This window comes from Streptomyces sp. NPDC048623, assembly GCF_040650755.1.
Classification (GTDB): domain Bacteria; phylum Actinomycetota; class Actinomycetes; order Streptomycetales; family Streptomycetaceae; genus Streptomyces.
Window position 1 is genome coordinate 1 of record NZ_JBEZHV010000018.1, and the last position, 112,795, is coordinate 112,795.

The 112,795-nt window shown below is 71.8% G+C and carries 108 protein-coding genes, 5 tRNA genes and 1 pseudogene (1 of these 114 cut by a window edge); 37 read left to right on the forward strand and 77 right to left on the reverse strand.

What is annotated here, in order from left to right; all coding sequences use genetic code 11:
* Positions 1-93: 93 nt before the first annotated feature.
* From AB0C73_RS24195 to AB0C73_RS24275, 17 genes and pseudogenes are all read right to left on the reverse strand, one after another.
* Entirely contained in the window at positions 94-2,376 is a 2,283-nt protein-coding gene (locus tag AB0C73_RS24195; RefSeq protein WP_362533704.1) for a site-specific integrase, read from the reverse strand.
* Positions 2,377-2,569: 193 nt separating this feature from the next.
* Entirely contained in the window at positions 2,570-3,766 is a 1,197-nt protein-coding gene (locus AB0C73_RS24200) for a site-specific integrase (protein WP_362533707.1), read from the reverse strand.
* A 60-nt stretch (positions 3,767-3,826) separates the two neighbouring features.
* Positions 3,827-4,588 (reverse strand): annotated as a pseudogene (locus AB0C73_RS24205) (DNA-processing protein DprA); the annotation flags it as partial.
* Between the two features lie 62 nt (positions 4,589-4,650).
* Positions 4,651-6,270: a YifB family Mg chelatase-like AAA ATPase gene (locus AB0C73_RS24210; RefSeq protein ID WP_362533709.1), complete on the reverse strand. Its 1,620-nt coding sequence runs from the start codon at positions 6,268-6,270 to the stop codon at positions 4,651-4,653.
* On the reverse strand, positions 6,270-6,644 hold the full coding sequence (locus tag AB0C73_RS24215; RefSeq protein WP_362533712.1) for a YraN family protein: 375 nt from the start codon (positions 6,642-6,644) through the stop codon (positions 6,270-6,272). Before AB0C73_RS24215 ends, AB0C73_RS24210 begins: the two co-directional genes overlap by 1 nt.
* Positions 6,645-6,779: 135 nt before the next feature.
* Complete coding sequence (locus AB0C73_RS24220; RefSeq protein WP_362533715.1) at positions 6,780-7,088, reverse strand: DUF2469 domain-containing protein; 309 nt, start codon at positions 7,086-7,088, stop codon at positions 6,780-6,782.
* A 55-nt stretch (positions 7,089-7,143) separates the two neighbouring features.
* On the reverse strand, positions 7,144-7,683 hold the full coding sequence (locus AB0C73_RS24225; protein ID WP_362533718.1) for an NUDIX hydrolase: 540 nt from the start codon (positions 7,681-7,683) through the stop codon (positions 7,144-7,146).
* Positions 7,680-8,483 carry a signal peptidase I gene (lepB, locus tag AB0C73_RS24230; protein ID WP_362533721.1) on the reverse strand — a complete coding sequence of 268 codons (804 nt, stop codon included), beginning with the start codon at positions 8,481-8,483 and terminating at the stop codon, positions 7,680-7,682. The genes AB0C73_RS24225 and lepB (AB0C73_RS24230) overlap by 4 nt, the downstream gene beginning before the upstream one ends.
* Positions 8,484-8,546: 63 nt before the next feature.
* Positions 8,547-9,518: a signal peptidase I gene (gene lepB, locus AB0C73_RS24235; RefSeq protein ID WP_362534012.1), complete on the reverse strand. Its 972-nt coding sequence runs from the start codon at positions 9,516-9,518 to the stop codon at positions 8,547-8,549.
* The gene (lepB, locus tag AB0C73_RS24240; protein ID WP_362533724.1) at positions 9,448-10,578 is read right to left on the reverse strand and encodes a signal peptidase I; all 1,131 of its coding nucleotides are present in this window, start codon (positions 10,576-10,578) and stop codon (positions 9,448-9,450) included. The genes lepB (AB0C73_RS24235) and lepB (AB0C73_RS24240) overlap by 71 nt, the downstream gene beginning before the upstream one ends.
* Entirely contained in the window at positions 10,571-11,401 is an 831-nt protein-coding gene (gene lepB / locus AB0C73_RS24245) for a signal peptidase I (RefSeq protein ID WP_362533726.1), read from the reverse strand. The genes lepB (AB0C73_RS24240) and lepB (AB0C73_RS24245) overlap by 8 nt, the downstream gene beginning before the upstream one ends.
* A 38-nt stretch (positions 11,402-11,439) precedes the next feature.
* Positions 11,440-11,790 carry a 50S ribosomal protein L19 gene (gene rplS / locus AB0C73_RS24250; protein ID WP_362533729.1) on the reverse strand — a complete coding sequence of 117 codons (351 nt, stop codon included), beginning with the start codon at positions 11,788-11,790 and terminating at the stop codon, positions 11,440-11,442.
* A gap of 128 nt (positions 11,791-11,918) precedes the next feature.
* Positions 11,919-12,740, reverse strand: coding sequence for a tRNA (guanosine(37)-N1)-methyltransferase TrmD (gene trmD, locus AB0C73_RS24255; protein WP_362533732.1), 822 nt, complete (start codon positions 12,738-12,740; stop codon positions 11,919-11,921).
* A complete protein-coding gene (gene rimM / locus AB0C73_RS24260; RefSeq protein ID WP_362533735.1) occupies positions 12,740-13,348 on the reverse strand; it encodes a ribosome maturation factor RimM in 609 nt (202 codons plus the stop codon). Before rimM ends, trmD begins: the two co-directional genes overlap by 1 nt.
* A gap of 162 nt (positions 13,349-13,510) precedes the next feature.
* On the reverse strand, positions 13,511-13,750 hold the full coding sequence (locus AB0C73_RS24265) for an RNA-binding protein (protein WP_056566048.1): 240 nt from the start codon (positions 13,748-13,750) through the stop codon (positions 13,511-13,513).
* A 2-nt stretch (positions 13,751-13,752) separates the two neighbouring features.
* The gene (rpsP, locus tag AB0C73_RS24270) at positions 13,753-14,196 is read right to left on the reverse strand and encodes a 30S ribosomal protein S16 (protein ID WP_362533737.1); all 444 of its coding nucleotides are present in this window, start codon (positions 14,194-14,196) and stop codon (positions 13,753-13,755) included.
* A 154-nt stretch (positions 14,197-14,350) separates the two neighbouring features.
* The gene (locus AB0C73_RS24275; RefSeq protein ID WP_362533740.1) at positions 14,351-14,956 is read right to left on the reverse strand and encodes a hypothetical protein; all 606 of its coding nucleotides are present in this window, start codon (positions 14,954-14,956) and stop codon (positions 14,351-14,353) included.
* 286 nt (positions 14,957-15,242) lie between these two features.
* Between AB0C73_RS24275 and AB0C73_RS24280 the strand changes: the two genes are divergently transcribed.
* Entirely contained in the window at positions 15,243-15,983 is a 741-nt protein-coding gene (locus AB0C73_RS24280; protein WP_362533743.1) for a methyltransferase type 11, read from the forward strand.
* A 60-nt stretch (positions 15,984-16,043) separates the two neighbouring features.
* On the opposite strand, the gene ftsH is transcribed toward AB0C73_RS24280, so the two are convergent.
* The 6 genes from ftsH to AB0C73_RS24310 form a co-directional block, all read right to left on the reverse strand.
* On the reverse strand, positions 16,044-17,996 hold the full coding sequence (gene ftsH / locus AB0C73_RS24285) for an ATP-dependent zinc metalloprotease FtsH (RefSeq protein ID WP_362533746.1): 1,953 nt from the start codon (positions 17,994-17,996) through the stop codon (positions 16,044-16,046).
* Between the two features lie 146 nt (positions 17,997-18,142).
* Positions 18,143-19,696, reverse strand: a complete 1,554-nt coding sequence (ffh, locus tag AB0C73_RS24290) for a signal recognition particle protein (protein ID WP_362533748.1) — start codon at positions 19,694-19,696, stop codon at positions 18,143-18,145.
* Positions 19,697-19,774: 78 nt separating this feature from the next.
* Positions 19,775-22,324: a [protein-PII] uridylyltransferase gene (locus AB0C73_RS24295; protein ID WP_362533750.1), complete on the reverse strand. Its 2,550-nt coding sequence runs from the start codon at positions 22,322-22,324 to the stop codon at positions 19,775-19,777.
* Positions 22,325-22,349: 25 nt separating this feature from the next.
* Positions 22,350-22,688 (reverse strand): P-II family nitrogen regulator, encoded by a 339-nt coding sequence (locus AB0C73_RS24300; protein ID WP_362533751.1) that lies wholly within the window; start codon positions 22,686-22,688, stop codon positions 22,350-22,352.
* On the reverse strand, positions 22,685-24,031 hold the full coding sequence (locus AB0C73_RS24305) for an ammonium transporter (RefSeq protein ID WP_362533753.1): 1,347 nt from the start codon (positions 24,029-24,031) through the stop codon (positions 22,685-22,687). The genes AB0C73_RS24300 and AB0C73_RS24305 overlap by 4 nt, the downstream gene beginning before the upstream one ends.
* Before the next feature lie 344 nt (positions 24,032-24,375).
* Entirely contained in the window at positions 24,376-25,848 is a 1,473-nt protein-coding gene (locus AB0C73_RS24310; protein ID WP_362533756.1) for a hypothetical protein, read from the reverse strand.
* A 423-nt stretch (positions 25,849-26,271) separates the two neighbouring features.
* Between AB0C73_RS24310 and AB0C73_RS24315 the strand changes: the two genes are divergently transcribed.
* Positions 26,272-26,925 (forward strand): bifunctional DNA primase/polymerase, encoded by a 654-nt coding sequence (locus tag AB0C73_RS24315; protein WP_362533758.1) that lies wholly within the window; start codon positions 26,272-26,274, stop codon positions 26,923-26,925.
* 160 nt (positions 26,926-27,085) lie between these two features.
* On the opposite strand, the gene ftsY is transcribed toward AB0C73_RS24315, so the two are convergent.
* Positions 27,086-28,309: a signal recognition particle-docking protein FtsY gene (ftsY, locus tag AB0C73_RS24320; RefSeq protein WP_362533761.1), complete on the reverse strand. Its 1,224-nt coding sequence runs from the start codon at positions 28,307-28,309 to the stop codon at positions 27,086-27,088.
* Between the two features lie 168 nt (positions 28,310-28,477).
* Here ftsY and AB0C73_RS24325 point away from each other — a divergent pair, with 168 nt between their 5' ends.
* Positions 28,478-29,506 (forward strand): LLM class flavin-dependent oxidoreductase, encoded by a 1,029-nt coding sequence (locus tag AB0C73_RS24325; protein WP_362533763.1) that lies wholly within the window; start codon positions 28,478-28,480, stop codon positions 29,504-29,506.
* Here AB0C73_RS24325 and AB0C73_RS24330 read toward each other — a convergent pair.
* The 4 genes from AB0C73_RS24330 to AB0C73_RS24345 form a co-directional block, all read right to left on the reverse strand.
* Entirely contained in the window at positions 29,503-30,936 is a 1,434-nt protein-coding gene (locus AB0C73_RS24330; protein ID WP_362533765.1) for a sugar porter family MFS transporter, read from the reverse strand. The genes AB0C73_RS24325 and AB0C73_RS24330 overlap by 4 nt on opposite strands.
* A 239-nt stretch (positions 30,937-31,175) precedes the next feature.
* Positions 31,176-34,853 (reverse strand): AAA family ATPase, encoded by a 3,678-nt coding sequence (locus tag AB0C73_RS24335; protein ID WP_362533768.1) that lies wholly within the window; start codon positions 34,851-34,853, stop codon positions 31,176-31,178.
* A 219-nt stretch (positions 34,854-35,072) separates the two neighbouring features.
* A complete protein-coding gene (locus AB0C73_RS24340; protein ID WP_356061887.1) occupies positions 35,073-35,291 on the reverse strand; it encodes a hypothetical protein in 219 nt (72 codons plus the stop codon).
* Positions 35,292-35,719: 428 nt separating this feature from the next.
* Positions 35,720-36,001 (reverse strand): acylphosphatase, encoded by a 282-nt coding sequence (locus tag AB0C73_RS24345; protein ID WP_362533771.1) that lies wholly within the window; start codon positions 35,999-36,001, stop codon positions 35,720-35,722.
* A gap of 212 nt (positions 36,002-36,213) precedes the next feature.
* Between AB0C73_RS24345 and AB0C73_RS24350 the strand changes: the two genes are divergently transcribed.
* Positions 36,214-37,041 carry a CAP domain-containing protein gene (locus AB0C73_RS24350; RefSeq protein ID WP_362533774.1) on the forward strand — a complete coding sequence of 276 codons (828 nt, stop codon included), beginning with the start codon at positions 36,214-36,216 and terminating at the stop codon, positions 37,039-37,041.
* A gap of 87 nt (positions 37,042-37,128) precedes the next feature.
* Here AB0C73_RS24350 and AB0C73_RS24355 read toward each other — a convergent pair whose 3' ends face one another.
* A complete protein-coding gene (locus AB0C73_RS24355; protein WP_362533777.1) occupies positions 37,129-37,713 on the reverse strand; it encodes a flavodoxin family protein in 585 nt (194 codons plus the stop codon).
* Between the two features lie 133 nt (positions 37,714-37,846).
* Here AB0C73_RS24355 and AB0C73_RS24360 point away from each other — a divergent pair, with 133 nt between their 5' ends.
* Complete coding sequence (locus AB0C73_RS24360) at positions 37,847-38,245, forward strand: helix-turn-helix domain-containing protein (protein WP_362533780.1); 399 nt, start codon at positions 37,847-37,849, stop codon at positions 38,243-38,245.
* Between the two features lie 57 nt (positions 38,246-38,302).
* Here the strand turns inward: AB0C73_RS24360 and mutM are convergent, their stop codons facing one another.
* The 9 genes from mutM to AB0C73_RS24405 all read right to left on the reverse strand — a co-directional run bounded on the left by mutM (position 38,303) and on the right by AB0C73_RS24405 (position 47,416).
* A complete protein-coding gene (gene mutM / locus AB0C73_RS24365) occupies positions 38,303-39,172 on the reverse strand; it encodes a bifunctional DNA-formamidopyrimidine glycosylase/DNA-(apurinic or apyrimidinic site) lyase (protein WP_362533783.1) in 870 nt (289 codons plus the stop codon).
* A gap of 169 nt (positions 39,173-39,341) precedes the next feature.
* Positions 39,342-40,136, reverse strand: a complete 795-nt coding sequence (rnc, locus tag AB0C73_RS24370; RefSeq protein ID WP_362533785.1) for a ribonuclease III — start codon at positions 40,134-40,136, stop codon at positions 39,342-39,344.
* 19 nt (positions 40,137-40,155) lie between these two features.
* Entirely contained in the window at positions 40,156-40,329 is a 174-nt protein-coding gene (gene rpmF / locus AB0C73_RS24375) for a 50S ribosomal protein L32 (protein WP_030195083.1), read from the reverse strand.
* Between the two features lie 2 nt (positions 40,330-40,331).
* Positions 40,332-40,970, reverse strand: coding sequence for a DUF177 domain-containing protein (locus AB0C73_RS24380; protein ID WP_362534015.1), 639 nt, complete (start codon positions 40,968-40,970; stop codon positions 40,332-40,334).
* Positions 40,971-41,098: 128 nt separating this feature from the next.
* Positions 41,099-42,175, reverse strand: a complete 1,077-nt coding sequence (locus AB0C73_RS24385) for an ATP synthase F0 subunit B (protein ID WP_362533788.1) — start codon at positions 42,173-42,175, stop codon at positions 41,099-41,101.
* 174 nt (positions 42,176-42,349) lie between these two features.
* On the reverse strand, positions 42,350-42,832 hold the full coding sequence (gene coaD, locus AB0C73_RS24390; protein ID WP_362534018.1) for a pantetheine-phosphate adenylyltransferase: 483 nt from the start codon (positions 42,830-42,832) through the stop codon (positions 42,350-42,352).
* A gap of 26 nt (positions 42,833-42,858) precedes the next feature.
* Positions 42,859-43,440 (reverse strand): 16S rRNA (guanine(966)-N(2))-methyltransferase RsmD, encoded by a 582-nt coding sequence (gene rsmD / locus AB0C73_RS24395; protein ID WP_362533790.1) that lies wholly within the window; start codon positions 43,438-43,440, stop codon positions 42,859-42,861.
* A gap of 118 nt (positions 43,441-43,558) precedes the next feature.
* Positions 43,559-45,772, reverse strand: a complete 2,214-nt coding sequence (gene recG / locus AB0C73_RS24400) for an ATP-dependent DNA helicase RecG (protein ID WP_362533793.1) — start codon at positions 45,770-45,772, stop codon at positions 43,559-43,561.
* A gap of 51 nt (positions 45,773-45,823) precedes the next feature.
* Positions 45,824-47,416, reverse strand: a complete 1,593-nt coding sequence (locus AB0C73_RS24405) for a DAK2 domain-containing protein (protein ID WP_362533795.1) — start codon at positions 47,414-47,416, stop codon at positions 45,824-45,826.
* A 235-nt stretch (positions 47,417-47,651) separates the two neighbouring features.
* Between AB0C73_RS24405 and rpmB the strand changes: the two genes are divergently transcribed.
* The gene (gene rpmB / locus AB0C73_RS24410; protein WP_003957616.1) at positions 47,652-47,837 is read left to right on the forward strand and encodes a 50S ribosomal protein L28; all 186 of its coding nucleotides are present in this window, start codon (positions 47,652-47,654) and stop codon (positions 47,835-47,837) included.
* A gap of 142 nt (positions 47,838-47,979) precedes the next feature.
* Here the strand turns inward: rpmB and thiD are convergent, their stop codons facing one another.
* Both thiD and AB0C73_RS24420 read right to left on the reverse strand, forming a co-directional pair.
* Entirely contained in the window at positions 47,980-48,783 is an 804-nt protein-coding gene (gene thiD / locus AB0C73_RS24415) for a bifunctional hydroxymethylpyrimidine kinase/phosphomethylpyrimidine kinase (RefSeq protein WP_362533798.1), read from the reverse strand.
* Positions 48,780-49,742: a thiamine-phosphate kinase gene (locus AB0C73_RS24420; RefSeq protein ID WP_362533800.1), complete on the reverse strand. Its 963-nt coding sequence runs from the start codon at positions 49,740-49,742 to the stop codon at positions 48,780-48,782. Before AB0C73_RS24420 ends, thiD begins: the two co-directional genes overlap by 4 nt.
* 233 nt (positions 49,743-49,975) lie before the next feature.
* Here AB0C73_RS24420 and AB0C73_RS24425 point away from each other — a divergent pair, with 233 nt between their 5' ends.
* Together AB0C73_RS24425 and AB0C73_RS24430 are read left to right on the forward strand one after the other, a co-directional pair.
* Entirely contained in the window at positions 49,976-50,209 is a 234-nt protein-coding gene (locus tag AB0C73_RS24425; RefSeq protein ID WP_362533802.1) for an Lrp/AsnC ligand binding domain-containing protein, read from the forward strand.
* A gap of 23 nt (positions 50,210-50,232) precedes the next feature.
* Positions 50,233-50,712 carry a DUF3515 domain-containing protein gene (locus AB0C73_RS24430; RefSeq protein WP_362534019.1) on the forward strand — a complete coding sequence of 160 codons (480 nt, stop codon included), beginning with the start codon at positions 50,233-50,235 and terminating at the stop codon, positions 50,710-50,712.
* Between the two features lie 61 nt (positions 50,713-50,773).
* Here AB0C73_RS24430 and AB0C73_RS24435 read toward each other — a convergent pair whose 3' ends face one another.
* The 3 genes from AB0C73_RS24435 to AB0C73_RS24445 form a co-directional block, all read right to left on the reverse strand.
* Entirely contained in the window at positions 50,774-51,913 is a 1,140-nt protein-coding gene (locus tag AB0C73_RS24435) for a D-alanine--D-alanine ligase family protein (RefSeq protein WP_362533805.1), read from the reverse strand.
* Positions 51,914-51,995: 82 nt separating this feature from the next.
* Positions 51,996-52,997 (reverse strand): NAD(P)H-dependent glycerol-3-phosphate dehydrogenase, encoded by a 1,002-nt coding sequence (locus AB0C73_RS24440; protein WP_362533808.1) that lies wholly within the window; start codon positions 52,995-52,997, stop codon positions 51,996-51,998.
* Positions 52,994-53,746 carry a lysophospholipid acyltransferase family protein gene (locus AB0C73_RS24445; protein WP_362533811.1) on the reverse strand — a complete coding sequence of 251 codons (753 nt, stop codon included), beginning with the start codon at positions 53,744-53,746 and terminating at the stop codon, positions 52,994-52,996. The genes AB0C73_RS24440 and AB0C73_RS24445 overlap by 4 nt, the downstream gene beginning before the upstream one ends.
* A 147-nt stretch (positions 53,747-53,893) precedes the next feature.
* Here AB0C73_RS24445 and cofC point away from each other — a divergent pair, with 147 nt between their 5' ends.
* Together cofC and AB0C73_RS24455 are read left to right on the forward strand one after the other, a co-directional pair.
* Positions 53,894-54,553 carry a 2-phospho-L-lactate guanylyltransferase gene (cofC, locus tag AB0C73_RS24450; RefSeq protein WP_362533813.1) on the forward strand — a complete coding sequence of 220 codons (660 nt, stop codon included), beginning with the start codon at positions 53,894-53,896 and terminating at the stop codon, positions 54,551-54,553.
* A gap of 217 nt (positions 54,554-54,770) precedes the next feature.
* Positions 54,771-54,974, forward strand: coding sequence for a hypothetical protein (locus tag AB0C73_RS24455; protein ID WP_362533816.1), 204 nt, complete (start codon positions 54,771-54,773; stop codon positions 54,972-54,974).
* A 65-nt stretch (positions 54,975-55,039) separates the two neighbouring features.
* Here AB0C73_RS24455 and AB0C73_RS24460 read toward each other — a convergent pair whose 3' ends face one another.
* From AB0C73_RS24460 to leuC, 4 genes are all read right to left on the reverse strand, one after another.
* Positions 55,040-55,711, reverse strand: a complete 672-nt coding sequence (locus AB0C73_RS24460) for an HU family DNA-binding protein (RefSeq protein WP_362533818.1) — start codon at positions 55,709-55,711, stop codon at positions 55,040-55,042.
* A gap of 143 nt (positions 55,712-55,854) precedes the next feature.
* Complete coding sequence (locus AB0C73_RS24465; protein ID WP_260227783.1) at positions 55,855-56,082, reverse strand: hypothetical protein; 228 nt, start codon at positions 56,080-56,082, stop codon at positions 55,855-55,857.
* 104 nt (positions 56,083-56,186) lie between these two features.
* Complete coding sequence (gene leuD, locus AB0C73_RS24470) at positions 56,187-56,780, reverse strand: 3-isopropylmalate dehydratase small subunit (protein ID WP_362533820.1); 594 nt, start codon at positions 56,778-56,780, stop codon at positions 56,187-56,189.
* Positions 56,781-56,786: 6 nt separating this feature from the next.
* The gene (gene leuC, locus AB0C73_RS24475) at positions 56,787-58,211 is read right to left on the reverse strand and encodes a 3-isopropylmalate dehydratase large subunit (protein ID WP_362533823.1); all 1,425 of its coding nucleotides are present in this window, start codon (positions 58,209-58,211) and stop codon (positions 56,787-56,789) included.
* 141 nt (positions 58,212-58,352) lie between these two features.
* On the opposite strand from leuC, the gene ndgR reads away from it, so the two are divergent.
* The gene (ndgR, locus tag AB0C73_RS24480; protein ID WP_128977462.1) at positions 58,353-59,069 is read left to right on the forward strand and encodes an IclR family transcriptional regulator NdgR; all 717 of its coding nucleotides are present in this window, start codon (positions 58,353-58,355) and stop codon (positions 59,067-59,069) included.
* Positions 59,070-59,214: 145 nt separating this feature from the next.
* Here the strand turns inward: ndgR and AB0C73_RS24485 are convergent.
* The 9 genes from AB0C73_RS24485 to AB0C73_RS24525 all read right to left on the reverse strand — a co-directional run bounded on the left by AB0C73_RS24485 (position 59,215) and on the right by AB0C73_RS24525 (position 63,320).
* Positions 59,215-59,287: transfer RNA gene (locus AB0C73_RS24485), tRNA-Glu, on the reverse strand.
* Positions 59,288-59,325: 38 nt separating this feature from the next.
* Positions 59,326-59,397, reverse strand: a tRNA-Gln gene (locus AB0C73_RS24490).
* A 20-nt stretch (positions 59,398-59,417) separates the two neighbouring features.
* Positions 59,418-59,490, reverse strand: a tRNA-Glu gene (locus tag AB0C73_RS24495).
* Positions 59,491-59,551: 61 nt separating this feature from the next.
* Positions 59,552-59,624: transfer RNA gene (locus AB0C73_RS24500), tRNA-Glu, on the reverse strand.
* Positions 59,625-59,666: 42 nt separating this feature from the next.
* Positions 59,667-59,738: transfer RNA gene (locus AB0C73_RS24505), tRNA-Gln, on the reverse strand.
* A 95-nt stretch (positions 59,739-59,833) separates the two neighbouring features.
* Complete coding sequence (locus AB0C73_RS24510) at positions 59,834-60,556, reverse strand: HAD family hydrolase (protein WP_362533826.1); 723 nt, start codon at positions 60,554-60,556, stop codon at positions 59,834-59,836.
* Positions 60,557-60,615: 59 nt separating this feature from the next.
* A complete protein-coding gene (gene gltX / locus AB0C73_RS24515; RefSeq protein WP_362533828.1) occupies positions 60,616-62,091 on the reverse strand; it encodes a glutamate--tRNA ligase in 1,476 nt (491 codons plus the stop codon).
* Positions 62,084-62,878 carry a fumarylacetoacetate hydrolase family protein gene (locus AB0C73_RS24520; RefSeq protein ID WP_362533831.1) on the reverse strand — a complete coding sequence of 265 codons (795 nt, stop codon included), beginning with the start codon at positions 62,876-62,878 and terminating at the stop codon, positions 62,084-62,086. Before AB0C73_RS24520 ends, gltX begins: the two co-directional genes overlap by 8 nt.
* A 253-nt stretch (positions 62,879-63,131) precedes the next feature.
* A complete protein-coding gene (locus AB0C73_RS24525; protein ID WP_362533833.1) occupies positions 63,132-63,320 on the reverse strand; it encodes a hypothetical protein in 189 nt (62 codons plus the stop codon).
* Between the two features lie 582 nt (positions 63,321-63,902).
* On the opposite strand from AB0C73_RS24525, the gene AB0C73_RS24530 reads away from it, so the two are divergent.
* The 14 genes from AB0C73_RS24530 (at position 63,903) to AB0C73_RS24595 (ending at position 80,622) form a co-directional block, all read left to right on the forward strand.
* Entirely contained in the window at positions 63,903-67,661 is a 3,759-nt protein-coding gene (locus tag AB0C73_RS24530; protein ID WP_362533835.1) for a nitrate- and nitrite sensing domain-containing protein, read from the forward strand.
* Positions 67,662-67,670: 9 nt separating this feature from the next.
* The gene (locus tag AB0C73_RS24535) at positions 67,671-68,084 is read left to right on the forward strand and encodes a roadblock/LC7 domain-containing protein (protein ID WP_362534022.1); all 414 of its coding nucleotides are present in this window, start codon (positions 67,671-67,673) and stop codon (positions 68,082-68,084) included.
* Between the two features lie 193 nt (positions 68,085-68,277).
* A complete protein-coding gene (locus tag AB0C73_RS24540) occupies positions 68,278-68,685 on the forward strand; it encodes a DUF742 domain-containing protein (RefSeq protein ID WP_362533837.1) in 408 nt (135 codons plus the stop codon).
* Complete coding sequence (locus AB0C73_RS24545) at positions 68,666-69,253, forward strand: ATP/GTP-binding protein (protein WP_362533838.1); 588 nt, start codon at positions 68,666-68,668, stop codon at positions 69,251-69,253. Before AB0C73_RS24540 ends, AB0C73_RS24545 begins: the two co-directional genes overlap by 20 nt.
* A 363-nt stretch (positions 69,254-69,616) precedes the next feature.
* Positions 69,617-72,844 (forward strand): nitrate- and nitrite sensing domain-containing protein, encoded by a 3,228-nt coding sequence (locus tag AB0C73_RS24550; RefSeq protein WP_362533840.1) that lies wholly within the window; start codon positions 69,617-69,619, stop codon positions 72,842-72,844.
* Between the two features lie 10 nt (positions 72,845-72,854).
* A complete protein-coding gene (locus tag AB0C73_RS24555) occupies positions 72,855-73,268 on the forward strand; it encodes a roadblock/LC7 domain-containing protein (protein ID WP_362534025.1) in 414 nt (137 codons plus the stop codon).
* Positions 73,269-73,361: 93 nt separating this feature from the next.
* The gene (locus AB0C73_RS24560; RefSeq protein ID WP_362533841.1) at positions 73,362-73,907 is read left to right on the forward strand and encodes a DUF742 domain-containing protein; all 546 of its coding nucleotides are present in this window, start codon (positions 73,362-73,364) and stop codon (positions 73,905-73,907) included.
* Complete coding sequence (locus AB0C73_RS24565; protein ID WP_017235983.1) at positions 73,888-74,469, forward strand: ATP/GTP-binding protein; 582 nt, start codon at positions 73,888-73,890, stop codon at positions 74,467-74,469. The genes AB0C73_RS24560 and AB0C73_RS24565 overlap by 20 nt, the downstream gene beginning before the upstream one ends.
* A gap of 228 nt (positions 74,470-74,697) precedes the next feature.
* The gene (locus tag AB0C73_RS24570; RefSeq protein ID WP_362533843.1) at positions 74,698-75,699 is read left to right on the forward strand and encodes a serine/threonine-protein kinase; all 1,002 of its coding nucleotides are present in this window, start codon (positions 74,698-74,700) and stop codon (positions 75,697-75,699) included.
* Complete coding sequence (locus tag AB0C73_RS24575; protein WP_362533846.1) at positions 75,689-76,180, forward strand: hypothetical protein; 492 nt, start codon at positions 75,689-75,691, stop codon at positions 76,178-76,180. The genes AB0C73_RS24570 and AB0C73_RS24575 overlap by 11 nt, the downstream gene beginning before the upstream one ends.
* A 4-nt stretch (positions 76,181-76,184) precedes the next feature.
* Positions 76,185-77,027 carry a hypothetical protein gene (locus tag AB0C73_RS24580; protein ID WP_362533849.1) on the forward strand — a complete coding sequence of 281 codons (843 nt, stop codon included), beginning with the start codon at positions 76,185-76,187 and terminating at the stop codon, positions 77,025-77,027.
* Positions 77,028-77,118: 91 nt separating this feature from the next.
* Positions 77,119-77,907, forward strand: coding sequence for a hypothetical protein (locus AB0C73_RS24585; protein WP_362533851.1), 789 nt, complete (start codon positions 77,119-77,121; stop codon positions 77,905-77,907).
* Positions 77,904-79,187 (forward strand): protein phosphatase 2C domain-containing protein, encoded by a 1,284-nt coding sequence (locus AB0C73_RS24590; protein WP_362533853.1) that lies wholly within the window; start codon positions 77,904-77,906, stop codon positions 79,185-79,187. Before AB0C73_RS24585 ends, AB0C73_RS24590 begins: the two co-directional genes overlap by 4 nt.
* Positions 79,174-80,622 (forward strand): hypothetical protein, encoded by a 1,449-nt coding sequence (locus AB0C73_RS24595; protein ID WP_362533856.1) that lies wholly within the window; start codon positions 79,174-79,176, stop codon positions 80,620-80,622. The genes AB0C73_RS24590 and AB0C73_RS24595 overlap by 14 nt, the downstream gene beginning before the upstream one ends.
* Positions 80,623-80,711: 89 nt before the next feature.
* Here AB0C73_RS24595 and AB0C73_RS24600 read toward each other — a convergent pair whose 3' ends face one another.
* Both AB0C73_RS24600 and AB0C73_RS24605 read right to left on the reverse strand, forming a co-directional pair.
* Positions 80,712-80,915: an acyl-CoA carboxylase subunit epsilon gene (locus AB0C73_RS24600; RefSeq protein ID WP_362533858.1), complete on the reverse strand. Its 204-nt coding sequence runs from the start codon at positions 80,913-80,915 to the stop codon at positions 80,712-80,714.
* 15 nt (positions 80,916-80,930) lie between these two features.
* Positions 80,931-82,514 (reverse strand): acyl-CoA carboxylase subunit beta, encoded by a 1,584-nt coding sequence (locus AB0C73_RS24605; protein WP_362533861.1) that lies wholly within the window; start codon positions 82,512-82,514, stop codon positions 80,931-80,933.
* Between the two features lie 325 nt (positions 82,515-82,839).
* Between AB0C73_RS24605 and AB0C73_RS24610 the strand changes: the two genes are divergently transcribed.
* The gene (locus tag AB0C73_RS24610) at positions 82,840-83,454 is read left to right on the forward strand and encodes a YceI family protein (protein ID WP_362533864.1); all 615 of its coding nucleotides are present in this window, start codon (positions 82,840-82,842) and stop codon (positions 83,452-83,454) included.
* Positions 83,455-83,579: 125 nt separating this feature from the next.
* Here AB0C73_RS24610 and AB0C73_RS24615 read toward each other — a convergent pair whose 3' ends face one another.
* Both AB0C73_RS24615 and AB0C73_RS24620 read right to left on the reverse strand, forming a co-directional pair.
* The gene (locus AB0C73_RS24615) at positions 83,580-83,963 is read right to left on the reverse strand and encodes a hypothetical protein (protein WP_362533865.1); all 384 of its coding nucleotides are present in this window, start codon (positions 83,961-83,963) and stop codon (positions 83,580-83,582) included.
* Positions 83,960-85,120: a serine hydrolase domain-containing protein gene (locus AB0C73_RS24620; RefSeq protein WP_362533868.1), complete on the reverse strand. Its 1,161-nt coding sequence runs from the start codon at positions 85,118-85,120 to the stop codon at positions 83,960-83,962. Before AB0C73_RS24620 ends, AB0C73_RS24615 begins: the two co-directional genes overlap by 4 nt.
* A gap of 115 nt (positions 85,121-85,235) precedes the next feature.
* On the opposite strand from AB0C73_RS24620, the gene dnaN reads away from it, so the two are divergent.
* Positions 85,236-86,357 (forward strand): DNA polymerase III subunit beta, encoded by a 1,122-nt coding sequence (dnaN, locus tag AB0C73_RS24625; RefSeq protein WP_362533870.1) that lies wholly within the window; start codon positions 85,236-85,238, stop codon positions 86,355-86,357.
* Between the two features lie 33 nt (positions 86,358-86,390).
* Here dnaN and AB0C73_RS24630 read toward each other — a convergent pair whose 3' ends face one another.
* From AB0C73_RS24630 to AB0C73_RS24645, 4 genes are all read right to left on the reverse strand, one after another.
* Entirely contained in the window at positions 86,391-87,734 is a 1,344-nt protein-coding gene (locus AB0C73_RS24630; RefSeq protein ID WP_362533873.1) for a hypothetical protein, read from the reverse strand.
* Positions 87,735-87,777: 43 nt separating this feature from the next.
* A complete protein-coding gene (gene cimA, locus AB0C73_RS24635; protein WP_362533876.1) occupies positions 87,778-89,394 on the reverse strand; it encodes a citramalate synthase in 1,617 nt (538 codons plus the stop codon).
* Between the two features lie 282 nt (positions 89,395-89,676).
* Positions 89,677-91,008, reverse strand: coding sequence for an MFS transporter (locus AB0C73_RS24640; RefSeq protein ID WP_362533878.1), 1,332 nt, complete (start codon positions 91,006-91,008; stop codon positions 89,677-89,679).
* Positions 91,009-91,089: 81 nt separating this feature from the next.
* Positions 91,090-91,629, reverse strand: coding sequence for a TetR/AcrR family transcriptional regulator (locus AB0C73_RS24645; RefSeq protein WP_362534028.1), 540 nt, complete (start codon positions 91,627-91,629; stop codon positions 91,090-91,092).
* Positions 91,630-91,777: 148 nt separating this feature from the next.
* Here AB0C73_RS24645 and AB0C73_RS24650 point away from each other — a divergent pair, with 148 nt between their 5' ends.
* Positions 91,778-92,050: a hypothetical protein gene (locus tag AB0C73_RS24650; protein WP_362533881.1), complete on the forward strand. Its 273-nt coding sequence runs from the start codon at positions 91,778-91,780 to the stop codon at positions 92,048-92,050.
* A gap of 68 nt (positions 92,051-92,118) precedes the next feature.
* Here AB0C73_RS24650 and cyaB read toward each other — a convergent pair whose 3' ends face one another.
* Together cyaB and AB0C73_RS24660 are read right to left on the reverse strand one after the other, a co-directional pair.
* Positions 92,119-92,676: a class IV adenylate cyclase gene (gene cyaB, locus AB0C73_RS24655; protein WP_362533883.1), complete on the reverse strand. Its 558-nt coding sequence runs from the start codon at positions 92,674-92,676 to the stop codon at positions 92,119-92,121.
* A gap of 16 nt (positions 92,677-92,692) precedes the next feature.
* Positions 92,693-93,535, reverse strand: a complete 843-nt coding sequence (locus AB0C73_RS24660) for a helix-turn-helix domain-containing protein (RefSeq protein ID WP_362533886.1) — start codon at positions 93,533-93,535, stop codon at positions 92,693-92,695.
* Between the two features lie 324 nt (positions 93,536-93,859).
* Between AB0C73_RS24660 and AB0C73_RS24665 the strand changes: the two genes are divergently transcribed.
* From AB0C73_RS24665 to AB0C73_RS24675, 3 genes are all read left to right on the forward strand, one after another.
* The gene (locus AB0C73_RS24665; RefSeq protein ID WP_362533889.1) at positions 93,860-94,060 is read left to right on the forward strand and encodes a hypothetical protein; all 201 of its coding nucleotides are present in this window, start codon (positions 93,860-93,862) and stop codon (positions 94,058-94,060) included.
* 123 nt (positions 94,061-94,183) lie between these two features.
* Positions 94,184-94,672, forward strand: a complete 489-nt coding sequence (locus tag AB0C73_RS24670) for a hypothetical protein (RefSeq protein ID WP_362533891.1) — start codon at positions 94,184-94,186, stop codon at positions 94,670-94,672.
* 26 nt (positions 94,673-94,698) lie between these two features.
* Complete coding sequence (locus AB0C73_RS24675; protein WP_362533894.1) at positions 94,699-94,926, forward strand: hypothetical protein; 228 nt, start codon at positions 94,699-94,701, stop codon at positions 94,924-94,926.
* 62 nt (positions 94,927-94,988) lie between these two features.
* On the opposite strand, the gene AB0C73_RS24680 is transcribed toward AB0C73_RS24675, so the two are convergent.
* From AB0C73_RS24680 to ureA, 3 genes are read right to left on the reverse strand one after another with little or no spacing between them, the layout of a single operon-like run.
* Complete coding sequence (locus AB0C73_RS24680) at positions 94,989-96,005, reverse strand: agmatine deiminase family protein (RefSeq protein ID WP_362533897.1); 1,017 nt, start codon at positions 96,003-96,005, stop codon at positions 94,989-94,991.
* A gap of 10 nt (positions 96,006-96,015) precedes the next feature.
* Positions 96,016-97,698 (reverse strand): urease subunit alpha, encoded by a 1,683-nt coding sequence (locus AB0C73_RS24685; protein WP_362533900.1) that lies wholly within the window; start codon positions 97,696-97,698, stop codon positions 96,016-96,018.
* Entirely contained in the window at positions 97,698-98,468 is a 771-nt protein-coding gene (gene ureA, locus AB0C73_RS24690; RefSeq protein WP_362533902.1) for an urease subunit gamma, read from the reverse strand. The genes AB0C73_RS24685 and ureA overlap by 1 nt, the downstream gene beginning before the upstream one ends.
* A gap of 164 nt (positions 98,469-98,632) precedes the next feature.
* Between ureA and AB0C73_RS24695 the strand changes: the two genes are divergently transcribed.
* The gene (locus tag AB0C73_RS24695; RefSeq protein ID WP_362533905.1) at positions 98,633-100,075 is read left to right on the forward strand and encodes a cytosine permease; all 1,443 of its coding nucleotides are present in this window, start codon (positions 98,633-98,635) and stop codon (positions 100,073-100,075) included.
* A 59-nt stretch (positions 100,076-100,134) separates the two neighbouring features.
* Here the strand turns inward: AB0C73_RS24695 and AB0C73_RS24700 are convergent, their stop codons facing one another.
* The 4 genes from AB0C73_RS24700 to AB0C73_RS24715 form a co-directional block, all read right to left on the reverse strand.
* Positions 100,135-101,226, reverse strand: coding sequence for a branched-chain amino acid aminotransferase (locus AB0C73_RS24700; RefSeq protein WP_362533908.1), 1,092 nt, complete (start codon positions 101,224-101,226; stop codon positions 100,135-100,137).
* A 287-nt stretch (positions 101,227-101,513) separates the two neighbouring features.
* Positions 101,514-102,554: a 3-isopropylmalate dehydrogenase gene (locus AB0C73_RS24705; protein WP_362533911.1), complete on the reverse strand. Its 1,041-nt coding sequence runs from the start codon at positions 102,552-102,554 to the stop codon at positions 101,514-101,516.
* 80 nt (positions 102,555-102,634) lie between these two features.
* Positions 102,635-102,766: a hypothetical protein gene (locus AB0C73_RS24710; RefSeq protein ID WP_265864692.1), complete on the reverse strand. Its 132-nt coding sequence runs from the start codon at positions 102,764-102,766 to the stop codon at positions 102,635-102,637.
* Between the two features lie 238 nt (positions 102,767-103,004).
* A complete protein-coding gene (locus AB0C73_RS24715) occupies positions 103,005-103,913 on the reverse strand; it encodes a LysR family transcriptional regulator (protein WP_362533914.1) in 909 nt (302 codons plus the stop codon).
* A gap of 100 nt (positions 103,914-104,013) precedes the next feature.
* On the opposite strand from AB0C73_RS24715, the gene AB0C73_RS24720 reads away from it, so the two are divergent.
* The 4 genes from AB0C73_RS24720 (at position 104,014) to AB0C73_RS24735 (ending at position 107,150) form a co-directional block, all read left to right on the forward strand.
* Positions 104,014-105,033: an NADP-dependent oxidoreductase gene (locus AB0C73_RS24720; protein ID WP_362533916.1), complete on the forward strand. Its 1,020-nt coding sequence runs from the start codon at positions 104,014-104,016 to the stop codon at positions 105,031-105,033.
* 53 nt (positions 105,034-105,086) lie between these two features.
* Positions 105,087-105,428 carry a PadR family transcriptional regulator gene (locus tag AB0C73_RS24725; protein ID WP_362533919.1) on the forward strand — a complete coding sequence of 114 codons (342 nt, stop codon included), beginning with the start codon at positions 105,087-105,089 and terminating at the stop codon, positions 105,426-105,428.
* The gene (locus AB0C73_RS24730) at positions 105,425-106,183 is read left to right on the forward strand and encodes a hypothetical protein (RefSeq protein WP_362533921.1); all 759 of its coding nucleotides are present in this window, start codon (positions 105,425-105,427) and stop codon (positions 106,181-106,183) included. Before AB0C73_RS24725 ends, AB0C73_RS24730 begins: the two co-directional genes overlap by 4 nt.
* 85 nt (positions 106,184-106,268) lie before the next feature.
* Entirely contained in the window at positions 106,269-107,150 is an 882-nt protein-coding gene (locus AB0C73_RS24735) for an alpha/beta fold hydrolase (RefSeq protein WP_362533924.1), read from the forward strand.
* Between the two features lie 77 nt (positions 107,151-107,227).
* On the opposite strand, the gene pruA is transcribed toward AB0C73_RS24735, so the two are convergent.
* Together pruA and AB0C73_RS24745 are read right to left on the reverse strand one after the other, a co-directional pair.
* The gene (gene pruA / locus AB0C73_RS24740) at positions 107,228-108,859 is read right to left on the reverse strand and encodes an L-glutamate gamma-semialdehyde dehydrogenase (RefSeq protein WP_362533926.1); all 1,632 of its coding nucleotides are present in this window, start codon (positions 108,857-108,859) and stop codon (positions 107,228-107,230) included.
* A 77-nt stretch (positions 108,860-108,936) separates the two neighbouring features.
* A complete protein-coding gene (locus tag AB0C73_RS24745) occupies positions 108,937-109,863 on the reverse strand; it encodes a proline dehydrogenase family protein (RefSeq protein WP_362533929.1) in 927 nt (308 codons plus the stop codon).
* Between the two features lie 194 nt (positions 109,864-110,057).
* Here AB0C73_RS24745 and AB0C73_RS24750 point away from each other — a divergent pair, with 194 nt between their 5' ends.
* Entirely contained in the window at positions 110,058-111,401 is a 1,344-nt protein-coding gene (locus AB0C73_RS24750; protein ID WP_362533931.1) for a helix-turn-helix domain-containing protein, read from the forward strand.
* Positions 111,402-111,425: 24 nt separating this feature from the next.
* Here the strand turns inward: AB0C73_RS24750 and AB0C73_RS24755 are convergent, their stop codons facing one another.
* On the reverse strand, positions 111,426-112,001 hold the full coding sequence (locus AB0C73_RS24755) for a TetR/AcrR family transcriptional regulator (protein WP_362533932.1): 576 nt from the start codon (positions 111,999-112,001) through the stop codon (positions 111,426-111,428).
* A gap of 107 nt (positions 112,002-112,108) precedes the next feature.
* On the reverse strand, positions 112,109-112,795 hold the 3' portion of the coding sequence (gene serA / locus AB0C73_RS24760) for a phosphoglycerate dehydrogenase (RefSeq protein ID WP_362533935.1). It continues 903 nt past the right edge of the window; 687 of the gene's 1,590 nt are visible here — the last part of the coding sequence; its start codon lies off the right edge, out of view; the stop codon is at positions 112,109-112,111.

Sequence of the window (112,795 nt, forward strand, 5' to 3'; positions counted from 1 at the left end):
AACCCCCTCGAATTCAAACTCACCTTTAACGCTTTTTGGGAGGGGCGCCCCCGGGCGCGGGTGACCGCGGTCACCCGGGACGGCGTCCGTATTTCACTCCGAAGTCTGAGCACGGGTGGTCGGGATACCGAGGGCGACGGGCCGCCGTTCTGCAAGTCGAGCCGCGTCAGCCTGCTTGGTGCGGACGAACGTCAAGGTCATGTCGATGCCCTCGATCTCACCGAGCCACTGCTCCACCTCGGCTCGTTTGCGGCGGAGGAGCAAGTCCTTCTCGATCTCGGCAAGTCTCGGCAGCATCTTCGGGTTGACCTGCAGCATCGGGCAGCGGATGCAGGCGTGTTCATGCTGGCAGGGCGATCCGTAGGGACGAGCGCAGTTGCCGAGTTCGACCTTGCGCTTGTCGAAGTGTTCTTCGAACTCCTCCCACTCCTCGGATGTGACGTCGACGTACTCGTGCTCGGGACGCATGGCCCGGCGATTGTTCAGGAACGCCTGGTAGTGCTGGACGATGTCCTCGGCGAAGACCGCGACATAACCCTGAGTGGTCTGGAGATTCAGGTGCCCGAGCAAGGCCGCACCAATGTGGATCGGCAGACCGCCGTTGACGATGTCGGTCGCGAAGAGCCGGCGGAAGTCGTGCGGGGTGAACTTGGTGCCGGCGAAGGCCGGGTTGGTCTCGGCGATCTCCTCACAGCTCCGTCCGATCATGTTGAGGACGGTGGCGGGAGCGATGACTCCGCGGACGGTGCCGATCTGCCGCTGAAAGAGGAACGGCATGGGGTCTGACCAGACCTTTTCGTGTCCGTCGTAGCGGCTGACGAGCGGAATCGCCTGTCCGTTGCGGGTCTGCCGACGGATGATCTGGGCGACGGCATGGAACAGCTCGGCGGACATCGGGATCACCCGTTCGCGTTCGCTCTTCGAGGGAGCGACGACCAGGAGGGCGATGACCTCGCCATTGGGTCGTTCGTATTGACGGATGCTGAGGTGCGTGAGCTCGACGAGTTCCTCGACCCGGATGCCGCTGTGTCGCAGGATCTCGACGGCCACCCACTCCCAGAACGCCGACTCCTCGGCCATGGTCACGTGAATCAACTCGCCCGTGTCGTCGGTGATCCGGACGGTCGGCTCGGCGAGGATCTTCGCCCGGCGGCGGTCTTCGCGGGAGTTGGTGCGTGTGTAACGGCGGCCCTGGTGTTCGAAGGACTCGCCGAGCGGAACGGGACTGGCGGCCTCCAGCAGGCTGGCCAGCCGCTCGTGACGCTCCTCGACGTGCCGGACGAGGACCGGCAGCAGGGGCTGGCGGACACGGGTGCGATCGGCCATTCGCCGGTTGACCTCGCGGCGCCGCTTGCCGAACCCCTTCAGGTCCCGGGGCAGGATCGGGCAGGGGGTCACCCACTGGGCCCACCGTTCCGGCTCGGCCACGGCCCAGCTGTGGAGGTCGACATAGAGGCCGCGGACAGCCAGCAAGACGGACGCGGGGTCCTTGCGGAGCTTGGTCCGGTTGGTCTTGCCGTTCCGGCGCCAGTACTGGATCTCGGCCCGCCACTGGTCGTAGAGCTCCTGGCTGAGGTTCAGGTCCTTCTGACCTGGGCTGATCTCCTCGATGACGGACCAGAAATGGCCGGCCAGGTGGCGGGCAAGACCTTGAAGCGTGACGTAGTCCGTGTCCGATCGGCGCCGGACCAGGTAGTCGATCAGGAGCTGGCGGACCTCCGCGTTCTGGATGCTGTAGAGGTCGACGAGTTCCTCGACGCTTCGCTGGCCGTTGTAGATGAACGTCCGCAGGGTCGGGGCCGTCCCGGGCGGGAAGTGCCCCATCTTGTGCAGGATCTCCCAGGCGCCCAGGGCCGCGAACCTGGTGTGGTCTCTGTTCGCGCCGTGCGTCAGGCCCAGACGCTTGTTCTCCAGCGAGTAGTGCAGCAGCGCCGAAGGGGTCAGATGCTCCAGGTCGATGCCCTGCGTGGTCAAAGCGCAGGTCAGATCGAACTTCGCCCGGTGCCGATGCACCGCCGTGAGGTGCCGCTGAACATCGACCGTCTCGAAGAACTCGTCCAGCCCAGGGTCCTTCTGGACCTGCCGGAACGGCTCGGCGTAGTCGATGAACTTGTTCGCCCGGAACCCGGAGATCGAGGGCTGGATGATCCGCGCTGCGAACGCCATCCTCAGCGCGGAGGTCAGGTTGCTCTTGTCGTAGCGGACCTCCTGACGGCCCAGGACGCTGACCGGCGTCGCGTCCTCGTCGTTGAAGCCGCTGGCCTCCCAGCGCTCTTGCCAGGTGTCCCCGGGCAGTTTCGCCAGGTGCCGGAACAGCATCCGGACGCCGGCCCGGCGCTTCTCCGCCCCGGACCGTGTCTGTCCCGGCCAGACCACCCGGGCAAGATCACACAACTCGGTGATACCGGCCCTCGACAGGTCCCCGAAGGGTGCCGGGGGCTTCTCAGGCCGAGGTGCCGGCGCCGCCTTCACCGAGGCGCTGCTGAACCTCGTCGGCTCCTTCGGCCTGGGGGTCTCGGAGTAGTTCGTGCGCCGGTTGCGGACCGTGTAGGTGTCGACTGTCGTGCGGCTAGGCACCGAACACCGCCTTGATGTCGTCAGGGTCGTAACCTGCGGAGAAGGTCCGCTGGACCCGGGGCCGGTTGTAGTGGGCCTGGAGGGCGTCGAAGAGGTCCTCGACGCGGGCGTTCAGGTAGCGGCCCGTGGTCGCCAGGTCGGTGTGCCGCAGGATCGCGCGGACCTGGGCGAGGGTGAGGTTGGGGTCGTTCGCCATGCGATTCGCTGCAGTGTGCCGCAGGTCGTGCAGGGTCCAGTTCGTGCCGAGTCTCGCGTTGACGCGCTGCAGGACCCGCCGCATCGCCCAGTAGGTCAGCGGCCGGTCCGGTCCTCGCAGCGTGCGGAGGACCGGCTCGTGGGCCGACGGAAGACCGATGCTGTCGAGGTAGGCGGCCAGAATCGTGAGTGCCTGAGGGCTCGCGGGGACGGGCTCGCGGTCGTCGGTGCCCTTGGTGACCACATAGATCAGCTGCTTGGCCCAGTCGATGTCGCCGGGGGTGACGCCGAGGAGTTCGCTGGCCCGGGAGCCGCTGGAGACATAGAGCAGGACGGCCGCCCTGTCCCTGTCGCAGGTCATCGCCTCGAACAGCTCGTCCCACATCGCGTCGGGGATCGACCGGGGATCGGTCTGCCGGACCCGTTGCCGCAGTCGGGCCCGCCGGAACGGCGGGATCTCACTGTCCTGGGCCCTGTGCGCCAGAGCCCGACGCTGGGCCACCGCCTCGGGAACCGGGTTCACCAGCGGACCCCGATTGTAGTGCCGGTGGTAGGCGTAGAAGCTGCAGACGACGGTCAGGCAGTGGTTGATCGTCCGTGGTGCATAGCCGACCCTGAGGTAGGGCTTGCCCGTGCGAGGGTTCACCGAGCCGGGTCGCGGAGCGTTCGGATTTCGGCGGCGGCGCTGCGGGTTCGGGGCCACCCGGAGCCACCCCACCAGGGCGGACGCTTCCGCTTCCGTCGCCCGATCCCACGGGACCCCGAGGAACCACAGCAGCCGGAACCAGCGCTGGAGATCGTACGCGTAGCTCCTGACGGTCAACGGCCGGTTGTCGTCCAAAGTGAGGCCCCGGAGGTATGGCACGACGGGCCCGACAACGGCTCCGTCACCGTCCAGGACGGCGTACAGCGGTATGGACTCCAGCTTGATGACCGAGCCAACACGGGGCACGTCGGCCCGGCCCTCGATCAGCTGGCGGTGCAGGTCTTGCAACACACACTTCCTTGCAGGTGGAGATCATCTCGCTCCATGATCAGAGACGATGGTGCAGTTAACACACCGGCTGCGGGTGGGGTGGGCGCCGGGTGGGAGTTCGCCGAGGACGAGTCCTTGTTCGGCGATGCGGCGGATGAGCGCGGCGTGGCCGCGGGGGTAGGGGACGTCGACGCCGCAGGCGAGGACGGCGACGGTGGCGCCGCCGGAGCCGAGGGCGCCGCGGTGGGCGGCGCCGTCGATGCCGAAGGCTGCGCCGGAGACGACGACCCAGCCGTTCTGGGCGAGGCCGGCGGCGAGGGTGGCGGCGGTGTGGGCGCCGTAGGGGGTGCAGGCGCGGGCGCCGACGAGGGCGACGGAGTGGAGGGCCCAGGCGCGGAGGTCGGCGGGGCCGCGGACCCAGAGGCCGATGGGGCGGGCGTCGGCGAGGTCGTCGAGTTGGGTGGGCCATTCGGTGTCGCCGGGGATGACGAAGCGTCCGCCGAGCCGGGTGACGAGGTCGAGGTGGTGTTCGGGGGTGGCGGTGCGGGCGCGGCGTCGCCAGCCTGCGAGGCGGGCTTCTCCGGTGCCGGGGAAGGCCTCGGGGTCGTGGGGCCCTGGGCCCGGCGGCCCTGAGGTGTCGGACTCCCAGAGACCGGGGTCCTCCGTCCGGCCGCCATCGCGCAGGAGGCGGAGGAATCCTGTGGCGCCGTGCCGGCGGAGGGCGCGGCCGGCGTGTTCGTCGCCGGGTTCGACGATGTGGGTGAGGGCGGCCCGGGCGAGGCGTTCCTCGCCGCGGGCGCCGTCGGTGTGCGCCTTCGCGCCGTTGTCCGCAACGTTCACGCCGTGTTCCTGAATGCCGTGTTCCTGAGTGCCGTGTTCCTGAGCGGGGTCGGGTGTCCGGGTCATGACCACTCCCCCGCCGCCGCGGGTACGGGGACGCCTCGGGCGATGCCGGTGCGGAGTTCGAGGGCGAGGGCGAGGTCGCCGGCGTCGGGGCGGTCGTGACCGGCGAGGTCGGCGACGGTCCAGGCGACGCGGAGGACACGGTCGAGGCCGCGGGCGGTGAGAAGACCCCGTTCGATGTCGCGTTCGGCGGCGGCGAGGGCGCCGGGGGCGGCCTGGTGGTGGGTGCGGAGTTCGTGGCCGGGGATCTCGCTGTTGACGGTCCAGGGGGTGCCGTCGAGGCGGGCGGCGGCGCGGGCTCGGGCTTCGCGGACGCGGTCGGCGACGGTGGTGCTGGGTTCGCCCCGGCCGCCGTGACCGAGGAGGTCGTTGCGGGTGACGGGTTCCACTTCGACGCGCAGGTCGACGCGGTCGAGGAGGGGTCCGGAGAGCCGGGCCTGGTAGCGGCGGATGAGGGAGGCGGGGCATTCGCAGCCGGCGCCGTGGAGGGTGTGGCGTCCGCAGGGGCAGGGGTTCGCGGCGAGGGCGAGGAGGAAGCGGGCGGGGAGGCGGACGACGCCGGCGGCGCGGGCGACGACGACGTGTCCGGATTCGAGGGGTTGGCGAAGGGCGTCGAGGGCTTTGGTACTGAATTCGGGCGCTTCGTCCAGAAAAAGTACACCGCGGTGGGCGAGGGAGACGGCGCCCGGGCGGGGCAGTCCGTTGCCGCCCCCGATGAGGGACTGCATGGTCGCGGAGTGGTGGGGCGCGCAGTAGGGCGGGCGGTGGACGAGGGGTTCGCCGGGCGGGAGGATCCCGGCGACGGAGTGGACGGCGGTGACTTCGAGGGATTCCTTGCGGGTGAGGGACGGGAGGATGCCGGGGAGCCGTTCGGCGAGCATGGTCTTCCCCGCGCCGGGTGGTCCGGTGAGCAGGATGTGGTGGCCGCCGGCGGCGGCGATCTCCAGGGCACGGCGGGCGGTGTGCTGGCCGGCGACGTCGGCGAGGTCGGGTCCGTCGGCGGGGTCGGCGGCGAGTCCGGTGCCGACCCCGGCACCGGGGACGAGGAGTCCGGCGAGCATGGGGTCGGGCCGGCCTTCCTCGTGGGGTTCCTCCTCGGGGACGGGTTCGTCGGCGAGGACGGCGATGAGCTGGGCGAGGGTGCGGACTCCGAGCACGGAGACGCCGGGGACGAGGGCGGCTTCGCCGGCGGTCTGTTCGGGGACGACGACGTGCCGGTAGCCGGCGTCGGCGGCGGCGAGGACGGCCGGGAGGACGCCTCGGACGGGCCGGACGCGGCCGTCGAGGCCGAGTTCGCCGATGAGGACCAGGTCGGCGATGCTGCGCGGGTCGATGCGTTCGGCCGCGCCGAGGACGGCCGCGGCGACGGCCAGATCGAAGCCGGATCCGCCCTTGGGGACGGAGGCGGGGCTGAGGCCGACGGTGAGTTTCTTCTGGGGCCATTCGGCTCCGGCGTTGACGATGGCGGCGCGGACCCGGTCGCGGCTTTCGGTGAGGCTCTTGTCGGGGAGGCCGACGAGGGTGAAGGCGGCGACACCGGCTTCGAGGTCGGCCTGGACCTCGACGACGACGCCTTCGACGCCGACGAGGGCGACGGAGCAGGTGCGGGCGAATCCCATCAGGCCACCCCCCGGGCGTGGGTGACGACGGGGGCGCCGCGGCGGGGCAGGACGACGCCGACGAGGTCGATGCGGACGGCGCCACCGCCGGGTCCGCCCGGTGGTCCGCCGTGCCGGTCGAGCCAGCAGGCGGCAAGGTGCCGGAGCCGCTCGGCCTTGCGTGGGGTGACGGCGGCCATGGGGTGCTCGAAGGCGCCGTCACGGCGGGTCTTGACCTCGCAGATGACGAGGGTGTCGCCGTCGCGGGCGACGATGTCGATCTCTCCGGTCCGGCCGCAGCGCCAGTTCCTGGCGAGGATGTGCAGGCCGGTGGCGGTGAGCCGGCGGGCGGCGATGTCTTCGCCGTACCGCCCGAGTGCTCGGGTTGCGTTCATTCGGTACCACCTCCGGCACCGACTGTGACGCAAAGTCACGCTGCGTGTGCGGGGCTGTGGACAGACCGCCGTCTGTGGACAACCCCGCCACTCCTTCGAGGGGTCTGCCGCCCCGCCCCGGAGTCGCTGTCGCGATCAGCTGCTGGGGAGCTCCAGGTCCGTCTTGTTGAGCTCCTCGATGTTCACGTCCTTGAAGGTCAGGACGCGGACCTGCTTGACGAAGCGGGCGGGCCGGTACATGTCCCAGACCCAGGCGTCGGCCATGGAGACCTCGAAGAAGACCTCGCCCTGGACCGAGTGCACCTGCATCTCGTAGTCGTTGGTGAGGTAGAAGCGACGCTCGGTCTCGATGACGTATTTGAACAGCCCGACGACGTCGCGGTACTCCCGGTAGAGCTTCAGCTCCATCTCGGTCTCGTACTTCTCGAGGTCCTCGGCGCTCATGGCATGTTCCCCTTCAGCCGTGCGTCCCCCTATTGTGCGCCAGTCGACCGGGCCCCTAAACGATTTCCGGGGCGAGATCGAGCGGCGGGCTCGGGGGTCCTTCGTCGAGCAGTGTGTCGAGCAGCTCGGCGAGTCTGTCGGGGTACACCGTCTCACGGGCCGCCGACAGTTCGGCGGAGGTCCACCATCTCAGGCCCGCGACGCTCCGGGCCTCCAGTTCGGTGAGGCCTCCGGGGGCGGTGGCGGTCTGGGTCGTACGGGCGAGGTAGTACTGCTCGTCCTGGGTCCAGCGGCGGCCAGCGAACGGGAACGAGCAGTGGCGCCGCCACAGCACGGGTCCGAGGGCGACATCGGTGATGCCGGTCTCCTCGACGAGTTCGCGCAGCGCGGCCTGTTCGTGGGTCTCGTCGCCCTCCAGGCCGCCGCCGGGCGTGAACCACCAGGTCTGTTCGGGGTCGTCGGGCTCGTACCCGTGGAGGAGGAGGATCCGGTCGTCGGGGTCGAGCAGGATGACCCGCGCCACCCGCCGGACCTCGGCCTCGTCGGTCTCCCGGGCGCCCGCGGCCGTCCCCCGGCCGTTCCCCGTCTCCGTCATGCGTTCACCGCGTTCCTCTCCCCCGCCCTCGCCTTCGGCGGTGCGGGCTTGCGGCCGCCACCGCCGAGGCGCCGGGCCACCGGCCCGTACGCGGCGCCCGCCAGGATCAGTACACACCCGGCGCCGATCGCGGTGAAGAGGGGCACGACCGGGCCGGGGCGGGAGATGCCGCCGGGCAGGGCGGCGAAGCCGGCGGGCCGTTCCAGGACGCTCTGGGAGGGCCAGGCGACGGCGTCGACCCGGCCGAGGACGGCGGAGCGCGGCACGGAGCCGTGGCCGGCGTCCTTGAGGTGGGCGCGGGAGTCCAGCGAGTTGTGCCGTTCGTCGCCGAGGAGGAAGAGGCTGCCCTCGGCCACGGTCGCGGTGAACTCCTCGCCGGAGGGGACCTTCCCGGCCTGAAGATACGGTTCCTCGACGGGCTTGCCGTTGAGGGTGAGGCGTCCGTCGGGCCCGCAGCAGGCGATGGTGTCGCCGCCGACGCCGACGACCCGCTTGACCATGGGCACGTTGCCCCACAGCGGGTCGGTGAAGACCACGACGTCACCGCGCTTCACGTCGGCGCCGTCGACGCGCTCCGCCAGGACCTTGGAACCGACGGCGAGCGTCGGGGTCATGGAGTCGCTGGGCACGGTGTACGGCTGGTAGAGCACGGCCCCGACGATGAAGCCGCCGAGGAAGAGCACACAGCCGACGGCCACGGCCAGCCCCGACAGAACACTGCCGAGGCGGCCATGGCCGTCCTTCGTACGCGGCGTGCGCGGCGTACGCGCGGTGTGCGACGTGGGCGGTGTGACGCTCATGGGCACCTCGGGTGATCCGCGGACCGCCCGTGCGACGGTCCGGGACGGCACCCTACCCGCGGGTCACCTCTCCGCGATATGGCGAACGGGCTCCCGTTCCAGGCGAGCGGTCTGCTTCCTGCGCCGCCACAGCACCAGCGGGAGCGCCCCGGTGAAGCCGAGGGCGGCGGGGGCCGCGGCCAGGGCCTGGCTGAGGCCGGGCTGGTCGAAGGTGTCCGGCACGGGCAGGGTCGACCAGCGGGTCACCGGCCAGGCGATGACCACGGCGCGGCCCACGACCTCGTCGTTGGAGACGGTGCCGCCGCCCTGGAGCTCCATGTGGAAGCGGGAGTCCAGGGAGTTCTGCCGGTTGTCGCCCATGACCCAGATGCGCCCCTCGGGGACCTTGACCGGGCCGAACGCCGGGTCGCAGGGCACCGAGCCGGGGTGCAGGTAGGCGCTCTCGTCGAGCTCCTTGCCGTTGACGACGACCTTGCCGCCCTCCTTGCAGGAGACGGTGTCGCCGCCGACCGCGATGACCCGCTTGATCAGGTCCTTCTCCTCGGCGGACGGCATGAGGCCGATGAAGCTGAGGACCTTCTGCACCACGTTCGGCTCGGGGGTGTTGGCCTCTTCCAGCCAGCCGCCCGGGTCGTGGAAGACGACGACCTCGCCGCGCTCCGGCTCCGAGCCGAACCACGGGGTGAGCTTGTCGACGAGGACCCGGTCGCCGCGCTGCAGCGTGTTCATCATCGAGTCGGACGGGATGGAGAAGGCCTGCACCAGGAACGTCTTGATCAGCAGCGCGAGCACGAGCGCGATGCCGATGAGCAGGGGCAGTTCCTTCCAGAAGGAACGAGGCCGGTTCGGACCGTGGCCGCCGCGCCCGGAGCGCTCGTCGTCCCCGTCGTCGCCGGAGCCGCCGTCGGCAAGGCCGTCCGCCGGACCCGTGCCCGGGTCCGTACCGTCCTCGCCAGGGCCTCGGTCAGGACCCTGCTCGGGGCTCTCGGGCCTCCTGTCGGGCTCGTCGTGCCCTGATCGCGCGCCGACAGCCAAATCCCCCACATCCACTCCTCAGTCCGTGCAACCGCCCGTCCCGGAACAGGGACAGGCCCACCACTCCCATAACGAGCAGAAGTTCCGCAGGGGTCGGGAGCCGGGGCAATCCGTTCAGATTGCGCTCGGACACACTATGCGACAGACCTGTGGATTCGGCCCCGCCCGCCCCGTCGTGCCCCGCGGTCTCCACATGATCCACGACCTTCACAGGATCGTCCCCGGCCGCCGCTCCGGTCCCCTTCGCCGCATCCGGTACGGAGGCGAAGGTCGTGCGCTCCTCCAGACCGCGCCAGTGGCCGATCGGCCAGGCGATGACCACGGCCCTGCCGACGACACGGTCCAGCGCGACGGTGCCGTGCTCCGGCTCGTCGAGGTGGAAGCGCGAGTCGGCGGAGTCGGACCGGTGGTCGCCCATGACGAAGATCCTTCCCGCCGGGACCTTCACCTCGAACGGAATGGTCGAGGGCGCGTTCCCGGGGTGCAGATACGGTTCGTCCAACGGTACGCCGTTGACGGTGAGCCGCCCGTCGGCGCCGCAGCACTTCACGGTGTCCCCGCCGACCGCGACGACCCGCTTGATCAGGTCCCGCTCGTCGGCCGACGGCAGCAGGCCGATGAACGTCAGCGCCTGCTTGAGCTGCTTGACGCCCACGGGATCGTCGGACGGCGGCGTGGCCTCGTGCTGGAGCCAGTTGCCGGGGTCCTCGAACACCACGACGTCGCCGCGCTCCGGCTCGGCACCGAACCAGGGCGTCAACTTGTCGACGAGCACCCGGTCGTCGATCCGGATGGTCTGCTCCATGGAGCCGGACGGGATCACGAACGCCTGCACCAGGAAGGTCTTCAGGACCAGCGCGATGAGAACGGCGACGGTGACGAGCAGCGGGATCTCGGTGATCGCGGAGCGCCGCCGGCGCCGCTTGACCTTACGGGCGAGTCTGCGCCGCTCGGCCCGCCCCGCGGGCGCGCGCCCCTCGCCGTCCGGCGCCCCGAACGCGCCGGAGGCGGCACCGGAGGCGCCTCGGCGGCCGGCGGGGGCCTTGCCCCGCCTACCCATGCCCGTGCCCGGCCCCGCCCGTCCAGTCCGGTACGGCGTCGAAGGCGTCGGTCTCCGGGACGGTGGTCCAGCGGCCTACCGGCCAGCCGATCCAGTCGGCGCGGCCGATGACCTGCTCGACCGGGACCACACCGCCGCCGGGCTGGCCGAGGTGGTCGCGGGAGTCGCTGGACTGGCTGCGGTGGTCGCCCATCACCCACAGGGTCCCGTCCGGGACGACGATGTCGAAGGGCACGTTCGACGGGCGGTCGCCGAGCATCACGTACCGCTCGGACACGGGGACGCCGTTGACGCTGAGCCGGCCCTTCTTGTCGCAGCAGACCACCCGGTCGCCGCCGGTGCCCACGACCCGCTTCACGAAGTCGGTCTCGTCGGGCTCGGCGAGACCGAGGGCGGCCGCCGCGTCGTGCAGCAGGCCGGTGACCGGGTTCCCGGCGGGCTGTTCCTGGAGGAAGGAGCCGGTGCCGTCGAAGACCACCACGTCACCGCGGCGCGGCTCATCGCCGAAACGGTACGCCAGCTTGTTGACGAGGATGCGGTCGCCGACCTGGAGGGTGGGCTCCATCGAGCTGCTGGGCACCAGGAAGGGCTGGAGCACGAAGTGGCTGAAGAGCAGCAGGAAGACCATGCACGCGAGGCCGATCAGTCCCGTACGCCGCCAGGTCAGCACCCCACCCGGCTCGTCCCCGTCCGGGGCCTGCTCCGAGGTCTGCCCCGAGGCCGCGTCCGGACCCTTCTCGGGCCCGGAAACGCGCGCGGAGCGCGACCGCTCCTCCTCGCCGGAGGAGCGGTCGCGCTCCGTGTGCTGTGCTTCGGTGTCCATCGGGGGCGAGCCTATCCCGCCACCCTGTAGGCCGATGCTCAGTTGTCGCGCTTCTCCTTGATCTTGGCAGCCTTGCCGCGCAGCTCACGCAGGTAGTAGAGCTTGGCGCGACGGACGTCACCGCGGGAGACGAGCTCGATCTTCTCGAAGATCGGGCTGTGCACCGGGAAGGTGCGCTCGACGCCGACGGAGAACGAGACCTTGCGGACCGTGAAGGTCTCGGAGACGCCCGAGCCCTGACGGCGGATGACGACACCCTTGAACTGCTGGATACGGGAGCGGTTGCCCTCGATGACGCGAACGTGGACGTTCACGGTGTCGCCGGGGCGGAAGGCCGGGACGTCGGAGCGCAGCGAACCGGCGTTGACCTGGTCGAGCAGGGAGGCCATGGAGGTCTCTTTCCTCGCTGATGCCACAGGTCATCAGCGGTACGTACGAATGGATGGAGATCGCCGTCCGTCTCTGGCGGCGTCGTTCCCCCTGTGGCAGGGGCGCGCGCCGGACGTACGGCAGCGGCCTATTCTTCCACGGGCCCGGGCCCGCGCCAAAATCGGCCACCGGGTTCGGGGGCCCAGCCGAGCATGGAGAGGATCTCCCGGTCCTTCTTGTCGAAGGCGGCGGGGTCGGTGCGCTCGACGAGGTCGGGCCGGTTGGCGACGGTACGTCGCAGGGCCTCGTCCCGCCGCCAGCGCGCGATCTTCCCGTGGTGGCCGCTGAGCAGCACGTCCGGGATGCCGCGGCCGCGCCACTCCGGGGGCTTGGTGTAGACGGGGCCTTCGAGGAGGTTGGCCATGGCGCCGGGGGCGAAGGAGTCGTCGCGGTGCGACTCGGCGTTGCCGAGGACGCCGGGCAGCAGCCGGGCGACGGCCTCGGTGATCACCAGGACGGCCGCCTCGCCGCCCGCGAGCACGTAGTCGCCGATGGACACCTCGTACACCGGCATGCGGGTGGCGTACTCGTCCATGACGCGCCGGTCGATGCCCTCGTAGCGGGCGGGCGTGAAGATCAGCCAGGGCCGCTCGGAGAGCTCGACGGCGAGCTCCTGGGTGAAGGGGCGGCCGCTGGGCGTGGGGACGACGAGGACCGGGCCGTGGGCGCCGGCCTCGAAGCCGTCGGCGAGGGTCTGGTCGAGGCAGTCGCCCCAGGGTCCGGTCTTCATGACCATGCCGGGGCCGCCGCCGTACGGGGTGTCGTCGACGGTGTTGTGGCGGTCGTACGTCCAGTCGCGCAGGTCGTGGACGTGGACGTCGAGCTGTCCGCGGGCGCGGGCCTTGCCGACCAGCGAGACGTTGAGCGGTTCGAGGTACTCGGGGAAGATCGTGACGACGTCGAGGCGCATCAGACGGTGTCCTTGCCGGAGTCGCCGGGCTCGCCGGAGTCGCCCTCACCGGAGGCGACCTCCGCCTCGGCGTCCCGCGCGGAGGCGACGACGGCCTGCTCGGCGTCGAGAAGTCCGGGCGGCGGGGTGATGACGGCGCGCTGGTTCTCCAGGTCGATCTCGGTGACGATCTCCGAGACGAAGGGGATCATGACCTCGCTGCCGTCGGGCCGCTCGACGATGAACAGGTCCTGGGACGGCAGGTGGGAGATCTCGCTGATCACGCCGATCTCCGTGCCGTCGGCGAGGACGACGTCGAGGTCGACCAGCTGGTGGTCGTAGTACTCGTCCTCCTCCTCGGGCAGCTCGTCGGGGTCGACGTCGGCGATGAGGAGGGTGTTGCGCAGGGCCTCGGCGGCGTTGCGGTCGGTCACTCCGGCGAAGCGCAGCAGCAGCCGGCCGCTGTGCACCCGGCCGGTCTCGACGGTGAGCGGCCCGGCGGCCGCCGGGTCGGTGTGCAGGACGGCGCCGGGGCCGAGCCGCAGCTCGGGCTCGTCGGTCCGCACCTCGACGGTGACCTCGCCCTTGATGCCGTGGGCGCGGCCGATCCGCGCGACTACCAACTGCACTGGTGAACTCTCCCCTTTTCGCGGCCGAACCGCCGCCGCTCTCGCGGAGGTGGTACCTCTCCGTCGTGGTTGCTCAATCAATGGTTGCTCTTGCCGGCGGGCAAAACGACTCAGGCCGGGGCGGGCGCGAAGCCCTCCCCGGCCCGTGCCGGTGTCAAACTTTCAGCGGACCTGGTCCACGTCGACGAGGTCGACGCGGATGCCGCGGCCGCCGATGGCACCCACGACGGTGCGCAGGGCGCGCGCGGTGCGGCCGTTGCGACCGATCACCTTGCCGAGGTCGTCGGGGTGGACCCGGACCTCGAGGACGCGGCCCCGGCGCAGGTTGCGCGAGGCGACCTGCACGTCGTCGGGGTTCTCGACGATGCCCTTCACGAGGTGCTCGAGAGCCTCCTCGAGCATGCTCAGGCCTCGGTCGACTCGGTGGACTCGGCCGCGGCCTCGTCCGCCTTCTTGTCAGCCTTCTTGGCCTTCGGGGTGATGGCCTCACCCTTGGCGTCGTCGCCCTCGAGAGCCTTCGCGAACTCGTCGAAGGAGGCGCGCTTGGCTTCCTTGGTCGCCGGGGCGAGCAGCGGCTTCTCCGGAGCGGGGAGGCCCTTGTGCTTCTGCCAGTCACCGGTGAGCTTCAGGATGGCGAGAACCGGCTCGGTCGGCTGGGCGCCGACGGACAGCCAGTACTGCGCACGCTCGGAGTCGACCTCGATACGCGACGGGTTGTACGTCGGGTGGTAGAGGCCGATCTCCTCGATCGCGCGACCGTCACGACGGGTGCGGGAGTCGGCGACGACGATGCGGTAGTGCGGCTGGCGGATCTTGCCGAGGCGCTTGAGCTTGATCTTGACTGCCACTGGAGTGGTGTCTCCTGAACTTGACGTGGTTGGGCACTTGAGATGCCACGTGGGGTTGCGGTACTCGGGTGCCCGATGGACGCGTCAGCCGGAGGAGAGAGGGGTCCTGTGCGACTGTCGAGTACAGCTAGCCATTGTGCCACACCGCAGCGGGTCAGCTTGCGGCACCCACGGTCTCGCCCATGTTCTCCGGGATGCGGAAGGGTTTGCCGCAGCCACCGCACATGATGGGCGCCTGGGCGAGCACGGAGGGCACCACGCGCACGTTGCGCCCGCAGTCGCAGACGGCCTTGACCCGGACGCCGCCGCCGGAGGACCCGTGCCGGGCGGCCGGTCCGCGGAAGCTGCGCTTGGTGTCGGCGGCGGTCGCGACGGTGTGGGCCTTCAGGGCGCGCTGGAGGCGCTCGATGGTGGGCCGGTAGCGCCGCTTCGCCTCGGGGCTCAGGCTCACCAGGGAGAAGCCGCTGCTGGCGTGCGGTTCCTCGGGATGGTCCAGACCCAGCTCCTCGGCGATCGCGAGGAATCTGCGGTTGTGGTAGCGGCCGGCGCGGGAGGTGTCGCGGACGCCTCGGGCGGCGGCGATGCCGTGGACTGCCTCGTGGAGCAGTCGTTCGAAGGAGAGCTCTGCGCCGCAGGCGGACGAGGACTCACCGATCAGGGACTCGGGCGCGGCAAGATCCGGCAGTTCGGGGTGGTGCCGCTGAATGTCGGCCCACGCCTGTGCCAGCTCTGCGGCGAGAACAGGTGGTGTCGTGCTCACGTCGGGTACAACGAGCCGGATCCCTTCCGGGTTCCATTCCGGGGCAACTGAAATATTTTGCACGTACCCGTCAGTCGGTAGCGATGACCGGACGGGGCGTGCGAGGGACAGTACCGGGCGGCTGCCCGAACTCGGGCACCGCCCCCCTCGGATGGCCGAAGCCCGACCGTCGCGCGCATGACGCGACCCGCGCGCGAGCACTGGACGGGCGGCGCGTTGAGCAGTTCCCTGGCTACGGGGGGTCGTCGTCCGAGTACGGATCCGAGTACGGATAGGGGCGCTTTCCATGACACCTACGCTCGTCCCGCACCACCCCTCGCGTGACTGGGCCGAGATCCAGGAGCGGATGCTGGTCCCGCTCTACGAGGCGGTGTACGACCGGCTCGGCGTGGGGCCCGGGTCGCGGGTCCTCGGCCTGCGCTGCGGGTCCGGCCTGGCGCTGCTGATGGCGGCCGGGCGCGGGGCGCGGGTGGCCGGCGTGGACCGGGACCACGCGCGCGTGGAGCTGGCCAGGGAGCGGCTGCCCGGGGTGCGGTTCGCGCTGTCGGGGGTGCCGGAGGGCGGTCCGTACGACGTGATCACGGCGTTCCACGGGACGGCCGGGCTCGAACGGGAACTCGCGGCGCTCACCCGGACGGCGCAACCGCCGGTGGCGGAAAGCGGTGCGGCGGTCGTGCTCGCGGGCTGGGGTCCGGCGGAGCGATGTGCGACGGCTTCGGTGCTGCGGGTCGCGGAGCGGCTCTCGGGCCTGCGGCCGCAGCGGCGGGACGGGCTTGCGGCGGCGGTGGCCGCGGCGGGGCTGCGGCCCGCGGGGGCGGGGCGGGTGGCGTGCCCGTTCGGCTACGCGGACCGGGACAGCGCGGTGCGGGGGCTGCTGTCGACGGGCGAGTTCGACGCGGCGGTGGCGGCGACCGATCCGGACCAGGTCGAGAAGGAGCTCCTGGAGGCGCTGGAGCCGTACGCACGCCGGGACGGCACGGTGTGGATGCCGAACGTGTTCCGGTACGTGGTGGCGCGCACGCCCTGACGACCGGCACCCGACGACGGCGCACGGGCCCCGCCGCCCGCGGAGGCCCGGCCCTGACCGCTACCCCTCTCCCCCGTCCCCGTCTCCTCCCCCGTCGCCGTTCTTGTCCAGGCGCGGAATGCCGGCCGCCCGGTAGGCCTGTTCCTCCTCCAGGGTCTCGTTCTCCAGGAGGGCCGCGGCGAGGGCGTCGAGTCTGGCGCGGTGCTCGCCCAGCTGGCGCACGGCGCTCTCGTAGCACTCGTCGACGATGCGGCGCATCTCCGCGTCGACCGTGTCGAGGGTCGCGGGGGCGGCGGAGAGTCCGTAGGCCTGCTGGGCGTCGCCGGGGATGGCGGTGAGGCGGCCGACGCGTTCGCTCATGCCCCAGCGGCCGGCCATGCCGCGGGCGATGTTGGTGACCTGTTCGAGGTCGTTCTCGGCGCCGGTGGTGATGACGCCGAAGACGACCTGTTCGGCCGCCATGCCGCCGAGGGCGCCGATGATCCGGCCCCGCAGATAGTCCTCCGTATAGGCATATTTATCGGACTCGGGTGTGGACAACGTGACGCCGAGGGCGCGGCCGCGCGGCACGATGGTGACCTTGCGAACGGGGTCCGCGCCGGGCTGGAGCATGCCGAGGAGGGCGTGGCCGCTCTCGTGGTAGGCGGTGCGGCGGCGTTCTTCGAGGGGCATGACGAGAGGGCGTTCGGCGCCGAGCTGGACCTTTTCGAGGGCGTCGGAGAGGTCGGACCGGGTGACGGCCTTCTGCCGGCGCTTGACTGCGAGGAGGGCGGCCTCGTTGGCGAGGTTGGCGAGTTCGGCGCCGGTCATGCCGGGGGTGGTCTTGGCGACGTGCTGGAGGTCGACGTCGTGGGCGAGGGGGATCTCGCGGGTGTGGATCTTGAGGATGGCCTCGCGGCCGCCGCGGTCGGGCGGGTTGACGTGGACGATGCGGTCGAAGCGGCCGGGGCGGGTGAGGGCGGGGTCGAGGACGTCGGCCCGGTTGGTCGCGGCGAGGACGATGACGCCCTCGGAGCCGGTGAAGCCGTCCATCTCGGTGAGGATCTGGTTGAGGGTCTGCTCGCGTTCGTCGTGGCCGCCCATGCCGGCTCCGGCGCCGCGGGCCCGGCCGATGGTGTCGATCTCGTCGATGAAGATGATCGCGGGGGCGACCTTGCGGGCCTCGGCGAAGAGTTCGCGGACCCGGGAGGCGCCGACACCGACGATCATCTCGATGAACTCGGAGGCGGAGGCGGAGAAGAAGGGCACGCCGGCCTCGCCGGCGACGGCGCGGGCGAGGAGGGTCTTGCCGGTTCCGGGCGGCCCGGCGAGAAGGACGCCACGGGGCATCTTGGCGCCCATGTCGCGGTAGGCGCCGGGGTTCTTCAGGAAGTCGACGACGTCGTTGAGTTCGCCCGCGACCTCGTCGATGCCGGCGACGTCCTCGAAGGTGGTGCGCCTGCCGCCCTCCAGTTCGACGGGCTTGGGCGGGGTCTTGCGGCCGAGCATGCCGCCGGCGCCGCCCAGGCCGGAGCTCATCCGGCGGGCGATGAACACCCACAGCAGGACGAGCAGCAGCATCGGGGCAAGGGAGATCAGCAGATTGGCGAGGAAGGAGCGTTCCTGGACGACGGGTTCGGCGGTGACGGTGACGTTGTTCTTGGTGAGCTGGGCCCACAGCTGGTCGTCGGCGAAGGCGGGCCGCTGGGTGGTGAACTTGGTGTAGTCGCCCTCGCCGTTCGGGACGGGCTGTTTGTTCTTCAGCTGCCCCTGGATGGCGTCGCCCTTGGAGTAGATCTTGGTGACGTTGCCGGCGGCGACCTGTTTGTCGAACTCGGTGTAGGAGATCGTCGGCCCGTCCTTCTCGTTGAAGAGGGACAGGACGAGGTTGGCGATGAGGTAGACGACGAGCGCGGTGAGGATGAGGCCGCCCCAGCCGCCCGGCATCTTCTTCCTGGACGGCGGGGGCGGCGGGGCGCCTTCCGAGCGCCAGGGCTGATCCGTCCGGTCGCGCGGCGGTACGGGGTTGGCCACGGGCTCTCCTCGGGGCTCGGGGCGGCAGTGGCCCCAGTATCGGAGAGCAGGGCATTCCCGGCATTACGGGTGGGCCGGGCGAACGAAAAGGGGCCCGGGGCGGTTTCGTACCGCCCCGGACCCCTCATCCCGTACCGCTCCGGACGTCAGCCCATGAACTTCTTGAACTCGTCCGGGAGCTCGAACTCGCCCGGGCCCTGGCCCGCCGCCGGGAGCCCGAAGGCACCGCCGGCCTGGGCCTGCTCGCGCTTGGCCTGGGCGGCCTGCTCCTCGGCCTTCCGCTTCATCGGGTTGCCGCTCTTGCGCTTGCCCTTGGCCTGCTTGATCTGCTTCTTCTGCCGGCCGGGGCCGCCGCCCATGCCCGGGATCCCCGGCATGCCGGGCATGCCGCCGCCCTGGGCCATCCGGGACATCATCTTGCGGGCCTCGAAGAAGCGCTCCACCAGGCCCTTGACCGCGCTGACCTCGACGCCGGAACCCTTGGCGATACGGGCGCGGCGGGAGCCGTTGATGATCGTCGGGTCCTCGCGCTCGGCCGGGGTCATCGACTTGATGATGGCGCCGACGCGGTCGACCTCCTTCTCGTCGATGTTGGCGATCTGCTCCTTCATCTGGCCCATGCCGGGGAGCATGCCGAGCAGCTTGCTGATGCTGCCCATCTTGCGGACCTGCTCCATCTGGGCGAGGAAGTCGTCGAGCGTGAACTCCTGGCCCTTCTTGGACGCCAGCTTGGAGGCCATCTTGGCGGCCTCTTCCTGGCTGAAGGTCTGCTCGGCCTTCTCGATGAGCGACATGATGTCGCCCATGCCGAGGATGCGGGACGCCATGCGGTCCGGGTGGAACGCGTCGAAGTCGTCCAGCTTCTCGCCGTTGGAGGCGAACATGATCTGCTTGCCGGTGACGTGCGCGATGGAGAGCGCGGCACCACCGCGGGCGTCGCCGTCGAGCTTGGACAGCACCACGCCGTCGAAGCCGACGCCGTCGCGGAAGGCCTCGGCGGTGTTGACCGCGTCCTGACCGATCATGGCGTCGACGACGAAGAGGACCTCGTCGGGCGAGGTGGCGTCGCGGATGTCCGCGGCCTGCTGCATCAGCTCCTGGTCGATGCCGAGGCGGCCGGCGGTGTCGACGATGACGACGTCGTGCATCTTCGAGCGCGCGTACTCGATCGAGTCCTTGGCGACCTGGACCGGGTCACCGACGCCGTTGCCGGGCTGCGGGCCGTAGAAGCCGACGCCCGCGCGGTCCGCGACGACGGACAGCTGCGTGACGGCGTTGGGGCGCTGGAGGTCACAGGCGACGAGCAGCGGGGTGTGGCCCTGGCTCTTGAGCCAGAGACCGAGCTTTCCGGCGAGGGTGGTCTTACCGGCACCCTGGAGACCGGCGAGCATGATCACGGTCGGCGCGGTCTTGGCGAACCGCAGCCGGCGGGTCTCGCCGCCGAGGATGCCGATGAGCTCCTCGTTGACGATCTTGATGACCTGCTGCGAGGGGTTCAGCGCCCTGGAGACCTCGGCGCCGAGCGCCCGCTCCTTGACGCGGGAGATGAACGCGCGGACGACCGGGAGGGCGACATCGGCCTCGAGGAGGGCGATACGGATTTCCCGGGCCGCGCTGTCGATGTCCTGCTCGGAGAGGCGGCCTTTACCCCGGAGGGACTTGAAAGTCGCGCTGAGGCGGTCGGAAAGCGTATCGAACACGGTGGTCGCGATTCCTCGGGTCGGGGTGGGCAGTCACCCAAGGGTATCCGGCCCGTACGGCACCTGGTCGGCGCCCGGTCACCGCAGGGCCTCCTCCAGGGTCTTCGCCAGGGCCGCGGCCTCCTCCGGGTCGGGGCGGGAGCCGTCCGGGCGGGTCACGTACAGGGTGTCCACCGCGTTCGCGCCGAGTGTGGAGACGTGGGCGCTGCGGACCCGTACCTCGGCGCCCTCCAGGGCGCGGCCGATGCGGTGGAGCAGGCCGGGGGCGTCCTGGGCGCGGACTTCGAGGACGCAGGCGTGGCGGGAGGCGGCGGGGGCGACGGTGACCCGGGGCGGCGGGGCGGTGACGCCGCGGCGGCGCGGCTGGGCGGCGTCGCGTTCGGCGAGCCGGGCGGGCACGTCGAGGGAGCCGTCGAGGGCGCGGACCAGGTCGGCGCGCAGCCGGTGGGCCTCGGGCAGCGAGCCGTACTCGGCGGCGACCCGCCAGTCCAGCATGAGCACGGGTGCGTCGCCGACCTCGTGGGGCAGGGCGACCGCGCGCAGGTCGGCGGCGCGGACGGTGAGGCGGTGCAGGGCGAGGACGCCGGCGAGGGCGGGGAGCACGCCGGGGCGTTCGGGGAGGGCGACGAGGAGTTCGACGCCGACGGGTTCGGGTTCCCCGCGTCCGGAGTCGCCTGCTCCGGGCTCTCCTCTTCCGGACTCTCCGCGTCCGGGCTCTCCGCGTCCGGGCTCGCCGTCGCCGCCGGCCGGCTCGGGTTCGGTACGGAGGGTGAGGACGGGTTCGCCGGTGCGCAGGGCCTCGATCGCGAGGCGTTCCTGTTCGGCGCTGGGGGCGGCGGCCTCGGGGTCCGGCGGTTCCTCGCCGGCGAGGACGCCGGCGACGCGGGTGACGAGGTCGTCGACGAGCCGGGCGCGCCAGGTGGACCAGGCGGCGGGGCCGGTGGCGAGGGCGTCGGCCTCGGTGAGGGCGTGGAGGAGTTCCAGGGTGCCGTGGGTGCCGACGGCGTCGGCGACGGTGCGGACGGTGGCGGGGTCGTCGAGGTCGCGGCGGGTGGCGGTGTCGACGAGCAGCAGGTGGTGGCGGACGAGGGTGGCGAGGACGGCGGTGTCGGCGCGGTCGAAGCCGATGCGGCCGGCGACGTCGCGGGCGATGGTCTCGCCGGCGGCGGAGTGGTCGCCGGGCCAGCCCTTGCCGATGTCGTGGAGCAGGGCGGCGACGAGCAGCAGGTCGGGGCGGTGGACGCGGCGGGTGAGGGCGGCGGCGCGGACGGCGGTCTCGACGAGGTGCCGGTCGACGGTCCAGGTGTGGACGGCGTTGCGCTGGGGGCGGCAGCGGACCCGTTCCCAGTCGGGCAGGAGCCGGCTGATCAGGCCTTCGGACTCCAGGGCCTCCCAGACGGGGACGGTGGGTTCGCCGGCGCCGAGGAGGGTGACGAGGGCCTCACGGGCCTCGGCGGGCCAGGGGGCGGGCAGGGGTGCGCCGGCGGCGGCGAGGCGGCGTACGGCGTGCGGGGAGAGCGGGAGGCCGGCCTGGGCGGCGGCCGCGGCGGCGCGCAGCGGCAGGACGGGGTCGCGTTCGGGCCGGGCGGTGAGGGCGAGGACGGCCTCGCCGTCCATCTCGACGACGCCTTCGGCGAGCGGGCTGCGCTCGGCAGGGCTCTTCGCCCCACCCGTACGGCCTCCGGCGCGTCCGCCGAGGAGGCCGCGCAGCCGGGGCCGGGCGGTGCGGGCCCGGACGACGCGGCCGACCTCGCGCCAGGTGACGTCGGAGGCGTACGAGACGGTGCGGGCGGCCTCGTACACCTGGCGGAGCAGGGTGTCGGCGTCGAGGAGGCCGAGTTCGGCGGCGACGGCGTCCTGTTCCTGGAGGGCGAGCCGGTCGGTGGCGCGGCCGGTGGCGAGGTGGAGGGCGTCGCGGGCGTCGAGGAGGCGGCGGCGGGCGTCGTCGAGGCCTTCGCGGGGGGCGTCGGCGAGCCAGGAGGCGGCGACGGCGCGCAGCGCCTGGGTGTCGCGCAGGCCGCCGCGGGCCTCCTTGAGGTCGGGTTCGAGGAGGTACTGGAGTTCGCCGCAGCGTTCGGCGCGCTCGCGGCACAGGGCGGCGAGTTCGGGGAGGCGGCGGGTGGCCTGGTTGCGCCAGTCGGCGAGGACGGTGGTGCGCAGGGCGGCGGCGAGGGCGGTGTCGCCGGCGACGGGCCGGGCGTCGAGGAGGCCGAGCTGGACCTTGAGGTCCTCGCCGGCGGTCTTCCGGGCCTCGGCGGTGGTGCGTACGGAGTGGTCGAGGGCGAGGCCGAGGTCCCACACGGGGTACCAGAGGCGGTCGGCGAGGGCGGCGATCGTCCCGGCGTCGGCGCTGCCGTCGTGGAGGAGCAGCAGGTCGAGGTCGCTGCGCGGGGAGAGTTCGCCGCGGCCGTAGCCGCCGACGGCGACGAGGGCCGTGCCGGGGGGCGCCCCGGCTGCCCGCCAGAGCCCGGCCAGCCAGTCGTCGGTGAGGCGGGCGAGGGCGGCACGGCGCGGCGGCCCGGACCGCGCCTTCTCGGTGAGAAGGCGCAGCCGGGCCGCCGCATAGCCGCCGGGGCCGGTGTCCTCTGTGTTGTCGGGCTCGTCGTCCCGCACATCGATGCTCGTCACCAGCGGCTCCTTACAGAATCAAGCGCTACAGGGCGTCCGGCCCGCGTTCGCCGGTGCGGACCCGTACGGCGGTCTCGACCGGGACGCTCCACACCTTCCCGTCACCGATCTTGCCGGTGCGGGCGGCCTTGACGACGACCTCGATGAGCTGTTCGGCGTCGTCGTCCTCCACCAGGACCTCGATGCGGATCTTGGGGACGAGGTCGACGGTGTACTCGGCGCCGCGGTAGACCTCGGTGTGGCCGCGCTGTCGTCCGTATCCGCTGGCCTCGGTGACGGTCAGGCCCTGGACGCCGAAGGCCTGCAGGGCCTCCTTGATCTCGTCGAGCCGGTGCGGCTTGACGACCGCGGTGATGAGCTTCATGCGTCCACCTTCGTGGTCTGCGTCGGGGCGGGGGCGGGGGCGGCGGTGGTGCGCGGGGCGATACCGCCGCCGGCGCCGCTGAAGTCGTACGCGGTCTCGGCGTGCTCGACCTGGTCGATGCCGGAGACCTCGTCGTCCTCGCTGACCCGCATGCCCATGGTCTTGTCGATGATCAGGGCGAGGAGGGCGGAGGCGATGAGCGAGTAGGCGAGGACCGCGAAGACACCGACCGCCTGCTTGCCGAGCTGGTCGAAGCCGCCGCCGTAGAGGAGGCCCTTGGCGTCGGACTGGACGCCGCCGGTGGCGAAGAGGCCGACGAGGAGGGAGCCGATGACACCGCCGACGAGGTGGACGCCGACGACGTCGAGGGAGTCGTCGTAGCCGAACTTGTACTTGAGGCCGACGGCCATGGCGCACAGCAGACCGGCGATCGCGCCGATGGCGATGGCACCGAGCGGGGAGCAGGAGCCGCCGGAGGGGGTGATGGCGACGAGGCCGGCGACCGCGCCGGAGGCGGCGCCGAGGGTGGTGAAGGAGCCGTGCCGGATCTTCTCGTAGAGGAGCCAGGCGAGCATGGCGGCGGCGGTGGCGACCTGGGTGTTGACGAACATCACGGCGCCGACGCCGTCGTCGTTGCCGAGCCACGAGCCGGCGTTGAAGCCGAACCAGCCGAACCACAGCAGGCCGGCGCCGAGCATGACGAGCGGCAGGCTGTGCGGGCGCATCGGGTCCTTCTTGAAGCCGACGCGCTTGCCGATGACGAGGATCACGCCGAGGGCCGCGGCACCGGCGTTGATGTGGACGGCGGTGCCGCCGGCGAAGTCGATGACGCCCATCTCGAAGAGCCAGCCGCCGGTGCCCCAGACCCAGTGGGCGACGGGGAAGTAGACGACCGTGACCCACAGGGCGATGAACAGGGCCCAGGCGGTGAACTTGACGCGGTCCGCGAGGGCGCCGCTGATCAGGGCCGGGGTGATGATCGCGAACATCAGCTGGAAGACGGCGAAGACGTACACCGGGATGGTGTAGCCGTCCCACAGCTCGGTGATGCCGATGCCGCTGAGGCCGACGTAGTCGGAGGACCAGCCGAAGAGCGAGGCCGAGTCGGTGCCGAAGGCGATGCTGAAGCCGTAGAGCACCCACAGGATCGTGACGATCCCGAGGCTGATGAAGCTCATCATCAGCATGTTGAGGGTGGACTTCACGCGGACCATGCCTCCGTAGAAGAAGGCGAGGGCCGGGGTCATCAGCATGACCAGGGCGGAGCAGATGAGCATGAACCCGGTGTTGGCGGCGGACAGCGTGGGCGTGTCCGCGGCCAGGGTCGTGATGGCTGCTGCCATCGGCGTCTCCTCGTCGTCGTACGGCCTGTGCGGGGCGGGGCCGGTTATGAGCCAGAGATTCGCGCAGGCCGGTTTCCGCCGATGCCGCTCGATGTTTCGCCGCAGTGACGAAGGAGGGGGGCGTGTTACGCGACCGTGAACGGCAGGGTCACGGTGAAGTAACGGCCGTACCATCCGGTGGCACACGGGCCCGGCACACCAAGCCCGGCGTCGCACCAAGCCCGGCGTACCAAGCCGGCCGCGTCGGTCGTCCGTGTGTCCGTGCGGCGGGGGAGCCGAGTCGGGCTTTACGGGACGGCCGGCGCGGCCGGTGTCTGCGGGGTGGTGCGGCGCAGCCGCCCGGGTCAGACGGCCTCGGCCGTCTCCGGGAGCAGCGCGGTGAGGCGGTCGGTGAGGTGGACGACCTCGGCGACGTCACCGAAGTCGCGGGCGGCGGTGTCGACGGTCTTGCGCAGCCGGGTGTTGACCCGCTCGGAGCGCACCTTCTTCGCGATGACGAGGGCCTTCTCGGCCAGTGCCACGGACTGCTCGGGCTCGCGCTTGAGGAGGTGCACGGTGGCCATGCCGATGAGGTTGAGGGCGTACGAGCGCTGGTGCTCGGAGTCCTGCCCGAAGAGGTCGACGGCCCGCTGCATGACGGGTTCGGCGAGGGAGGCGTAGCTGGGCGAGCGTCCGGCGACATAGGCGAGGTCGCGGTAGGAGTGCGAGTTCTCGCCGTTGAGCTCGGCCTCGTTGAAGAAGCGGATCCAGTCGGGCTCGGGCTCGCCGTCGAGGCCGACGTCCAGGAAGGTGTCCTCGGCCATCCGGACCGCCCGCTTGCACTTGGAGGGCTGTCCCATGTTGGCGTAGGCGCGGGCCTCCATCGCATACAGCATGGCCTGGGTGCGCGGGGTGGCGCAGTCCCGACTGCCGTACTGGGCGAGGTGGATGAGTTCGAGGGCGTCGTCGGGCCGGCCGAGGTGGATCATCTGGCGGCTCATCGAGGACAGGATGTACGAGCCGAGGGGCTTGTCGCCGGCCTCCTTGGCGGCGTGCAGGGCGAGCACGAAGTACTTCTGGGCGGTGGGCTGGAGGCCCACGTCGTAGCTCATCCAGCCGGCGAGCTCGGCGAGTTCGGCGGCGCACTTGAAGAGGCGCTGCGCGACGGGTCCCGGCTGCGGCTCCTGGAGCAGGTCGGTGACCTCGTGGAGCTGGCCGACGACCGCCTTGCGGCGCAGTCCGCCGCCGCACTGGGCGTCCCACTGGCGGAACATCGCGGTGGTGGACTCCAGCAGGTCGAGCTCGACCGGGGAGAGCCGGTGGGTGCGCAGCCCCTCGCCGCCCTCGGGCCGCTCGGTCTCGCCGGGCGGGGTGGGCACCAGCCAGCGCTGCATGGGCTCGATGAGGGAGGGTCCGGCGGCGAGCTGGAGCGAGGAGCCGAGGAAGCCGCGCCGGGCGAGCATCAGGTCGCTGCGGGAGAACTCGGAGAGCAGGGAGACGGTCTGCGGGCCGGCCCAGGGCAGGTCGACACCGGACACGGAGGGTGACTGGTGCGCGGTGCGGAGCCCGAGGTCCTCGATGGCGACGACGGAGCCGAAGCGCTCGGAGAACAGCTCGGAGAGGATCCGCGGGATGGGTTCGCGGGGCTGTTCGCCGTCGAGCCAGCGGCGCACCCGGGAGGTGTCGGTGGAGATGTGGTGCGCGCCCATCTGGCGAGCCCGGCGGTTCACCTGGCGTGCCAGTTCACCCTTCGACCAGCCGCTGCGCACGAACCACGAGCTCAGCTGTTCGTTCGGGCGCTTGCCGGCAGTCGAACCGTCTGCGCCGTTGCCGCCCACTGGAACGCCCCCATCCACCTGATGTCCTTGTGCGTACCCCCGTCAGGATGCCGTGTCTCGCGGCTCCCGTCCGGTGTTTGCACGTCTTCGAACGGAAAACCGGGTTGCCTCCGGCATACCCGGGCGTACAAGTGCCCCCGGGGTGCGTGTACCGAAGGTAATCCTACGATCACCCGTCCGGGCATGGCGTTTCAAGAAACGCCACCATTCGCCACCCCTTCGAATGAACTCCCCGCGTGCGGAACGCGATTCACTTGACACGCGACGGAGCGGGGTCGAGGAACCGGGGCGCGGGGAGGCGCGTGTCGGGATCCGCACCACCGTCCGCACCACCGCACGCCGGCGTGGCGGCGCGATGTGGCGGATCGTGACGGCGACTCTCCGGTCCGTAACCACCGGCGCGTTCGACCCGTTGGAGGGGGCATGGGCTTCACGATCGGCGGCATTCGCGAGATGCGGTCCGGCTCACGTCGCCGCGTACGCACGACGGAGTGCACAGCGGTGGCCGAGTACACCGGACTGTGGGGCTGGGACGTGGTCCCGGGGGCACGGGCGGTGGCCGGCCGGTGTTCCTGCGGCGATCCCCTCTGTACGGCGCCGGGGGCGCACCCGCTGGCCTTCGCCGAGCCGGTCCCGGCGGGGGCGGGTCTCGACGTCGCGACCAAGGCGTGGTCGGAGTATCCGGGGGCGGCGGTGCTGCTGCCGGTGGGCCGTTCCTTCGACGTGATCGAGGTCGCCGAGGCGGCGGGCCGCCGGGCGCTCGTCCGGCTTGAGCGGATGGGGCTGCCGCTGGGGCCGGTGTGCGCGACGCCGGCCGGGCGGGCGCAGTTCTTCGTGGCACCGGGCGCGGCGGCGGAGCTGCCGCGGCTGCTGTACCGGATGGGCTGGGACGACGCCGATCTGGACCTGCACTGCCTGGGCCCGGGGGCGCATGTGACGGCGCCGCCGTCGGATCTGGGCGGGCTCGGTCCGGTGGCCTGGCTGCGGCCGCCGACCCTGGACACGGCCGGGGCGCCGCCGCAGGCGCGGCTGCTGCTGGGCACGCTGGCGTACATCTGCCACCGCACGCACCGCTGACCACCCGCAACGCACCGCTGCCCGTCCCCGACCACCGCTGCACGGCGCGGACCGGTGCCGTGCACCGCCGACCGGCGCCGTGCACCGTCGGGTACGGGAAGGGCCCCTGCCGTTGAGCTGCGGCAGGGGCCCTTCTCGTAGGCGCGGGTACGCCGTGGGGTCAGTCGCCGATCAGGGCGTCGACGAACGCGCCGGGCTCGAACGGGGCCAGGTCGTCCGGGCCCTCGCCCAGGCCGATGAGCTTGACCGGGACGCCCAGCTCGCGCTGGACGGCGACGACGATGCCGCCCTTGGCGGTGCCGTCGAGCTTGGTGAGGACGATGCCGGTGATGTCGACGACCTCGGCGAAGACGCGGGCCTGGATGAGGCCGTTCTGGCCGGTGGTGGCGTCGAGCACGAGCAGGATCTCGTCGAGCGGGCCGTGCTTCTCCACGACGCGCTTGACCTTGCCGAGCTCGTCCATGAGACCGGTCTTGGTGTGCAGCCGGCCGGCGGTGTCGATGAGGACGACATCGGCCTTCTCGGCGATGCCCTCCTTGACCGCGTCGTACGCGATGGAGGCCGGGTCGCCGCCCTCCGGGCCGCGCACGGTGCGGGCTCCGACGCGCTCGCCCCAGGTCTGCAGCTGGTCGGCGGCGGCGGCGCGGAAGGTGTCGGCGGCACCGAGGACGACGGACCTGCCGTCGGCGACCAGGACGCGGGCCAGCTTGCCGGTGGTGGTGGTCTTGCCGGTGCCGTTGACGCCGACGACCATGACGACGCCGGGGACGTCCTCGGGGCTCTCGGTCTTCACCGAGCGGTCGAGGTCGGGGCCGAGGAGGGTGATCAGCTCCTCCCGGAGCAGGCCGCGCAGCTCCTCGGGGGTGCGGGTGCCGAGCACCTTGACGCGCTCGCGCAGCCGCTCGACGAGTTCCTGGGTGGGGGCGACGCCGACGTCGGCGGTGAGGAGGGTCTCCTCGATCTCCTCCCAGGTCTCCTCGTCGAGGTGCTCGCGGGACAGCAGCGAGAGCAGTCCCTTGCCGAGCGAGTTCTGCGAGCGGGCGAGCCGGGCGCGCAGCCGGACCAGCCGGCCGGCGGTCGGCTCGGGCACCTCGATCGCGGGCGCGGCGGGGGCCTCGGCCGGCTCCTCGACGACGACCGTGGCCTCGGCGGCCTCGGCGGGGGCCGGGAGCTGGACCTCTTCGACGGTGCGGCGTGGTTCTTCCCGCGGCGTCTCCGCCTCGTCGCCGATGTGCGGTTCGGCGGGCGGAGCGGTGATGGTCGGGGCGGTGGACGGCGGCTGGGCGGGCGGCAGCTGCTTCTTCTTGCGGCCGCTGATCACCAGCCCGCCCGTCACGGCGACCGCGACGACCAGAGCGATGACTACAGCAAGGATGAGTTCCATAACGTCTACCAGTATGGCGTGATCCCGCCCGGTGCCCGCCGTACCGGGCCCGGGCGGGTCCCGGGGCCTGCCTCAGGCACGTCTGGGGCACGTCCGAGCCGTTCCCATCTGACGAGGCGTCAGCTAGCCTCCCTCCCGCCTGCGCCACCCACCGCGGAGGGGGACCCCGTGCCGTTCACCGTCGTCCGGTTCAACCTCGTCGACCCGCATGCCGGCCCCGCCTCCCTCTCGGCGCGCTACCGGGCCGCCGTGGAGATGGCGGCGTACGCCGACGCGCACGGCGTGGACACCGTGCAGACCGAGGAGCACCACGGGGCCGCGAACAACTGGCTGCCCTCCCCCTTCGCCTTCGCGGGCGCGGTGTTCGGCGCGACGAGGAGGATCGCCGTCACCGTCTCGGCGATCATCGGGCCGCTGCACGACCCGCTGCGGCTCGCGGAGGAGATCGCGGTCCTGGACCTGCTGAGCGGGGGCCGGCTGGTGACGGTGGCGGGGATCGGGTACCGGCCCGAGGAGTACGAGGAGCGCGGCGTCGACTGGGGGCGCCGGGGCAGGCTGCAGGACCTGCTCCTGGAGACGCTGCTGGCCGCGTGGTCGGGCGAGCCCTTCACGTATCAGGGCCGTACGGTACGGGTCACCCCGCGCCCGCTCACCCAGCCGCACCCGCTCCTGCTCGTCGGCGGCTCCTCGCGGGCGGCGGCCCGGCGGGCGGCCCGGCTCGGGCTGCCGCTGTTCCCGAGCGCGCATCTGCCGGAGCTCGGGACGTACTACCTGGAGCAGTGCGCGGCGCACGGCACGGAGGGCTGGACGATGATGCCGGCCCGCGAGACCCCGCTGCTGCATGTGTCGGAGGATCCGGACCGGACCTGGGCGGAGTACGGGGAGCACTTCCTGCACGAGGCGCGGACCTACGCGTCCTGGCAGTCGAAGGACATCCGCTCGGCGGTGCGGTCGACGGCGGGGACGGTGGCGGAGCTGCGGGCGGAGGGGGTGTACCGGGTGGTGACGCCGGAGGAGTGCGTGGCGCTCGGGGCGGAACTCGACAGCCTGGTGCTGCACCCCCTGTGCGGCGGGATGCCGGTGGAGGAGGGGTGGCGGAGCGTGCGCCTGTTCGGTGAAGCCGTACTGCCCCGGCTCAAGGCACAGGGCCTCGAACCGGGGCAGTTCCGTACAAGAGGAGAGGGCAGCGGGGATTAGCCCATCTCCTCCAACGCCTTGCCCTTGGTCTCCTTGACGTACCTGAGCACGAAGGGGATCGAGAGCACGGCGAAGACCGTGTAGATGATGTAGGTGCCGGAGAGGTTCCAGTCCGCGAGGGACGGGAAGCTGGCGGTGATGGCCCAGTTGGCGATCCACTGCGCGGAGGCGGCGACGCCGAGGGCGGCGGCGCGGATCCGGTTGGGGAACATCTCGCCGAGGAAGACCCAGACGACCACGCCCCACGAGAGGGCGAAGAAGAGCACGAAGACATGGGCGGCGACGAGCGCCACGACGCCCTGGGTCTCGGGGAGCTTGCCGTCGACGAGATCGGCGGAGAAGGCCCAGGCCTCGACGGCGAGGGCGATCGCCATGCCGGCGGAGCCGACGAGGGCGAGCGGGCGGCGGCCGACCCGGTCGACCAGGACCATGGCGATCACGGTGCCGACGATGTTGATGATCGACGTGGTGAAGGAGTAGAGGAAGGAGCTCGCCGGGTCGATGCCGACGGACTGCCAGAGCGTCGCGGAGTAGTAGAAGGCGACGTTGATGCCGACGAGCTGCTGGAAGACGGAGAGTCCGATGCCGACCCAGACGATGGGCAGGAGCTTGTACCTGCTGCCGGCGACGAGCAGGTCCTTGAAGGTGGACTTGTGCTCGCTGCGCATGGCCTGCTCGATCTCGGCGACGCGGTGGTCGAGGTCGACGCCGTGGCCCTCGACCTCGGCGAGCACCTCCTTGGCGCGCTCGGTGCGGCCGACGGAGATGAGGAAGCGCGGGGACTCGGGGATCGCGAAGGACAGCAGGCCGTAGAGCAGGGCGGGCACGACCATCACGCCGAGCATCCACTGCCAGGCCTCCAGGCCGCCGATCTCGCCGCGCTGGTCGCCGTCGGCCATCTGGAGGATGCCGTAGTTGACGAGCTGGGAGATGGCGATGCCGATGACGATGGCGGCCTGCTGGAAGGAGCCGAGCCGGCCGCGGTACGCGGCGGGGGCGACCTCGGCGATGTAGGCGGGGCCGATGACCGAGGCCATGCCGATGGCGAAGCCGCCGATGATCCGCCAGAAGGCCAGGTCCCAGAGGGCGAAGGGCAGCGCGGAGCCGACGGCGCTGACGGCGAAGAGGCCGGCGGCGATCCGCATGCAGGTGATGCGGCCGATGCGGTCGGCGATCCGGCCGGCGGTGGCGGCGCCGATGGCGCAGCCGATCAGGGCGATGGCGATGACCTGGGCGAGGGCCGCGGAGCCGATGTCGTAGCGGTCGCGGATGGCCTCGACGGCGCCGTTGATGACGGAGCTGTCGTAGCCGAAGAGGAATCCGCCCATCGCGGCCGAGGCCGTGATGAAGATGACGTGTCCGATGTGGTCCGGGTGGGCCGCTCGGCCTTCGGACGAAGGCGGTGTGGGCGCCTGCGCGGTGCTGGTCACGGGACTCCTCGGGGCTCCGGCAGCGTCGCCGGTGCGGTGCGGTGGGGCGAGCCCTTCAAGTGGCGCACAGCTTCACGCCGCGCACCACTTGAAGGTAAAAGCAACGTTGCAGAGACTATGCCTTCAGGTTTCGAAGTCAATACTCGATGTCGTATGACTTGAACCTCACGAGAGGGCGGCTTGTCTTCACGAATTGAAGCAATGAAGGGTGCGGCGCGCGGCCGGGGCCCGTGTGGGGTTCAGCGCAGCCGCTGGCTGATCACCTTCGAGACGCCGTCGCCCTGCATGGACACGCCGTAGAGCGCGTCGGCGACCTCCATCGTGCGCTTCTGGTGCGTGATCACGATCAGCTGCGAGGACTCCTGGAGCTCCTGCATGATCCGGATGAGCCGCTGCAGGTTGGTGTCGTCGAGCGCCGCCTCGACCTCGTCCATCACGTAGAACGGGCTCGGCCTGGCCTTGAAGATGGACACGAGCAGCGCCACGGCCGTCAGCGAGCGCTCGCCGCCGGAGAGCAGCGAGAGCCGCTTGACCTTCTTGCCCGGCGGGCGGGCCTCGACGTCCACGCCGGTGGTGAGCATGTTCTCCGGGTCGGTGAGCACGAGCCGGCCCTCGCCGCCCGGGAAGAGGCGGGAGAACACGCCCTCGAACTCGCGGGCGGTGTCGCGGTACGCCTCGGTGAAGACCTGCTCGACCCGCAGGTCGACCTCCTTCACGACCTGAAGGAGATCGGTCCGGGTCTTCTTCAGGTCCTCCAGCTGCTCGGACAGGAACTGGTGCCGCTCCTCAAGAGCCGCGAACTCCTCCAGGGCGAGCGGATTCACCTTTCCGAGCTGCTGGTACGCCCGTTCGGCGGCCTTGAGGCGCTTCTCCTGCTCCGAGCGGACGAAGGGGCGTGGCTGGTTGCGCGGGTGGTCGGGGTCGTCCGGGAGCTGTTCGCCCTCGGCGGGCGGCGACGGCGGTACGGGCTGGTGCGGGCCGTACTCCTCGACCAGCGCGGCCGGCTCCACGCCCAGCTCCTCCAGGGAGCGGGACTCCAGCTGCTCGATCCGCATCCGCTTCTCCGCGCCGAGCACCTCGCCGCGGTGCACCGAGTCGGTGAGCTTGTCCAGCTCGGCCTTGAGCTCGCGGCCCCGGTTGCGGGCCGCGGTCAGCCCCTGCTCGCGGGCGCCCTTGGCGGCGTCGGCGAGGGTGCGCTCGTGCTCGGCGCGGGTCAGCGAGACCTCGATGTGGGCGAGCAGCTGGCGGGTGCCGGAGGCGACGGCGGTGGCCACGGCCGCCTCGTGGCGCAGCCGGGCGCGGCGCTGTTCGGCACGCGCGCGTGCCTCGCGTTCGGCGCGGGCCGCGCGGTCGAGGGAGTCGGCCCGGCCGGCCAGTCCCTTGACGCGTTCCTCGTGGGTACGGACCTGGAGGCGGGCCTCCATCTCGGTCTGGCGCGCGTTGGAGCCGTCGATCGCGAGCCGGTCGCGGGTCGAGGTGTCGGGCTCCTCCTCGGCGGGGGTCTCCTCGGCGACGAGAAGGCGTTCGGTCAGTTCCTCGGCCTCGACGAGTGCCTTCTCCAGGGCCTCCCCGGCGCGGGCGGCCGCGGCGGCGGTGCGCTCGGCCTCCCCGGCCGCGCCCCTGGCTTGCCCGGCGAGCCGGCCGAGCTGCTGCGCGACGCCCGACTTCTCCCGGTCGGCGGCCCGGCGCCGCTCGCCCAGCTCCTCGACGAGCCGTGCCGCCTCGCGCCGCCGCTCCCCCGCCGCCTCCTTCTCGGTGCCCAGCTCCGCACACCGCACCTCCAACTCGGCCAGCTCCCCCGCCGCCTCGTCCACCGAGGCCTGGACCTCCAGCAGACTGGGCGCCCCGGCGGACCCGCCCTGCGCGAAGTGCGCGCCGAGCAGGTCCCCCTCCGCGGTGACCGCGGTCAGCTCGGGCCTGGCCCGCACCAGCTCGACGGCCTCGTCAAGCCCGTCGACGACGACGGTGTCGCGAAGCAGTCTGCGTACGGCGCCCATGAGTTCGGCGGGACCGGTGAGCAGCGAGGCGGCGGGGAGAGCGGTGACGGACCCGACGGTGAGGACGGCCGGGCCGGCGGGGTACCCGGAGGCGCGCGGGGCGCCCTCCGACCCGGGCGCGGCCGCGGTGGCCGCGTCGCCGGCCGGGGCGAGAGGGACGGGCGCTCGGCCCCCGGCTCCGGCGGGCTCGGGGGCCGGCTCGCCTGCGAGGAGCAGCGCAGCCCGGCCCGCGTCCTGTTTGCGGAGGAGGCGCAGGGCCTCCGCCGCCGCGGTCGGGCCGGTCAGGGCCAGGGCGTCGGCGGCGGCGCCCAGGGCGGCGGCGAGGGGGGTCTCGTAGCCCGGGGTCACGGTGAGGAGTTCGGCGGCGGGGCCGAGGAGGCCGGTGAGGCCGGCGGAGAGGAGGGCGCCGGTGCCGTCCTTGCGGCGCAGGCCGAGGGCGAGGGCGTCGTGCCGGGCGCGGGTCGCGGCGCGGGCGCGGTCGGCGTCGGCGGCGGCCTCGCGGGCGGCGGTGAGCGCGGTCTCGGCGTCGGCGAGTTCGCGCCGGGCCGCGTCGTGGCGCTCCCCCAGTTCGGTGTCGTCCGCGTCGAGCCCGTCGACCTCGGCCTTCAGCTGCTCGTACTCCTCCTGCGCGGCGACGGCCCGCTCCTGCGCCTCGTCGCGGGCGGCGGCGAGGCGGTCGATCTCGGCCTGGGCGGAAGCGGCGCGCGAGCGGGCGGCGTTGGCCTGGCCGTGCAGGCGCGCCAGGCCCTCGCGGCGGTCGGCGAGGGCGCGGGCGGCGTCCTTGAGGCGCCGTTCCTCGACGGTGAGGGCACGTTCGAGGTCGGCGCGGTGCGCGACGGTGTCCTCCAGGGCGCGTTCGGCCGCCTCCAGGGCGGCTTCCAGCTCGGCCTCCTGCTCGCGGATGCGGGCGGCCTCGCGCTCCATGCTTTCAGGGTCTCTGAATCCCTGGCCGCGCCGTTCCTCCGGCGGCTGCGCGGTGGCGCTCTTGATCCGGGCGTCGGCGAGCGAGACGGTGCCGCGCACGCGTTCGGCGAGCTGCGACAGCTCGTACCAGGTCTGCTGGGCACGCTGGAGCCGCGGCGCGAGGCGGCGCACCTCGTCCTCCAGGGCGGCCTCCTGCGCGAGCGCCGCCCTGAGGTCGGCCTCGGTGGCCTCCTTGCGCGCGAGCAGCGCGGCCTCGTCGGCGACCTCCGTCCTCAGCGCCTCCTTGAGGCGTACGAGGTCGTCGGAGAGCAGTCGCAGGCGCGCGTCGCGCAGATCGGCCTGGATGACGGCGGCGCGGCGGGCGACGGCGGCCTGCCGGCCGAGCGGCTTGAGCTGGCGGCGCAGTTCGTCGGTGAGGTCCTGGACGCGGGCGAGGTTGGCCTGCATCGCGTCGAGCTTCCGCAGCGCCTTCTCTTTGCGCTTGCGGTGCTTGAGGACACCGGCGGCCTCCTCGATGAAGGCGCGGCGGCCCATCGGGTCGGCGTGCAGGACGGAGTCGAGCTGACCCTGCCCGACGATGACATGCATCTCGCGGCCGATGCCCGAGTCGGACAGCAGGTCCTGGATGTCGAGCAGCCGGCAGGTGTCGCCGTTGATCTGGTACTCGCTGCTGCCGCCGCGGAACATGATCCGGGTGATGGTGACTTCGGCGTAGTCGATGGGCAGCGCGCCGTCGGAGTTGTCGATGGTCAGCGAGACCTCGGCGCGGCCGAGCGGCGGGCGCCCGGTCGTGCCGGCGAAGATGACGTCCTCCATCTTGCCGCCGCGCAGCGACTTGGCGCCCTGCTCTCCCATGACCCAGGACAGGGCGTCCACGACATTGGACTTGCCCGAGCCGTTGGGCCCGACGACGCAGGTGATTCCCGGTTCGAACCGCAGCGTGGTGGCGGATGCGAACGATTTGAAACCGCGGAGCGTCAGGGCCTTGAGATGCACGCCAGCGGACTCTACCCGGGGTGTCGGGTTTCACCGGTGAACGTGCAGGGCACACCCTCCCCCAAGGAGTCGCGCAGGGGGGACGGGGGACGCCGGAGGACCTGTACGGGAAGGGCGCTGTCGAGCGCAAGAAAGAAGGGACGCCGGAGCGCCCCTTGCATGTCCAGCAGTGCAGTGCTGGCGAGAGTGTTTCTCACCTGGCCCCTCGGGGCTGGGACCTCAGGTGAGCGCAGGCTCCGCCTTGGTGACGTCGAGATCGATGCTGTCCAGCAGCGACTCTCCCTGGTGCTGAGCGGCGGCAGCGGCGAGCGCGTCGTTCTCGGACTGGATCCGAACCAGCTCGGACTCGAGGTCCTGGACGCGCTGCTGAAGCCGTCGCATCTCGGCGAGGAGTCGCGGGTCGGAGCCGCCGACGTAACCGAGAAGCGCCTTTGCCATGATGGATGGTCCTCCACAATGAGTGACCGACCGAAGCGGTGTGGGTCGTGAGGGATTCGCACCCGCGGTTGCTCGGCCGTGCTCTTTGTCGTGCCGGTTCTCACGGTCGAACAGCTAAGGTGCGCGGGGCTTCCAGAGTCTCACCAAAAAGTTTGACGGTCAACACGATCACGCCCTGCTTCCAGGCTTCACCGGGGGGCTGCGGCCGCTCATCGAAGGCGGCGGCGCCTCGCACTACGGTGCCCGAGGGGCGTGGAGATCATCCTTACTCCGGCAGCCTGGCACGGCGCGCCGTTCTACGCAACCACCAGGCCGTTCTCGCTTCCGCGGCTGTTCACCGCGGGCCCGCCCGAGGGCGTTCGGGACCGTCGGACGGGGTCGGGCGGAGGGGGTCGGAGGGGCGGGGCGGAGGTCTTCGGGGGTACGGGTCAGCGGACGGCGAAGCCGTCGTAGCCGCCGCGCGGGGTGTCCCATATCTCAGTGACGCCGTCCACGCGCCCGGGCGTGTCGTCGGAGCGGAGCCAGTCGAGCAGACGGTGGCAATTGTCACTCGGCCCCTCGGCCACGACCTGGACCCGGCCGTCGTCCAGGTTCAGGGCGAAGCCCACGAGCCCGCCGATCTCCAGCGCGTTTGCCCTGGTGAACCAGCGGAAGCCCACTCCCTGTACCCGGCCGCGCACCCAGGCGGTGATCCGTACATCCTCATTCATGCCTGCACGCTAACGGGCGAATTACAGAAGAAGCACGTCAGCCCCGCGTGTCATGGCGTACAGTCCGTGCGGAACGGGCCTCACCCGTTCGGCGGGCCCCTGTTCGAAGGGCCGCCGAGAGGCCCGCAGAAGCAAAGATCAGCAAAGATCGCAGTTCAAGCGCTCCTCAAGCGCTACTCGGAACGCAGCTCAGTACGTCAGGAGGCGAGCAGATGGGACGGCATCGCGGTACACGACGCGGCGCACCCGTGAAGACCGGGCTGCTCGGTGTCTCCGCGGCGGTCGCGATCGGCGCGATCGGCATCGCCTCGGGCCTGCTGCCCGGCGGCGAGACGTTCTCGTTCGACAACGCGGGCAAGGAAGAGCCGCGCGCGACGGCGCAGGCCGAGCAGCGGGCGCCGAGCCTGAACACCCAGGGCGGCGCGTCGGCCACCCCGGCCGGGCAGTCGGCGGACTCGGGCAGGGCGGCGGCGCCGGCGAAGCCCGCGCCCCGGCCCACCCCGTCGAAGACGGCCACGCCGAGCCCGAAGCCCACGCCCCCCAAGCCCACGCCGAAGCCGACGCAGGCCCCGGTGACGAAGGCCCGCCCCGCACAGCCGGCCGCCCCCACCACCGAGGCGCCCGCCGTCCCGACCGCCGTCGCCCGTTCCCTGAGCGCGCGCGAGCAGGCCGCCGAGGCGGAGGTCGTACGTCTGGTGAACGCGGAGCGCGCCAAGGTCGGCTGCACCGCGGTCCGCTCGGACGCCGAGCTCGCCGCCCTGGCCGGCGCCTTCAGCGCCGACATGGCCGCCCGTAACTTCTTCGACCACACCGACCCCGACGGCGCGACCCCCTGGTCCCGCGCCGCGAAGGCCGGCGTCTCCGGGCTCGGCGGCGAGAACATCGCCCGCGGCCAGGTCGACGCGGCCGCGGTGATGAAGTCCTGGATGGCCAGCGACGGGCACCGCGCCAACATCCTGAACTGCGACTACACGACGCTCGGCGTCGGCGTGCACTTCGGCTCCGGCGGCCCCTGGTGGACCCAGGACTTCGGTTTCTGAGCCCCGCCCCGGGTTCCCCGGACACGTGAGAGGGCCCCGTCACCGCACCGGTGACGGGGCCCTCTCACGTACGGGTCGGGCAACGGCTCAGGCCGCGGCCCTGCCCAGGGCGAAGGTGCGGGCCTGGGTGGCGACGCGGCGGCCGAGGTGCTCGGCGGTCGCGATGTCGGCCTTGTGGACGCCCTCGGGGCCCTGGTCGGTGAAGGTCTGGGCGCCCGCGCCGGCGAAGATGCCGAGGCGGTTGAGGTCGTTCTCGGAGGCCTCGCTGGTGTTCCAGCCGGGCTTCAGACCCAGGTTGACCCAGGTCATGCCGTGCTGGCCGGCGAGAGTCTGGAAGAACTGCAGGGTGTGCAGCTTGTCGCCGCTCTTCGAGCCGGAGTTGGTGAAGCCGGCGGCCAGCTTGTCCAGCCACGCGTCGGTGAACCAGCGCTTCGAGGTCTCCTCGGCGAACTGGTGGAAGGCGCCGGACGCGGTGCCCATGTAGGTCGGCGAGCCGAAGACGATCGCGTCGGAGGCGTCGAGCAGCTCCCACTCGGCGTCGGTGATCTCGGCGACGTTGATCAGGTGCACGGTGGCGCCGGCGTCGGCGGCTCCGTCACGGACGGCCTCGGCCAGGACGGCGGTGTGGCCGTAGCCGGAGTGGTAGGCGATGGAGACGACGGGCGTGGTCATGGAACGGGGCTCCTCGACGGTGCGAAGGACGGCAGGGGGAACGACGAGAAGTAGAGCACTAACTTTTGGATAGTGCAACCTACTCGTTAGCGCCACCTGTCCCGCAGCGCTGTCCGCGCGTATGGTAGGGGGCATGACCGACGACCCGGACTTCGCCAGCCTCGCGTTCAACGTGTTCGCCAAGACCTGTCCCTCCCGCGGCACGCTGGAGCACGTGACCGGCCGCTGGGGCAGTCTCACTCTGGGCGCCCTGCACGAGGGCAGCGCCCGCTTCAACGAGCTGCGCCGCCGGGTGGACGGGGTCAGCGAGAAGATGCTGGCCCAGACCCTGCACGCGCTGGAGCGCGACGGACTGGTCCACCGCGAGGCGCAGCCCACCAATCCCCCGCGGGTCGACTACCGGCTCACGCCGCTGGGCACCGAGGTCGCCGAGCGGCTGCTCGGGCTGATCGAGCTCGTCGAGGGGCGCATGCCGCAGGTGCTCGCCGCCCGCGAGCGTTACGACGCGGAGCGCGCGCCCGTCATGGGCTGAGCCCGGCCCGGTCGGCCCATCGGTCCGGTCGGCTCATCCGCTCGTCGGCTCGTCGGCTCAGGCGGTCGCGCGCGGCGGGCGCTGGCAGCGCGGGCAGTAGTAGCTGGAGCGGTTCATCCACGGGCGCCGGCGCATCGGCGTACCGCAGCGGTGGCACGGCTCGCCCTCCCGCCCGTACGCGTCGAGCGACCGGTCGAAGTAGCCCGACTCGCCGTTCACGTTCACGTACAGGCTGTCGAAGCTGGTGCCGCCGGCCGCGAGCGCCGCGTTCATCACGTCCCGGACATGCCCGAGGAGCTCGGCCGAGCGCGGCCGGGTGAGGGTGGCCGTCGGCCGCTCGTAGTGCAGCTTCGAGCGCCACAGCGCCTCGTCCGCGTAGATGTTGCCGACCCCGCTGATCAGCGACTGGTCCAGCAGCGCCCGCTTGACCGTGGTGCGCCGCAGCCGCAGCGCGCTCGCGAAGGCGGCGTCGTCGAAGGCCGGGTCCAGGGGGTCGCGCGCGATGTGGGCGATGACGTCCGGCAGCCCGTCGGTGCTGTCCGGCGCGGTGTCGTGCAGCGAGAGCCCGCCGAAGGTCCGCTGGTCCACGAAGCGCAGCTCGGTGTCCTGTGTGTCGTCGAAGCGGATTCGGATGCGGAGATGCTTCTCGTCCGGCGCGCCCTCCGGCTGTACGAGGAGCTGGCCGCTCATCCCCAGGTGCCCGAGCACCGAGGCGTCGCCGGTCGCGAGCGGCAGCCACAGATACTTGCCGCGCCGCCGCGCGATCCCGAACCGCTGTCCCTTCAGGCGCGCCGCGAAGTCCGCCCCGCCCTCGGGATGCCGCCGCACCGCGCGCGGGTGCAGGACCTCGACCTCGGCGACGGTCCGCCCCGCGACCCAGCGCTCAAGCCCGCGTCGTACGACCTCGACCTCGGGCAGCTCGGGCACGGCACATCCTCCGGACGGTTCGGGATTCAAGGCTGGTGGTACCCGCAGCCTACCGCCGGGCACCGACAGCAAGGACGGGCACCGGGTGCGGACAGCACGATGCCCCCGTCCCCCTGGCATGCGCCGGAGGGGCGGGGGCATCGCGGGAAGCGAAGCGAAGACCCGAGGGTCAGGCCGAGGCGGCCTTGCCCTTGGCGGAAGAGGGGTCGGCGACCTCTTCCCCGTCGTTCGCGGCGGCCGTGGCCGCCGCGGCGCGCTCGTCCGCGGCCGCGCGAATCGCGCGCCACGCGGATTCCGCCGCCTGCTGCTCCGCCTCCTTCTTGCTGCGGCCGGTGCCGGTGCCGTACGAGACACCACCGACGCGGGCGGCAGCAGTGAAGGTCTTCTCGTGGTCCGGACCCTCCTCGCTGACGAGGTATTCCGGCACACCGAGACCCTCGGCCGCGGTGAGCTCCTGGAGACTGGTCTTCCAGTCCAGGCCGGCACCGAGGTTGGAGGACTTCTCGATCAACGGGTCGAAGAGCCGGTGCACCAGCTCGGACGCCGCGTCGAGACCCTGGTCGAGATAGACCGCGCCGATCACCGCTTCAAGGGTGTCGGCGAGGATGGACGCCTTGTCCCGGCCGCCCGTGCCTTCCTCGCCCCGGCCGAGCCGGATGAAGGAGCCGAGGTCGAGCCCGCGGCCCACCTCCGCAAGCGCGCGCGAGTTGACCACCGCGGCCCGAAGCTTGGCCAGCTGGCCCTCGGGGAGATCCGGGTGGGTGCGGTACAGCGTGTCCGTGACCACCAGGCCGAGCACGGAGTCCCCGAGGAACTCCAGCCGCTCGTTGGTGGGCAGACCGCCGTTCTCGTACGCGTACGAACGGTGGGTGAGCGCACGCACCAGAAGGGCGGACTCGAGCTGATACCCGAGCCGCCCTTCCAGAAGCGTGTGGGACGAGGCCGAATTGACGTGGTCAGACATCGTGCCTCTCACCAGCCTCTCAGACCGAGAGGACCTGGCGCTTGTTGTAGGTGCCGCAGCTCGGGCACGCGATGTGCTGCTGCTTCGGCTCCTGGCAACGCTCGCACGAAACCAGGGGGGTGACCGCAGCCTTCCACTGCGACCGGCGGTGGCGCGTGTTGCTGCGCGACATCTTCCGCTTCGGAACAGCCACGGCTACTTCTCCTGCTTCTCGTCGACACCGGTTGCGGCATCGCTCATGTTGTCCTTCTCATCGGTTCCCAGCGAACCGGCGAGTCCCTGCAGTGCCGCCCAACGTGCGTCGACGGCGTCGTGGTGGTGGTCCGGGTGGTCGTTCAGGTTGATTCCGCACTCGGAACACAGACCTTCACAGTCCTCCCGGCACACCGGCTGCATCGGCAGTGCGAGCACCACCGCATCACGCAGCACGGGTTCGAGGTCGAACATGCCGTCCTCGAGGGGGATCATGTCCTCGTCGTCCTCGGCTTCGTCGTCCGCGGCCGCCTTGGAGCGGCCCCGGTCGTCGGAGTCGGGGTACGAGAACATCTCCTGGTAGTCCGCGTCGAGCTCCAGCTCGACGGGCTCCAGACACCTTACGCACTCCCCCTCGGCCGACGCACGGGCGGTGCCTGTGACAAGCACCCCTTCCATGACCGACTCGAGACGGAGCTCGATCTCCACCGGGGCGCCCTCGGGCACCGCGATGACCCCCACGATCCCCAGGTCCCGGGGGGCGTCGACCGTGCGGGAGATCCGCTGCAGGGCGCCAGGACGCCGCCCCAGCTCGTGTGTGTCGAACACGAGGGGGTTGCGGTGGTCGAGGCGCGTGCTCAGGGCTCTTCCTGCTTTCGGATCGTCGTTCTCAACGTGAGGGGCTGCCGGATACGGGCAGCATGGATCGCGAACACGGCGCGACCGAACAGCCAGGATACTGGACGCTCGGCGCAGCTCCCAATCGGGGACTACTGCCCCTGCTCGTAACGGCGCAGCTGTTCGAGATCGATCATGCTCGTGTCGAAGAAGCTCGTCTCGTCCAGCGACCCGCCCATCTGCTGCTGGGGCTGTACGGGCTGCTGCTGCTCGTAGGTGTACTGACCCGAATAGGGCGCGGCGTAAGCCGCTCCAGTGGAGCCGGTGCTTGCAACGGAGTAGGGGTCGGCCTGCTGGGGCTGCTGGTACCCGTACGGGTCGGCCATCGGCTGCTGGTACGCATAGGGGTCCTGCTGCTGGTACCCGTACGGGTCCTGCTGGACCGGCTGGACCTGCTGCGCCGGGATCTGCGGCTGCGCGGGCTCCGGCTCGGGGTCGGCGAGGGCCGCGAGGCCGGCCAGGTAGTCCGCGTCGCTGGCGTTGCGCAGGTCCGCGCCGCCGGCCAGGTCCTGGGCGGCCATGTGCTCGCCGAGGGCGTCGGAGGCGATCCGGCCGTGCAGGGTCTCCCGACCCCGGCCGACGGCCTCCAGGGTCTTGCTGAGGACGGCCTCGAAGGCACCCAGCTTGACGTCCACGTAGGCGTCGGCACGCTCGATCAGGGTCCGCGGGTCGGCGCTGTACTCGGGGGCGTCCGCGTCGGCGTACCCCTCGGCGTCGAGGCCGGGGCCCCGGCCGAGGAGCTTCTCGCGGCCGCGGTCCACCGAGGCGATGGTCTTGTTGAGGACGACCTCGAAGTTGGCCAGCTTGGAGTCGACGTAGTCGTCGGCCTCGGCGCGGATCTCCTCCGCCTCGCGGCGGGCCTCGGCGAGGATCCGCTCGGCCTCGTCCTGGGACTGCCGGGCGACCTGGGTGTCGGAGATCAGCGAGCCGCGCTCGGCGTGGGCGGCCTCGATGATCCGCTCGGCCTCCTGGCGGGCCTGCTCGACCATCTGCTCGCGCCCGCCGAGGAGCTCCTGGGCCTGGGCCAGGGACCCCGGCAGGGCGCCCCGCACCTCTTCGAGCAGAGCGAGCAACTCGGCCCGGTTGACCACGCAGGACGCCGACATGGGCATGGAGCGGGCGCTCCGGACCGTATCGACGATCTCGTCGAGCTTCTTCTGCACGTCCACCGGTGCTCGCCACTCTCTACAGCTGGATGGAGACGGACGGGACGACTGTAAGGCCAGTCGGGCCCGGTCCGGGACCTGGTGACGGAGCGTCAGCGACAGTGGCCGGGGGTCACGGCCGGCTCACGGCGATACCCAGCCCGCTCGCAGCCCGCTCGCAGCCTGATCACCGCCGGATCACCGCTCGCGGCGCAGCCGCTCGGTGAGCTTGCCGAGGACCTGCGGCGGCACCAGGTGGGAGACGTCGCCGCCCCAGGCCGCGACCTCCTTGACCAGCGAGGACGACAGGAAGCTGTAGGTGGGGTTGGTGGGCACGAACAGCGTCTCGACGCCGGAGAGCCCGTTGTTCATCTGGGCCATCTGCAGCTCGTAGTCGAAGTCGCTGACGGCGCGGAGTCCCTTGACGATGGCGGGGATGTCGCGCTGCTTGCAGAAGTCGACGAGCAGGCCGTGGAAGGACTCGACCTCGACGTTGCCGAAGTCGGCGGTGACCTCGCGGATCAGCTCGATCCGCTCGTCGACCGTGAACAGGCCCTTCTTCGCCTGGTTGATCATCACCGCGACGTGCACGACGTCGTACAGCTTGGAGGCTCGGGCGATGATGTCGAGATGTCCATTGGTGATGGGGTCGAACGACCCCGGACAGACGGCGCGGCGCACCTTGGTTCCCTCGCTCTCCGGTCCGGTCATCGTGCGTCTTCGCACGTAGAGGCGGCGCGACCGTACCAAAACGTTCCCTCGCCGTAGCGACGGGCCCGCAGTGGTTCGAAGCCGTCCGGCCAGCCGAAAACGCCGCCCCGGGTGCTGCGCTCCACGGTGACGAGGGCATCTTCCGCCATCCAGCCCCCCGCGCGCATTGTGAGGAGGATCTCGCGCAACTCGGCGTCCGCGACGGCGTAGGGCGGGTCGAGGAAGACCAGGTCGTACGGCTCGGCCGGGGCCGGTCCGGTGATGATCTGCTCGGCCTTCCCGGTGCGGAACTCGGCGCCGGGCAGGCCGAGGGAGCGGATGTTCTCCCGGACGGTCTTCGCGGCGCGCGGGTCGGTCTCGACGAGCAGGGCGTGGGCGGCGCCGCGGGAGAGTGCCTCCAGGCCGACGGCGCCGGAGCCCGCGTACAGGTCGGCGACCCGGGCGCCTGCGAGGCCGTGGAAGGACTCCCAGGTGGAGAAGAGACCTTCCCTCGCGCGGTCGGAGGTGGGCCGGGTGCCGGTGCCGGGGGGCACGGCGAGCCGTCGTCCGCCGGCGGTGCCGGCGATCACGCGGGTCATGTGGGTTCCTCGTTCTCCATAAACCATTGCGTACGCAATAGCTTATGGCGGTCCGGCCGGGATTCGGCCTCGGGATTCGGCCTGGTGTGCGGCGGTCAGCCCTTGTCCGGGTGCTCGGTCAGCCCTTCTCCAGGTACTCCTCCCGGTCCTTGTCCAGGAGCGCGTCGAGCGCGGTGCGCAGCGCGGGGTGGGCGGTGAGGTCGGGGTCGGCGAGGACGAGGGCGGTGGCCTCCTCGCGGGCGGCGGCGATGACCTCCTCGTCCTCGATGACGGCGAGGACCCGCAGGGAGGAGCGGACGCCGGACTGGGCCTGGCCGAGGACGTCGCCCTCGCGGCGCTGTTCGAGGTCGATCCGGGAGAGCTCGAAGCCGTCGAGGGTGGAGGCGACGGCGCCGAGCCGCTGGCGCGCCGGGCCGGCCTCGGGCATCTCGGTGACGAGGAGGCACAGACCGGCGGCGGAGCCTCGGCCGACGCGGCCGCGGAGCTGGTGCAGCTGGGAGACGCCGAAGCGGTCGGCGTCCATGATCACCATGGCGGTGGCGTTGGGCACGTTGACGCCGACCTCGATGACGGTGGTGGCGACCAGGACGTCCGCCTCGCCGGCGGCGAAGCGGCGCATGACCTCGTCCTTGTCGTCGGGGTGCATCCGGCCGTGCAGCACCTCGACGCGCAGCCCGGCGAGCGGTCCGGCGCGCAGCTGCTCGGCGACGTCGAGGACGGCGAGCGGCGGGCGCTTCTCGGCCTCGTCCTCGGGGGACGCCTTGGCCTTCTTCTTCTGGTCCTCCTCGTCGCCGATCCTCGGGCACACCACGTACGCCTGGTGCCCGGCCTCGACCTCCTCGCGGACCCGCTCCCAGGCGCGGGCGAGGAAGTGCGGCTTGTCGGCGGCGGGGACGACATGGCTGGCGATCGGGGAGCGCCCGGCGGGCAGCTGGTCGAGGACGGAGGTCTCCAGGTCGCCGAAGACGGTCATGGCGACGGTACGGGGAATGGGCGTGGCCGTCATGACGAGCAGGTGCGGCGGCTGCTTGCCCTTGCCGCGCAGGGCGTCGCGCTGCTCGACGCCGAAGCGGTGCTGCTCGTCCACGACGACCAGGCCGAGGTCGTGGAACTGCACCTTGTCCTCGATCAGCGCGTGCGTGCCGATGACGATCCCGGCCTCGCCGGTGACCAGGTCGAGCAGCGCCTGCCGCCGCCCGGCGGCCCCCATGGACCCGGTGAGCAGCACGACCTTGGTGCCCTGGTCGGCGCCGCCGAGCATCCCTCCCTCGGCGAGGTCGCCCATCATCTCGGTGACCGACCGGTGGTGCTGCTGGGCGAGCACCTCGGTGGGCGCGAGCATCGCGGCCTGTCCCCCGGCGTCGACGACGGCGAGCATGGCGCGCAGCGCGACCATCGTCTTCCCGGAACCGACCTCGCCCTGGAGGAGGCGGTGCATGGGGTGCTCGGTGGCGAGGTCGTCGAAGATCTCCTTCGAGACCTTCTCCTGGCCCTCGGTGAGGGTGAAGGGGAGGCGGGCGTCGAAGGCGGTGAGGAGGCCGTCGGGGGCGGGGCGGCGGGGGACGGCCGGGAGCTGGGTGTCGGCGTGGCGGCGGCGGGCCAGGGCGACCTGGAGGACGAAGGCCTCGTCCCACTTGAGGCGGTCGCGGGCGTCGGCGATGTCGGCCTTGGTGCGGGGGCGGTGGATACGGGTGAGGGCGTCGGGCAGGTCGGCGAGGCCGCGGCCCTCGCGCAGGGCGGGCGGCAGCGGGTCGACGAGCCCCTCCCACGCGGTGGCGGCCATGGAGTCGAGGGCGATACCGACGGACTGCTCGATGGTCCAGGACTCCAGCTGCTTGCAGGCCGGGTAGATGGGCAGCAGCTCGCTCGCGAAGGCCTTGACGGTCTCGGTGCTGCTCTCGGCGTCGAGGAGCTTGTACTCGGGGTGGGCGAGCTGGAGGCGCCGGTTGAACATGCCGACCTTGCCCGCGAACATGGCGCGCCGGCCGGGCAGCAGTTCCTTCTGGTGGAAGTGGACGGTGCGGCCGAAGAACACCAGCTGCATGCGGCCGCTGCCGTCGGTGATGGTGACCTCCAGGCGCTGGCCCTTGCCGCGCCCGCCCCGGTTGAAGGTGTGCACGCGCGCGTCGGCGACCTGGGCGACCACGGTGACGTGCTCGTCCAGGGGGAGGTCGGCGAGCGCGGTCAGCTCGCCGCGCTCGGCGTACCGCCGCGGGTAGTGGTGCAGCAGGTCGCCGACCGTGTGCAGGTCCAGGTGCTCGGCCATCACCTTGGCGGTGGCGGCGCCGAGCAGTTTCTTGAGGGGTTCGTCGAGCGCGGGCACGTGGTCCATTGCACACCACGGCACTGACAGAAGTCGCGCCCCTCGGTCTCGTGAAGCGGGCTATTCGACGCCGATGAGCAGCGGCGGTGCTCCCGCGCCCGCCTGGTAGACGGTGGTGTCGACGGCCAAGTAGGTGGCGCGGACGTGCTGTTCGAGGGTGTCGGCGAGGTCGTCGGGGGTGTCGGCGGCGACGACCACGGTGACGAGTTCGCCGCCGGCGGAGAGCATGCGGTCGAGGACGGTGACGGCGGTCGTGGTGAGGTCGCGGCCGATGACGGCGACGTCGCCCTCGATGAGGCCGAGGACGTCGCCGGCCTGGCAGACGCCGGCGGAGGTGAAGGACTGGCGTTCGGCGACGCCGAGTTCGGCGTAGCGGGTGGCGCCGGCGGCGGCGGTCATGGCGACGACGTCCTCGTCGAAGCGCCGGCCGGGTTCGTGGACGGCGAGCGCGGCGATGCCCTGGACGGCGGCGCGGGTGGGGATGAGGGCGACCCTGATGCCCTCGCGGCGGGCGTGCTCGGCGGCCTGGGCGGCGATCTCGCGCAGGTCGGTGTCGTTGGGGAGCAGGACGATCTCGCGGGCGTGGGCGCGGCGGATCGCCTCGGTGAGTTCGGCGGCGGTGGGGGTCTCGCCGGGGCGGGCGACCAGGGTGGTCGCGCCGGCCTCGGCGCACAGCCCGGCCAGGCCCTCGCCGGGCAGCACGGCGACGACGGCGCGCTCGGCGGGTTCGGGCCGGGTCTCCAGGTGGGTGACGCCGATGCGGTACGGGCGTCCCGCCTCGATGCCGGCCTCGACCGCGGCGCCGGCGTCGTCGACGTGGACGTGCACGTTCCACAGTCCGTCGCCGCCGACGACCACCAGGGACTCCCCCAGTGCGTCGAGCCGGTCGCGGAGCCGGTCCACGGCCTGGTCGCCGGCCTCCAGGAGGTAGATGACCTCGTACGCGGGCCCTTCCCCGGCCCCGGCCGCGCAGTCGGCGGCGAGCACGGGGTCGACGGCGAGCACCGGGTGGTGCGGGGCGGGTTCGGCGGGCCGGGCCGGGGCCTCGCCGGTGAGGGCCTCCAGGAGGGCGCCGAGGACGGCGACGAGGCCGGCGCCGCCGGCGTCCACGACTCCGGCCTTGCGCAGCACGTCGAGCTGTCCCGGCGTGGCGGCGAGCGCGGCGAGGGCGCCGTCGTAGGCGCTGCGGGCGACGCTGACGAGGTCCCCGCCCGCGGCGCAGGCGGCGGCCGCCGCGTCGGCGACGGTGAGGAGGGTGCCCTCGACGGGGTGGGCGACGGCCCGGCGGGCCGCGTCGGCGGCGCTCGCCAGGGCGCGGGCGAGCCGGTCGCCGTCGGCTTCGCCGGCCAGGACGGCGGCCATGCCGCGCAGCAGCTGGGACAGGATGGTGCCGGAGTTGCCGCGGGCGCCGATCAGGGCGCCGTGCGCCATCGTCCGTATGATCTCCGCCACGTCGGCGTCCTCGGCGGCCTCGTTCACGGCCCGGGCGGCCGACTCCACGGTCAGGTAGAGGTTGGTGCCGGTGTCCCCGTCCGCGACGGGATAGACGTTGATGGCGTCGATCTCCGCGCGCTCTCTCCCGAGCGCCGCAAGGGCTCCTGCGCACCAGGATCGGACCGTCTCGGCGTCGAGGGTCTGCGGAGCTCGCGGCAACGGGTGGTCCTCCTGTGCTTCGCGGTGGGTTCACCGCAGGGTAGACCGGCATCCGTCCGGAGCCGGGGGCGGGGGCCGGGCGGGCCGTGGTAGTTTCGTTCCACGGAAGCAGACGTTGTATGCTGCTTCGGTTGCCCGGCACTGGTCGGGCCATTCCCCGGCAAGCCACTTCAGATCCCTGATCCGATTCCGGTGCGCCGGTTTCACTGTAAATCTGAAGTCTTTGGAGTGACCCGTGGCTGCCAACTGCGACGTCTGCGGCAAGGGGCCGGGCTTCGGCAACAACATTTCGCACTCGCACCGCCGTACGTCTCGTCGCTGGAACCCGAACATCCAGCGTGTGCGTGCCGTGGTCGGTCGGACGCCGAAGCGGCTCAACGTCTGCACCTCGTGCATCAAGGCCGGCAAGGTCTCGCGCTAATCGCGACGTCGTGTCGTAGCGCAGCCCCTGCGGTTGCCTTGAAAGGCCGGTTCACCTCGGTGAACCGGCCTTTTGCCTTGCCCGGAAACGCCTGCGGAAACGGTTGCGGACCCGCCTCCGGACCCCGCCTGAGGGGCATCGGCTAGCGCCGCAGTGCCCATCCGTGGTCGACCGGGCCGATCCCCGCGCCCAGGGCGAATCCTGCGGCGATGGCACCCGTCACATACGCCTTGGCCTGCCGTACGGCCTCCGGGACCGTCAGGCCCTTCGCGAGGCCCGAGGCGACCGCCGAGGCGAGCGTGCAGCCCGTGCCGTGGGTGTGCCGGTTGTCATGGCGCGGGGCGCGCAGCCAGTGCTCCTCGGTGCCGTCGGTGAGCAGGTCGACGGCCTCCGCGGTGTCTCCGGGCAGGTGCCCGCCCTTGATCAGCGCCCAGCGCGGCCCGTACGCGAGGATCGCGCCGGCCGCCCGGCGCATGCCGTCCTCGTCCTCGACCACGAGGCCCGTGAGCTGGGTCACCTCGTCCAGGTTGGGGGTGGCGACGGTCGCGGCCGGAAGCAGCCTCGTACGGACGGAGTCGAGGGCGGAGGCGGCGAGCAGCGGGTCGCCGTGCTTGGAGACGCCGACCGGGTCGACGACCACCGGGGCGTCCAGCGGGGCCAGCAGCTCCGCCACCGTCTCCACGAGCGCGGCGGAGGCCAGCATGCCGGTCTTGACGGCCTGGACGCCGATGTCGTCCACCACGGCCCGGTACTGGGCCCGTACGGCCTCCTCTGGCAGTTCCCAGGCCCCTTGGACGCCCTGCGAGTTCTGGGCGGTCACGGCGGTGATCACGCTCATGCCGTGGACGCCGAGCGCGAGCATGGTCTTCAGGTCGGCCTGGATGCCCGCGCCGCCGCCGGAGTCCGATCCGGCGACGGTCAGGACCAGAGGGGGCCGGACGGTCACTCCATGCCCCCGAAGTGGTCCCAGCCGCCCTTGCTGTGCCACGGCGCGCCGTCCACGGTCACCTGCGGCAGCGCGGAGGGGTTGAGGACCTCGCCGATGACCTTCCAGCGGGCGGGCAGCTTCACGTCCGCCGGGAAGGTCGCGACGATCGCGTGGTCCTCTCCCCCGGTGAGCACCCACTGGAGCGGGTCGACGCCGACGGCCTGGCCGATGTCGTTCATCTGGCTGGGGATGTCGATGGAGCCGGAGCGCAGGTCGATGCGGACCTTGCTGGCCTCGGCGATGTGCCCGAGGTCGGCGATCAGGCCGTCGCTGACGTCGCACATGGCGGTGGCGCCGAGCCCGGCCGCGGCGGGGCCGGCGTGGTACGGCGGCTCGGGGCGGCGGTGGGCCTCGACGAAGGCGCGCGGGGAGCGGAAGCCGCGGGAGAGCACCGCGTAGCCGGCGGCGGACCAGCCGAGCCAGCCGGTGTAGGCGACGACGTCGCCGGGCTGGGCGCCGCCGCGGGTGACCGGGTCGTGGTTGCGCAGATCACCGAGGGCGGTGATGGAGACCATGATCGTGTCGCCGCGGACCACGTCGCCGCCGACCACGGCGGCACCGGCGACCTGACATTCGTCGCGCAGTCCGTCCATGAGTTCGGTGGTCCAGGTGACCGGGAGCTCGGCAGGTACGACGAGGCCGAGGAGCAGTGCGGTGGGCACCGCGCCCATGGCGGCGATGTCGGCGAGGTTCTGCGCGGCGGCCTTGCGGCCCACGTCGTAGGCCGTGGACCAGTCGCGGCGGAAGTGGCGTCCTTCGAGCAGGATGTCCGTGCTGGCCACCACCCGCCGGTCGGGGGCGGAGACGACCGCGGCGTCGTCGCCGGGCCCGATCCGCACCGCGGGGGTGGAGGTGAGCCGGGAGGTCAGCTCCCTGATGAGCCCGAACTCGCCGAGCTCTCCGACTGTGCCCTTCACCGCGATTCACCTCGTGTCGTCGTGCCGGCCGCCGCGCCGCTCCGCCGCTCCTCGCCGTGCGGGTCGCGGGCCGTCACCGTGCCGGATACCGTCAAGTAGACCGTCAACTTCTCATGTGTGTACGCCACCCCGCGCGCGCCTCCGGACCCGGAGGTCTCCCCGCGGCCCGCGGCGACGCGGTACCGTGGCGTCTCTTTCTCCCACAAGATCCTCGTGGCCGCCCTGGAGGTTCCGTGGTACAGGCGTACATCCTTATTCAGACCGAGGTGGGCAAGGCGAACGCTGTCGCCGAGACCATCGCGCAGATCTCGGGGGTGATCCAGGCCGAGGACGTGACCGGCCCCTACGACGTGATCGTGCGCGCCGAGGCCGACACCGTGGACGCGCTCGGGCGCATGGTGGTGGCCAAGGTCCAGCAAGTGGAAGGCATCACGCGCACCCTCACCTGCCCGGTCGTGCATATCTAGCCCCCGTCTACCCTTGGCCGGTGATGTCTTCCCACCGGCCGCTCGGCCTGCCCGTCTCCGCCGCCGCGGCCGTGCTGCTGCTGGCCGTCACCGGCTGTTCCGCGTCGGACGCGGAGGTGTCGGTGCCGGTTCCCAGCCCGCCGGCGGCCGAGGCCGCCGTCTGCCGTGCCCTCGCGAAGGAGCTGCCCGGCACCGTGGCCGGTCTGGCGCGGACCGCGACCGAGCCGGAGTCCGAGCTGACCGCCGCGTGGGGGGATGCGGCGATCGTACTGCGCTGCGGAGTCCCCCGGCCCGAAAAGATGAGCGATCCACAGGCCCAGGGCGTCGACGCGAACGGCGTGAACTGGCTGTACGAGCCGCGCGCGGGCGACGGGCCGCGGTTCACCACCACCTACCGCAAGGCGTATGTGGAGGTGACCCTCGACCAGCGCTACGCGCACGACGTGGGCCCGCTGGTGGACTTCGCCGAACCGGTGAAGAAGGCCGTGCCCCCCAGCCTCTGAGAGGAGCCCCGGAGAGGAGCCTCCGAGAGCCCGGGGCCGGGGGGCCGGGGGCCGGGAAGAGCTAGCGCAGTCCCGTGGAGCGGTTCAGCGCGGCCTGGATGAGCCGGTCGACGAGCTCCTGGTAGCCGACGCCGCTCTCCTGCCACATCCGCGGGTACATGGAGATCGGCGTGAAGCCGGGCATGGTGTTGATCTCGTTGATGACGAACCCGCCGTCCTCCGTGAGGAAGAAGTCGGCGCGCACCAGGCCCTCGCAGGACACCGACTCGTAGGCGAGCACGGCGAGGCGCTGCACCTCGGCGGTGGCCTCGTCGCCGATCGGCGCGGGCACCATGCCGGAGGCCGAGTCGATGTACTTGGCCTCGAAGTCGTAGAAGGCGTGGTCGGTGACCGGCGGGATCTCGGCGGGCACGCTGGCGCGCGGGCCGTCCTCGAACTCCAGGACGCCGCACTCGATCTCGCGGCCGCGGATCAGCGACTCCACGATGATCTTCGGGTCGAAGCGGCGGGCCTCCTCGACGGCCTCGTCGAGGCCGGAGAGGTCGTCGACCTTGGTGATGCCGACGGACGAGCCGCCGCGGGCCGGCTTCACGAAGAGCGGCCAGCCGTGGTCGGCGGCGAACTCCACGATCTTCTTGCGGGCGGCGGCCGGGTTCTGCTCCCACTCGCGCGGCCGGATGACCTCGTACGGGCCGACCGGCAGGCCGAAGGAGACGAAGACCCGCTTCATGTACTCCTTGTCCTGGCCGACGGCGGAGGCGAGGACGCCCGCGCCGACGTACGGGATGCCGGAGAGCTCCAGGAGGCCCTGGAGGGTGCCGTCCTCGCCGTACGGGCCGTGCAGCATCGGGAACACGACGTCGACCTCGCCGAGCGCCTGCGGCAGCGCGCCGGGCTCGCTCAGCACGACCTCGCGGCTGGCCGGGTCGACGGGCAGCACGACGCCGCCGGTGGCGGACTCGGCGAGTTCGGCGACGTCCGGCAGGGCGCGGTCGCTGATGGCCATCCGCTCGGGGGCGTCGGCGGTCAGCGCCCAGCGCCCCTCGCGGGTGATGCCGATGGGCAGCACGTCGTACTTGTCCCGGTCGATCGCCTTCAGGACGGCACCTGCGGTGACGACCGAGATGGCGTGCTCGGAGCTGCGTCCGCCGAAGACGACGGCCACGCGCGGCTTGCGGGGGCTCTGGGTGTTCTCGCTCATATCGCGATGAGCGTACCCTGCGGCGTCCGAACTGCTGAGCGCCCCGCGTCACGCGCGCGCGTACGGGTCAAGCGCGGTCCGCTCAGCGGCGCTCGGGCTTGGCCGAGCGCGACATGAGTTCCTTGAGCGCGACCACCGGCGGCTTGCCGTCGTGGACGATCGAGACGACGGTCTCGGTGATGGGCATGTCGACGCCGTGGCGGCGGGCCAGATCCAGCACGGACTCGCAGGACTTGACGCCCTCGGCGGTCTGCTTGGTGGCCGCGATGGTCTCCTGGAGGGTCATCCCGCGGCCCAGGTTGGTGCCGAAGGTGTTGTTCCGGGAGAGCGGCGAGGAGCAGGTGGCGACGAGGTCGCCGAGGCCCGCGAGGCCGGAGAAGGTCAGCGGGTCGGCGCCCATGGCGAGACCGAGGCGGGTGGTCTCGGCGAGGCCTCGGGTGATGAGGGTGGCCTTGGAGTTGTCGCCGAGGCCCATGCCGTTGGCGATGCCGACGGCGAGACCGATGACGTTCTTGACCGCTCCGCCGAGCTCGCAGCCGACCACGTCGGTGTTGGTGTACGGGCGGAAGTACGGGGTCATGCAGGCGGTCTGGAGCCGCTGGGCGACCGACTCGTCGGCGCAGGCGACGACCGCGGCGGCGGGCTGCCGGGCGGCGATCTCCTTGGCCAGGTTGGGGCCGGTGAGCACGGCCACGCGCTCGGCCGGCACGTCGGCGACCTCGGTGATGACCTCGCTCATCCGCTTGGCGGTGCCGAGTTCGACGCCCTTCATCAGGGACACGAGGACCGTGTCGGGCGCGAGGAGCGGCTTCCAGGCGGCGAGGTTGCCGCGCAGCGTCTGGGAGGGGACGACGAGGACGGTGAAGTCGGCGTCGCGGGCGGCCTCGGCCGGGTCGGCGGTGGCGGTGATCCCCTTGGGGAGTTCGACGCCGGGGAGGTAGTCGGGGTTGGTCCCGGTGCGGTTGATGGCCTCGGCGAGTTCGGCGCGGCGGCCCCAGAGGCTCACCTCGCAGCCCGCGTCGGCGAGCACCATGGCGAAGGCGGTGCCCCAGGATCCGTTGCCGAAGACGGCTGCCTTGGTCACTTCTTGCCTTCCTCCGCGGCCTTGCGGCGCTGTTCCTGGCGGGCCTTGCGGTGGTCGTACGGCTCCGCGGGCGCCTGCTCCCCGCGGATCTCCTCCAGGATCCCGGTGATGGCGGCCATGATCACCTCGGTGGCCTCGCGCAGGACGTCGGGCGTGGGCTCGACGTCGTAGAAGCGGGAGAGGTCGACCGGCGGACCGGCCTGCACGATCAGGGTCTTGCGGGGCCGCAGCCGGAGCTTGTCCTGCTTGGCGTACGGCGGCATCGCGAGGTTCGCGCCCCACTGGGCGACCGGGATGACGGGGGCCTTGGTCAGCAGGGCGACGCGGGCGGCGCCGGTCTTGCCGGCCATCGGCCACATCTCGGGGTCGCGGGTGAGGGTGCCCTCGGGGTAGAAGGCGACGCATTCGCCGCGCTCGATGGCGTCGACGGCGGACCGGAAGGCGTCCAGGGCGTTCGTGGTCTCGCGGTAGACCGGGATCTGGCCGGTGTTGCGGAGCATGGTGCCGACGAATCCGGCCTTGAAGAGGCCCGCCTTGGCCAGGAAGCGGGGTACGCGGCCGGTGTTGTACTGGTAGTGCGCGTAGGAGAGCGGGTCCAGGTACGAGTTGTGGTTCACCGCGGTGATGAAGCCGCCGTCGGCGGGGATGTGCTCCTGTCCGCGCCAGTCCCGGTTGAACAGCACCACCAGTGGGGGTTTGGCGATGACCGCCGCGAGGCGGTACCAGAAGCCGATTCTGCGGCGGGACACTCGAACACCTTTCTCCGGACTGCGCAAGGGGTCAAGTGTCACCCCCTGCCCCTGGCCTGTCGAGGACACCGTACGCCCCGGGGCGTGGGCGATTCGCGCGGGCGGTTGGCGCGGACGGTTCGCGTGGACGGGACAGAATGGGGCGCGATGACGAGCCACGCCGAGCACGACACCGAGAACGCCTGGTCCCTGGTGGTGCCCCTGAAGCCGCTGGCCCGGGCCAAGAGCCGCCTGGCGCCTGCCGTGGGGGGCCTGCTGCGCGGCCGGCTCGCGCTCGCCTTCGCCGAGGACACGGTGGCGGCGGCCCTCGCCTGCCCGGCGGTGCGGGATGTGGCGGTCGTCACGGACGACCCCGCGGCCGGCGCGGCGCTCGCCGCCCTGGGCGCCCGCATCGTCCCCGACCTCCCTGCCGCGGGCCTCAACGAAGCCCTCTCCCACGGCGCCCGCACGGTCCGCGCCCTGCGCCCCTCCGCCCGCGTCGCCGCCCTCAACGCCGACCTCCCGGCCCTCCGCCCCGCCGAACTGGCCCGCGTCCTGGCGGTGGCCGGACAATTTCCCCGGGCTTTTCTCGCCGATGCCGCCGAAATAGGTACGACATTCCTCTCGGCCGCCCCGGGCGTGGAATTGGAACCGGCTTTCGGTGGAGCTTCCCGCCGCCGCCATTTGTCCACCGGCGCCGTGGAAATCCGCCTCCCGGACGTCCATTCCGTCCGCCGCGACGTGGACACGGCCGACGACCTGTCGGCGGCACTCACCCTGGGCGTGGGCCCACGGACGGCGGCGCGGTGGGTACGGGCGGCGGGGTAGGGGGCCGAATCTCGGCCCCCTACCCCCGGCCCGGCCCGGGCTGGGGTGGGGTGGCCGTGACTCCCGGGGCTTCGCCCCGAGGGCCGGCCGGTGGCCGATGGCAGGAGGGGTGGGGCCGTTCCGGGCCCGAAGGGTCGCGGGCGGGCAGGGCGCAGGGCCCGCAGGCGGCCGGGGCGCCCGGGCCTGTCGCACCCGGCGTGGCCGATAGGCTGGCGGCATGCAGGCGACCGCGTACACATACGACCCCGAGAACCGCACCGGCAGCGTGCTGCTCGACGACGGAACGCCCGTGGAGTTCGGGGCCGAGGCCTTCGAGGCCGGGGGGTTGCGGTTGTTGCGGCCGGGGCAGCGGGTGCGGATCGAGACGGAGGGCGCGAAGGGCGACCTGCGGATCACGCTGGTGACGCTGCAGACGTTCTAGTGACGCCCGCGGGCCGGGCTCCCCCCAGGGGAGCCCGGCCCGGCGTGTGAGCGTCCGCCGTCCTGCTACTTCGCGGCGGCCTTCTTCGCGGTGGTCTTGCGCGCCGTCGTCTTCTTCGCCGGCGCCTTCTTCGCGACGGCCTTCTTGGCCGGGGCGGTCTTCTTCGCGACGGTCTTCTTGGCCGCCGCCGTGGTCTTCTTCGCCGGGGCCGCCTTCTTCGCGGCCGCGGTGGTCTTCTTGGCGGCGGCCGTGGTCTTCTTGGCGACCGTCTTCTTGGCCGCGGCGGTGGTCTTCTTCGCCACGGTCTTCTTGGCCGGGGCCGCCTTCTTGGCAGCGGCGGCCTTCTTCGCGGTGGTGGCCTTCTTCGCCGCCGCCTTCTTCACCGTGGCAGCGGCCGCGCCGCCGGTGAGGGAGCCCTTCGGGGCCTTCTTGACGGAGACCTCGCCGCCCTTGGGGAGCTTCTTCGAGCCGCTGACCAGGTCCTTGAAGCCCTGACCGGCACGGAAGCGCGGGACGGAGGTCTTCTTGACCCGCACCCGCTCGCCCGTCTGCGGGTTGCGGGCGTAGCGGGCCGGACGGTCGACCTTCTCGAACGAGCCGAAACCGGTGACCGAGACCCGGTCCCCGGAGACCACGGCGCGCACGATGGCGTCGAGCACGTGGTCGACGGCTTCGGCGGCCTGCTGGCGACCGCCCAACTTGTCGGCAATCGCTTCTACGAGCTGCGCCTTGTTCACGTCTTCCCCTTCGGAGACTTTGCCGGAACGAAAGTGTTCAAGCTTTTTCGCACGTTAGGCATGTATATACCGCAAATCAAACACGAAACGGGCTAATCACCCTTGTGCCGCAACGCGGTAGACGAGTTGCGGAGTTCCGGGTGTCAGTCGTCTTCAGGGAATCGACCCTCGTCGAGGTCCTTCATCAACCGGTCCAGACGCGTTGCCGCGTCCGCAAGATCGTGCTTCGCCGCGGCCGTGACGACCAGCAGCTTCCGGGACAGCGCCATCCTTACGCCCTCCGGGACTTGCAGTTCGCGCACCCTTGTGTGCGCTTCCTTCAATCGGGCGGCGACTGCCTCGTAGAGCTCGAGTTGGCTGTCGCGTTCCATGCACCGATTGTGCCATCTAGGGCGAGTTGTCGCCCGACCGGGCCTCAACAAGCGACTGCGCCCCCCACCGGACGGTGGAGGGCGCAGTACTGGAAAAGCGCTGCTCAGGCGGCAATTGTACGGGGCTTGAAGGCCGGCCTCGCGGCCTCGTAAGCCGCGATGTCCGCTTCGTTCTGAAGGGTGAGGCTGATGTCGTCCAGACCGTTCAGGAGCCGCCAGCGGGCGTTCTCGTCGAGCTCGAAGTCGGCGTCGATCCCGGCCGCGAGGACCTTGCGGGCCTCCAGGTCGACGGTCACCTCGGCGGTCGGGTCGGCCTCGGTCAGCTCCCAGAGCGCGTCCACGGTCGCCTGCGGCAGGACCACGGTCAGCAGGCCGTTCTTCAGCGAGTTGCCGCGGAAGATGTCGGCGAAGCGGGCGGAGATCACGGTCTTGAAGCCGTAGTTCTGGAGCGCCCAGACGGCGTGCTCGCGGGAGGAGCCGGTGCCGAAGTCGGGGCCGGCCACCAGGACCGTGGCGCCCTGCCGCTCGGGGCGGTTGAGGACGAACTGCTCGTCCTTGCGCCAGGCCTCGAAGAGGCCGTCCTCGAAGCCGTCGCGGGTGACCTTCTTGAGCCAGTGCGCCGGGATGATCTGGTCGGTGTCGACGTTGCTGCGGCGCAGCGGGACGGCCCGGCCGGTGTGGGTGGTGAAAGCTTCCATGGTTCCTCAGACCCCCGCGGTGGTGGCGACGTCGGACAGATCGGCCGGGGAGGCCAGGTGGCCCAGGACGGCGGTGGCGGCGGCGACCTGGGGGGAGACCAGGTGGGTGCGGCCGCCCTTGCCCTGCCGGCCCTCGAAGTTGCGGTTGGAGGTGGACGCGGAGCGCTCACCGGGCGCCAGTTGGTCGGGGTTCATGCCCAGACACATGGAGCAGCCCGCGTGCCGCCATTCGGCGCCGGCCTCCTTGAAGACCTTGTCCAGGCCCTCCTCGACGGCCTGCAGGGCGACCCGGACCGAGCCGGGGACGACCAGCATGCGGACGCCGTCGGCGACCTTGCGGCCCTCCAGGAGCGAGGCCGCGTTGCGCAGGTCCTCGATGCGCCCGTTGGTGCAGGAGCCTACGAAGACGGTGTCGACCCTGATGTCGCGCAGCGGCTGCCCGGCGGTCAACCCCATGTACTCCAGGGCCTTTTCGGCGGCCAGGCGCTCCGAGGCGTCTTCGTACGAAGCGGGGTCGGGGACCTGAGCCGAAAGCGGCGCGCCCTGGCCGGGGTTGGTGCCCCAGGTGACGAACGGCGCGAGCTCGGCGGCGTCGATGACGACCTCGGCGTCGAAGACCGCGTCCTCGTCCGTCCGCAGCGTCCTCCAGTACGCGACGGCGGCGTCCCAGTCCTCGCCCTCGGGGGCGTGGGCACGGCCCTTGAGGTAGGCGAAGGTGGTCTCGTCGGGGGCGATCATGCCCGCGCGGGCGCCGGCCTCGATGGACATGTTGCAGATGGTCATCCGGGCCTCCATCGAGAGTTTCTCGATGGCGGAGCCGCGGTACTCCAGGACGTAGCCCTGGCCGCCGCCGGTGCCGATCCGCGCGATGATCGCGAGGATCAGGTCCTTGGCGGTGACGTCGGCGGGCAGGTCGCCGTCCACGGTGATGGCCATGGTCTTCGGGCGGGCCATCGGCAGCGTCTGGGTGGCGAGGACGTGCTCGACCTGGCTGGTGCCGATGCCGAAGGCGAGGGCGCCGAAGGCGCCGTGGGTGGAGGTGTGGGAGTCGCCGCAGACCACGGTGGTGCCCGGCTGGGTCAGGCCCAGCTGCGGTCCCACCACGTGGACGACGCCCTGCTCGACGTCGCCCAGCGGGTGCAGCCGTACGCCGAACTCGGCGCAGTTCTTGCGCAGGGTCTCCAACTGGGCGCGGGAGACCGGGTCGGCGATCGGCTTGTCGATGTCGAGGGTGGGGGTGTTGTGGTCCTCGGTGGCGATGGTGAGGTCGAGCCGCCGCACCTGCCGGCCGTTCTGCCGGAGCCCGTCGAACGCCTGTGGGCTGGTCACCTCGTGCAGCAGGTGCAGATCGATGAAGAGGAGGTCGGGCTCGCCCTCGGCGCGCCGGACGACATGGTCGTCCCAGACCTTCTCCGCGAGTGTCCTACCCATCGCTTTCCCTCCGGCCGGCGGCGTGCGCCGGCACCACTAGAGACCCGTTTCGCGGGCCGTCGTGCGGCCGCCCCACCAGAGTGACGCGTTCCTCGGAAAATTGAACTTGCGTTTCACAGAGTGAGACGCGAATATCGTTGCATGGACAACTCTAGCGGCGTAGGCGTTCTCGACAAGGCAGCCCTTGTCCTGAGCGCCCTGGAGTCCGGTCCGGCCACCCTCGCAGGACTGGTCGCGGCGACGGGACTCGCACGACCCACGGCCCACCGACTGGCCGTGGCACTGGAACACCACCGGATGGTGGCCCGCGACATGCAGGGCCGGTTCATCCTCGGACCGCGGCTCGCGGAGCTCGCCGCCGCGGCCGGTGAGGACCGCCTGCTCGCGACCGCCGGGCCGGTGCTGACGCATCTGCGCGACGTGACGGGCGAGAGCGCCCAGCTCTACCGGCGCCAGGGCGACATGCGCATCTGCGTGGCGGCGGCCGAGCGCCTGTCCGGACTCCGGGACACCGTCCCGGTCGGCTCGACGCTCACGATGAAGGCCGGCTCGTCGGCGCAGATCCTGATGGCCTGGGAGGAGCCCGAGCGGCTGCACCGCGGCCTCCAGGGCGCCCGCTTCACGGCGACGGCCCTGTCGGGCGTACGGCGCCGCGGCTGGGCCCAGTCGATCGGCGAGCGCGAGCCGGGCGTGGCGTCCGTCTCGGCGCCCGTGCGCGGCCCCTCGAACCGCGTGGTGGCCGCCGTGTCGGTCTCCGGCCCGATCGAGCGCCTGACCCGCCACCCGGGCCGTATGCACGCCCAGGCGGTCATCGACGCCGCCGCGCGCCTGACCGAGGCCCTGCGCCGCAACGGCTGATCGCCTTCCCTCTGTTCATCTGTACACGCTTCATCTGCACGTGTCCGGCCCACCGCTCCAACGCCGCAGCGGTGGGCCGGAGTTGTGTGTCACGACACACATGACGAAGAAGCCCTCCCCCGAAGGGAAGGGCTTCTCCTGTGCGTACCCCCGACCGGATTCGAACCGGCGCTACCGCCTTGAGAGGGCGGCGTGCTAGGCCGCTACACAACGGGGGCGCGGATCTTGCAGGCGTTTGAACCGCCGCAGATCCAAGCTGGTCTACCAGGACTCGAACCTAGACTAACTGAACCAGAATCAGTCGTGCTGCCAATTACACCATAGACCAAAGTGGTTTAGACCAACTCGTACCCCCGACCGGATTCGAACCGGCGCTACCGCCTTGAGAGGGCGGCGTGCTAGGCCGCTACACAACGGGGGCCCTAGCGATCCTGCATCGACATCACTGGGAGCTACCCAAGTGATCCCGCGGGAAGGATCTGTACCCCCGACCGGATTCGAACCGGCGCTACTGCCTTGAGAGGGCAGCGTGCTAGGCCGCTACACAACGGGGGCTTTGTGGATCTATTATCCACGGTTGCAGATGAGCTCTGCGAGCTGGCCTACCTGGACTCGAACCAAGACTAACTGAACCAGAATCAGTCGTGCTGCCAATTACACCATAGGCCACCGGAACGTGATCACTTCGAGAAGGGATCTTGCTCGGCTTGCGCTTCCGGGGCTTTCCGGCCTTTCGGCCCGTTCCCCTCGGCGCAGGAAGAACATTACCCGAAGGTGGACGGTGCTCCAAAACGCGTATCCGCGGCCAGCACGCCGGGCAGCTGGTGGAGGCCGGTGATGCGGGTCAGCTCGGGCCTCCCGCCGGTGTCCGCGCGGTCCAGCCAGACCCCGAGCAGCCCCGCCTCGACGGCGCCGCGCGCGTCCGTGTCCGGCTGGTCCCCGACGTACGCCACCTGGCCGGGCGGCAACCCCAGGGCCGTACAGGCCGCGTGGAACGCCTCCGGGGCCGGCTTGGCCACCCCGAGCTCGGCGGCGCACAGCACGGCCTCGAAGCGGTCCCGTACGCCCAGCGCGCGGAGCTTGGGCTCCTGGGCGTGGATGCTGGAGTTCGAAAGCACGCCGTGACGGTAGTCACGGGCCAGCAGATCGAGCACGGGCACGGTGTCGGGGAAGAGCTCCCAGGCGGCCTCGTAGTGCGCCACGTAGCGGTCGAACCACCCGTCGGCCTCGTCCTCGGTCATCCCCGGCCGCTCCAGGAAGTCCCGCACCCGCCACCGCCGCTGCTCCTGCCAGTCACCGAGCCCGGCCTCGTACCGCCGCCAGTGCAGCTCCGTGAGCTCCTTCCAGCGCCCGAGGGCCTGGTCGACGGAGCCGAATCCCCCGGCCAGGCCCTCGGCCGCGAGGTGCGCACGCATGCCGTCCCGGTCGGCGCCCGCGTAGTCGAAGATCGTGTCGTCCACGTCCCAGAGGACGGCGCGGATGGTCATGAAGACGACGGTACCCCCGTCCCGGGGCGGGACGGGGGTACTTCGCGTACGCGCGGGGATCAGCCGGCGAGCTTCGCCAGGGCCGCGTCGATGCGGGCGAGGGTCTTGTCCTTGCCCAGGATCTGGAGCGACTCGAAGAGCGGGAGGCCGACCGTGCGGCCGGTGACGGCGACGCGGACCGGGGCCTGGGCCTTGCCGAGCTTGAGGCCGTGGGCCTCGCCGGCGGCCAGGACGGCGTTCTTCAGGGACTCCGGGTCGTTCCAGTCGGCCGCGTCCAGCTTCTCGCGGGCGGTGACCAGGAGGGCGTCCGAGCCCTCCTTCATGGCCTTGGTCCAGCTGGTCTCGTCGAAGACCGGCTCCGGCAGGAACAGGAAGTCGACGTTGGCCGTGATGTCCGACAGGACGGTCAGACGCGTCTGGGCGTAGGGCGCGATGGCCTCCCAGGCGGCGCGGTCGAAGTCCTCCGGGGCCCAGTCGGCGTGCGGGGCCGCCAGCCAGGGCTCGCAGGCCGCGGCGAAGTCCTTCACGTCCAGCATGCGGATGTGGTCCGCGTTGATGGACTCGGCCTTCTTGAGGTCGAAGCGGGCCGGGTTGGCGTTGACGTCCGCGATGTCGAACTTCTCGACCATCTCGGGGATGGTGAAGAGGTCCCGGTCGGCGGAGAAGGACCAGCCGAGGAGGGAGAGGTAGTTGAGCAGGCCCTCGGGGAGGAAGCCGCGCTCCCGGTAGAGGTTGAGGGAGGCCTGCGGGTCGCGCTTGGAGAGCTTCTTGTTGCCCTCGCCCATCACGTACGGCAGGTGGCCGAACTGCGGGATCTCCTTGGCGACGCCCAGCTCGATCAGCGCCTTGTAGAGCGCGATCTGGCGCGGGGTGGAGGAGAGCAGGTCCTCGCCGCGCAGCACGTGGGTGATCTGCATCAGGGCGTCGTCGACCGGGTTGACCAGGGTGTACAGCGGGGCGCCGTTGGCGCGCACGATGCCGTAGTCCGGGACGTTCTCCGGGGTGAAGGTGAGCTCGCCGCGGACCAGGTCGTCGAAGGTGATGGTCTCGTCGGGCATCCGGAAGCGGACGATGGCCTCGCGGCCCTCGGCCTTGTACGCCTCGACCTGCTCGGCGGTCAGCTCACGGCAGTGGCCGTCGTAGCCGGACGGCCGGCCGGCGGCGCGGGCGGCCTCGCGGCGGTCGTCGAGCTCGGTCTGGGTGCAGTAGCAGTGGTACGCGTACCCGCCGGCGAGCAGCTTCTCGGCGACGTCCTTGTAGATGTCCATCCGCTGCGACTGGCGGTACGGCTCGTGCGGGCCGCCGGTCTCGGGGCCCTCGTCCCAGTCGAGGCCGAGCCACTTCAGCGAGTCGAGGAGCTGGTTGTACGACTCCTCGGAGTCGCGCGCCGCGTCGGTGTCCTCGATGCGGAAGACCATGGTGCCCTGGTTGTGCCGGGCGAAGGCCCAGTTGAAGAGGGCGGTGCGGACCAGGCCCACATGGGGGTTGCCGGTCGGGGAGGGACAGAAACGGACGCGGATGTTCGCGTTAGCCACGCTTGATCACCCTGTTGGTGAGAGTGCCGATGCCTTCGATGGTGACGGCGACCTCGTCGCCGACGTTGAGGGGGCCGACCCCGGCGGGGGTGCCGGTGAGGATGACGTCGCCCGGGAGCAGCGTCATGGCCTCGGAGATGTGGACGACCAGGTCCTCGATGGAGCGGATCATGTCGCTCGTACGACCCAGCTGACGCTGTTCGCCGTTGACCGTCGCCTGGACGGTGAGGTCGTTCGCGTCGGCGGTGCTCAGGCCGGTCTCGACCCAGGGGCCCAGCGGGCAGGAGGTGTCGAAGCCCTTGGCGCGGGCCCACTGGGACTCGCGCTTCTGGACGTCGCGCGCGGTGACGTCGTTGGCACAGGTGTAGCCGAAGACGACGTCCTGGACGCGCTCGCGGGGCACCTCGCGGCACATGCGGCCGATGACCACGGCCAGTTCGGCCTCGTGGTGCAGCTCGTGGGAGAAGGAGGGGTACTCGATGGCGTCGCCGGGGCCGATGACCGAGGTGGTGGGCTTGAAGAAGGCCACCGGGACCTCGGGGACCTCGTTGCCGAGTTCCTTCGCGTGCTCCGCGTAGTTGCGGCCGATGCCCACGACCTTGTTGGGGAGCACGGGCGGCAGGAGCCGGACCTTGCTCAGCGGGACCTTGGTGCCGCTGAGCTCGAAGTCGGTGTACGGGATGCCCTTGATGATGTCGAGGACCAGGCCGCCGGACTCGACGGTCCCCTCGCCCTCGACCGCTCCGAAGGCGACGTTCCCGTCGATGGAGAATCTGGCGATGCGCACGAGTGCTGTCGCCCCTCACTTGCTACTGGCTGGAGTCTGACGCTCCAGGCTAACGCGGCGGGGCCTGCCGGCCGACGCAGACCGGATCAGCGAGCGGGGTCTGGCGCGTGCAGATGCAAGGCGGAGGAGGGAGGCAATGGCGGAGCCATGGCGACCGACGACAACGCGGCAGATGCGCGTGTCAGGGCCCGAGAGCCCGGTCTGCGTCGGCCGGCAGGCCCCGGGGCGCCGCCTCGCCGTATTACTCGCCCGGTTACTCGCCCGGACGGTACGGCGCCGGGGCGGTCATCAGGATCGTGCGGCGCGGGTTGGCCGTGCGGCCGGGGAGCACCGCGGCGTACTCGGGCTGGACGCCCCGGCCGAGCTCCGCCGCGTCCGCGAGGTGGACGAGGGTGGAGCGGCGGGGGTTGGCCGTGGTGCGGAGTACGGACGTCGTCTTCATCGCGGTGTCGGACCCTTGTCTGCGGTGGGGGGCGCCGGTGGGGGCGCGTGTACGGGATGCCCATTCTGTAAAGCGTCAGGCTAAACATGCAATTCCCTGCGAATGCATGGCGGATTCAACGAACTACGTGTGAGTTTGCTCACCACCGGTGGAGCAAACCGGGCATTACGCACCGCCGTCCGAGGTAACCGAAACGGACATTCCTCCACTGAACGATCCATTCCGCTCCTGATCATGGCGACTGGGACACCCCCACCCCTCCGACGTTTCGCTCCGTTCCGCCCGATTCGTCCGTGATCATCTTCTACATGGGGTGACATCGTGTGCACACGTTGTCATGCCTTTCGCGGTAGGCTCCACGGCCCTTGTTGGAGATCCGGCACTGTGCTGGAATTCCACGCACCGTCGCGGGTTTGAGGCCGGCACGCAGGGGGCGCAACGCAGCGCCGGCCGAGTGGCGGGAACAGGGGGAACTGCGCCGGTCACCGACGACCACCACTGGGGTGCACCTGTGCCCCACGACGCCGACACCGTCCTCTCCGTTCACCCGGAAGGACGCCTGGTCCAGAGGTTGCGACGCTAGTGCAGGGACGTTTCAAGAGGGATGGCACGGGCTCTTCCCAGGCCCGCAAGGGCCGAGGGGAAGCTTCCGCGGAGCAGGAGCCGCGTGCCGGGACCCAGCATGGCTCCCCGGCCCCGCAGCCCCAGCAGAACCAGGGGAAGACCCAGGGCAAGGGCAGGAACAAGGGCGACTCCGGCGACGGCACGCCCCGCGGCACCGCCGCGGACGCCGTGGCGGAGAGCGCGCCGCTGCCCAAGCTGGCCGGCGACCACCAGGTCGGGCCGCGAATAGCCCTGCGCAACTGGCGCATCTCCACCCGCCTCGTGGCCCTGCTGACCCTTCCCGTGGTCGCGGCGACGAGCCTCGGCGGCATCCGTATCAACGACTCCTTGAACGACATGGAGCAGCTTGATCAGATGCAGCTGCTCACGAAGCTGACCAAGGAAGCGACCAACTTCGCCGAGAAGCTGCAGGCCGAGCGCGACTTCTCCGCCGGCCCGCTCGCCAACGGCAGGTCGACCAACGACTACCAGGTCTCCAGCCCGCGCAAGGAGTCCGACCGCGCGTACAAGGCGTTCCTCGAGGCCACCAACGACATCCCGACCACCGAGAACGACGACTCGCTGCGGAGCATCCGCCAGAACGTCAACCAGATCGCCTCGCAGCTCAGCAACCTGCACAACATCCGGATGAAGGCGTACGAGAGCGGCGTCGCCCACTCGGTGACGGTCGAGGCCTACAGCCGCCTGATCCAGTCGCTGCTCAGCCTGTCCCAGGACATGGCGCAGGCCACCAGCAACCCGGAGATGATCAAGCGGACCCGCGCGCTCGCCGCGTTCTCGTCCGCCAAGGAGTACGCCTCCATCCAGCAGGCGATCATCGCCTCCGCGCTGCCGCCCAACGACAGCCGCCCGGGCTCGCTGCAGCTCGGTGACCGCCTCTACGGCGACGCCGCGTTCACCAGTGAGGGCGTCGAGCTGAAGTCCTTCAAGGCGATCTACGAGTCGACCGGCGGCGACGCCGAGGAGCTCACCGCCTCGATGGAGCGGGGCAACCCGACGATCGACTCCGCCAACAACTACGTCGAGCGGATGCTGAAGTCGGACCGCGGCCTGCCGGACGTCAAGCGCGGATACCTGAACTTCACCGACGAGTACACCACCAAGATGCGTGCCATGAAGACCATCGAGGCGACGCTGCTCGGCGAGATGGAGACCAAGGCGCGTGAGCTGCGCCAGGAGTCGCAGCGCGACGCCATCATCAACGGTGCGCTGATCTTCCTGGTCCTCGGTGTCTCGCTGGTCGGTGCCTTCGTGGTGGCCCGGTCCATGATCCGCTCGCTGCGCCGGCTGCAGGACACCGCGACCAAGGTCGCCCAGGAACGCCTGCCCGAGCTGGTCAAGCAGCTCTCCGAGTCCGACCCGCAGGACGTCGACACCTCCGTCGAGTCCGTCGGTGTGCACTCCCGGGACGAGATCGGCCAGGTGGCCGCGGCCTTCGACGACGTGCACCGCGAGGCGGTCCGCCTCGCCGCCGAGCAGGCCCTCCTCCGGGGCAACGTCAACGCGATGTTCACCAACCTCTCGCGCCGTTCCCAGGGCCTCATCCAGCGCCAGCTCTCGCTCATCTCCGAGCTGGAGTCCCGCGAGGCCGACCCGGACCAGCTGTCCTCGCTGTTCAAGCTCGACCACCTCGCGACGCGTATGCGTCGTAACGGTGAGAACCTCCTCGTCCTCGCCGGTGAGGAGCCGGGCCGCCGGTGGACCCGTCCGGTCCCGCTGGTCGACGTGCTCCGCGCCGCCGCCTCCGAGGTGGAGCAGTACGAGCGCATCGAACTGGCCGCGGTCCCGGCGACCGAGGTCGCCGGCCGGGTCGTCAACGACCTCGTCCACCTCCTCGCCGAGCTGCTCGAGAACGCCACCTCGTTCTCCTCGCCGCAGACCAAGGTCCGGGTCACCGGTCACGCCCTGCCCGACGGCCGGGTGCTCGTCGAGATCCACGACACCGGCATCGGCCTCTCCCCCGAGGACCTGGCCGCGATCAACGAGCGGCTCGCCTCGCCGCCCACCGTGGACGTCTCGGTCTCCCGCCGCATGGGTCTGTTCGTGGTCGGCCGCCTGTCCCTGCGACACGGCATCCGGATCCAGCTGCGCCCGTCCGACTCGGGCGGCACCACCGCGCTCGTCATGCTCCCGGTCGACGTCGCCCACGGCGGCAAGAAGCCCGCGCCGAAGGCCGGTCCGGGCGGCCAGGGCGCGGTCCCGCAGGGCCAGGGCGCCCCGGGCGGCCGGCTCACCGGCGGTCCCGGCGCGGCCGGCGGACGTCCGGGCGGCGCCCCGTCCGCGCCCGGCGGCCGGCTCGGTGCCGGTGCGACCCGCGGCGCGCTGCCGGCGCGGGAGGGTGCCGCGCAGGCGCAGAACGCCCAGGGCGGACAGAACTTCTTCCAGGAGCGCCCGCAGACGGCCGCCCCGGCCCAGAACCAGGCGCAGGCCCAGGCCCAGGGTCCGTCGACCCAGCAGATGCCGCCGGTGCCGGCGGACCCGCAGTCCCAGGGCGGTTACGTGGGCGGCGCGCAGAGCGCCATCCCGTCCCGTACGGACGTGTGGGGCGGCCAGAACGGGCAGCCCGCCCGTAACCCGCAGGCCGCGCCGCAGGCCCCGCAGGAGCCCCGCCCGGTCCAGGGCGGCTACCCGCGGGCCGAGCTGCCCGGCGGTGCCCCGCAGGCGGCGCCCCAGGCCCGGCCGCAGGCCGCGAGCTGGGGCAACGACCCGGCGCAGCCGGTCCGCCGGCCGCAGCAGGACATGACGCCGCTGGACGCGCCGCGCGGTCACGAGGAGCCGGCCGACGGCCCGGGCTCCACCGGCCAGTTCGCGCGCCCCGACTTCGGCGCGCCCCAGCAGGCCCCGCAGCAGCCCGCGGCCCAGCAGTTCCAGCAGGCTCCGCAGCAGTTCCAGCAGCAGGCCCCGCAGGGCTACCAGGGCGGCGCCCAGGACCCGGCGTCCACGGCGCAGTTCCCGCGCCCGGACTTCGGCGTCCCCCAGCAGCCCGCCCCGCAGCAGCAGCAGTTCGGCCACCAGCCGTACGTACCGCAGGCGCAGGCGCCGCGGCAGGCCCCGCCGGCCCCGCGTCAGCCGGTCGCGGACCAGCAGCAGGTCCGGCAGCCGCAGCTCCAGCAGCCGCGTCAGCCGGAGGCGCTCCCGCCGGCCCAGCACACCGGTGAGGCCCGCACCCCGCTGTACGACACCCTGGAGACCAACTGGTTCCGCCAGGAGCAGGGCCAGGGCGGTCAGGGCCAGGGCGGCCAGGGCCAGGCGCCGGTCCAGCAGCCCGACCAGGGCCGCCACCAGGCTCCGGCCCAGGGCCAGGGTCACTACGCCCCGCAGCCGCAGGCCCCGCGCCCGGCGGCGCCGACCCCGGAGGTCGAGCGGACGATGCAGACCCCCGTGGTCCCGCAGTCCGAGGCCGGCCGGGCGAACGGCCGGGCCGACTGGCGGACCTCGCCCAACGACGAGCTGGTGCGCCAGGCCGAGCGGGTGCGCAAGCCCGCCGCCGGCGGGGTCACCACCTCCGGTCTCCCGCGGCGTGTGCCGCGGGCCAACCTCGTGCCCGGGACCGCCCAGGAGCAGGCCACGCAGGCCGGCCCCCAGGTGTCCCGCGCACCCGACGACGTCCGCGGCCGGCTCACCAATCTGCGCCGCGGTATCCAGCAGGGCCGTCAGGCGGGCAACTCGACCACGGGTTCCTTCCATGTCGGTCCGACCCACCAGCAGGAGCGTTAGTTGAGCGCGATGAGCCAGGCGGCGCAGAATCTGAACTGGTTGATCACCAACTTCGTGGACAACACCCCCGGGGTGTCGCACACGGTGGTGGTCTCCGCCGACGGACTGCTCCTTGCCATGTCCGAAGGCTTCCCCCGCGACCGCGCCGACCAGCTCGCGGCGGTCGCGTCCGGACTGACCTCGCTGACCGCGGGGGCGTCCCGGATCTTCGAGGGCGGGCCCGTGTCCCAGACCGTGGTGGAGATGGAGCGCGGCTTCCTCTTCATCATGTCGGTCTCGGACGGGTCCTCGATGGCCGTACTCGCCCACCCCGAGTGCGACATCGGCCTCGTGGGCTACGAGATGGCGCTGCTCGTCGACCGGGCGGGCAGCGTACTCACCCCCGATCTGCGGGCCGAGCTCCAGGGCAGCCTGCTCCGCTAGGTGTCCCTCCGCCCGGACCGCTCATCACCGATGCATCCGACCCACCCAATCCATCCGATACCGAAACCGACACGCCCGGGCGGTGCGCCCCTCCGCACCGCCCCGGACCTGTTCACCGTCCGGCCGCCCGATACCGCCCCCCACCGGCCCCATCAGACGGCAGAAGGTCTCTGCTGTCACGCCCGGAGGATTCATGACCCCGCCCCCCGCCTCTCACGATCCGTACGGCACATCGACAGAAGAGCCGTACGGATCGGAAGGCGACCAGCCGCTGGTCCGGCCGTACGCCATGACCGGCGGCCGGACCCGGCCGCGCTATCAACTCGCGATAGAGGCGCTGGTCAGCACGACGGCCGACCCGGCGCATCTGGCCACCCTGCTTCCGGAGCACCAGCGGATCTGCCACCTCTGCCGTGAGGTCAAGTCGGTGGCCGAGGTGTCGGCGCTCCTGTCGATGCCGCTCGGCGTCGCCCGCATCCTCGTCGCCGACCTGGCCGAGGCGGGCATGGTGGCCATCCACCAGCCGGGCAACGGAGAGGCCGGCGGCACGCCGGACGTGACACTGCTCGAAAGGGTGCTCAGTGGACTTCGCAAGCTCTAGCGGCCCGGCTCCGGCGAGCCGATCGACCACCAGCGCGAAGATCGTGGTGGCCGGCGGCTTCGGCGTGGGCAAGACCACGTTCGTCGGTGCCGTCTCCGAGATCAACCCGCTGCGGACCGAGGCCGTCATGACGTCCGCCTCGGCCGGCATCGACGACCTGACGCACACCGGCGGGAAGACCACCACCACGGTGGCGATGGACTTCGGCCGTATCACCCTGGACCAGGACCTGATCCTGTACCTCTTCGGTACGCCGGGTCAGGACCGTTTCTGGTTCATGTGGGACGACCTGGTGCGCGGTGCCATCGGCGCCGTGGTGCTCGTGGACACCCGGCGGCTCGCCGACTGCTTCCCGGCGGTCGACTACTTCGAGAACTCGGGCCTCCCCTTCGTCATCGCGCTCAACGGTTTCGACGGGCAGCAGCCCTACACCCCGGAAGAGGTGCGCGAGGCGCTGCAGATCGGGCCGGACGCGCCCATCATCACGACCGATGCCCGGCACCGCGCGGACGCCAAGAGCGCGCTCATCACCCTCGTCGAGCACGCCCTCATGGCGCGGCTGAAGTAGTACACCTCAAGTAGAAGTCGATATACGTCAGTTGTCGTAGAGGTTTTGGGGGCGGTCTGTGTCTTTCGACACGACCGCCCTCAACGGTTCCACCGCTTCATAACGTTTCGACAGAGAATTGCGGGCCCTCCGACACCCGACGCATCCGATCGGTGCCGCTGCGCTCACATGAGCCCCGCCTTTTGGCGGGGCTCGCTCTTTATGCCCGTTTTATCGCGGGCGTGACACTCGAAAACCGGCTGCTTCGCACTGTTTGGAGGGGACCCCCTTCACGTGCTGCAATTCATGAACTCCCGAGTAGTACGGCCCTGAACGAAACATCCGGCACAACACAGGTGCCGGCGCCGAGAGGTTGTTGGTCGAGTGAGGCGAAGCATGGAAAGCTCCGCGGAGCAGCAGACGCGGGGCAACTTCACGCCGCCGTCCCGCGCGGCGATGTCGCCCGCCGTGGACGAGCCCGTGGCGTCGCCGGTCCCGAGCCGCACGGGCAGCTCCAGCAAGCTGTCCCCGCGCAACTGGCGCGTGCCCACCAGGCTGAACGCGATCCTCCTCATCCCTGTGCTGGTCGGCCTCGTCATGGGCGGCTTCCAGGTGAAGGGGTCCATCGACACCTGGCAGGAGGCGCAGGACGCCGAGAAGACGGCGCTCGTCGTGCGCGCGGCCGCGGACTACGGCCAGGCCCTGCTCAACGAGCGTGACCTCACCGCCGCCCCGCTCCTCAAGGCCAAGAAGGACGACGAAGCGGTCACCCAGGCCTACGCCGACACCGACGCCGCCAAGGCGAAGTTCGACGAGGCCGTCGCGAACATGCCGGAGACCGACGGCATGAAGCGCCGCCTGGGCCTGTTCCGCAACGCCGAGCCCAAGCTCCAGGAGCTCCGCAAGGTCGCGTACACCGCGTCCCAGGACCCGGTGGTCACCGAGACCTCGTACACCGAGGTCCAGCACTACCTGATGGAGTTCTCCAACGAGCTCGGTCTGGGCACCGGCAACATCACCAGCTACGGCCGTACCGTCTACGCGCTCCAGCTGGCGAAGGCCGCCGAGTCCCTGCAGCGCTCGATCGGCACCCACCTGCTCGTCCGGCCCAGCAAGAAGGACAGCGACTTCGCCCAGCAGTCGGTCGCCTTCAACTCGTACAACTACCTGGAGCAGATCGCTCTCGGCGAGTACCAGTCCGGTGGCACGCAGGCCGATGTGGACCGCCTCAAGGAGGTCATGGCGGGCAAGTCCGCCGAGGGCTCCAAGAAGATGGCGGCCCTGGGCCTGGAGCTGCCCAAGGGCGGCGGCAAGGACCCGTCCGTCTACGCGGGCGTGGCCCAGGCCATCGGCGGCGCCAAGGACGCCGACGCCATCGCGGACCTGAAGAAGCAGGGCATCACCGCCGAGACCTGGATGGCCGTCGCCACCGCCAAGTTCGACGGGTACACCGAGGTCGAGAAGGAGTTCGTCGACAAGGCCGTGGCCGAGGCCGCCGACATCTCCGACTCGGCGCAGCGGGACGCCTGGGTCAACGGTGGCATCGTCGTCATCGCCCTGCTCGCCGCCTTCATCCTGGCCGGCCTCATGGCCCGCCAGATGAGCCGCTCGATGCGCGAGCTGCGCACCGCCGCCTTCGGCATCGCCGAGCAGCGCCTGCCGATGCTGGTCGACCAGCTCTCCCGGACCGAGCCCGGCCGGGTCGACACCCGTGTGCAGCCCATCCCGATCGACACCACGGACGAGATCGGCGAGGTCGCCCGCGCCTTCGACCAGGTGCACCGCGAGGCCGTCCGGCTCGCCGCCGAGCAGGCCCTGCTCCGTGGCAACATCAACGCGATCTTCACCAACCTCTCGCAGCGCAACCAGTCGCTGATCGAGGGCCAGCTCGGCCTCATCACCGACCTGGAGAACAACGAGGCCGACCCGGACCAGCTGGAGAACCTCTTCCGCCTGGACCACCTGGCCACCCGTATGCGCCGCAACGGCGAGAACCTCCTGGTCCTCGCCGGCCAGGAGCCCGGCCGCCGCTGGGACCAGCCGGTCCCGCTGGTGGACGTCATGCGCGCCGCCGCCTCCGAGGTGGAGCAGTACGAGCGCATCGACATCGCCGGTGTCCCCGAGGCCGAGATCCACGGCCAGGCCGTGACCGACCTCGTGCACCTGCTCGCCGAGCTCCTGGAGAACGCCACCACGTTCTCCTCCCCGCAGACCAAGGTCCGCGTCACCGCGACCCGTCTTCCCGACGGGCGTGTGATGGTCGAGATCCACGACAAGGGCATCGGCCTCACCGCCGAGGACTTCGCGGACATCAACCACAAGCTGGCCAACCCGCCGACCGTGGACGCGGCCATCTCCCAGCGCATGGGCCTCTTCGTGGTCGGCCGGCTCTCCGACCGCCACGGCATCCGGGTCCAGCTGCGCCCCTCGGGCGAGCAGGCCGGCACCACGTCGCTGGTCATGCTGCCGGACGCGATCACCCACGGTGGTGGTGGCGAGACGGCGCCGATGCAGGACGACTTCACCGTCTCGCAGATCATCCCGCAGCAGCAGGCCCCGTCGGCGTTCGAGCCGCAGGCCCAGCCGATGCGCACCGCGGCCGAGCTCGGCTTCGACGACTCGCGCTACGAGCAGCAGGGCGAGGACCGCGAGCTCGACCCGGTCAACCGCTCGCTGATGCGCGAGGAGCGCCGCGCGGCCCTGGAGGCCCAGGTGCAGGGTGGCGAGCGCCCGGTGTTCGGCGACGAGATCGAGTCCGGCGCGCCCGCGCAGCAGGAGTACGGCCGGCAGGAGTACGAGCAGGACTACGCTCCCGCGGAGCAGGCCGGGTACGCGCAGGAGTACCAGCAGGACTACGCACAGCAGCAGGGCCAGGACGGTTACGGCTACGACGGCCAGGGCTACGACGGCTACCAGCAGCCCGCCGAGACCTACCCCGCGCAGGGCTATGCGGAAGCCGCATATGACAATGGCGTGAGCGCGCAGCACGGTTACGAGAACGGCTACGAACCCCAGGCCCACCAGGGTGACTGGCAGCAGCAGCCGTCCTACGACCAGGGTTACGCGCAGCAGTTCGGTACGGAATCGGAATCTGCCCAGGTCGCTCCCGAACAGGACCGCGACCGCGTAGGCTTCGACCGTCCGGCGGGCACCCCCACTCCCACCCCGGACACCGGCCACGCGCTGACCGACTCCGGTCTGCCGCGCCGCGGCAGCGTCGCCCCTCAGGCGCCGCAGACCCCGCAGGCACGACAGCCCGAGCCGCCGGCCCAGCCGGTGCAGCCGGCCGGCCCGGCACCCATGGACGCCGAAGGCTCCGACTCCTGGCGCTCGGCCAACGACGAGCGCTGGCAGCGGGCCGAGAAGCTCCGCGACCCGAAGGCGGGCGGGGTCACCTCCTCCGGCCTTCCCCGACGGGTCCCGAAGGCCAACCTGGTCGAGGGAGCCGCGGAGCACACCCCGCAGGGCGGCCCACAGGTCTCCCGCGCACCCGAGGACGTCCGGGGCAGGTTGAGCAACCTGCGCCGCGGCATCCAGCAGGGACGCAGCGCGGGTACGGACACGAACGGATCGGGCCTCGGCCCGGGCAACACCTACAACCAGGAGCGTTAGTGTGAGCGCGATGAGCCAGGCGGCGCAGAATCTGAACTGGTTGATCACCAACTTCGTGGACAACACCCCCGGGGTGTCGCACACGGTGGTGGTCTCCGCCGACGGCCTCCTCCTTGCGATGTCCGACGGGTTCCCGCGCGACCGCGCCGACCAGCTCGCGGCGGTCGCGTCCGGACTCACCTCGCTGACCGCGGGCGCGTCCCGGATCTTCGAGGGCGGTGCGGTCAACCAGACCGTCGTGGAGATGGAGCGCGGCTTCCTCTTCATCATGTCGATCTCGGACGGGTCCTCGCTCGCCGTCCTCTCCCACCCGGAGTCCGACATCGGTCTCGTGGGCTACGAGATGGCCCTGCTCGTGGACCGGGCGGGCAGTGTCCTGACGCCCGACCTGCGGGCGGAGCTCCAGGGAAGTCTTCTCAACTAACAGACAGACAGTGCGTTTCACGCCACCCACCGTTAGGGTGCGGTGGCGCGGTTCCAAGGGACATGGTGCCGCGAAGCAGTCGGAGGAGGAGACGTGGGTACACCAACGGGCGGAAGCCCCTACAACGGTTATGACGCGCATCAGCCGCACATGGGCGACGGCGCGCAGAACCGGTACAACTTTCCCTCCGCGCCGAGCAGGCAGGGCATGTCGCAGCCGTACCAGCAGCCGCAGGCCCAGCCCGCCCCCGCGGGCGCCCCGGGTGCGCCGGCCGGCCGTGCGGGTGCCTCGGGCGGGAACAACCCGCTGGTGCGCCCGTACGCCATGACCGGCGGCCGGACCCGGCCGCGCTACCAGCTCGCCATCGAGGCGCTGGTCAGTACCACGGCCGATCCGGCCCGGCTGCAGGGCCAGTTGCCCGAACACCAGCGGATCTGCCGGCTGTGCTTCGAGATCAAGTCGGTGGCGGAGATCTCGGCACTTCTCTCCATCCCCCTCGGCGTTGCCCGGATTCTCGTGGCCGACCTGGCCGAGGCCGGACTCGTCGCCATCCACCAGCCCGGCGGCGACGAGGCCGCGGGTGGTCAGCCAGACGTGACACTGCTCGAAAGGGTGCTCAGTGGACTTCGCAAGCTCTAGCGGCGGCGCGGCCCGTTCAACCACCAGCGCGAAGATCGTGGTGGCGGGCGGCTTCGGCGTGGGCAAGACCACATTCGTCGGCGCCGTCTCCGAGATCAATCCGCTGCGGACCGAGGCCGTCATGACGTCCGCCTCGGCGGGCATCGACGACCTGACGCACACGGGCGACAAGACGACGACGACTGTCGCCATGGACTTCGGTCGTATCACCCTGGACCAGGACCTGATCCTGTACCTCTTCGGTACGCCGGGTCAGGACCGCTTCTGGTTCATGTGGGACGACCTGGTGCGCGGTGCCATCGGCGCCGTGGTGCTCGTGGACACCCGGCGGCTCGCCGACTGCTTCCCGGCGGTCGACTACTTCGAGAACTCGGGTCTGCCCTTCGTCATCGCCCTGAACGGCTTCGACGGCCACCAGCCGTACCAGCCGGAGGAGGTCCGTGAGGCCCTCCAGATCGGTCCGGACACCCCGATCATCACGACCGACGCGCGCCACCGCGCGGACGCCAAGAGCGCGCTCATCACCCTCGTCGAGCACGCCCTCATGGCCCGTCTGCGGTAGCTGTCCCAGCGCGTCGCGATCGTTTCGCCGAAGGCCGCTCTCCCGGAAACGGGGAGCGGCCTTCGGCGTGGGCGGACTCCGGCGTGGTCGGCCCCCGGCATGCGACCTCGACATGCGACCTCGGCATATGCCGATTTCGCACCCTTCGGGATGTGATCCCCGGCACGCGAAACCGCCCCCGCCGGGCGGGGCGTCCAGTACGTTGTACGGGGACCTCGGGGGGAGACGATGGGCTCGCTGGACGGAATGCGCCGGATCGGCCGCTTCACGGTCGAACGCACGCTGGGCAACGGCGGGATGGGCAAGGTCTACCTGTGCCGCACCCCCGCCGGGTTACGCCTCGCGGTCAAGGTGATCAGCAGCGAGCTGGCCGACTCACGCACCGGCCGGATCCGGTTCCACCGCGAGGTCGAGGCCCTGCGCGACGTGCGCAGCCCGTACACCCTCCCGCTGTACGACGCCCAGACGCGCACCCCGCCGTACTGGCTCGCCTCCCGCTATGTGGAGGGCCCCACCCTCGACCAGCACGTACGCAAGCGCGGGCCGCTGCCCGAGCGGCGGGTCGCCGAACTCGGCGCGATGCTCGCCGAGGCACTGGCCGGGGTGCACGCCCACGGACTGATCCACCGGGACCTCAAGCCCAGCAACATCATCCTGGAGGACGGCGAGCCCCGGCTCATCGACTTCGGCATCGTCCGCTCCGAGAGCTGGACCCGGGGCCTGACCGACCCGTTGTCGCCGCCCGGCACCAGCGGCTTCATCCCGCCCGAGAGCCTGCGGGGCAACGAACCGACCCCCGCCGTCGACGTGTTCGCGCTCGGCGCCGTCCTGGTGTTCGCCGCCACCGGCCTGCTGCCCTTCGGCCAGGGACTGCCCGCCCTCGTGCGGATCTACGAGGGCGATCCACCCCGGCTCACCGGCGTGCCGACCGCGCTCGCCGACATCGTCCGGTCCTGCCTCTCCCCCGCGCCGGCCGACCGGCCGGACCCCGAGCGCCTCATGGCGGAACTCGGCGCGCTCCTGAAGGCCTCGCCCGGGGCCGGACGGCCGTCGCCCGGTCCGGAGCGGCAGCCCACCGTCCCGGTGGCCGATCCCCCGCACCACTGCCACGTTCCCGTACGGCCGGCCGCCGGCGGCGGCTGCGCGCTGCGCCCGGTCGCCGCCCGGCTGCTCGCGACCGGTCTGTCCCGTCCGCTGATCCGGAAGGCGGTGGAGAACCATGCCCCGTGAGACCGTTCCTCCTGAGCCCGTGGTCGAACTGCGCGACGGCTGGGAGGCGTTGGTACGCGAATGGGCGCGCCGGCGCGGCGAGCCCGTCCACACCGAGGACGGCGCCCTGTACCTGGAGACCAGGACCGGCGACCCGTCCGCGCCCCGGCTCACCGTGGACGTCAGCCGGGCCGCGGGCTCGCTCGTGGTGGCCGTCACCGACGGGACCCTGGTGCCCTCGGACCGGCTCGCCCCGACCGCGGCGGCCGCGACCGCGTGGAACGCCCACGAGGTGACCCCGGCGGCCGTGCTCGGCGACGCCCGCAGCGACGAGCCGCTGCTCTCCGCGGTGCTCGCACTGCCGCTGGTCTGCCACCTGACCGCCACCGGATTCGCCACGACGCTCGACGCGCTGCTCGACCGCTCGGTGCGGCTGCTGCGGGAGTGCCACGACCTGGGATTCGTGCTGCGGAGCACCGATGACCTCGCCTCGCCGGAGTGAGCCCGTGGACGCGTCCGTCTGGATCCTGACCCTCGCGGTGCTGCTGCCGCTGGGGACGCTGCTCGCCGGGCTGTGGGCGAGCACGGGCTCCTGGTTCTCGGGCTCCGGGCGGTCGGAGCCCGAACCCGAGCGTGCGCCCGAACCCGAGCGTGCGCCCGAGCCCGAGCCTGAGGTGCGGAATCCCGAGGAGGCGCCGATGTCCGAGCAGCACGGGAACCGGGAGCGGCCAAGGCGCGCGCCCCGGCCCAGGCTCCAGGACGACGTCAAATGGCTGGCGTCCGCCTCGCGCTCGCTCCTCGGCGACGTCGTCGACAGCGCCCTGGACGCGGCGGCGGGCCTGCTGCCCTTCCGTACGGCCGAGGACCCGGGGCCCGGTGACACCGAACCCGACCGGCCCGCGCAACCGAGACCCGCGCAGCCGGGACCCGCGGCGCCCGCGCCCGTAGCGCAGTCGCCCGCGCCGCTCCCGCCCGCGTCGCCGAAGCCGGTATCCGAATCCCGGCCCGTACCCGAATCCCGGCCCGTACCGGAGACGCGGCCCGAGCCCGGACCCGCGCCGAGACGCGAACCGGCGCCGGAGGCCGGGCGGCCCGGGACGCTGTACCGGGCCGCCGCCTCGACCGCCGCCGCGCGGGAGTCCGACACCCTCGCCCTCGGCACCGGCTACCGCGGTGTCGTCACCGCCGCGACCTGGCTGCGTCCCGAGGGCTACGTGGAGTGGGACGGCGCCCTGTACCGGGCCCACTGGCGCGGCCCCGCCTCGGCGTACCCGCGCCCCGGCACCCCGGTCCGGATCACCGTGACGCCGGACACCGACCCGCCGCTGCTCATCGCGGGCCCGGTCTGAGACCACCCGCCGACCCAGCCCGTTTCCGTCTCTGTTCCCTTTCCCGTCCCCGTCCCCGTCCCCGTTCCCGCCTTCGCACGCCGGAGAAGCCGTGTACCCGACCGCAAGTCCCGACGAAGCCCCACTCCCCGTGCCGTACATGGGCTTCGAGTTCGACAGCGCCCAGCGGCTGCCGCTGCTGCTGTGCCTGGACACCTCCTCGTCGCTCAGCCAGAGCGGCGCCATCGGCGCGCTCAACGACGCCCTGGGCTCCTGGGCCGAGAGCCTCGCCGACGACACCGCGCTCAGCGCCGCCGTGGACGTCGCCCTCATCACCTTCGGCGGCACCGAGCACATCACCGTCTGGCAGGGCACCACCCCGCTCGGCGCGCTCGCGCCGCGCTGGCCGCACAGCCCGTTCGTCCCGGCCCACGAGTTCCGGCCGCCGGCCCTGCGCGCGAACGGCGTGACGCTCATGGACCGGGCGCTGCGGCTCGCCATGGAGGTGGTCGCCGACTACAAGGCCGGGCTGCGCGAGGAGGGCCTCACCTACTACCGGCCGCAGATCTGCGTGGTCACCGACGGCGCGCCCAGCGACGAGCAGGGCCGCTTCTCGCACGCGTACCGGGATCTGCTGCCCGAGCTGCGCAAGGCCGAGGAGGAGCGCCGCTTCCGGCTCTTCGCGGTCGGGGTCGGCGAGCGGCACGCCGGTGCCGAGGAGGTCCTGAAGGAGCTGGCGCCGCACTACCACGCGTGGCTCGACGGCTTCCCGTTCGCCGAACTGCTCACCGCGATGTCGCACAGCGCCCGGGCCACCCAGGGCGGGGCCGACGAGGCCGAGTTCCAGGAGATCTTCGCCCGTCTGAAGCGGCGGCGCGGCGGCGGGCAGGTCCCGGCATGACGCCGGCCCGCCGCTGGCGGGTGCATGGCATCAGCGCGGTCGGCTACCGGCATCTGCGCGACCGCACGCCGTGCCAGGACGCCTGGCGGTACCGGGAGACCCCGGGCGGTCTGGTCCTGGCGGTGGCGGACGGCGCGGGCAGCGCCGAACGCTCCGGCGAGGGCGCGCGGGCGGCGGTGGACCTCGCGGTGGAGGCCTTCGCCCCGGTCGCGGCGCCGTGGCGGCCCGGCGACGACCCCCGGGAGCGCCGGGAGCTGCTGACCGAGGCGTTCCGGGAAGTCCGCGCGGACTTCCTGACCTGGTGCGCCGGCCCACCCGGCCCGTTCGCGACCACCCTGACCGTGGTGGTCGCCGCCGAGGGCTGGCTGGGCCAGGTGTCGATCGGCGACGGCCTGGTACTCGTACGAGCAAAAGCCGGCGCGGCGCCGGAGACCGGGTCCGCCGGGGGCGGGGCTCACGGACCCGGGGGGCACGGACCCGGGTCACCCGAGGCCGGGGCGCACGGACCCGGGGCGCACGGACCCGGGGCCCCCCGGGCGGGGGTTCCCGGAACGGGGGCTTACGGACCCGAGGCGCACGGACCCGGGGCCCCCCGGGCGGGGGTTCCCGGGACGGAGGCTTACGGACCCGGGGGGCACGGGGCTGCAGCTCCCCGGGCAGGGGCCCCCGGGAGGGGGGTTCCCGGATCCGGTGCTCACGGCACGGGGGCACCCGCGCCCGGAGTTCCCGCGACTGGGGCGCCCAGCGTCGGGCAACCCGGGACGGGGGCTCTCGACACCGGGGCTCCCCGGGCTGGGGCTCACGGGACCGGGGCTCCCTCGGCAGGGCCTCCCGGATACGGGGCACCCGGATCCGGGGCCTATGGATCCGGAGGTCCCCGGGGCCAGGCTGCCGACACCGCCTCGCCGGCCGGGCCCGCCTCGTACCATCTGCTACCGCAGTCCCACACCGGCAGCGAGTACGCCAACGAGACCGTCTTCCTCGGCTCGCCGACCGCGCTCGGGCAGCTGCGCGTGGACTGTGTCCGCGACCCGCGGATCGACGGGGTGCTGCTGTCCACGGACGGGCTCACCCACGCTCTGCTGCGCCGCTCGCCCTCCGGGCCGCCGCTGCCGCACGACGCCTTCCTCGGCCATCTCTTCGAGCGGCTCGGCCGGGACGGCTACGACCACGACGAGGAGGACCGCCGGCTCGCGGAATTCCTCGCCTCCGACCAGATCTCCCGAGTGACCGGGGACGACAAGACTCTCCTGTGGGCGATACGACATGACGAGCACTGACGGCACCGGAACCACCAACGGCCCCGGGGACGACGACTCCCTCGTGAACGCCGTGGAGCTGACCCTCGGCGACGGCACCCGGCTCACCCGTACCGGCAAACCCCTCGGCACCGGCGGCCAGGGCAGTGTCTGGGCCTTCGCCGAACGCCCCGACCTCGCCGGAAAGATCTACAGCCGCCCGCCCGACCCCGCCCAGCTGCGCCGGCTCGCCGCGATGCTGCGGGCCGACCCGCTGGCCGGGGAGCGGCTCGCGGCCGGGCAGCCGCCCATGCTGGTGTGGCCGGTGCAGCTGATCGAGGCGGCGGGGCGGCCGGTCGGGTACGGGATGCCGATCCTGGACCAGACGGTGCACGTCCGTCTGAGCGGGCTGCTGCAGAAGAACGTACGGCGCACCCACTACCAGGGCCGCGCGCACTGGGGCTTCCTGCTGGGTGTGGCGTCCAACCTCGCGTTCATGACGGCGGAGCTGCACCTGCGCGGCTTCGTGGTGGGCGATCTGTCCAGCGCGAACGCCATGGTCGACCCGCAGGGCTATGTGACCCTGCTCGACTGCGACTCCTTCGCCTTCACCGACCCGCTGACCGGCGAGTTCTTCGGCAGCGACGTCTTCACCGACGACTACGCGGGGCCCGAGCGGCACCGCGGCGGGCCGCCGACGCGGCACTCGGACGACTTCGCGCTCGCGGTCCTCGTCTACCAGCTGCTCACCAGCGGGAACCATCCGTACGACGGAAGCCCGCGGCAGGGGCCCGCCGAGTCCACCCGCAAGGACAACGTCCTGGCCGGGAACTCCTTCCTGGTGCATCCGGACCGGGTCCGGAAGCCGCGCCGGCAGCTGCCGCCCGAGACGCTGCCGCCGGAGGTGCTGCGGCTCGTCCGGCAGACCTTCGGTCCGGGCTGGCGCGAACCCGCCCGGCGCCCGTCCTCGGCGGCGTGGCTGGAGGCCCTGGACGAGGCGAAGGACTCGGTGGTGCCGTGCGCGAACGTGCCGGACCACCACTACGGCGGGCATCTGCGCGCCTGCCCGTGGTGCGCGCACGCGGCGAAGGGGCATCCCGATCCGTTCACGGCGGGCGGCGGGTCGACCCGGGTCCGGGCGGGCGGGCCCTCGGGCCGCGCCTCGGCCTCGGCATCGGCGTCCGCATCGGCGTCCGCTTCGGCCTCGGCATCCGTCTCGGCATCGGTCTCGGCGAGCGCCTCGGTATCGGCGAAGCCGTCCGCGCCCTCGGTGTCGTACCCCGCCTCGGCGAAGGCCTCCGCACCACCGCCCCCACCCCCGCCGCCGCCGATGCCCCCCAACAACGGCGCGAAGAAGCCCGACCCGCTGACGGCGGGCGACATCGCCCTGGCCGTCACCCTGATCGTGGGCGCGCTCGCCATCCTGGTCGGGGTGATCTGGGGGATCGTCGCGCTGATCGCGGCGATCGTGAACTGAGGACACGGAGGATACGGAGGACACGGCTGAGGGCCGGAACCCCGGTGTTCCCGGGGGTCCGGCCCTCAGCCGTATGTCTCCTGGCGGCGTCAGCGCCAGCTGTGCGGGGCGCGGAAGCCGTTCTCGCGCTCCAGGCGGCGCCAGCCGGCGGTGCGGGGACGGTGGTGGGCGGCCGGCTCGGTCGGCTGGGCCGCGGCGCGCGCGAGGAGGACCGCGGTGATGGCGGCGAGTTCCTCGGGGTCGGCGTGGCCCTTCTCGACCCGGAGCAGATTGGCTGTGGCAGGCGTGGTCACTTCAGTGAGCTCCTGTTACTGAGGCGGGTTGCCGTGCTTGCGGGACGGCAGATCGGCGTGCTTGGTGCGGAGCATGGCGAGGGACCTGATCAGCACCTCGCGGGTCTCGGCGGGGTCGATCACGTCATCGACCAGGCCGCGCTCCGCCGCGTAGTACGGGTGCATCAGCTCGGCCTTGTACTCCTTGACCATGCGCGCGCGCATCGCCTCGGAGTCCTCGGCCTCCGCGATCTGCTTGCGGAAGATCACGTTGGCGGCGCCCTCGGCGCCCATGACCGCGATTTCGTTGGTGGGCCAGGCGTACGTCAGGTCGGCGCCGATGGACTGCGAGTCCATCACGATGTACGCGCCGCCGTACGCCTTGCGCAGGATCAGCGAGATCCGGGGAACGGTCGCGTTGCAGTACGCGTACAGCAGCTTCGCGCCGTGCCGGATGATTCCACCATGCTCCTGGTCTACACCAGGCAGGAAGCCGGGGACGTCCAGAAGAGTGACGATCGGGATGTTGAAGGCGTCGCACATCTGCACGAAGCGGGCGGCCTTCTCGGACGCCTCGATGTCGAGGACGCCGGCCAGGGACTGCGGCTGGTTGGCGACGATGCCGACGACCTGGCCGTCGAGGCGGGCCAGGGCGCAGATGATGTTGCGGGCCCAGCGCTCGTGGATCTCCAGGTAGTCGCCGTCGTCGACGAGCTCCTCGATCACCTTGTGCATGTCGTACGGGCGGTTGCCGTCGGCCGGCACCAGGTCGAGCAGCACGTCGGAGCGGCGGTCGGCCGGGTCCTCGGAGGCGACGGCCGGCGGGTTCTCGCGGTTGTTCTGCGGGAGCATCGACAGGAGGTAGCGCACCTCGGCGATGCAGGTCTCCTCGTCGTCGTACGCGAAGTGCGCGACGCCGCTCGTCCCGGCGTGCACGTCCGCGCCGCCGAGGCCGTTCTGGGTGATCTCCTCGCCGGTGACCGCCTTGACGACGTCGGGGCCGGTGATGAACATCTGCGAGGTCTCGCGGACCATGAAGACGAAGTCGGTGAGGGCGGGGCTGTAGGCCGCGCCACCGGCGCACGGGCCGAGCATCACGCTGATCTGCGGGATGACACCGGACGCCCGGGTGTTGCGCTGGAAGATGCCGCCGTAGCCGGCGAGGGCGGAGACGCCCTCCTGGATACGGGCGCCGGCGCCGTCGTTCAGGGAGACCAGCGGGGCACCGGCGGCGATGGCCATGTCCATGATCTTGTGGATCTTGGTGGCGTGGGCCTCGCCGAGCGCGCCGCCGAAGATCCGGAAGTCGTGCGCGTAGACGAAGACCGTGCGGCCGTCGACCGTGCCCCAGCCGGTGATGACACCGTCGGTGTACGGCTTCTTCGCCTCCAGGCCGAAGCCCTGCGCGCGGTGCCGGCGCAGCTGCTCGACCTCGTTGAAGGAACCAGGGTCGAGGAGCAGCTCGATCCGCTCGCGCGCGGTGAGCTTGCCCTTCGCGTGCTGCGCCTCGGTCGCCCGGTCACTCGGGCCGCGTCGCGCCTGCTCGCGCAGTTCGTGCAGCTCGGCAACCCGGCCTCGGGCGTCGGCGGGCTCGCTCGGGATCTGGTCCACAACGGTCATGTACCGACCCTACGAACTCACCCGAGAAAACCCCGCCGTCGACTCCGTACAGTCTCGCGTGTCGAATCCTGGTGGGGCATGACAGAACCATCAGGCTCACCCGTCCGAGTCAACAGCCAGACACCCCTGGTGATTGTCGGGTTTCCACACTGGTCATGATCGGCGCTTCCGCATGATGCCGCAGCTCCCCGCGCGTCCGCCAGTGCGGGGAGAACATCTTCCCTAGATGTTGAAAGTTGAACGGAATAGGTCTATGGTCGTTCTCGTTGAAGGTTCAACAAAGCGCACACCCTCCCCCTGCGCACCGTCCCCCAAGGAGCACGTCATGGGTCTCTTCAGCCGCAAGAACAACAACGAGTCCGCCGTCGCCACCGCCACCCTCCCGGTGGACCCGGCCCTGGCCGCCCTGACCGGCGACTACACCATCGACGCGGCCCACAGCAGCATCGGCTTCACGGTCCGCCACGCGATGGTCACCAACGTCCGCGGCTCCTTCGGTGAGCACGAGGGCTCGCTGAAGCTGAACGGTTCGGACCCGGCCGCCTCCAGCGCCTCCATCGACGTCAAGATCGCCTCGATCGACACCGGCATCGCGGACCGCGACGGCCACCTGCGCAGCGGTGACTTCTTCGACGCCGAGACCTTCCCGCTGATGACCTTCCGCTCCACCGAGGCCGCGCACCTGGGCGGCGAGAAGTACCGGATCAAGGGCGACCTGACGATCAAGGACGTCACCAAGCCGCTCGCCATCGACCTGGAGTTCAACGGCACCGCCACCGACCCCTACGGCAACGAGCGCGTCGGCTTCGAGGGCTCGGCCGAGATCCTGCGCTCCGACTGGGGCCTGACCTGGAACGCGGCCCTGGAGACCGGTGGCGTCATGGTCTCCGACAAGGTCAAGCTGAACTTCGACATCTCCGCCATCAAGAACGCCGCCTGATCCCCCTCCCCCTCCCCCGGCCGGGGCCGCACCCCGGCCCCGCGGCGACGAGCCACCCCGAACCCGGCAGCCCCGAAGGCTGCCGGGCGGCGGTGTTTCCGTCGTGGATCACCAGGGGCGTCGTGTCAGCCGCGCTCCAGGGCGCCGAGCACCCGCTCCAGCTCCTCCGGCAGCACCGCGAGGAGGACCGGGCCGCCGGCCGACTCACAGGCCACGATCCGGAGCCTCGGGTTGAGCCGCACCGCCTCGCGCACGGTGGGCGGGCGGGTGCCGGCGACCCGCAGCTCGGCCGGAAGGACGACCTCCCCGGCGCGCGCGAAGGGGCGCCAGACCAGCGGCTCCGCGCCGATCACCAGGCGCCCCGCCCGCCAGCGGGAGCCCTGCCTGAACATCACGGGCACCGCTGCCGTACCCCCGTCGGCGAGCGCGGCGGCCCGCCGGCGCTGCCCGGCCCGGACCAGCAGGCCGACGAGCACCGCGAGCGGGACGAAGAACAGGAGCTCGGTCATGCGTGGCCGTCCAGGCGGTCCGCGGCGGACGTGACCGCGCGGATCAGGCGGGCGTTCTCCGCGGCGCCGGGGCCGGCCAGGAAGCCGAAGCGGCGGCGGGTGTAGCTGTAGGAGAGGGCGCGGGAGGGGTCGGCGAGGGACTGGGAGCCGGGGGCGCCGCTGTGGCCGACGGCGGTCGGGCCGAGCGACGGGTAGCGGGTGGCGAGCGGGACGAAGCCGAGGCCGAAGGCGTTTGACTCGCCGGTGACCAGATCCGTGCCGGAGGAGTGCGTCCGGGAGAACTCGGCCAGCGTCTCCGGCTTGAGCAGCGGGGCCCGGCCGTCGAGTTCGCCCGCGACCGCCGCGTACACCCGGGCGAGGCCGCGCGCCGTACCGACGCCGCCGCCGGAGAGCGGGCACGCGGCGTGCACGGCACGGGAGTTGCCGAAGGCCACGATGTCGAAGGGCGGCTCGGCGTGCTGGTCGAAGGCGACGGCGAGCAGGCTGTCCGGCGCGACCGGATGCTCGGCCTGGAAGGCCTCCTGGGCGGGGGTGGGCAGCATCGGCAGGGCCGGGCGGAAGCGGGCCTCCAGTTCCTCGGGGAGGCCCAGATGGTAGTCGGCGCCGTACGGGATCCGGACCCGCTCCGCGTAGTGCTCCTGCACCGGCCGGCCGGTGGCGCGCAGCACCACCTCGCCGACCAGGGCGCCGAAGCTGAGCGCGTGGTAGCCGTGGCCGGTGCCGGGCTGCCAGTACGGGCGGTGGGCGGCGATCCGGGCGGCGACGAGGCGGTCGTCGGTGAGCTCGGCGAGGCTGAGTCCGCCGTCCACGCCGAGGGCCCCGGCCCGGTGGGCGAGCAGTTCCCGCACGGTGACGGCGCCCTTGCCCTCAGCGGCGAACTCGGGCCAGTAGGAACGCACTTCGCGGTCCAGGTCCAGCGCGCCGTCCTGCACGAGGAGGGCCGCGACCAGGGCGACGACCCCCTTGGCGGAGGAGTAGAGCGCGAGGAGCGAGTCACCGTCGACACCCTCGCCGCCCCACAGGTCGGCCACGAGCTCGCCGTGGTGGTAGACCGCGAGCTGGGCGCCGCCGTCCCGGGCCTCCTCGGCCGCGACCGTGGCGAACTCCTCCCGTACGGACTCGAATCCCTTCGCCACGGTGCCGTGGACCTGCGTCATGACCGTCCCTCCCCCTGCGTGCACGGATGTCCCGGACAGCCGAACGATCAAGGGCGCCCGTGCATTCCCGTTCCGCGCGGCGCGACTGTCAGTGGCGGCCGCTAGCGTCGGCGGCATGGAATTCCGTATCGACAGCGGGGTGTTGACCGAGGCCGTGGCCTGGGCCGCCCGCGTGCTGCCCGCCCGCTCGCCCGTACCCGTCCTCGGCGGCCTGCTCCTGGAGGCGGCGGCGGACGGCCGGCTCTCCGTCTCCGGTCTGGACTACGAGGCCTCGGCCCGGATCGAGGCCGAGGCCGACGTGCTCGCGGAGGGCCGGGCCCTGGTGCTCGGGCGGCGCCTTCTCGACATCTGCAAGGTGCTGCCGCAGGGGCCGGTGGAGTGCGCGGTCGACGGGGCCCGGCTCTCGGTGACCGCGGGCGACGCCCGCTTCGGGCTCTCGCTGCTGCCTCTGGACGACTACCCGGACCGGCCGGCCCTGCCCGCGCGGCGCGGCGAGGTCGACGCGGCGGCGTTCGCGGCGGCCGTCGGGCATGTGGCGGTGGCGGCCGGCCGGGACGACGCGCTGCCGGTCCTCACCGGCATACGGCTCGGCCTGGACGGCACGACGATGACGCTGGCCGCGACCGACCGCTACCGGTACGCGGTGCGCACCCTGGAGTGGAAGCCGGCGGCGGACGCCTCCGGGGCCGGCGAGGCCCTGGACGTGGTGGTGCCGGCCCGCCGGCTCACCGAGGTCGCGCGCTCGTTCGCGGGCGCGGGGACGGTCCGGCTCGCCCTGGACGGCGGCTCGCTCGGCTTCGAGAGCGGCGGCATGCGCACCACCACCCGGCTGCTCGACGGCAAGCTCCCCCGGCACGACAAGCTCTTCGCGCTCGGGGAGCACGCGGTGGCGGTCACCGAGCGGGCCCCGCTGGTGGAGGCCGTGAAGCGGGTCGCGGTGGTCGCCGAGGGCGACAGCCCCGTACAGCTGGCGTTCGACGGGTCGACCGTCCACCTCCAGGCGGGGTACGAGGACGATGTGGCCTCGCAGCGCCTGCCCGCCGCCCTGACCGGCGCCGAGACCATGACCGTGGCCTTCAATCCGGGCTATCTGCTCGACGCGCTCGGCTCCTTCGACGCGCCGCGGCTCAGTGTGCGCCTGCTCGGCCCGGGCCAGCGGGCGCTGATCACGGACGCCACGGACGGCGGCGAGGGCACCCACCGCCATCTGCTGATGTCGGTGAAGCCGCTGGTCTAGGACAGGCCTCAGGGCTTGGCGCAGGGGCGCGGCCTAGAAGCCGCCTCCGCCGTCGAAGCCGCCGCCTCCGCCGAAGTCACCGCCGCCGAAATCGCCACCGCCGAAGTCACCGGGGTTGAAGTCGGCGCCGGAGAAGTCGCCGCCCTGGAAGTCCTGGAAGTCCCCGCCGCCGTACTCGGAGGCGTAGGCGGGGGTGGAGAGCATCGAGCCGAGCATGGTGCCGACGAGGAGGCCGGGCAGGATGCCGCCGCCGAAGTAGCCGCCGGCCCACGGCCCGTACGCCGGTCCCGCCTCCCAGTAGGGGCGGCGGCCGCCGTCGGTGTCGACCGTGCGGGCCTGCGGGTCCTGCCCGTCGTCCAGGCGGGCCGCGTCGGCGGCGCAGACCGGGACCTCGCGTGCCGCGCCGCCGGCCGGGATCCAGCTGCGGTCGGTGACGGACGGGCCGTGCCGCGGGTCGAAGAAGCAGGGCGGGCGCCGCTCGGGCAGCGGGCGGTGCTCGCGGCGGGCGGCGAGGACGGCGAGCGAGAAGCGCCCGTCCTCCAGGGCCTGGGTGACCTCGCGCACCTCGTGCGGCCGGGTCACCGCGCCCATCCTGGACTTCGCGGTGTCGTAGGAGTCCAGGGCCCGTTCGTAGTCGCCGCGCATGGCGTCGTCGGCGCCGGCCTCGGCCGGGTGGAAGTCGAGCCGCTCCAGCTCCTCGCCGAAGGCGGTGATGTCCTCGTCCACGACGACCCGCAGCCGGTCGAGGGCGGCGCGCTCCTCGGCCTCCTTGCGGAGCCGGTTGCGCCGGACCACGGCGTAGGCGCCGGCGCCGCCGGCCACCACGACCGCGCCGAGGGTGACCAGACCGGCCACCGGCACCCCGGAGTCACCGGACGCCGTGCCCCAGGAGGCCGGCGCGGAGCCGCGCATGGTGGGCAGGGCCTGGTCGACGAAGTTGTTCAGCTCGGTCGCGGCGTCCACGCCGGGCTGCTTCACGGAGGTGACGAGGTTGTCGACGGCCGCGTTGGACATCACGGAGCGGTCGGCGCCCGCGTCGAAGCCGTCGCCGAGGCGTATCGCGTACAGCCCGGTGATCCCGGTCTGGGTGCGCACATTGCGCAGCAGGTTCTCGGGCGGGAACTGCGCGTTCGCGGGCAGCACCGCCACGAAGAGCGGTTTGTCGGCGTCCTTGATCTTCGTCGCGAGGGCGCTCGCGTCGGCCGTGGAGAGCTGGTCGGCGGCGCCCGGGTCGACGTACACCGGGCCCTGCTTGAGGGCGGCGGCCACGTCGGGTACGCCCGTGGCCCTGGCGCTCGCGACGGGCGCCAGGACCATGAGCAGGAGCAGTATCAGCCCGCCGAGGGCCGACCCTACGGTTATCGCCCTGGTCCTCATGATTCGACGCTACCCGAACCAGGCCAAACCGAACATCGAGGGACTATTCCGCCGGGTCGATCCCCGCTCTGAGCAGCCCGTACGTGAAGGCGTCCTCCAGGGCCTGCCAGGAGGCCGCGATGACGTTCTCGCCGACGCCGACCGTGGCCCACTCGCCGTTGCCGTCGCTGGTGGTGATCAGGACGCGGGTGGTGGACTCGGTGCCGTGGCGGCCCTCCAGGATGCGGACCTTGTAGTCGATCAGCTCGAACTTGGCGAGCTGCGGGTAGATCCGCTCCAGGGCGACCCGCATGGCCCGGTCGAGGGCGTTGACCGGGCCGTTGCCCTCGGCCGTGGCGACGATCCGCTCGCCCTTGGCCCACAGCTTCACGGTGGCCTCGTTGGCGTGGGTGCCGTCGGGGCGGTCCTCGACGATCGCGCGCCAGGACTCCGTACGGAAGTAGCGGCGGGCCCTGCCCTCCGCCTCCTCGCGCAGCAGCAGCTCGAAGGAGGCGTCGGCGGCCTCGTAGGTGTAGCCCCTGAGCTCGCGCTCCTTGACCCGCTCGACGACCCGGGCGACCAGGGCGCGGTCGCCGCCCAGGTCGATGCCGAGCTCCTTGCCCTTGAGCTCGATGGAGGCGCGCCCGGCCATGTCGGAGACCAGCATCCGCATGGTGTTGCCGACCAGCTCGGGATCGATGTGCTGGTAGAGGTCGGGGTCGACCTTGATGGCGGAGGCGTGCAGGCCGGCCTTGTGCGCGAAGGCGGAGACGCCGACGTAGGGCTGGTGGGTGGAGGGGGTGAGGTTGACGACCTCGGCGATGGCGTGCGAGATCCGGGTCATCTCGGCGAGCGCGCCCTCGGGGAGGACCTTCTTGCCGTACTTGAGCTCCAGGGCCGCGACGACCGGGAAGAGGTTGGCGTTGCCGACCCGCTCGCCGTAGCCGTTGGCGGTGCACTGGACATGGGTGGCACCGGCGTCGACGGCGGCGAGGGTGTTGGCGACGGCGCAGCCGGTGTCGTCCTGGGCGTGGATGCCGAGGCGGGCGCCGGTGTCGGCGATGACGGTGGCGACCACGGCCTGCACCTGGGCGGGCAGCATGCCGCCGTTGGTGTCGCAGAGGACGACGACGTCGGCGCCGGCCTCGTGAGCGGTGCGGACCACGGCCTTGGCGTAGTCGGGGTTGGCCTTGTAGCCGTCGAAGAAGTGCTCGCAGTCCACGAAGACCCGGCGGCCCTGGGCGCGCAGGTGGGAGACGGTGTCGCGGACCATCTCCAGGTTCTCGTCGAGGGTGGTGCGCAGGGCGAGCTCGACATGCCGGTCGTGGGACTTGGCGACCAGGGTGATCACCGGGGCGCCGGAGTCGAGCAGGGCCTTGACCTGCGGGTCGTCGGCGGCGGTTCCGCCGGCCCGGCGGGTGGCGCCGAAGGCGACGAGCTGGGCGTTCCTGAACGCGATCTCCTGCCGGGCGCGGGCGAAGAACTCGGTGTCACGCGGGTTGGCGCCGGGCCAGCCGCCCTCGATGAAGCCGACCCCGAAGTCGTCGAGGTGCCGCGCGATGGTCAGCTTGTCCGCGACGGTGAGGTTGATGCCCTCGCGCTGGGCGCCGTCGCGCAGCGTGGTGTCGAAGACGTGGAAACTGTCGTCGAGGCGCGAGCCCTCGGCGTTCTCCGTGGTCATGGCTCTGATGACTCCTGTCGGATGTGGCTCCGGAAGGTATGGATCCACTTGCCCCCATTCTCACGCGCCGTCCGTTTCCGGCTCGGGTGGGGCCGGAAAACGAAAAAACCTCTCGCGGGTGCGAGAGGTCTGCGCGCGGGTCTGGGGCACGGTGTCCACTGCCGCGGGGATCGTTCCGCGCTTCAGCGGCCACTGCGGACCGGCGCGCTGCTGCCGATAATCATGGTGGTAGCGAGCACGCCGGAAGTCTGACACAGGTGGGGGATCAGCGGGACGCCGGTCTCACGATACGGGCAGTTGATCTCGTTTCTGACCGGGCAGGGCCGCGGCCGCCCGGCCCCGCACCTGCGCCAGGTCGATGTCACGGGTCTCGCGCATCGTGACGTACACGACCAGGGAGACGGCCGCGCAGCCCGCCACGTACCAGGAGAAGCCGGACTCGACGCCCGCGTCCTTGAACCAGAGGGCCACGTATTCGGCGGTGCCGCCGAACAGAGCGTTGGCGATGGCGTACGGCAGGGCGACGCCGAGGGCGCGTACGCCGGTCGGGAAGAGCTCGGCCTTCACGCAGGCGTTGATCGAGGTGTAGCCGGTGACGACGACCAGGGCGAGCAGGGAGAGCCCGAGGGCGGGCCAGAAGGAGCCGGCGTGCTTCAGCATCGCCATGATCGGCACGGTGAGCAGGGTGGAGCCGACCGCGAAGGTGATGAGCAGCGGGCGGCGCCCGATCCGGTCGGAGAGCCGGCCGGCCAGGGGCTGGAGGCAGGCGAAGACGATCAGCGCGCAGAAGGAGACCAGGGTCGCGGTCTGCTTGGGCAGTCCGGCGGAGTTGGAGAGGTACTTGGTGAGGTAGGTGGTGTACGTGTAGTAGGCCACCGTGCCGCCCATGGTGAGCGCGACGACGAGGAAGGCCTCGCGCTTGTGCGCCCACAGGGCCTTGAGGGTGCCGCGCTGCTCCTGGCCGACGCCGGACCCGGTGGTCTCCTCGTACACCTCGGTCTCCAGCATGCTCCGCCGCAGGTAGAAGACGACGGCCGCGCCGAGGGCTCCGACGACGAACGGGATGCGCCAGCCCCAGCTGTGCAGGGCGCCGTCGGACAGGGCGCGCTGGAGGATGATCTGCAGGCCAAGGCCGATGATCTGACCGGCCGTCATCGACACGTACTGGAAGCTGGAGGCGAAGCCGCGGTGCCGCGGCGCGGAGGCCTCGGTGAGGTAGGTGGCGCTGGCGGCGTACTCGCCGCCGACGGACAGGCCCTGGAGGAGCCGGGCGACCAGCAGCACGGCGGCGCCGCCGTAGCCCGCGACGGCGTAGGTGGGGGCGACGGCGATGAGGACCGCGGAGGCGGACATCAGGCTGACGGTGAGGGTGAGGGCCGCCTTGCGGCCCTTGCGGTCACCGACCCGGCCGAGCAGCCAGCCGCCGACCGGGCGCATGAAGAAGCCGACGGCGAAGATGCCGGCCGTGTTCATGAGTTTGGCGGTGTCGTTCCCCTCGGGGAAGAACGCCCCCGCGAAGTAGGTCGCGAAGCTCGCGTACACGAACCAGTCGAACCACTCGACCATGTTGCCGGCCGACCCGACCCAGATCTTCTTCCAGTGCTCTCGTCCCATGGGCAGGAACCGTGCCGGAGGCGGCGGGGCGCCAACAAGGGAGCGCGGGGCAACGATCGGGAGTACTTGCGTGCCTAACGGTCACGCGAGCAGCGTTTCGGCGATGAACTCCCGTACATGGTCGAGGACTTGAGCCCGCCCGGTGCCGGGGATGCCGACCGCGACATGCACGCTGAACCCGTCGAGCAGGGCACGCATCCGGTGCGCGAAGCGGTCCGGGTCGACGGGCCGGAACTCGCCGCGCGAGACGCCCTCGGCGAGGATCGCGACCAGGTCGCGGTGCCAGGCGCCCTCGATGGTGGCCTGCCGGGCGCGGGCGTCGTCGTCGGCGTTCTGCGAGCGGTTCCAGACCTCCAGCCACAGCGTCCAGTGCGGGTCGCGCGGCCCGTCCGGCACGTACACCTCGACGTACCCTTCGAGCCGCTCCCGGGCCGTCCCGGGCCGGGCGAGCAGCGCGCTCCGCTCGGCGCCGAGCCGGCCCTCGCTCCACTCCAGGGTGCGCAGCAGCAGCTCGTCCTTGGTGCCGAAGTAGTAGAGCAGATGCCCACTGCTCATCCCGACCTGCCGCCCGAGCCCGGCCATGGTCAGCCCGTCGAGCCCGCGCGCGGCGATGGTGTCCATGGCGGCGGCGAGCACGTCCTCACGGGGCGGTGCGGCCTGGTTGCGGCGGCGGGGGTGGGGGGTGGGTGGGTTGTCGCTCTGACTCACCCGTACGTTCTACCCGATGCGGCGGAAGAGTCCCGCCGTCGCCCAGGATCCAGGGGGGATCATGCGTACGCGCACCATCACGGCCACGGCTCTCACGGCAGGGCTGCTGCTCGCCGCCACGGCGTGCGGATCGGCCGAGGACGACAGGGCGGCCTGCAAGGCGGAGACGGCGAAGGTGTTCGCCAAGACCGCCGAGGTCGACAACGCCGCGTTCAGGGCGGCCTGCGACGGTCTGGACCAGAAGGAGCGCCACCTGATCACCCGGGAGGCCATCAACGAGTACCTCGCGGCCCACCCGGACGCGCCCGGAGGGACCCCTTCGAGCACGCCCTGACGGGGGTCCCCGACCGGGTGCGGGCGGAGGGGGGCGACCCTCGCGCACTGGGGGGGGTGGCCCCGGAGCTACGACTGCCGACGCACCCGCACGGCGTCGGTGTAGAGCTCGCGCGTCAGGTCGTCCTCTCCGATGCCGAGCTCGGCCAGGACCGCGCGAACGTCTGCCAGAGCCTCCTGGACCTGATCGTCAGCGACCAGCGTCTCCACTTCGAGGAAGGTGCCGTCGATCTCGGGGACCCGCACCAAGGTCGCGAGCATCTTCCGCCCTCGGGCCTTGAAGACGTAGTTGCGGCACCGCTTCTCGAAGGCGATCGTGGGGACATGGCCGAGGCCGCGCACGATCGAGTGAGCCGCTTCGACATCCTCCACGCGTGTCTCCGCCTCCGGCTTCGAGCCCGACGCCTCATCGACTGCGGCGCCTTTGTACGTCAGGACTGTGCGCGTGTCGGTGGGCCCGTGGACGGTGCGGATGCGCAGCTCGGCGCCGCGCGCTTCGAGGTTGCCATCCGGGGTGTCGTAGTACGTGTCCTGGTAGACCTCCGGGACACCCTCACCTCGCTCGTCGAGTCGCCGCAGGACCTCCTCCGGTGTGTGCACGCGGGCCTTGAGCTCCGCCTCGATCACCGGCTTCCCCCTTCCCTCATACGGTCCGCTCCGCACCGTCGAGGAGCGCCTCGAACATCCGCCGGAAGCCGCGGAACAGCGGCCCGTGCGGTGTCTCCATCACCTTGTACGTCGCCGACTCGTGCCCTTCCCAGCCCGGGTCGAAGGCGCCGAGGAACATGGTGCTGCCCACGCGGATGATCCGCCAAGTGGGTAGCTGCCGGTACCGGTAGACCTGTACGTCACCCGAGAGTTCGCGCAGCCGTGCCTCGGCCAGCCGGATCCCGCCGGCGAGGGATTCGGCGGACTCGCCGATCTCAGCTGCACGGCGGACGGTGACCGGCGACTCGGGGTCGAGGAGCAGCACCCGGACGCGCAGGCCGCGGCCGCCTTGGTCACGAGGCAGGCAGTACTCCCGGAGAAGGCTGTCGTTGAGGCCGATCAGCCCCAGGCCGCGAACGGCCAGGACGTCGAGCTCCTCGGCCGCCGCGGCGTGCTGGCGGATCTCGTCGCGCGCGGCGGCCTGAGAGGAGTAGACGCGGACGACCTCGGGGAAGGCGGCGAGGTCGAACGCGACGCCACCGGCTCGCTTCTCCCTGCCGGCGGCGAGGCCGAGGAGGTGGCGGGCGTCGTCGGGCATCCGCAGTCCGTCGGCGATCCGCTCGTAGACCTCCAGGTCCTTGACCTCCCGCCTGCCGTTGATGATCTCGTTGACGCGTCCCTGCGAGAGTTCGACGGCGGTGGCGATCCGGGCCTGGCTGGCGCCGCTGTACTGCTGTACGTACCGGAAGACCGCGCCGATGTTCCGCGCACGAAGGGCTTGCCGGACCTCCGCCCGCTCCCATGACCACGCCTCTAACTCGATGGGCCCGAGAGCCATGTGACGCCTCCTCATTCATCATGGGATCGAAATCCATCTCACCATGAGATTACCGGTCTGGGATCGAGCCAGTACCCTCCGTCACATGATCCTTGCGGCATGACACCTCAGCGCGAGACCCTGCACATTGAGTCCGGCCCGCGGGGCGGCGCCCAGTGAGTGCCCCGGCCAGGCCGGCCGCCGACGTCCTCCCGGAGTGCCGGTTCGACGTGCACTTCGCCTGCAGGACCGGCGAGGTCCGCACCCCGACGTACGGCGACCTGGTGTTTCCCGCCCGACACTGCGCCTGCCTCTGCCACCGGCCGAAGCCGAAGGAGAGCCCACGTGCGTGACCGCCGCTGTGCCCGCTGCCGCAAGACGACCAGCCCCAACGGCGCGCCCGTCGTGGTCGTCGCTGTAGAGGACGGACGCGATGTGTACGCCTGTGCGGACCACAGGCAGGAGCTGGCGTCCCCGACCGGCGACCTGCTCGTCACGATCGCCCAGTACCAGGACATGGCCCGCCGTCGTCGCGCGGGCCGATGAGCTCCTGCTCGTGGACGTGACGACGGATCCGTTCACGGCAGGTTCAAGACCGCCCCGGCCGCATGCCTCGCCAGGAACCCGACCGGGGCGCGCCCACCATCCACCAGAACGGGAGGCACCACCATGAGTACCACCACCCAGCCCGCGGTTCGAGACGCCGCATCCCTCCTCACTCAGGAGGAGTTCGACGGTGTCGCCGCCACCGTCCTCGACAACAACAAGGACATGGCCGAGCCGGATGCCGGGCGGATCGTCGAGGAGGCCCTGAAGTTCGTCGCTGCCGCGGCCATGTTCCCGGGAGGCATGAGGCCCTCCAGGGTCGTCGACGAGGGCTGGCACGCGCTGATCCTGCACACCCGCGTCTACCAGACGCTGTGCAGGCGGCTCGGCCGCTTCGTGCACCACGTGCCCGAGCGCCCGGACCCGGCCCGCCATGGCCTCACGGCCCTGGAGCACACCCAGGCCCGGATCGCCGAGGCCGGATACGAGGTCGACCGCGCACTGTGGCTCGGCCCGTCGAACGGGAGCGTGACCGTCGCCGCCACGTGCGAACACACCAGCTGCGGGGACGCGAACTGCGAGGCCAACTGCAGCGACGCCCACCCGAACTGACCTGCACAGCGCTAGGCTGACCGACCGTGAGCACCTCGTGGCAGAACGACAACACGGGCAGCCTCCTTGCCCACCTTGCTGAGCTGCGCCGGGGCGGTCGATTCCTCGGGACCCGCCGTGGCCTCAACCGCTGCCGCAGCTGCAAGGGCGCCCGACGCGTCGTCCTGGTCGACGCCGACCGCCACGTGTTGTACAGCGAGCCGTGCCTCGCCTGCACCGGCGAGGGCACCAGCGAGCCCGTCACCTCTGCTTGAGAACCCGGTCCCAGCCGGTCACGTCCTGCGTGGCCGGCCGGGACTGTCGCGGGGTACCCCGCTCACACCGCCGGCTGCTGCTGCGTGATGCAGTGGATTCCGCCGCCGGCCGCGAAGATCGGGCGGGCGTCGGCCAGGACCACCTCGCGCTCCGGGAAGAGGCGGCGGAAGATGTCCGCGGCGAGCTCGTCGTGGGGGTCGTCGAACGCGCACAGCACCACGCCGCCGTTGCAGAGGTAGTGGTTGATGTACGAGTAGTCGACCCAGTCGCCGTCCTCGTCCTTGAGGACGGTGGGGGCCGGGACCTCGATGACCTCCAGGGGGCGGCCCTGGGCGTCGGTCTGGTCGCGGAGGAGATCGACGTAGAGGCGGGAGCGCTCGTGGTCGGGGTGCTGGGGGTTCTGCTGGCTGTGGACGAGGACGGTGCCGGGGCGGGCGAAGGCGGCGACGATGTCGACGTGGCCCTGGGTGCCGTAGCGGCCGTAGTCGCCGGCCAGGCCGTGCGGGAGCCAGATCGCCTTGGTGGTGCCGAGTCTGGCGTGGATCTCCCGCTCGACCTGCTCGCGCGTCCACTCCGGGTTGCGGCCCGCGCCGAGCTGGACGGTGTCGGTGAGCAGGACGGTGCCCTCGCCGTCGACGTGGATCGCGCCGCCCTCGTTCACCAGCGGGCTGCCCACCACCGGCACACCGGCCACGTCCGCGACATGGCGGGCGATCTTGGAGTCGTGCTCCCAGCGGGCCCAGTCCTGGGCGCCCCAGCCGTTGAACACCCAGTCCACGGCCGCGAGTTCGGTGCCGTTCGTGACGAAGGTCGGGCCGATGTCCCGCATCCAGGCGTCGTCCAGCTCACGCTCGACCAGGTCGATCCCGGGGCCGAGGAGCGCCGCGGCCGACTCGGCGTCGCCGGGCGCGACGACCATCGTCACCGGCTCGAAGCGGCGGACGGCGCGGGCCACGGTGGCCCAGGCGGTACGGGCCTCGGCCAGTTCCTCGGCGTTCGTGAAGGTCGGGTTGGGGCTCGGCCAGGCCATCCAGGTGCGCTCGTGCGGCGTCCACTCGGCGGGCATGCGAAACATCATGAGTCAGGTCCTAGAGGAAGTAGAGGCGGTTGAGCGAGACGGACTCGGCCGCCTCCGAGCGGATCGGCGCGCCGTCGAGCGAGACGAGGCCCGTGTGCCCGTCGACCTGGACGTCGCCGGTGCGGGAGTTGAGCCGCAGGTCGGCCGGGCCGATGCCGCGGGTGCCGCGCACGGCGACGCGGCGACGCCGGGTCGGCATCGCGTCGGCACCGAGGTCGACGGCGGCCTGCGCGACGAAGGCGACCGAGAGGTCGGCGGCGGTCGCGCCGTGCGCGCCGAACTGCGGGCCGAGGACGAGCGGTTCGCAGGTGTCGGTGGCGGCGTTCGGGTCGCCCGTGACCCCGTACGCGGGGAAGCCGGACTTCAGCACCAGCTGCGGCTTGGCGCCGAAGAACTCGGGCCGCCACAGCACGATGTCGGCGAGCTTTCCGGTCTCGATCGAGCCGATCTCGTGCGCGAGGCCGTGGGCGATGGCCGGATTGATGGTGAGCTTGGCGAGGTAACGGAGCACGCGCGCGTTGTCGTCGTGCGCGCCGTCGCCCTCCAGGGGGCCGAGCTCGGCCTTCATCTTCCCGGCCATGGCGAAGGTCCGGCGTACGGTCTCGCCGGCCCTTCCCATGCCCTGCGCGTCCGAGGACGTGATGCCGATCGCGCCGAGGTCGTGCAGGACGTCCTCGGCGCCCATCGTCCCGGCCCTGATCCGGTCGCGCGCCATGGCGGCGTCGCCGGGCAGGTCGGTCTTCAGGTCGTGGACGGACACGATCATGCCGTAGTGCTCGGCGACGGCATCGCGTCCGAAGGGAAGCGTGGGGTTGGTGGAGGAGCCGATGACGTTCGGCACGCCCGCCATCTTCAGCACGTTGGGTACGTGTCCGCCGCCGCAGCCCTCGATGTGGAAGGCGTGGATGGTGCGCCCGTCGAGGACCTTCAGGGTGTCCTCGACCGACAGGCACTCGTTGAGGCCGTCGCTGTGCAGGGCGACCTGGACGTCGTGCTCCTCGGCGACCCGCAGCGCGGTGTCGAGCGCACGGGTGTGGGCGCCCATGTCCTCGTGCACCTTGAAGCCGGACGCGCCGCCCTCCGCGAGCGCCTCGACCAGCGGGGCCGGGTCGGAGGACGAACCGCGGGCCAGGAAGCCGATGTTGACGGGCCAGGCGTCGAAGGCGTCGAAGGCGTGGCGCAGGGCCCACGGCGAGTTGACGCCGACGCCCCACACCGGGCCGAACTCCTGGCCGATGACCGTGGTGACGCCGCTCGCCAGGGACGCCTCCATGATCCGGGGCGAGAGCAGGTGGACGTGGGTGTCGACGGCGCCGGCGGTGGCGATCAGGCCCTCGCCGGAGACGATCGAGGTGCCGGTGCCGACGACGACGTCCACGCCGTCGAGGGTGTCGGGGTTGCCGGCCCGCCCGATGGCGTGGACGCGGCCCTCGCGGATGCCGATCGAGGTCTTGCGGATGCCCTGCACGGCGTCGATGAGCAGCACGTTGCTGATCACGACGTCGCAGGTGTCGCGGACGGCGGCGGCCTTGAGGTGGAGTCCGTCGCGGGCGGTCTTGCCGAAGCCGGCCAGGAACTCGTCGCCCGGCTTCTGGGAGTCGGACTCGACGCGTACGACGAGACCGGAGTCGCCCAGGACCACCCGGTCACCGGCGCGCGGTCCGTGCACGGAGGCGTACTCGTAGGGGTCCATCAGACGTCCTCGCTTCCCAGGTAGCCGCAGGCCGCCGCCCTGCGGAGGGCCTCTTCCTTCGCGCCGGGCGCGTCCAGCGGGCCGTCGACCAGGCCGGCGAAGCCGATGGCGACGCGGGCGCCGCCGATCGGGACCAGCCCGACCTCGGCCTGGCCGCCCGGGTCGAAGCGGAAGGAGGCGCCGGCCGGGATGGCCAGGCGCATGCCGTAGGCGGCGGCACGGTCGAAGTCGAGGCGCGGGTTGGCCTCGAAGAAGTGGAAGTGGGAGGTGACGCTGACCGGGACGGCGGCCGTGTTGCGGACGGTGAGCGTGACGGCCGGGGCGGTCCCGGACCCGGCCCCGGACCCGGATGACCCGGATGACCCGGCCCCGGACCCGGTTCCGGCCTCGCTCTCCGTCTCCGTCTCGCTCTCCTCGTACGCGGGGCCCGGCAGCAGCGCGCCGGGCGCGGCCGGTCCGAGCGAGCCCCCGCCGATGGGGTCGGTGACCACGGCGAGCCGGGAGCCGTCGTCGAAGACGGCCTCGACGTGCACCTCCGTGACCACGTCGGCGACGCCGGGCAGCACGTCCTCGGGGCCGAGCACGGAGCGGGCCGCCTCGATCGCCTCGGCGAGCCGCCTGCCGTCGCGGGCCGCCTCGCAGACGGTGTCCGCGACGAGCGCGGTCGCCTCGGGGACATTGAGCCGCAGCCCGCGGGCCCGGCGGGCGCGGGCGAGCTCGGCGGCGCCGAAGAGCAGCAGCCGGTCGCGTTCCGTGGGGGTCAGTCGCACGTCCCGTACACCTCCTGATCGAGCCGATCCAAGAACTTTGAGCGACACTCTAAATGTTCGCGAGACATCTTCCAAGCATTGACGCGGCTCTCCGCGATGAGTCACATTGGCTGACATTGAGCGTCGCTCTAAACATCCCTCCCCTTGTCCCCCAGGGAGTTCCCATGGCGATAGAACAGCGCGGAGTCGACACCATCCCCGAGGCCGAACGCACCAGCGGCCCCCGTGACCTCGTCTCGATCCTGCTCGGCTCCAACCTCTGTCTCGGCGTGATCGTCTTCGGCTGGCTGCCGGTCTCGTTCGGACTCGGCTGGTGGGCCTCGGTCACCTCCGTCGTCGCCGGCACCCTCGTCGGCGTGGCCGTCACCGCCCCGCTGGCGCTCGTGTCCCTCCGTACCGCGACCAACCTCTCCACCTCCTCCGGCGCCTTCTTCGGCGTCCGCGGCCGGCTCGTCGGCTCGGTGGTCGGGCTGCTGCTCTCGCTCGGCTACACCGCGCTGACCCTGTGGATCGGCGGCGACGTGATGGTCGGCACCCTGGAGCGCCTGGTCGGTCTGCCGACCGGCGGCACCGCCCACGCCCTCGTCTACGCGTTCCTCGCCGCCTGCACGGTGGTCGGCGCGGTGTACGGCTACCGGCTGCTGCTGCGGCTGAGCAAGGCGCTCGCGGTCGGCATGACGGTGCTGCTCGCCGTCGGCCTCGTCGCGTACGCCGGGGACTTCACCACCGCGGCCGTGCCGGACACCCCGTATCTCCTCGGCTCGTTCTGGCCGACCTGGCTGCTCTCGGCCGTCGCCGCGGGGCTCAGCGGGCCGGTCGCCTTCATCACCCTGCTCGGCGACTACACCCGGTACATCTCCCCCGAGCGGCACAGCACGCGGACCGTGTGGCGGGCCACCTGCCTCGGCCTGACCATGGGCCTGCTCGTCCCGCAGCTCTTCGGCACCTTCACCGCCCTCGCGGCACGCGGCGGCCTGGACTACGCCGGGCCGCTCGTCGACGCGTCCCCCGCCTGGTACCTCGTGCCCCTGCTCGTCGCCGCCACGGCCGGCTCCGTCGGAAACGCCGGGCTGATGCTGTACTCGATGGGCCTCGACCTCGACGCGATCCTGCCGCGGGCCACGCGCGCGCGTGCCACCCTCGTGGTCGCGGCCGTGTCGACGGCCTTCGTCTTCCTCGGCCACTTCGCCTCGGACGCCCAGACGGCGATGACCTCGTTCGTGCTGCTGCTCACCGCGATCGGGACCCCGTGGGCGGTGATCACCCTGATCGGGCACGCGCGCTGCGGCGGTACGTACGACCCGGAGGCGCTCCAGGTCTTCAACAACCGCTCGCGCGGCGGGATCTACTGGTTCACGGCGGGCTGGCACCCGCGCGCCACCGTCTCCTGGGCGGTCGGCGCGGCGGTCGGCCTGGCCGCGGTGTCGACGCCGCTCTACGAGGGGCCGCTGCTCGCCCTGACGGGCGGGATCGACTGCAGCTTCGTGCTGTCCGGGATCGTGGGCGGTGCGCTGTACGCCGTACTGACGCCGGGGCAGCGCGCTCAGCACGCGGAAACGCCCGGGACGGTGACCGTCCCGGGCGCCCTGGTGGACTCGGAGCCGTAACCCCGGAGCCGTGACCCCGGAGCCGTAACCCCTGGGCCGTAACCCCTGAGTCCGGGGGCCTACTTGCCCAGCTCGTGCATCCAGCCGTTGACGTCCTCGGCCTTGCCGGTCTGGATGGCGAGCAGCGCCTCGCGCAGCTTCATCGTGACCTCGCCCGGCTGCCCGCCGGACTGCTGCCACTCGCCCCGGGCGGACTTGACCGTGCCGACCGGGGTGATGACGGCGGCGGTGCCGCAGGCGAAGACCTCGGTGAGGGTGCCGTTCGCGGTGTCGGCCTGCCACTGGTCGATGGAGACACGGGCCTCCTCGACCTCGTAGCCGAGCTCGGCGGCGAGCTTGAGGAGGGAGTCGCGGGTGATGCCCTCGAGGATGGAGCCGGTGAGGGTCGGGGTGACGATCTTGTTGCCGTACACGAAGTACAGGTTCATGCCGCCGAGTTCCTCGACCCACTTGTGCTCGACCGCGTCGAGGTAGCAGACCTGGTCGCAGCCCTTCTCCGCCGCCTCGGCCTGCGCGAGCAGGGAGGCCGCGTAGTTGCCGCCGGTCTTGGCGTCGCCCATGCCGCCCGGGACGGCGCGGACGCGGTCCTCGGAGGCCCAGATGGAGACGGGCTTGACGCCACCGGGGAAGTACGCGCCGGCCGGGGAGGCGATGACGACGAACAGGTACTCGTTGGCCGGGCGGACACCCAGACCGACCTCGGTCGCGATCATGAACGGACGCAGGTAGAGGGACTCCTCGCCACCGTGCGCCGGGACCCAGGCCTGGTCCTGGCGGACCAGCACGTCGCAGGCCTCGATGAAGGTCTCGACCGGCAGCTCGGGCATGCCGAGCCGGTGCGCGGAGCGCTGGAAGCGGCGCCCGTTGGCGTCGGGGCGGAAGGTGGCGACGGAGCCGTCGGGGCGGCGGTAGGCCTTCAAGCCCTCGAAGATCTCCTGGGCGTAGTGCAGGACGTTGGTCGCCGGGTCGAGGGAGAGCGGGCCGTACGGCACGAGCTGGCCGTCGTGCCAACCGCGGCCCTCGGTCCAGCGGACGGTGACCATGTGGTCGGTGAAGTGCCGGCCGAATCCCGGGTTGGCCAGGATCGCCTCGCGCTCCGCGTCGGACAGCGGGCTGGAGGAGGGCTTGAGCTCGATCGTGGGCGTCGTCATGAGTGCTTGTCCTTCACCGGTTGTGATGGGTCGGACCGCGCTCACGCCGCACGTGCTGCTGATGCTGGGACGTGTCCTCGGACGTCCGAGCTTTCCCACATGCCGCGGCCCCACGTCCGATTATCGCGCGTGGGGCCGCGGCACGAAACGTGCGGGTACGCGTAGACGCGTGTAGACGTGCGCGCGGTCCAAGGATTCGATGGTGGCACCGGACGGCCGCACAGGTACAGCCGCCGGGTGCGAGGCCCTGAGGGTGACCCGGCGGCTGGTGGGAGTTCAGCGGCGGGTCAGCTCGCTACTCGCGCGGCGAGCGCGTCGCCGATCTCGTCCGTGGAGCGGACGGCGTTGCCGCGCTCGGTGAGGTCGGCCGCGACGGCCTCCTCGATCCGGGCGGCCTCGGTCTCGTGGCCGAGGTGGCGCAGCAGCAGGGCGACGGAGAGGACGGTGGCCGTCGGGTCGGCCTTGCCCTGGCCCGCGATGTCCGGCGCGGAGCCGTGGACCGGCTCGAACATGGACGGGAACGCGCCGCTCGGGTTGATGTTGCCCGAGGCGGCCACGCCGATGCCGCCGGAGACGGCCGCGGCGAGGTCGGTGATGATGTCGCCGAAGAGGTTGTCGGTGACGATGACGTCGAACCGGCCCGGGTCGGTGACCAGGAAGATCGTGGCCGCGTCGACGTGCAGGTAGTCCGTCGTGACCTCGGGGAACTCGGCCGCGACCTTGTTGAAGATGTTCGTCCACAGGTGGCCCGCGAAGGTCAGCACGTTGTTCTTGTGGACCAGCGTCAGCTTCTTGCGGGGGCGGGCCTGGGCGCGGGCGAAGGCGTCCCGGACCACGCGCTCGACACCGAAGGCGGTGTTGACGGAGACCTCGGTGGCGACCTCGTGCTCGGTGCCCTTGCGGATGGTGCCGCCGTTGCCGGTGTACGGGCCCTCGGTGCCCTCGCGGACGACGACGAAGTCGATCTCGGGCTGGCCGGCGAGCGGGGTCGCGACGCCGGGGAGCAGCTTCGAGGGACGCAGGTTGACGTGGTGGTCGAAGGCGAAGCGGAGCTTCAGCAGGAAGCCCCGCTCCAGGACGCCGGACGGGACCGACGGGTCGCCGATCGCGCCGAGCAGGATCGCGTCGTGCTGCTTGAGGGCGTCGAGGTCGGCGTCGGTGAGGGTCTCACCGGTGGCGTGGTAGCGCTTGGCGCCGAAGTCGTACTCCTTCGTCTCCAGCTTCACATCCTGGGGAAGGACGGCCGCGAGGACCTTGAGGCCCTGGGCCACGACCTCCTGGCCGATGCCGTCGCCGGGGATGACTGCGAGATCGATGCTGTGAGACATGTCGGCACCCTACTGCTCGTCCCATCGTCTGACACGTCACGTCCACCATGTGGACGAACGGACAGTCGAGAGAGTGGGGGTCAGTGACCGGTCTCGCCGCCGTTGTCACGGCGGTCGAGGGCGCGCTGGAGGGCTGCGGCGGCGTTCTTGCGGGCGTCGTCGCTGGGGCGGACGGCGGAGTGGCGGACGCGGCGGGCGGTCTGAGCGGCCATGAGGGATCGACTCCTTGAGATCAGTACTCCGGACATGCGGGCGCGGAGTTGCGTGGTGATCGAAGGCGCCGGAAGGGGCGGGGAGCGCCGCCGCAGGGGTTGCCTGCATGGGGCGTCGCGCTCTCGACCGCCCTGCGCTCGATGGAGCGGGACGTTCGGCTTCTACAAAGCTAGGGCAGGCCGTCGCATCTGTCTCCACAATTACTCGGACTTCCTACTATCTGAGACGGCGAACGGGTCACACCCGGGCGCCACCGCCCCTCAGTTCACGGATCAGCGCCCGTACGGCGAGGGATCTGCCCAGCTCAGGGGTGGTGACATAGCCGACCGCGCGGGTCGGCCGGTCCGCTCCGAGATCGGTGATCTCCACCGAGGGCGGTGCTCCGATCAGGGACAGTTCCGGCATCACGGCCATGCCGAAACCACTGCTCACCATCGAGAGCACCGCTCCGTCGTCCTCCGCCTCCACGGTCGCCGCGGGCAGCCACTCCTGCGCCGCCCACCAGTCCCGGGTGTACGAGGTGCAGTTCTCCGCCCAGTCGACCAGCGGCAGCGAGCGCGGCGCCGGATGACCGGCCGGGTGCACCAGCGCGTACCCCTCCTCCAGGAGCAGTCCGCCGATCAGCTCCGGCGGTACGGGCGAGGTGGTGCCGATCGTCGCGATGCCCAGGTCCGCCCGCCCGTCGAGCACTTCACCGGCCGTGCCGCGCCCGACCTCCCGTACGATCCGGACCTCGGGCGCGATCCCCGGGTGCCGGGTGGTCAGGCGTTCCAGGGCCGGCGGCAGCAGACGCAGGGCCGCGCTGCGGAAGGCGGCGATCCGCAGCGGCCCGGCGAGCACCGGGTCCCCGCCGCCGCCACCCGCACCGCCGCCACCCGCGCCGACGCCCCGCACCTCGGCGCCCATCACCTCCAACAGCCGCAGCACCCGCCGGGCATGACCGAGCGCCACCTCCCCGGCCGCGGTGGGCGCGGCACCCCTGCGGCCCCGCTCGAAGAGCACGGCGCCGAGCCTGCGCTCACTCATGCGTACGGAGTGGGAGACGGCCGACTGGGTCATGCCGAGCCGGGCCGCGGCGGCGGTGAACCCGCCCTCGCTCCCGACGGCGAGCAGGATGCGCAGTTCATGCGGCGCGAGGTCGGTCATACGGCTCTCACCTCTGACTATGAGGAGCTTCGATGGATCGGCTGCTGCCATCGACGCAACCTACTGCCCGGCCGCCGGATTCCTTCCTACGGTCTGCGGCATGACGAACGAGACCATGATCACCGTCCACCAGACCGCCCGCCCGCACGGCTTCCCCACCCCGGACCTCTTCGCCTTCACCGAGTCCCCGGTCCCGGCCCCCGAGCCGGGCACGGCCCTGGTCGAGAACCTCCTCTGGTCCGTGGACCCGTACCACCGCGAGGCGATGGACGGGGACTTCCTGTGGACGCTGAACTCCCCCATGGAGGGCCGCACGCTCGGCCGGGTCCTCGACTCCCGCGACCCGGGCCTGCGCCCCGGCGACCTCGTCCTGCACCGCAAGGGCTGGCGCACCCACGCCCTCGTCGCCCGCGCCGAGGTCCGCCCGGTCCCCGACCTCGGCCCCGGGGTGCCGCTCGCCGCGCACCTCAGCATCCTCGGCGGCACCGGGCTCTCGGCATATGTGGGCCTCACCCGGATCGCCCGGCTCCAGGCGGGCGAGGACCTGTTCGTGTCGGCGGCCGCGGGCGGGGTCGGCACGGCGGCCGGGCGCTTCGCCCGGCTGCTCGGCGCCGGGCGGATCGTCGGCAGCGCGGGCTCGGCGCGCAAGGTCGCCCACCTCACCGGGCACATCGGCTTCGACGCGGCCTTCGACTACCACGAAGGACCGGTCGCCGCACTGCTCGCGAAGGCCGCGCCGGACGGCGTCGACGCGGTCCTCGACGGGGTGGGCGGCGATCACCTGGAGGCCGCGATCGGCTCCCTGCGGGAGTACGGGCGGATCGCCTGGGTCGGCGCGGTCGCCCAGTACCACTCGCTCGCGACTCCCCCGCCCGCCCCGCGCAACCTCTTCGACCTGGTGGAGAAGAGCGCGCGCCTGGAGGGCTTCCTGGTGCGGAACCACATGGACGCGCAGGAGGAGCTGTACGACTTCGCCGTGCCGCATCTGCGCAGCGGACGCCTTGAGCCGGACGTCACCGTGACCGAGGGCTTCGAGCACATCGTGACGGCGTTCCTGGGGATGCTGCGCGGCGAGAACACCGGCAAGGCACTCGTCTCCACGCGGGGGCTGGAGAGCTAGCTAGATTGCACAGCTAGATTGCATTCCTACCTAGGTAGTGATGGAATGCCGCCATGGCCGCAGACCGCAGATCCAGCTGGCTCAAGGGAGTCCTCGACCTGCTCGTCCTCTCCTGCCTGACCGACGGCGAGAGCTACGGGTACGAGATCGCCAAGGCGCTCGCGGAGGCGGGCCTGGGCGAGATCAAGGGCGGGACGCTCTATCCCGTACTGAACCGCCTGGAGGAGGCGGGCCTGGTGGAGGCCGAGTTCCGGGCCGCCGAGCGCGGGCCCGGACGGCGCTACTACCGGCTCACGGAGGTGGGCCGCACCCGGCTCGCGGCCGAGACCGAGGCGTGGACGGAGTTCCACCGGGCCGTACTGAGCAAGCTGCACACAGGGGGAACCGCATCATGAGCACCGACAATCACGGCACCTACTTCGCCGAACTCACGGAGACGTTGCGCGCCGCCGGGATCCCGGCCGGACAGATCACCCGGACGGTGGACGAACTGCGCGCCCACCTGGCGGAGTCGGGGACGGCGCCGGAGGAGGAGTTCGGCCCGGCCGCCGCGTTCGCGGCCTCGCTGGGCGGGCTCGCACCCGCGCCCGGCGAGCCGGAGGCCGACACGGAGGCCGGGACGGAGCACTGGACCTGGACGGCGGACCTCTTCAACGACCGGCGGATGCTCGCGGTCCACGGCGACCAGGGCTGGGAGGTGGAGTGCCTGGACTCCCTCGGCCGCTTCGTCTGCCGCCGCGCGTCCGGGGTCGCGCTCGCCTGGGAGTACCGGCGCGAGGTGATCGCCGGCCGCCGCCGCGCGGCGGTCCTCGGCGAACTGGAGCCCGAGGGCTGGGAGCTGTGCGGCGAGTGGCTGGTGTACGGCTACTTCAAGCGCCCGAAGGCGGCGACGGCCGGCCCGGCGGGCGCCCTGCGCTCGGTCCCGCGCACCCCGCTCGGGCATCTGTTCCTGAGCCGGCGGGCGAAGGTGCTGCTCGTGGTGTGGGCGCTGGCGTCGGTGGCGGCGTACGCGTCGATGGGCGCGCCGGGCCTGGCGGTCCTGGTGGCGTTCGGCGGCGCGGCTCTGGCTCTGCTGACGGCGAGCCTGGAGACGCGGAAGGGCAGGGAGATCGAGCGGGCCAAGGAGGAACAGAACTCCACTAACCATTAAAACTCCATTGACAGGTTAGAAGGAAACACGGTTGACTCCTCTCATCGCCACCTAACCAGTGAATACGCACTGAGAGGTTAGAGAGATGTCCGTGCTCCCGGTCCACCACCGCTCCGTCACCGTCCGCGGCCACGCGATCCACTACCGGGAGGCGGGCCCGGCCGACGCCCCCGTGCTCCTCCTCCTGCACGGCTTCCCGACCAGCTCGCACATGTTCCGCGACCTGATCCCCCGGCTCGCCGGCGGCTACCGCCTGATCGCCCCGGACCACCTGGGCTTCGGGCGCAGCGACGCGCCGGACGCCGCCGACTTCCCGTACACCTTCGCCGAACTGGCCGCGCTGACCTCGGACTTCACCGAGGCCCTCGGGCTCGACCGGTTCGCCCTCTACATCCAGGACTACGGAGCCCCGATCGGCCTGCGGCTCGCGCTCGCCCACCCCGAGCGGATCACCGCGATCATCAGCCAGAACGGCAACGCGTACGAGGAGGGCCTGGGCGCCGAGGCCTGGGCGCCGGTCCTGGCGATGATCGCCGACCGCACGCCCGAGACGGAGGAGCCCGTCCGCGCGATCCGCTCGCTCGACGGCATCCGCTGGCAGTACGAGACGGGCGTCCCGGACGAGTTCCGCGAGCTCCTCAGCCCCGACGCCTGGCACCACGACGCCGCCCTGATGGCCCGCCCGGGCCAGGACGCGATCCAGCTCGGCCTGATCGGCGACTACGGCGCCAACTTCGCGCTCTACCCCGCCTTCCAGGAGTACTTCCGCACCAGCCAGGTGCCCCTCCTCGCCGTCTGGGGCGAGGGCGACCAGGTCTTCGTCCCGGCCGGCGCCGAGGCCTTCCGCCGCGACCTCCCGGACGCCGAGATCCATCTGCTCCCCACCGGCCACTTCGCCCTGGAGACGCATGCGCCGGCGATCGCCGGGCTGATCGGCGACTTCCTGAAGAGGAAGGTCGGGGCATGAGAACCGCCCCCGTCCTGGTTTGGGGGTCCAGGAGGGGGGCGGTGATCAGGGGCCGCTCGGGGAGCGGCGGGCGGGCGTCAGCCCATGTGCGGGTAGCCGTACTCGGTCGGCGGGACCAGCGTCTCCTTGATGGCGCGGGTCAGCGTCCAGCGCATCAGGTTCTGCGGGGCGCCGGCCTTGTCGTTCGTACCCGAGGCGCGGCCGCCGCCGAAGGGCTGCTGGCCGACGACGGCGCCGGTCGACTTGTCGTTGATGTAGAAGTTGCCCGCGGCGTAGCGGAGCTTCTCCATCGTGTACGCGGCGGCGGCGCGGTCGTTCGCGATGACCGAGCCGGTCAGCGCGTAGGCCGACACCGACTCCATCTGCGCCAGCATCTCGTCGTACTTCGCGTCGTCGTAGACGTGCACGGCGAGGATCGGGCCGAAGTACTCGGTCGTGAAGACCTCGTTCTCCGGGTCGGAGCACTCGATGACCGTCGGGCGCACGAAGTAGCCCTCGGAGTCGTCGTACGTGCCACCGGCGACGATCGTGCAGCTCGGGTCGGCCGCGGCGCGGTCGATCGCGGCCTTGTTCTTCGCGAAGGCGCGGTCGTCGATGACGGCGCCGATGAAGTTCGACAGGTCGGTGACGTCACCCATGGTGATGCCGTCGACCTCGGCCGCGAACTCCTCCTTGAAGCCGTCGTTCCAGATGGAGGCCGGGACGTACGCACGCGAGGACGCGGAGCACTTCTGGCCCTGGAACTCGAAGGAGCCGCGGGTCAGCGCGGTCTTCAGGACGGCGCGGTCGGCGCTCGGGTGCGCGACGACGAAGTCCTTGCCGCCGGTCTCGCCGACGATCCGCGGGTAGGAGCGGTACTTCTCGATGTTGGTGCCGACCGTCTTCCACAGGTGCTGGAAGGTCCTGGTCGAGCCGGTGAAGTGGATGCCGGCCAGGTCGGGGTGGTTCAGGGCCACCTCGGAGACGGCGATGCCGTCGCCGGTCACCAGGTTGATGACGCCCTTCGGCAGACCGGCCTCCTCCAGGAGCTCCATGAGGAGCACGGCGGAGTGGGTCTGGGTCGGGGACGGCTTCCAGATCACCACGTTGCCCATGAGGGCGGGGGCGGTGGGCAGGTTGCCCGCGATGGCCGTGAAGTTGAACGGCGTGATCGCGTAGACGAAGCCCTCCAGCGGGCGGTGGTCCAGACGGTTCCAGACGCCCGGGGAGTTCGCCGGCGGCTGCTCGGCGAGGATCTGGCGGGCGTACGCCACGTTGAAGCGCCAGAAGTCGACGAGCTCGCACGGGGTGTCGATCTCGGCCTGCTGGGCGGTCTTCGACTGGCCGAGCATGGTGGAGGCGGCCAGCGTCTCGCGCCACGGGCCGGCGAGCAGCTCGGCGGCGCGCAGGATGATCGCGGCGCGGTCGTCGAAGGACATCGCGCGCCAGGCCGGGGCGGCGGCCAGGGCGGCGTCGATGGCGTCCTGGGCGTCGGCCTGGGTGGCACCGGCGAAGGTGCCGATGACGGCCTTGTGGTTGTGCGGCTGCACGACGTCGACGCGCTCGCCGCCGCCCATGCGCTTCACGCCGCCGATGGTCATCGGCAGGTCGCGCGGGTTCTCGGCCAGCTCCTTGAGCTTGGCCTCCAGGCGGGCACGCTCGGGCGAACCGGGGGCGTAGCTGTGCACCGGCTCGTTGACCGGAGCGGGGACCTGGGTGACAGCGTCCATGGGTCGCGTGACTCCTTCTTGAGGGGTGTGAGTCCGGGGGCGGGGGGCCGGGGGGTGAGTCCGGAGGGGGGTGGGGCTCAGCCCTTGGTGAGCATCGAGCGGACGAAGAACAGCAGGTTGGCCGGCTTCTCCGCGAGGCGGCGCATGAAGTAGCCGTACCAGTCGGTGCCGTACGCCGTGTAGACGCGCATCCGGTGGCCCTCGGCGGCGAGCCGGTTCTGCTCCTCGCTGCGGATGCCGTACAGCATCTGGAACTCGTACTCGTCCAGCTTGCGCCCGGCGCGCCGCGCCAGCTCCTGGGCGACCGAGATGAGGCGCGGGTCGTGGGACCCGATCATCGGGTAGCCCTCGCCCTCCATGAGGATCTTCATGATCCGGACGTAGGCCTTGTCGATCTCGCCCTTGTCCTGGATCGCGACCTCGGCGGGCTCCTTGTAGGCGCCCTTGACGATCCGCACGCGCGAGCCGGCGGCGGCCAGGCGGCGGGCGTCCTCCTCGGTGCGGAAGAGGTAGGCCTGGATGACGCAGCCGGTCTGCGGGAAGTCCTTCCGCAGCTCCTCGTGGATGGCGAACATCGAGTCGAGGGTGGTGTGGTCCTCGGCGTCCAGGGTGACCGTGGTGCCGATCTCGGCGGCGGCCGCGACGACGGGGCGGACGTTCGCGAGCGCCAGCTCGTGCCCGTTGTCGAGGGACTGGCCGAACATCGACAGCTTGACGGACATCTCGGCGCGGGTGCCGAGGCCGAGGTCCTTGAGGCGGCCGATCAGCTCCAGGTAGGCGTCGCGGGCGGCGTAGGACTGCTCGACGGTGGTGATGTCCTCGCCGACGACGTCGAGGGTGACCTCGAGACCGCGGGCGGCCAGGTCCTGCACGATCGGGACGACGTCGTTCACCGACTCGCCCGCGATGAAGCGGGCCACGACCTGCTTGGTCCCGGGGGCGGCCGACACGAAACGGCGCATCTTGTCGCTGCGCGACGCGGCGAGGATCACGGGACCCAGCACGGGGACCTCCAGAGGGCGGGGTGACGAAAGGTGCCGTACCCGATCTTCGGTAAGGAATCGGGAACAGCACGAAGAACCACCGTGAAACCTAAGGATCGCTCCGATCGTCCGCCATCTACAGCTGTCACGCATCCGTGTCCCCGCTCTCAGACATCTGTCTGAAGAATCGGGGTCCGTGGTGCGAGAATGGCGCCGTGAAGGGCGATTACCAGGAGCTGGTCGACGAGATCTCGACGCTGCTCGGCACCCCCGCGACCCTGGAGAACCGCGACTTCGGGCTGATCGCCTTCGGCGCGCACGACAGCGACGACGACAGCGCGATGGACCCGGTCCGGACGCGGTCGATCCTCACCAGGAAGTCGACGCCGGCGGTGCGGGCCTGGTTCGAGGGCTTCGGGATCACCCGGGCGACCGGCCCGGTGCGGATCCCGGCCGCCCCGGACGCCGGGGTGTTCCGGGACCGGATCTGTCTGCCCGTACGCCATCGGGGTGTGGTCCTCGGGTACGTGTGGCTGCTCGACGCCGAGCCGGGCCCCTCGCACGAGCGGCTGGCCGCGGCGATGGAGGTCGCGGCCCGGATCGGGGACCTGCTCGCCGACGAGGAGCGGGCCGGGGCCGACCTGTCCCGGGAGCTGCGGGCCACCCTGACGGCGGAGCGCGGCTGGCAGTACGACATGGCCGTCGCCGCCCTGCGCGCCGCGCTCGGCCCGGACGCGGACGGGCTGCACACCCTGGTCTGCGTCGCGCCCTGGCCCGAGGAGGACTCCCCCTCGCCACGTACGGTGCCGGGCGCGGCCGCCCTGTGCACGGTGCCGTGGAGCCCGCCGGCGTGGGCGGGTCCGGTGGCGGGTCCGGTGGCGGCCTTCGGCACGGGCCGCGGCGCGGGCGCGGGATCGGGCCGCGGCGCGGGCGCGGGGTCGGGCCGGAGCCCGGGCGGCGGGCCGGGTGCGGGATCCGCACCGGGCTCACCCACGGGTCGCACCTCGGGGCCGGCACCGCACCTGCCCGGCTCCGACGCCGGGCCGGGCCGCGCTCTCGCCGCGCTCGTCCGACTGCGCTCGGGCGACAACCTCTCCCCCGCCACCACGGCGGCCGGCCGGCTGCGCGGCTTGGGGGGCGCGGGGGGCGCGGGGGCGGTCGCCGGCATCGCCGCGCCGCGCCGCGGGCTCGCGGACCTCGACCTCGCCTGGCGGGAGGCCACGTCGGCCGCGCGGGCCGCGAGCGCCCAGCCGCACCTCGGCCCCCTGGCCGAGTGGGCCGCCATCGGCCCGTACCGGATGCTCACCGCCCTCCCGGCGGCCGAACCCGACCCGGCGGTCCGCGCGCTGCTCGCCCCGGCCCATGCCGAACTGGCCCGCACGGCCGAGGCGTTCCTCGACCACGCGGGCCAGGCCGGCCGCACGGCCACGGCCCTCGGCATCCACCGCCAGACCCTCTACTACCGCCTCTCCCGCGTCGAGCAGCTCACGGGCCTGGACCTGGACGCGGGCGAGGACCGCCTGCTGCTGCACATGGCGCTGAAGGCGGCGCGGCTGTAGGGAGGTTCGGCAGCCGCCCCTCGGCTACCGCTCCCCCATCAGGACCTTGAGGCCCTCGGTCAGGTCGTCCGCGCTCGGGGCCGTGTCCGGGTCCACCAGCCACTGGATCATCACGCCGGTGGCGAGGGCCTGGCAGAGGAGACCGGCCACCCTCGCCTTCTCGGGGTCCTTCTCGGGGTCGATGCCGAGGAAGCCCTGGGCCATGCCGAGGCGGCCCTCGCGCTGGGGCTCCTTGATGGCCTCGCGCAGCTTCTCGTCGTCGTCGAGGCGGGTGACGACCTCGGTCTGGAGTTTCCAGACCGGGCGGCTCGGGCCCGCCGCCGCGATGACCTGTTCCCAGACGGCGCGGAAGCGCTCGTACGGGTCGGCCGGGAGCGGGGTCGCGCCGTCCGGGCCCGCGGCGCCGGCCTGGCCGCCCCATTCCTCGGTCAGGGCCAGGAAGGCCTGCTGGAGGAGGGCGTCCTTGGAGCCGTAGTGGTAGCCGATGGAGGCGAGGTTGGTGCCCGAGGCGGCCACCACGTCACGGGCGGTGGTGCGGGCGTAGCCCTTCTCCAGGAGGCAGCGCTTGGCGCCTTCGAGCAGATCTTCCTTGTGTCCCATGACAGCACTGTACCCGGCCGCTAGACGAACGTGTAAGACGTACGTCTAGCGACCGGGCACAGAGGGTGTCCACCGGATCGGACCCGGTCAGGCCAGGTCAGGCCGGGTCAGGCAAGGTTGACCGAGCGGGCCGAGGCCGCGCCGATCTCCTCCGCGATCTCCGCGAGCACCGGCGCCGGGACGGTCTCGTCGACGGTGAGCACCACCAGCGCCTCGCCGCCCTCGTTGGTCCGGGAGACCTGCATGCCCGCGATGTTCAGACCGGCCTCGCCGAGGATCCGGCCGACCGTGCCGACGACGCCCGGGCGGTCCTCGTAGCGCAGCACCGCCATGTGGTCCGCGAGCGCCAGGTCCACGTCGTACTCGCCGACGGCGACGATCTTCTGCAGGTGCTTCGGGCCCGCGAGCGTGCCGGAGACCGAGACCTCCTGGCCGTTGGCGAGCGTGCCGCGCACGGTGACCATGTTGCGGTGGTCGGGCGACTCGGAGCTGGTCGTCAGGCGCACCTCGACACCGCGCTCCTGCGCGAACAGCGGGGCGTTGACGTACGACACGGTCTCGTCGACCACGTCCTCGAACACGCCCTTGAGCGCGGAGAGTTCGAGCACCTTCACATCGTGCTGGGTGATCTCGCCGTACACCTCGACGTCGAGGCGGGAGGCGACCTCGCCGGCCAGGGCCGTGAAGATCCGGCCGAGCTTCTCGGCGAGCGGCAGACCCGGCTTCACGTCCTCGGCGATGACACCGCCCTGGACGTTGACCGCGTCCGGGACCAGCTCGCCCGCGAGCGCCAG

Coding starts and splice junctions, on each gene's coding strand:
- AB0C73_RS24315 (WP_362533758.1), top strand. CDS start 26,272: ATGGGCTTCACGATCGGCGGCATTCGCGAGATGCGGTCCGGCTCACGT.
- lepB (WP_362533726.1), bottom strand. CDS start 11,401: ATGGACACCGAAGCACAGCACACGGAGCGCGACCGCTCCTCCGGCGAG.
- AB0C73_RS24280 (WP_362533743.1), top strand. CDS start 15,243: ATGACACCTACGCTCGTCCCGCACCACCCCTCGCGTGACTGGGCCGAG.
- AB0C73_RS24735 (WP_362533924.1), top strand. CDS start 106,269: ATGTCCGTGCTCCCGGTCCACCACCGCTCCGTCACCGTCCGCGGCCAC.
- trmD (WP_362533732.1), bottom strand. CDS start 12,740: ATGCGCCTCGACGTCGTCACGATCTTCCCCGAGTACCTCGAACCGCTC.
- AB0C73_RS24755 (WP_362533932.1), bottom strand. CDS start 112,001: ATGGGACACAAGGAAGATCTGCTCGAAGGCGCCAAGCGCTGCCTCCTG.
- AB0C73_RS24300 (WP_362533751.1), bottom strand. CDS start 22,688: ATGAAGCTCATCACCGCGGTCGTCAAGCCGCACCGGCTCGACGAGATC.
- recG (WP_362533793.1), bottom strand. CDS start 45,772: ATGGACCACGTGCCCGCGCTCGACGAACCCCTCAAGAAACTGCTCGGC.
- AB0C73_RS24590 (WP_362533853.1), top strand. CDS start 77,904: ATGACGCCGGCCCGCCGCTGGCGGGTGCATGGCATCAGCGCGGTCGGC.
- AB0C73_RS24645 (WP_362534028.1), bottom strand. CDS start 91,629: ATGGACACCATCGCCGCGCGCGGGCTCGACGGGCTGACCATGGCCGGG.
- AB0C73_RS24215 (WP_362533712.1), bottom strand. CDS start 6,644: ATGAACGCAACCCGAGCACTCGGGCGGTACGGCGAAGACATCGCCGCC.
- rplS (WP_362533729.1), bottom strand. CDS start 11,790: ATGGCCTCCCTGCTCGACCAGGTCAACGCCGGTTCGCTGCGCTCCGAC.
- AB0C73_RS24730 (WP_362533921.1), top strand. CDS start 105,425: ATGAGCACCGACAATCACGGCACCTACTTCGCCGAACTCACGGAGACG.
- AB0C73_RS24340 (WP_356061887.1), bottom strand. CDS start 35,291: ATGGCAAAGGCGCTTCTCGGTTACGTCGGCGGCTCCGACCCGCGACTC.
- AB0C73_RS24605 (WP_362533861.1), bottom strand. CDS start 82,514: ATGACCGTTGTGGACCAGATCCCGAGCGAGCCCGCCGACGCCCGAGGC.
- AB0C73_RS24630 (WP_362533873.1), bottom strand. CDS start 87,734: ATGAGGACCAGGGCGATAACCGTAGGGTCGGCCCTCGGCGGGCTGATA.
- AB0C73_RS24575 (WP_362533846.1), top strand. CDS start 75,689: ATGCCCCGTGAGACCGTTCCTCCTGAGCCCGTGGTCGAACTGCGCGAC.
- AB0C73_RS24535 (WP_362534022.1), top strand. CDS start 67,671: ATGAGCCAGGCGGCGCAGAATCTGAACTGGTTGATCACCAACTTCGTG.
- AB0C73_RS24355 (WP_362533777.1), bottom strand. CDS start 37,713: ATGACCACGCCCGTCGTCTCCATCGCCTACCACTCCGGCTACGGCCAC.
- AB0C73_RS24570 (WP_362533843.1), top strand. CDS start 74,698: ATGGGCTCGCTGGACGGAATGCGCCGGATCGGCCGCTTCACGGTCGAA.
- AB0C73_RS24610 (WP_362533864.1), top strand. CDS start 82,840: ATGGGTCTCTTCAGCCGCAAGAACAACAACGAGTCCGCCGTCGCCACC.
- AB0C73_RS24705 (WP_362533911.1), bottom strand. CDS start 102,554: ATGTCTCACAGCATCGATCTCGCAGTCATCCCCGGCGACGGCATCGGC.
- ndgR (WP_128977462.1), top strand. CDS start 58,353: ATGGACAACTCTAGCGGCGTAGGCGTTCTCGACAAGGCAGCCCTTGTC.
- AB0C73_RS24465 (WP_260227783.1), bottom strand. CDS start 56,082: ATGGAACGCGACAGCCAACTCGAGCTCTACGAGGCAGTCGCCGCCCGA.
- rsmD (WP_362533790.1), bottom strand. CDS start 43,440: ATGACCCGCGTGATCGCCGGCACCGCCGGCGGACGACGGCTCGCCGTG.
- cofC (WP_362533813.1), top strand. CDS start 53,894: ATGACGAGCCACGCCGAGCACGACACCGAGAACGCCTGGTCCCTGGTG.
- AB0C73_RS24360 (WP_362533780.1), top strand. CDS start 37,847: ATGACCGACGACCCGGACTTCGCCAGCCTCGCGTTCAACGTGTTCGCC.
- AB0C73_RS24210 (WP_362533709.1), bottom strand. CDS start 6,270: ATGGGATTCGCCCGCACCTGCTCCGTCGCCCTCGTCGGCGTCGAAGGC.
- AB0C73_RS24615 (WP_362533865.1), bottom strand. CDS start 83,963: ATGACCGAGCTCCTGTTCTTCGTCCCGCTCGCGGTGCTCGTCGGCCTG.
- AB0C73_RS24620 (WP_362533868.1), bottom strand. CDS start 85,120: ATGACGCAGGTCCACGGCACCGTGGCGAAGGGATTCGAGTCCGTACGG.
- AB0C73_RS24710 (WP_265864692.1), bottom strand. CDS start 102,766: ATGGCCGCTCAGACCGCCCGCCGCGTCCGCCACTCCGCCGTCCGCCCC.
- AB0C73_RS24725 (WP_362533919.1), top strand. CDS start 105,087: ATGGCCGCAGACCGCAGATCCAGCTGGCTCAAGGGAGTCCTCGACCTG.
- AB0C73_RS24595 (WP_362533856.1), top strand. CDS start 79,174: ATGACGAGCACTGACGGCACCGGAACCACCAACGGCCCCGGGGACGAC.
- AB0C73_RS24720 (WP_362533916.1), top strand. CDS start 104,014: ATGACGAACGAGACCATGATCACCGTCCACCAGACCGCCCGCCCGCAC.
- AB0C73_RS24695 (WP_362533905.1), top strand. CDS start 98,633: ATGGCGATAGAACAGCGCGGAGTCGACACCATCCCCGAGGCCGAACGC.
- AB0C73_RS24715 (WP_362533914.1), bottom strand. CDS start 103,913: ATGACCGACCTCGCGCCGCATGAACTGCGCATCCTGCTCGCCGTCGGG.
- AB0C73_RS24305 (WP_362533753.1), bottom strand. CDS start 24,031: ATGGCAGCAGCCATCACGACCCTGGCCGCGGACACGCCCACGCTGTCC.
- AB0C73_RS24345 (WP_362533771.1), bottom strand. CDS start 36,001: ATGAATGAGGATGTACGGATCACCGCCTGGGTGCGCGGCCGGGTACAG.
- AB0C73_RS24220 (WP_362533715.1), bottom strand. CDS start 7,088: ATGAGCGCCGAGGACCTCGAGAAGTACGAGACCGAGATGGAGCTGAAG.
- AB0C73_RS24680 (WP_362533897.1), bottom strand. CDS start 96,005: ATGATGTTTCGCATGCCCGCCGAGTGGACGCCGCACGAGCGCACCTGG.
- AB0C73_RS24660 (WP_362533886.1), bottom strand. CDS start 93,535: ATGGCTCTCGGGCCCATCGAGTTAGAGGCGTGGTCATGGGAGCGGGCG.
- AB0C73_RS24700 (WP_362533908.1), bottom strand. CDS start 101,226: ATGACGACGCCCACGATCGAGCTCAAGCCCTCCTCCAGCCCGCTGTCC.
- lepB (WP_362533724.1), bottom strand. CDS start 10,578: ATGGGTAGGCGGGGCAAGGCCCCCGCCGGCCGCCGAGGCGCCTCCGGT.
- AB0C73_RS24650 (WP_362533881.1), top strand. CDS start 91,778: ATGCGTACGCGCACCATCACGGCCACGGCTCTCACGGCAGGGCTGCTG.
- lepB (WP_362533721.1), bottom strand. CDS start 8,483: ATGAGCGTCACACCGCCCACGTCGCACACCGCGCGTACGCCGCGCACG.
- AB0C73_RS24525 (WP_362533833.1), bottom strand. CDS start 63,320: ATGAAGACGACGTCCGTACTCCGCACCACGGCCAACCCCCGCCGCTCC.
- dnaN (WP_362533870.1), top strand. CDS start 85,236: ATGGAATTCCGTATCGACAGCGGGGTGTTGACCGAGGCCGTGGCCTGG.
- pruA (WP_362533926.1), bottom strand. CDS start 108,859: ATGGACGCTGTCACCCAGGTCCCCGCTCCGGTCAACGAGCCGGTGCAC.
- AB0C73_RS24455 (WP_362533816.1), top strand. CDS start 54,771: ATGCAGGCGACCGCGTACACATACGACCCCGAGAACCGCACCGGCAGC.
- AB0C73_RS24540 (WP_362533837.1), top strand. CDS start 68,278: ATGACCCCGCCCCCCGCCTCTCACGATCCGTACGGCACATCGACAGAA.
- AB0C73_RS24225 (WP_362533718.1), bottom strand. CDS start 7,683: ATGACGGAGACGGGGAACGGCCGGGGGACGGCCGCGGGCGCCCGGGAG.
- AB0C73_RS24430 (WP_362534019.1), top strand. CDS start 50,233: ATGTCTTCCCACCGGCCGCTCGGCCTGCCCGTCTCCGCCGCCGCGGCC.
- AB0C73_RS24670 (WP_362533891.1), top strand. CDS start 94,184: ATGAGTACCACCACCCAGCCCGCGGTTCGAGACGCCGCATCCCTCCTC.
- AB0C73_RS24640 (WP_362533878.1), bottom strand. CDS start 91,008: ATGGGACGAGAGCACTGGAAGAAGATCTGGGTCGGGTCGGCCGGCAAC.
- leuC (WP_362533823.1), bottom strand. CDS start 58,211: ATGGGTAGGACACTCGCGGAGAAGGTCTGGGACGACCATGTCGTCCGG.
- AB0C73_RS24685 (WP_362533900.1), bottom strand. CDS start 97,698: ATGGACCCCTACGAGTACGCCTCCGTGCACGGACCGCGCGCCGGTGAC.
- AB0C73_RS24265 (WP_056566048.1), bottom strand. CDS start 13,750: ATGCTCGAGGAGGCTCTCGAGCACCTCGTGAAGGGCATCGTCGAGAAC.
- AB0C73_RS24435 (WP_362533805.1), bottom strand. CDS start 51,913: ATGAGCGAGAACACCCAGAGCCCCCGCAAGCCGCGCGTGGCCGTCGTC.
- AB0C73_RS24510 (WP_362533826.1), bottom strand. CDS start 60,556: ATGACCATCCGCGCCGTCCTCTGGGACGTGGACGACACGATCTTCGAC.
- AB0C73_RS24350 (WP_362533774.1), top strand. CDS start 36,214: ATGGGACGGCATCGCGGTACACGACGCGGCGCACCCGTGAAGACCGGG.
- ftsY (WP_362533761.1), bottom strand. CDS start 28,309: ATGGAACTCATCCTTGCTGTAGTCATCGCTCTGGTCGTCGCGGTCGCC.
- leuD (WP_362533820.1), bottom strand. CDS start 56,780: ATGGAAGCTTTCACCACCCACACCGGCCGGGCCGTCCCGCTGCGCCGC.
- AB0C73_RS24555 (WP_362534025.1), top strand. CDS start 72,855: ATGAGCCAGGCGGCGCAGAATCTGAACTGGTTGATCACCAACTTCGTG.
- rnc (WP_362533785.1), bottom strand. CDS start 40,136: ATGTCTGACCACGTCAATTCGGCCTCGTCCCACACGCTTCTGGAAGGG.
- cimA (WP_362533876.1), bottom strand. CDS start 89,394: ATGACCACGGAGAACGCCGAGGGCTCGCGCCTCGACGACAGTTTCCAC.